The organism is Saccharothrix syringae (assembly GCF_009498035.1).
GTDB lineage: Bacteria > Actinomycetota > Actinomycetes > Mycobacteriales > Pseudonocardiaceae > Actinosynnema > Actinosynnema syringae.
On record NZ_CP034550.1, the window covers coordinates 10,430,588 to 10,542,841 of the forward strand.

Genomic DNA, 112,254 nt, shown 5'->3' on the forward strand with positions numbered 1-112,254 from the left:
CTGATCGCCTCGCCGATCGGCTGCCGGTCGGCGGCGAGGCCCGAGGTCAGCTCCTGCACGGTGGTGACCAGCGCGGACACCTGGTCGGTGCGCTCGTTCACGGTGTCCAGCACGGCGTTGAGGTTGGTGACGACCTCGCCGATGACCTGGTCGCGGCTCGCCAGCGTGGTGGTCAGCGACGCGGTGTGGCGCAGCAGCGCGTCGACCGTGCCGCCCTCGCCCTGGAGGACCTTGATGATCTCCTCGGACAGCTTGTTCACGTCGTCCGGGTTCAGCGCCTGGAACAGCGGCTTGAAGCCGTTGAACAGCACGGTCAGGTCCAGCGCCGGCCGGGTCCGCTCCAGCGGGATCACCTCGTCGGGCGACAGCGGCGACGGGTCGCCCGCGCCGGGCTCCAGCGCGATGTACCGCTGGCCGACCAGGTTGCGGTACTTGATCGTCGCGGTCACCGAGGCGGGCAGGGTGCGGTCGCCCTCCAGGGAGAACCGGACCTCGGCCAGCCGCCGGTCCACCACCCGGACCTGCTCGACCTGGCCGACCCGGACGCCCGCGATGCGCACGTCGTCGCCCTCGTTGAGTGCGGTCACGTCGGTGAACCGGGCGGTGTAGTCGGTGGCGCCGCCGAAGCTGACGTTGGCGATGGTCACCGCGAGCAGGGCGGTGGCCAGCACGGTGACCGTGGCGAAGACCGCCAGCTTGACCAGGGGCGCGACGAGGGTCCTCACGCGGTCACCTCCGCGCCCCGGTACAGCGGGCCGAGCAGCAGCGCGGTGAAGCTCGGCATCTGGTCCCGCTCCAGGCCGAACTGGGGCGCCAGCAGGCCCGCCAGGAAGTCCTGCTCGGCGGGCGAGTTCGCCAGCGTCGGCACGCCGGTGAACGAGGACGGCGAGGTCGTGCCCGAAGGGGTCGTGCCCAGCGAGTTCACCCCGGTCGCGGGCGGCAGGACGCCGTCGGCGGCCACCCGGCCGGGCGGCGGCGGGGTCGAGCCGTCCCGCACCGGGCCCTCCGGCGGGTACTGGGGGAACGGGTCGGGCCGCGGCACGATGTCGTAGCAGCGGGGGCCGCGCTTGTCGGCGTACTCCGGCTCGTCCTTCCCCGGCTCGTACTTGCCGCGGTTGGCGGTGACCTCCAGGGTGATGTGCAGGCCCGGCTCGTCGGTGCCCTTGCCGAACACCTGGTCCATGATCGGCTTGAACTCCGACAGGCCCTTGAGCAGGCACGGGTACTCGGGCGCGTACTTCGCCAGCACCTCCAGCGTCGGCTGCGACACGTCGGCCAGCTGGATCAGGTTGTTCTTGTTCACCGCGAGGAAGCTGCCCAGGTCGGTGGACGTGGTGGTCAGCGAGCCGTACAGGTTCACCAGCGCGTCCCGCTGCTCGACCAGGGTGCGGCTGGTGGTCGTGGCGTCGGTCAGGGCCTGGACCAGGTCCGGCGCGGCGTCGGCGTAGACGTCGGTGACGTCGGCCAGCCGGCTGATGCCCTCCTTGAGCGCGGGCAGCTGCGGGTTGAACTCGCCCAGGTAGGAGTCGAGCTGGACCAGCGTCTCCCCCAGCGGCCTCCCCCGGTTCTCCAGGGCCTGCGACACCGCGGTGAGCGTGGTGGCCAGCTTCTCCGGCTGCACCGCCTGGAGCACCGGCATCAGGTCGTCGAGCACGCGCTCCAGCTCGACCGCGCCGCCGGAGCGGTCCTGCTCGATCACGTCGCCCTCGTCCAGGTGCCCGCCACCCGCGCGGGCCCCGGGCAGCACGAGGTGCACGTACCGCTCGCCGAACAGGGTCTTGGGCAGCAGGCGCGCGGACACGCCGGCCGGGATGTGCCCGACCTGGTCGGGGTCGAGCGCCAGGTCCAGCTCGGCGCCGTCGCCCGCGGTGCGGATGGCGTCGACCTTGCCCACGACCATGCCGCGGACCTTCACGTCGGAGTCGACCAGCAGCTGGTTGCCGATCCGGTCGGCCTTCAGCGTCACCCGGACGACCTTGGTGAACGCGTCGTCGTAGAGCGCGACCGTGAGCGCGAGGAACAGGGCGATCACGGCGAGGAACACGACGCCCAGGAAGCGCCTCCTGATCATCCGGCGATCCTCACCGTCGTGGTGGTGCCCCAGATCGCCATGCTCAGGAAGAAGTCCAGCAGGCTGGTCGTGACGATGGCGGTGCGCACCGCGCGACCGACCGCGACGCCCACGCCCGCCGGGCCGCCGCTGGCGCGGTAGCCGTAGTAGCAGTGGGTCAGGATGATCACGACCGAGAAGACGAGCACCTTGCCGAACGACCAGAGCACGTCCACCGGGGGTAGGAACAGGTTGAAGTAGTGGTCGTACGTGCCCGCCGACTGGCCGTAGAACTCGACCGTGATGAACCGCGCGGCCAGGTAGGAGGTGAGCAGGCCGATCACGTACAGCGGGATGATCGCGACGAAACCCGCGATGATCCGGGTGGTGACCAGGAACGGCAGGCTGGGGATGCCCATGACCTCCAGCGCGTCGATCTCCTCGGAGATCCGCATCGCGCCCAGCTGGGCGGTGAAGCCCGAGCCCACGGTCGCGGACAGCGCGAGCCCGGCCACCAGCGGCGCGATCTCGCGGGTGTTGAAGTAGGCGGACACGAAGCCCGCGAACGCCGACGTGCCGATCTGGTTCAGCGCGGTGAAGCCCTGGAGGCCGACCACGGTGCCGGTGAACACCGACAGGCCGACCATGACGCCGATCGTGCCGCCGATGACCGCCAGCGCGCCCGAGCCGAAGCTCACCTCGGCGAGCAGGCGCAGCGTCTCCCGCAGGTAGCGGGTCAGCGTGCGCGGCGTCCACGCCAGCGCGCGCAGGTAGAACCAGAGCTGGTCGCCGAGGGTGTCGAGCACCGACAGCGGTGCGCCGGCCGCCTTGCGGAACCGGTCGTTGAGCGTGGCCACCTCAGCTCCCCTTCGCCGGGACGACCTGGAGGTAGATCGTGGTGAGCACGAAGTTCACGAAGAACAGCAGCAGGAACGTGATGACCACGGCCTGGTTGACCGCGTCGCCGACGCCCTTGGGGCCGCCCGCCGGGTTGAGGCCCCGGTAGGCGGCCACGATCCCGGCGATGAACCCGAAGATCAGCGCCTTGATCTCGGAGATCCACAGGTCCGGCAGCTGGGCCAGCGCGCTGAAGCTGGCCAGGTAGGCGCCGGGCGTGCCGTCCTGGAGCACGACGTTGAAGAAGTAGCCGCCCATCACGCCGACCACGCTGACCATGCCGTTGAGCAGCACGCTGACCAGCATCGCGGCCAGCACGCGCGGCACGACCAGGCGGTGGATCGGCGAGACGCCCAGCACCTCCATCGCGTCGATCTCCTCGCGGATGGTGCGCGAGCCCAGGTCGGCGCAGATGGCCGAGCCGCCCGCGCCCGCGATCAGCAGCGCGGTCACGATCGGGCTGGCCTGCTGGATGATCGCCAGCACGCTCGCCGCGCCGGTGAACGACTGGGCGCCGAGCTGGCGGGTCAGCGAGCCGAGCTGCAGCGCGATGACCGCGCCGAACGGGATGGACACCAGGGCCGTGGGCAGCACCGTCACGCTCACCACGAACCAGCACTGCTGGATGAACTCGCGCAGCTGGAACGGGCGGCGGAAGGTGTTGCGGACCACGTCGATGCCCAGCGAGAACATCCGGCCGGTCTCGCGCAGCGCGCCCGCGCCGGGGAACGTGGCCGGGGCGCTCACAGCACGCCCCCCTGCCGCGGCCAGGGGCTGGGCGTGAGGGGCGCGGTGGGTGCGGCGGAGCCGGCCATGACGCCGTAGTGGCGGCGCTCCTCGGGCGTGAGGCTCGCGACGATGCCCTTCTGGGCGTCGGGCGGCAGCGTGTGCAGGATGCTCATCACCCGGTCCTTGCGGCGGCGCACCGCACCGCGCGGCGGCAGGCCGGGCGTGGGCTCCAGCTGGGGCACCACGCCGCGCACGTCCTCGTCGGGCGAGCCGTCCGAGTGACCCGCGGCCCGGTGCGCCAGCTCCGCGGCCATCGTCGCCTGGTCCTTCTCCTCCGACATGCCGATCGGCCCGATGCGGCGGCCGTTGAGGAACTGCTCGACCACCGGTTCGTCGCTGGTCAGGAGCACCTCGCGGGGGCCGAACATGACCAGTTCGCGGCGGAAGAGCATGCCCAGGTTGTCCGGGACCGTGCGGGCCAGCGTGATGTTGTGCGTGACGATCAGGATGGTCGCGTCGATCTGCGCGTTCAGGTCGATCAGCAACTGGCTCAGGTAGGCGGTGCGGACCGGGTCAAGGCCGGAGTCCGGCTCGTCGCACAGGATGATCTCGGGGTCGAGCACGAGGGCGCGGGCCAGGCCGGCGCGCTTGCGCATGCCACCGGAGATCTCGCCGGGGAGCTTTTTCTCCGCGCCGACGAGGCCGACCATCTCCATCTTCTCCAGCACGATCCGCCGGACCTCGGCCTCGGTCTTGCGGGTGTGCTCGCGCAGCGGGAACGCGACGTTGTCGAAGAGGTTCATCGAGCCGAACAGCGCGCCGTCCTGGAACAGGACGCCGAACAGCTTCCGGGTCTCGTACAGCTTGTGCTCCGAGCAGCGCACCAGGTCGGTGCCGTTGATGACGATCTTGCCGCGCTCGGGCTTGAGCAGGCCGACCAGCGACTTCAGGAAGACGGACTTGCCGGTGCCGGAGGGCCCCAGCATGACGCTGACCTCGCCCGGCGGGAGCGTGAGCGTGACGTCCCGCCAGATGGTCTGCCTGCCGAAGGACTTGGTCAGGCCCTCGACGACCACCTCGACGCCCATCGCACCTCCCGGTCAGCGGCGGCAATGCCCGACGCCGGGCAGGCCGGCGTCATACCGGTGCAACGAGGCGGACCCGTCGTGGTTACTCACCAGTTGGGTTAGCGCGAGTCTCGGATGGGTAACAGTAGGGCGTGGGGAACGCGGTGTGAGGAAGCGAACAGGGCGGGCACCCTCCGCGGGGTGCCCGCCCTGTTCAGGCGTGGAGCGCTAGATCACTTGAGCGAGATCTTGGCGCCGGCGGCCTCGAGCTTCTCCTTGGCGGCGTCGGCGACGTCCTTCGCCACGTTCTCCAGCAGCGGCTTCGGAGCGGACTCGACCAGCTCCTTGGCCTCCTTCAGGCCCAGGCCCGAGACGACCTCGCGGACGACCTTGATGACCTGGATCTTCTTGTCGCCGGCGCCCTCGAGGACGACGGTGAACTCGTCCTTCTCCTCCTCGGCGGGAGCAGCGGCGGCGGCCGGGCCGGCGGCGGCGACGGCGACCGGCGCGGCGGCGGTGACCTCGAAGGTCTCCTCGAACTGCTTCACGAAGGCCGACAGCTCCAGGAGGGTCATCTCCTTGAACGCGTCGAGCAGCTCGTCGGTGCTGAGCTTCGCCATGATGGCGGTCCTTTCTCTGTCAACGCCCGAACTGCGGCCGGGACGCGGAGTGTCTGGGGTGGGTCAGCTTTCGGCCGGAGCCTCGGCCTCGTCGGCGGCGGGCGCCTCCGAGGACCGCTTCTCCTGCAGGGCAGCGGCCAGGCGGGCGACCTGGGAAGCCGGGGCGTTGAACAGACCCGCAGCCTTGGCCAGGTTGCCCTTCATCGCGCCCGCCAGCTTGGCGAGCAGCACCTCGCGGGTCTCGAGGTCCGCGATCGCGGCGACCTCTTCGACCGAGAGGGGGCGGCCGTCCATGTAGCCGCCCTTGATGACCAGGGCCTTGTTGTCCTTCGCGAAGTCACGCAGCGCCTTGGCCGCGTCGACCGGCTCGCCCTCGACGAAGGCGATGGCGGTCGGACCGACGAGCAGGGCCTCCAGGCCCTCGACGCCCGCGTCCTCAGCGGCACGCTTGACCAGCGTGTTCTTCGCAACGGTGTACGTGGTGCCCGCGCCGAGAGCGCGACGCAGCGTGGTGAGCTGCGCCATGGAGAGGCCGCGGTACTCGGTGACGACGGCGGCCGAGCTCCCGCGGAACTTGTCCGTGAGCTCGGCGACGGCCGAAACCTTGCTGGGCTTCGCCATGATCGCCTCCTCTCTGGGCTGGGGTGAGCGCCGGCCTTGGAGAGGGTCTTTGAGCACGAAAAAACGCCCCTGCGCAGCAGCACGGGGCGTGACGGGCCGCGAGGGCCTGAGACTTCCTCGTCCTCCTGCGCGGGTCGCCCGCCGTGCGGGACCTTCGATCCGGGCGAACCCGGATGACCAGCGGTCTTCGGTGAACCGCCACCCAGCGTACGGGACGTGTCCCGGCCGCTCCAAATCGGCATGATGTGACCCGTGACCGAAGAACCCCCGAGGAACCCGCCGCCGCCGGACATCGACCCGGAACAGCTCCGGCAGTTCCAGGAGTTCCAGCGGTTCCAGGAGTTCCAGCGCTTCCAGCAGGGCCAACACGCCCTGCCGCCGGGCGCCTCGGCGCCGCCACCCCAGCCCCTGCCCCCACCGCCCGCACCGCCCGCGGCACCACCGCGCAGGCCGCTGTGGCAGGTCCTGCTCCGCAGCAAGCTGTTCCGCCGCCTGGTGTACCTGGTGGTGGTCCTGCTGATCGCCTCCTACTTCTACGACCGGTACTTCGGCGGCGAGGACCCCGGCGACATCGCGGTGGACAGCGGCGGCGTGGAGAACAACGTGCTGGCGCCCCAGACCCCGTACGGCATCGGCGGCACGGTCGCCCTGTTCTACAAGCACGTGGGCACCGGCGACGCGAGCCAGGCGTGCCGGCTGTTCAAGGAGGACGGGCCGCGCCGGGCCTTCGCGGAGGCGTTCGGGGCAAGCGATTGCGCGGGTGCGGTGGAGAAGCTGAAGCCGCAGGTCACGAACGTGTCGAACTACCGCCAGCTCGGCTTCCCCGCCACGATGCGCGGCACGCCGGCGGGCGGCACGGTCGAGGTCAGCTCGTGCGAGCTGACCGTGCGCGACGGTCCGCGGCTCGGCCGGTTCACGCTCACCGCGCAGCAGAGCAAGAGCTGGGTGATCACCGGCTACGAGGCCGAGCCCGCGGACTGCGCCGGCAGGTAGCGGCCGCCCGGCGGCAGCACCCCGCCCGGCGACAAGCGAAGTGCCCCCCGACCAACTGGCCGGGGGGCACTTCGGCGCTGCGGAAGCCGGGTCAGACGGTGGCTTCGTCGGTCAGCAGGTTCCGGGTCCGGTTCGGGTCGACCGGGATGCCGGGGCCCATCGTCGTCGAGACGGTGACCTTCTTCAGGTACCGGCCCTTCGCCGCGGACGGCTTGGCGCGCAGGATCTCGTCCAGCGCGGCCGCGTAGTTCTCGACCAGCTTCTCCGGCTCGAACGACACCTTGCCGATCACCAGGTGCAGGTTCGCCTGCTTGTCGACGCGGAAGTTGATCTTACCGCCCTTGATGTCCGTCACGGCCTTGGCGACCTCGGGGGTCACCGTGCCGGTCTTCGGGTTCGGCATCAGGCCGCGCGGGCCGAGGATGCGGGCGATGCGACCGACCTTCGCCATCTGGTCGGGCGTCGCGATCGCGGCGTCGAAGTCGAGCCAGCCACCCTGGATGCGCTCGATCAGGTCCTCGGAGCCGACCGCGTCGGCACCGGCGGCCTCGGCCTCGGCGGCCTTCTCACCGGTGGCGAAGACGATCACGCGGGCGGTCTTGCCCGTACCGTGCGGCAGGTTCACGGTGCCGCGGACCATCTGGTCGGCCTTGCGGGGGTCGACGCCGAGCCGGATGGCGACCTCGACGGTCGCGTCCAGCTTGACCTTGGACGTCTCCTTGGCGAGCTTGGCGGCCTCCAGCGGCGAGTACAGCCGCTCCCGGTCCACCAGCTCGGCGGCGTTCTTGTACGCCTTGCTGCGCTTCATGCTGCTGTCCTTAAGTGGATCAGTTGTGGTGCCGAGCCAGCGCGCGGCTCTCCCACGAACTACCTACAGAGAAAGGTCTTCAGCCCTCGATCGTGATGCCCATGGAGCGGGCGGTGCCGGCGATGATCTTCGCGGCCTGGTCCACGTCGTTGGCGTTGAGGTCGACCATCTTGGTCTGCGCGATCTCGCGCACCTGGTCCATGGTCACCTTGGCGACCTTGGTGCGGTGCGGCTCGCCCGAGCCCTTCTCCACGCCGGCGGCCTTGAGCAGCAGCTTCGCGGCCGGCGGGGTCTTGAGCTTGAAGTCGAACGAGCGGTCCTCGTACACGGAGATCTCGACCGGCACGACAGTGCCCCGCTGCGACTCGGTCGCGGCGTTGTACTGCTTGCAGAACTCCATGATGTTGACGCCGTGCTGACCCAGGGCGGGACCCACGGGCGGCGCGGGGTTCGCGGCCCCGGCCTTGATCTGCAGCTTGATGATCGCTGCGAGCTTCTTCTTCTTGGGTGGCATCTCAGTTCCTCATATTGCGGTGTCCGCGCGCGGCCCTGCCAGCCGCAGCGTGGCTGCCGGCGTCCCCTGCGCACACAGGGGAACCGATCAGATCTTGGAGACCTGGCTGAACGACAGCTCGACCGGAGTCTCGCGGCCGAAGATCGACACCAGGACCTTCAGCTTCTGGCCGTCCGCGTTGACCTCGCTGATCGTGGCGGGCAGCGTGGCGAACGGGCCGTCCATGACGGTGACCGACTCGCCGACCTCGAAGTCCACCTCGACGGTCGACTTCGCGGGTGCCGCGGCGGCCTTCTTGCCTGCGGCGGGCTTCTGCTCGACCTGGGGCAGCAGGAACTTCAGCACCTCGTCGATGGTCAGCGGCGACGGCTTCGACGTCGCGCCGACGAAACCCGTCACGCCCGGCGTGTTGCGCACCGCGCTCCACGAGGCGTCGTTGAGCTCCATGCGGACCAGGATGTAGCCGGGCAGCACCTTGCGCTGCACCTGCTTGCGCTGGCCGTTCTTGATCTCGGTGACTTCCTCGGTCGGCACCTCGACCTGGAAGATGTAGTCCTCCATGTCGAGCGTCTGGATGCGCGTCTCGAGGTTGGTCTTGACCTTGTTCTCGTAGCCCGCGTACGAGTGCACGACGTACCAGTCGCCGGGCGCGTGCCGCAGGGCCTCGCGCATCTCGGCCGCCGGGTCGGCGGGCTCGTCGTGGATGTCCCCGACGGGAGCGGACCCCTCCGGGAGCGCGTCCTCCTCCGGCGCGGTGTCCTCCGACGCCTCGTCCTGCTCGACGACGTCCTCGACACCACCGTCGAAGCCCTGCTCGTCGGTCAGGTCGTCGTGCTCCTGGGCGTCAACGCCGTTCTCGGAGGTCACTGTGGGTCTCGCTTCCTCTCATGCATCACATGTCCGCCGCCCACCGGGGGGCGGTGCGGCGCTCGGCTCAGCCGAACACCCGGAACATGCCCCAGGCGAAGGCCGTGTCCAGGCCGAAGACCAACGCCACCATGAAGGCCACGAAGACCAACACGACCCCGGTGTAGGTGACCATCTGCTTGCGGGTCGGCCAGATGACCTTCCGCAGCTCGCTGACCACCTCGCGGAAGTACCGGACGATCCTGCCGAAGAAGCCGGGACGCTTCTCCTGGTCCGTCCGAGAGCGCGTGGGACGGCCCTTCCTGTCCTCGGCGTCGGTGTCGGCCTCGGCCGACTTGCCCGCCGGGGCGGCGGCGTCCTTGCGGCCCGCCGGCCGGGCGGAGCCGCGGCGCTCGCGGCGCGCGGCGGCGGTGACCGGCCGGGACGCGCTCTCGCGCTCTTCCGGCTGGTCCTGCTCGCGGCCCTCGCTCATGCCGTCCTCCGCTCACCATCGCGCTTCGACGCAGGGGCGACAGGACTTGAACCTGCAACCTGCGGTTTTGGAGACCGCTGCTCTGCCAGTTGAGCTACACCCCTTTGGAGCACCACCGTTGGCACCCCCTGGCTGGAGACGTCCCGCACCCTCCTCACGTGGCCCGTGAGGCAGCGACCGGCCGTTCCAAGACCGGAAGCATACGGCACCACCCGTCCCGGTTACCAACCGGCCCGGTCAGCGGGGGTGCCGAGGGGTTGTCGGGTTGTGCGGTCTGCCACGATTGGGCCCATGGGCACGCCTGAGACGACCACCGAGAACACCTCCTCCGACCACCCGCGCGTCTCCAAGCGCATCGGGGGCATCGCCGAGTCCGCCACCCTGGCGGTCGACGCGAAGGCGAAGGCGCTCAAGGCGGCCGGCCGGCCGGTCATCGGGTTCGGCGCGGGCGAGCCGGACTTCCCGACCCCCGCGGCCGTCGTCGCCGCCGCGCAGGCCGCGTGCGCCGACCCCCGCAACCACCGCTACACGCCCGCCGCGGGCCTGCCGGAGCTGCGGGAAGCCGTGGCCGCCAAGACCAAGCGGGACTCCGGCTACGAGGTCTCCGCCTCCCAGGTGCTGATCACCAACGGCGGCAAGCAGGCCGTCTACCAGGCGTTCGCCACGATCGTGGACCCGGGCGACGAGGTGCTGCTGCCGGCGCCGTACTGGACCACCTACCCCGAGGCGATCACGCTGGCGGGCGGCGTCCCGGTGCAGGTCACCGCGGACGAGTCGACCGACTACCTGGTCACCGTCGAGCAGCTGGAGGCCGCGCGCACGCCGCGGACCAAGGTCCTCCTGCTGTGCTCGCCGTCGAACCCCACCGGCTCGGTCTACAGCCGCGAGCAGATCACCGCCATCGGCGAGTGGGCCCTGGCCAACGGCCTGTGGGTGGTCACCGACGAGATCTACGAGCACCTGCTCTACGACGGCGCGGAGACCGCGTCGCTGCCGGTGGCCGTGCCCGCGATGGCGGACCGGACGATCGTGCTCAACGGCGTGGCCAAGACCTACGCGATGACCGGCTGGCGGGTGGGCTGGCTGATCGGCCCGGCGGACGTGGTCAAGGCCGCGGCGAACCTCCAGTCGCACCTGACCTCGAACGTGGCCAACGTCTCGCAGCGCGCGGCGCTGGAGGCCGTCTCCGGCTCGCTGGACGCGGCGCACGAGATGCGCACCGCGTTCGACCGCCGCCGGCGCACCATCGTGGAGCTGCTCTCGGCCATCCCCGGCGTGGAGTGCCCGACCCCGAAGGGCGCGTTCTACGTCTACCCGTCGGTGAAGGCCCTGATCGGCAAGCGCCTGCGCGGCGCGGAGATCACCGACACCGTCACGCTCGCGGCGCTGATCCTGGAGCACGCCGAGGTGGCCGTGGTGCCCGGCGAGGCGTTCGGCACCCCCGGCTACCTGCGCCTGTCCTACGCCCTGGGCGACGACGACCTGAAGACCGGCGTGACCCGCATGGCCGAACTGCTGGCCGAGGTCGAGTAGCCCCACCGGACACCGATCGAGGGGCACCTCCGCCCGGAGGTGCCCCTCGATGTGCGCGACCTACACCCACGATGTGAGTTAAATCACCCGAAAGAACTGGCAGCTCCACGCTCCGCAACCCCTTTGGGCGACTGCTGTAACCGTCGGTAGAACGGTACCGATGGTCCGTTCAGACCAGCACCCCTTCGCCCGAGGAGCCCAACCCATGACGACGGAGCCCACCGAGCCCGAGCCCGAGCGCCGGTCCGGCAGGTGGCTGGTGGTGGCGGCCTGCGCGGTGCTCGTGGCGGGCGCCGTCGCGCTCGTGCTGTGGGTGACGGCCCCGGACCCACCGGTCCACCTCGTCTACGACGTCACCGGCACCGCCGAGCGCGTCACCGTCACCTACTCCACCGCGGGCGGGACGCACCGCGAGGAGCTGGCCGAGCTGCCCTGGCACCAGGAGCTCACCGTCCCGGAGAAGCCCGAGCCCGGCGTCCTCACCGTGACCATCGGCCCGCAGGGCGGCGACGTGGCGTGCCAGGTCCTCGTGGACGGCGAGGAGCGGCGCTCGGCAACGGCCACCGGCGCGCGCACCAGCGCCCTGTGCGACGGCTTCTAAGAGCTGTTCGAGGTTCGGATCCGGGTCGGCCCCCGTGGTGTGCTGGTCGGGGCTGGTAGTACCCGGGTGTGGCGCGTTTCGACCTGACCGAGCCGCACGTGCCGGTGGCGACCACGGGGCCGTTGCCGCGTCGGGTGCGCGAGCAGTTCAACGGCATCCTGTGGCGGTTCCGCACCGGGTCGGGTTGGAACTGGTGGTCGTGGACTCCACGATCGTGCGGGCGCATCACGAAGAGGAAAAAGGGGCTCCGCCGCCCACGCCGGACACGGCCGGTGCGGCCTGGCCACCCGCTACGCCAAGTCACCGAAGGGCTATGAGGCCGGACTGCGCCCGCGAGGAGCGATCATGTGGCCGAGGCCCCCGACCCCAACCACATGATCCAAGCCCCGAACGGCTCCTAGGGCAGCCGCACGCGGGCGAACGCACCGCCCAGCACCGACTTGCCCTCGAACGCGGCCGTCACGTGCACCCGGAACGTCCCGTCCTCCAGGACCTTGGCCACCTTCCCGGTGACCTCCACCAGCGCGCCCTCGTCGTCGTCGGGCACCGGCACCGGCCTCCCGAACCGCACGCCGTACTCGACCACGGCACCCGGGTCGCCGACCCAGTCCGTCACCACGCGCCCGGCCAGCGCCATCGTCAGCATCCCGTGCGCGATGACCCCCGGCAGCCCCACCTCGCGCGCGAACCGCTCGTTCCAGTGGATCGGGTTGAAGTCACCCGAAGCCCCCGCGTAGCGCACCAGGTCGGCCCGCGTCACCCGCACCGACAGCGGGGGCAGCTCGTCCCCGACGGCAACCTCGGCAGCAGTGATCATCACGCCCCCTCCCCCCGCACCACCAGCGTCGACTTGGCAGTGGTCACCGGGGCCCCCTCCGCATCGGTGATCTCGGCCCGCAGCGCCAGCAGGTCGTTCCCCATCCGGGAGGTGATGTTGTCCACGTGCAGCACCGTCGACAGCACGTCCCCCGCCCGGATCGGCCGGTGGTGGACGAACGACTGGTCCCCGTGCACCACCCGGCCGTAGTCCAGCCCCAGCTCCGGGTCCGAGACGATCACGTCGTTCACCTTCAGCGACAGCACCACCGCGAACGTGGGCGGCGCGATCACGTCCTCGTGCCCCAACCCCCGGGCGACCTCGGGGTCGAAGTGCACGGGGTTGGTCTCCCCGATCGCCAGGGCGAACTCGCGGATCTTCTCGCGCCCGACCTCGTAGGCCGGCGACGGCGGGTAGGCACGTCCGATGAAGGACTGGTCAAGAGGCACAGGGGGAGGTTATACGCGAAAAGGCCCGCCCCCGGGACGGGGACGGGCCCAGAAGACCAACCTCAGCGCGTTTCCTTGTGCGCCCGGTGGGTCTTGCAGTTCGGGCAGAACTTCTTGATCTCCAGGCGGTCCGGGTCGTTGCGCCGGTTCTTCCTGGTGATGTAGTTCCGGTGCTTGCACTCCTCGCACGCGAGGGTGATCTTGGGGCGTACGTCGGTTGCAGCCACGGTCCTTGCCTTTCTAGAGCTCGGCGTCCCCGTCCCAACCGGGCACCCGTGGCGGGCTTACCACCAACGGCGGGGTGGGCGGTCCCGACAAACGAAGGAACCACCAGTTCCAGCCCCCACCCCGCCAACGGAACCACTCAAACCGCGAACGGAACCACTCGGGGGGATCCAAGGGGGGCGTGCCCCCCTTGGGCGGGGTCCGGGGGCCGCGCCCCCGGTGTGATGCGGAGCGAGCCAGGTCCGCGCACTCCGCGGACATGGCTCACCCACTCGCGTAGCGGTGGCCGGACTTGAACCGGCGACACAGCGATTATGAGCCGCTTGCTCTACCGACTGAGCTACACCGCTTCACATGACTGAAGCCGCAGTGATCGCTCACCACGGCCGCTGTCATATGGAGCCCCTTTACGGAATCGAACCGTAGACCTTCTCCTTACCATGGAGACGCTCTGCCGACTGAGCTAAAGGGGCTTGCTCTCTTGCAGCGATAGGAACTCTACAACACACCCTCCGCCAGAGTGAAATCGGGGGGCCCGCTCAGTGCACCAGAGTGAGCACCGTCTCATCCCGGGCACCCCTGACCTGCACCGTTCGCGCCCGCAGCCACGCCTCGAAGCGCTCCTCGGACAGCGGCCGGGAGATCAGGTAGCCCTGGGCGACGTCGCAGCCCATGCCGACGAGCTGGTCGCGGGCCGCGTCGTCCTCCACGCCCTCGGCGACCACGGTGAGTTGGAGCGAGTGACCCAGTTCCACGATCGAGCGAACCACGGCCATGTCACCCAGGTCGGTGCCCATGCCGAGCACGAAGCTCTTGTCGATCTTGACCTCGTCCACGGGCAGCTGCCGCAGGTAGGCCAGCGACGAGTAGCCGGTGCCGAAGTCGTCCACGGCCAGCACGACGCCCATGGCGTGCAGGCGCCGCAGCACGGGCAGCGCCCGCTCCGGGTCGGCCATCACGCCGGACTCGGTCAGCTCGAAGGTGAGCAGCTCCGGCGGCACCTCGTGGCGCGCCAGCGCGGCGGCCACCCGGTCCGGGAACTCCGCGTCGGCCAGCGTGCGCACGGACAGGTTCACCGCGATCGACATGCGCAGCCCGCGGTCGAGCCAGCGGCGCACCCGCTCCAGGGCCTTGTCCATCACGAAGTCGGTCAGCACGTCGACCAGGCCGGTGGCCTCGACGGCGGGCACGAACTCGTCGGGGTCGACCCGGCCGAACTCGGGGTGCTTCCAGCGCACCAGCGCCTCCGCGCCCACCACCTGGCGGCTGGGCAGCGCGACCTTGGGCTGGTAGTGCACCGAGATCTGGCCGTTCTCCAGCGCCGAGCGGAACTGGGTGACCAGCTGGAACCGGCGCAGGAAGATCTGGCCCATGCTGGGCGCGTACTGGCGCAGCGGCTCGTTCTCGCTGGTCGCCCGCACGGCCACGTCGGCGCGCTGGAGCAGCGCGTCCGGGTCGGGCTCCTCGACGTCGCAGTCCGTCGTGGTGACCCAGCCGACGACCGCGCCCGCCTCCACGGTGAGCCGGTCGACGGGGTAGGGCATGGACAGCGCGGAGCGCAGCCGCTCGGCGATCTCCTGGATGCGCTCGGCCTGCCGGTCCAGCAGCAGCGCGGCGAACGCGCCGCCCTCCAGCCGCGCCAGCGGCACCTCCGGGCCCAGCTCGTCGCGCAGCCGCCGGCCCGCGGCGACGACCATCCGGTTGCCCCACGCCTGGCCCAGCGCGTCCGACACCGTCGACAGCACGGTCAGGTCGATCCGGACCACCACGGCCTCGTCGGCCTGGCGCATCGGCTCGCTCGCGGCCTCGCGGAAGCCGGGCCGGTTGAGCAGGCCGGTCAGCGGGTCGTGGTAGGCGTCGTGGCGCAGCCTGGCCAGCAGCCGCCGGTTGTCCACCGCGGTGGACAGGTGGCTGGCCAGCGTGCGCAGCAGCTGGATGTCGGCCCTGCCGAAGCCGCGCCAGCGGCTGAGCCGGTCGTGCACCTCGACCGCGCCGAGCAGCTGGGTGGCCCCGCGCAGCGGCACGACCAGCACCTCCTGCGCGTCGCGGCGCTTGAGCGACTCGGCGACCTCGTCACCGGCGTCGACCACGCGGAAGTAGCGCACCTGGGCGCCGGGGAGCTGGAGCACGGCGTCCTCGCGCAGCACCCGCGGGTCCTCGCGGCGCATGCTCGGCGGCAGCGGCTCGCCCGCCACGAACGTGCGCATCGGCGCCTGCGGGTCGGTGCGCAGCCGCAGCACGACCCGGTTGGCGTTGAGCTGCTCGCGGATGCGCTCGGCGATCAGCTGCCACTCGTCGTCCTCGGCGCGGCCGTCGTCGTCGTCCGGCGCGGTGCCGCGCGGGCCGGTGGCGTGGCGGCCGGAGCGGGCCACCCGCAGCGAGACCTCGCTGAGCGCCTCCAGGTCGCGCTGCTCGCGCAGCAGGCCCGAGTAGGCCAGGTAGATGGCGGTGATGCCGGCGAACACCAGGCCGATGAGCAGGCCGCCCCACGGCGCGCGGGTGGCGATCTCGTAGCCGACCAGGCCCGCCGAGGTGTTCAGCAGCGCCACCACCAGGGTCTGCAGCACCAGGCGCAGCGACGGGCCGACCCGCATGCCCTTGCCCATGGTGCGCAGCGCGGTCAGGCCGAGCACGCTGGCCAGCAGCGGCACCGCGATGGTGCCCACGAACGCGCCCGCCCACACCGGGCCGTCGCGCCCCAGGAGCTGCTGGACCCACTCGGCGACCGCGAAGGCCAGCGAGATCTCCATGAACATCAGGCCCGCGTTGTAGACGGCGCGGTCGAGCACGCGGCGGCCCAGCAGCGTGCCGACGCCCGCGACCACGTGCGCGGCCAGCACGATCTCGAAGGGCGCCACCAGCAGGCCGAGCACCAGCGGGATCTCGGTGAAGGAGATGGTCCAGGCCACGCCGCTGCGGACGTCGACGTTGATGGCCAGCTGCTCGGCCAGCAGGAAGCCGACCACCAGCAGCGGACCGACCCACAGCAGGTCGTCGTCGATGCGGTCGTCGGGCAGCCAGGTGCCGACGACGAACGCGGACAGCGCGCCCGCGACGAGGAGCAGGCCCGCGAACACGGTGAAAGCGCGGTTCGCCGACCGGGGCGGCGCGCCCGGCGCGGTGACCGACGCGTGGTCGGACATCCAGCCTCCTCGTCGGCCGTCGTCTCGGTGGGCCGGGTCGCGGCCTGCGGGCTCCTGGCGTGACTGAGGGGTCCCGAACACCGACCAGGACCCCTCCAAGGCTGCCAATGTACCCCGGTCGGGGGACGAAACGGCAGGTCGAATACCCAATTGCCACGACAAGTAACGGATCGGTGCCCCCGCTCGGCTGCGGGTGGAGCAATGCCACCGGCCGTCCGGGAAGGAGATGTGGATCACTTCTCCGAGTGGTCCGGACCAGGCCGCCGCGGCATGACGCCTGCTCGGCGGGGGTGGGCCGCGGGCGCGGTCCGGACGGCGCGCGGAACCGGTTACGGCGCTCCGGAACCCCGTAGCGGGCGGGGTGCCCGGTGCGGTTGGGTTCGGCCGTGGACCCCTTGCTCCCGAACTTCCCGCCCGTCGCCGACCCGTACTCGTTCACCGAGCTGCCCGAGGACGCGCTCAACGCCACCTGGGGCGCGCTGCGGACGCACTCGCTGGCCTGGCACCCCGACGCGGACCTGGACGAGCAGCTGCGACGGTGGCCGCTGACCGGTGGAGGGGACCCCGACACGGCCGCGGTGGTGACCGTGCCCAGCCGCGCGGTGGCCGCCGCCGACGTGCTCGTGCGGCACGGCTTCGCGCCGCTGCTGGTCACCGCCGCCCGCCTGCCCGGCCGGGGTCGTGCTGGCGGCGGGGCGGTGGGCGTGCGCGAGCTGGTCGCGGCCGACCTCGACGCCGCGGTGGCGCTGCACCTGGAGACCGTGCGGTTCGACGGCCGGTTCGGCATGGTCACCGAGCGGCCGTCGAGCGCGGACCGGCTGCGCGAGCACGTCGCGGCCCTGCTCGACCGCGACGAGCCGTGCGCGTGGGTGGCCGAGGTCGGCGGCGAGCCCGCCGGGCTGCTGTACTGCGACCTGCCGGGGCACTCGGACTGGATCGCCGGGCGGACGCGCGTGCGGCCGGTGGCGTACCTCGGGTTGCTGGGGGTGCGGGCGGAGCACCGGGGGCGGGGCGTGGGCGCCGCGCTGGCCGGGCACGCGCACCGGGTGCTGGACGGGGCGGGCGTCGGGGTGGTGCTGCTGCACCACGCCCTGCCGAACCCGCTGTCCACGCCGTTCTGGTACGGCCAGGGCTACCGCCCGCTGTGGACGACCTGGCAGCGGCGGCCCGCGCGGTAGCGCCCCCCGCTCGTCGGCCCCCTGCTCACACCCTGACCAGTTCCCTCCCCGACACGACCGGCGCACCCCGCCGTCCCCGCCGCACGTCGTCGAGCAGCCGGCGGGCCTCGGACGCCGCCGCGTGCTGCGCCGCACCGCTGCCGACCGCGTCGCGCAGCGCGAGCCAGACCGCGGCCTCGTCCTCCCGGACGGCGGCGAACAGCTGGTGCTGCTCGGGGTAGGGGTGCAGCGCGATCTGGTCGAGCCGGTCCCTGAGCGCGCCCAGCACGGCCTGGTCCACCCCACCGACCGCCACCAGCCGGTCGTACTTGGCGACCAGGTCGACCGAGGTCAGCTCGGTCGACGACAGCGGCCCGAAGTTGAGCACGGCGTTCAGCCCGTACTCCAGGTCGTCCGCGGCGTTGAGCAGTTCGCGCGCGTCGTCCGGACGAGCCGGCGCGCGCCCGGTGTGCCGGACGACGAGACCGACGACGACGCCGAGGCCGAGGGCCGCGAGGCCGATGAGGAGTTCGCTCATGCCCCCCAGTCTCGGGGGCGGCGACCGGACCACCGGTCCCCCGCGCGGCAACGGGTCGATCGGGTCGCCGACCGGTCGGCCGCAGTTCGGCTGGGCTGTTCGGCGCAACCGATCGGCGCACGGAGTACCACCCGACAAGGTGATCTCGCCTGGGCCAGCCGAGTGAAGCCGGTTCGCCGGGGTACTCGCGCCCCAGGTCGGGGCCTCCTAGGGAATGAGGGAATCGGGCGATGAGAAGGACGGGCGAGGGGGTCGTCATGACCGTTGCCGAACAGCTGTCGAGCCGGGCCATGGCCGTGCTGCGGGCGGTCGCCGCGGGTCGGGCGCAGTTGACCGGGGGCTGCGAGCCGGCGCTCTACATCGACGGGCTGCCGTGCTGCGACCAGATGGTGTCGCACGACCTGGTGCACGCGGGGCTGCTGCGCGCGAGCCGGGTGGTGGGCCTGTACGAGCGCACGGAGGCCGAGCTGACGGACGCCGGGCGCGCCGCGATCACTTGACCCTCGAACAGACGTTCGAGATGGGTTATGCTGCATTGCGGGGCCGGCACGCAAGTGAGAGGAAGCACTTGCGCGCCGGCCCCGCCCGCGTCCGCGGCGCCCAACCGGCCCGGACGCCCACGTCCCGCGACACCCGACGCCCCACCGGCGTCCCGTGACACCCGACGCCCCGTCGGCTCGCCGGCGTCCCCGCGCACCCGAACCGCCCTCAACGCCCCCACCGGCGGCGAAAACCCGGCGCACCGACCACGGACGAGTGGTGCGACCAACGCGAAAAAGCCCCTGTGACCAGGTGGTCACAGGGGCTTTCGTCCTGCTGTGGCGGGTAGAGGATTCGAACCTCTGTAGCTTTCGCGACGGATTTACAGTCCGCTCCCATTGGCCGCTCGGGCAACCCGCCCCGCCCCCGGTCTCCCGGGTGCGGTGCAGACAATACATAAGCCTGTCGGGGCCCGTGCAACCGGGTTCCCCCGGTAGGCTTCCGGGCGGTTCGCAGACCCACCGACGCGGAGGTACCGGGCACGTGGCAGACCCGTCGTTCGACGTGGTGAGCAAGGTCGACCGCCAGGAGGTCGACAACGCGCTCAACCAGGCCGCCAAGGAGCTGAGCACCCGGTTCGACTTCCGGGGCACCGGCACGTCCGTCGCCTGGGCGGGCGAGGAGGCCATCGCCTTCCAGTCCGAGACCGAGGAGCGCTGCCGGGCCGCGATCGACGTCTTCCAGGAGAAGCTGGTCAAGCGCGGCATCTCGATGAAGGCGTTCGAGGTCGGCGAGCCGACCATCTCGGGCAAGGTGTTCAAGGTCACCGGCACCCTGGTCCAGGGCATCTCCAGCGAGAAGGCCAAGCAGATCGCGAAGAAGGTCCGCGACGAGGGCCCCAAGGGCGTCCAGGCGCAGATCCAGGGCGACCAGCTGCGCGTCTCGGGCAAGAAGAAGGACCAGCTGCAGGAGGTGATCGCGCTGCTGAAGAACTCCGACTTCGGCATCGCGCTGCAGTTCACCAACTACCGCTGACCCGGGGGTAACGGGCGGTGCCCGCGGGCCGACATCGTGGGTGGCCTCCCGGGAGCGCCCGCCCGGCCCGGAACGGCCTCGGTGGCGGAGCGCGGGGGAACTACCGCGGAAGAAGGCAGATGAAGGGCATCATCCTGGCCGGGGGCAGCGGCACGCGCCTGCACCCGATCACGCAGGCGGTCTCCAAGCAGCTGCTGCCGGTCTACGACAAGCCGATGGTGTACTACCCGCTGTCGGTGCTGATGCTGGCCGGCATCCGCGAGATCCTGCTGATCTCCACGCCGACCGACCTGCCGCTGTTCCGCCGCCTGCTCGGCGACGGCTCGCAGTTCGGGCTGAGCGTGTCCTACGCCGAGCAGGCCCAGCCGAACGGGCTGGCCGAGGCGTTCGTGATCGGCGCGGACTTCGTCGGGGACGACGACGTGTCGCTCGTGCTGGGCGACAACATCTTCTACGGCCAGGGCTTCTCCCGGCTGCTGCAGCACCACGCGGCCACGCTGGACGGCTGCGTGCTGTTCGGCTACCCGGTGAAGGACCCCGAGCGCTACGGCGTGGGCGAGGTCGACGCGACCGGCCGGCTGGTCTCCATCGAGGAGAAGCCCGCCGCGCCGAAGTCGAACAAGGCCATCACCGGCCTGTACTTCTACGACAACCAGGTCGTGGACATCGCCCGGAACCTGCGGCCGTCCGCGCGGGGCGAGCTGGAGATCACCGACGTCAACCTGACCTACCTGCGCCAGGGCCGCGCGCACCTGGTGGACCTCGGCCGCGGGTTCGCGTGGCTGGACACCGGCACGCACGACTCGCTGCTGGAGGCCGGCCAGTTCGTGCAGGTGCTGGAGCACCGGCAGGGCGTGCGCATCGCGTGCCCCGAGGAGATCGCGCTGCGGATGGGCTTCATCACCGCGGACGAGTGCTACGCGCTGGGCGAGAAGCTGGCGAAGTCGGGCTACGGCCAGTACGTGATGTACGTCGCGCGCGAGGTCCGCTAGGGCCGGCGCGCCATCTCCTCCAGCCGCCGCACCCGGTCCGGGATCGGCGGGTGGGTGGAGAACAGCCTGGCCAGCTGCTCCCCCGGCCGGAACGGGCTGGCGATCATCAGGTGCGACTGCGCGACCACGGCGGGCTCCGGCGCGAGCGGCGCGGCCAGGGTGCCGTGCTCCAGCTTGCGCAGGGCCGAGGCCAGCGCCAGCGGGTCGCCGGTCAGCTCCGCGCCGGACTCGTCGGCCTGGTACTCGCGGGACCGGCTGACCGCCATCTGCACGATCCCCGCGGCGACGGGCCCGAGCACGGCGATCAGCAGCACGGCCAGCGGGTTGGGCCGGTCGTCGTCGTCACCGCCGAACAGGCCCGCGAACAGGGCCAGGTTCGCCAGCGCGCCGACCACGGCGGCCAGCGCGCCCGCCACGCACGAGATCAGGATGTCGCGGTTGTAGACGTGCGACAGCTCGTGCCCCAGCACGGCGCGCAGCTCGCGCTCGTCCAGCAGCTCCAGGATGCCGGTGGTGCAGCACACGGCGGCGTTGCGCGGGTTGCGGCCGGTGGCGAACGCGTTCGGCGCGGCCGTGGGGCTGAGGTAGAGCCTGGGCATCGGCTGGCGGGCGGTCCGCGCCAGCTCTCGCACGATCCGGTACATGGCCGGTTGCTCCACCTCGGCCACCGGCCGCGCCCGCATGGCGCGCAGCGCGAGCTTGTCGGAGTTGAAGTACGCGTAGGCGTTGACGCCCAACGCCACCAGCACCCCGACCACCAGGGTGGTCCGGCCGAACAACGCGCTGATCGCCACGATCAGCGCGCTCATGGCGCCGAGCAGCAACGCGGTCTTCAACCCGTTGTAGTGCTTGTGCACGTTGCTTCGCCTCCGGCTGTTCTACGTCCTCCTCCTCAACGCGCCCGGCCGGCCGGCGGTTCCGGCACCGGAGCGTGCCGGTCGTGCGGTGGTGCTCTCCGGCGCGGGTTCGGCGCCCGGGTCCAGCGGCGGCGGTGGCGGGACGTGCGCGACCCACGTGCCCAGCACGTCGCGTTCGTGGACCAGTTCGGCAACGGCGTTTTCACCTGTTGGTGTACCCGTGCCGGGGTAGGAGAAATCCGGGGCCCAGTGCAGGGCGTCGAACGGGCACGCCTCCACGCAGATGCCGCAGTACAGGCACTGGCCGTAGTCGATGGCGAACCGGTCGAGCACGTTGCGCGCCCGCGGGCGGGAGGAGCCGGGTACCTGCTCGGTCTCGGTGTGCGAGTCGATGTGGATGCACCAGTCGGGGCACTCGCGGGCGCAGATCATGCAGACCGTGCAGTTGGCCTCCAGCAGCGCGATGACGCCGCGGGTGCGCGGGGGGAGGGGGGTCGGCGTGGCGGAGGCCGGGGCGGCGGGAGCGGGCTCGGCAGGGGTCGGCTCGGCCGCCTCGGGCCGGGTGCGGTCGGTCACCGGTGTCCTCCTCCTGTGTCCTCCTCGTACCGCGGCCCCCACGAGGGGTCGGGCACGCCGGGCGGCGCGGTGCGCCGACGGCTGGGCGCGGACGTGCCGTCCTCGCCGGGCTCCAGCCGCCCCGGCCACGGGCGCACCACCCGGGAGGCCAGCACGAAGTCCTTGCGCAGCGGGTGGCCGCTGAACGCCTCGGGCAGCAGCAGCCGCGCGGCGGCCCGGTCGAGCGCGATGCCGAACATCTCCGCGGCCTCCCGCTCGTGCCACGCCGCACCCGCCCACAACCCCGCCACGCTCGGCAGCGCGTCCCCGGGTCCCAGCTCGGTGCGCAGCAGCACCCCGTCCCCGCTCCCCGGCCGCAGCACGTGCAGCAGCACGGCGTGCCGCTGCCCGACCGCACCCGGCCGCCCGGCGTCCTCGACCCCGAGCCAGTCGAACTGCGCGCAGCCCAGCTCGTGCCGCACGTGGCGGGCGGCCGCGAACCAGGAGTCGAGGGGCACGTGCGCGGTGCTCTGCCCGAAGGCGGCCTTGACCTGCGCACCCGGCACGCGCGCGGCCAGCTCGGCGGACGCGGCGCTCACGAGATCAGCCGGTGGAGCGCGGCCAGGCCGTCCAGCAGCGCCTCGGGGCGCGGCGGGCAGCCGGGGACGGCGACGTGGACCGGCAGCACCTGGTCGACCCCCTTGGTGACGCTGTAGGAGTCCCAGTACGGGCCGCCGGTGTTGCTGCACGCGCCGACGGAGAGGACGTAACGGGGTTCCGGCATCTCCTGGTACGTGGCGATCACCGCGGGCAACATGGCGTCGGTGACCGTGCCCGACACGACGAGCACGTGGGCCTCGCCCGCCGCGTGCACCGGGTCGACCCCCAGGGCGGCGAGCTGCTCGGGGCGGTGGCCCTCCAGGGCGGCCATGACCTCGACGCCGCAGCACGCGAGGCCGAGGTCGAGCACGGTGACCCGGTACGTCGTACCCCAGTCCAGGGTGGAAACCGTCACGTCGGATGAGGTTAATACGTGGGGGCCCACCAGGCTTGCGCCCGGCGGGCCCCCAACCCCCCAAACCCCCCGGAGTAGAACCCCCCAAACCCCCCGAGTTCGCCCCCACGTGAACAAGCACCTGGTTGCGGGGAGAAGTCTCTTACGAACCGCGCTTACTGTCCAGGCAATCGATCAAGATCTTCGGATAATTTCACCGTGAACTGTGGCCAAGTTCAGTACAACTAATCGGTAGCACAACTCGACCCGACCCGAGAGGCCCTGCATGTCGACCTCGGCCCAGCTGCTCCTGCCCGCCGGCAACCAGCTCAGCAGGCTCCTGCACACCTCGCCGCTGCTGCTGGACACCACGTTGGACCAGCTCAGGACACTGATCGCGGTGTACGAGACGAGGTCGGCACTGCGCGCGGCGCGCGTGCTGGGCCGGGAGCAGTCGAGCGTGCAGAAGCAGGTCGACACGCTCAACCGCAACTTCAAGCAGCTGTGCGGCGAACCGCTGGTGGTCAAGCAGGGACGTGGAAAAGACGTGCTGATCACACCCACCGGCGAGGCGTTGGTGGAATTGGCGCGCCGGACGCTGAGCGAGTGGCTGGATTCGATTCACGAGTGCCGGCGCAAGCTCGGCACCACGCTGACCGTGGGCACCACGCGGTTCATGCTCGACTCGCTGGCCAAGGCGTGGCACCACGTGGCGGACGACTTCCGCCGGCGGGACGTGGAGCTGAAGGTCGTGCACATCCGCACGAAGGACATCTGGACGAGCCTGGAGTCCAAGGAGGTCGACATCGTGTGCGGGAGCGTGGTGACGCCCGCGGGCCGCCGCGACGACGGGTTCGCCGACTTCGACGTGATCGAGTGGCGCCGGGGCGGGTTGGCGCTGCTCACGAACCTGCCGCCGCACCGGCTCGGCGACCGGGTGGGCACCGGCGAGCTGCCCCGGCTGCCGCTGGTGGTGCCGGGCGACGGGCTGATCGCGGAATTCCTGCGCGGGTGGTTCGGACCGGAGTACCGGAACGAATTGGACATAGCAGCAGAAATCGACGAAATTCAGTACGGCATGTCGCTGCTGCGCTCGGGCCTGGTCGAGGGCTGCATGATCGTCACCTCGGGCCTGGGCGTGGTCGCCGCGAACGGCGAGCTGCGCGAGGGCTCGGGCCTGCGCGTGGTGGAGCTGAAGAACGACCGGAAGCCGCAGCTGGAGCGCTTGGTCGGGGTCTTCGCCCGCAAGGAGGAGCGGGCGAAGTTCCCGGCCGACCACCCGTTGAACCTGCTGTGGGCGGCGTTCCAGCGCGAGGTGCCCGACTAGCGCTCCGGGCGGCGTCGCTGGGCTTGGCGAGCCAGCCACTCCAGCCCGGTGAGCTGCCGCGGCGCGGCGGGCTTCGGCGGTTCCGCGCCGCCGTCCCGCTCGTGCTGCGGTCGGGGGGCCGGGCGCTGGGCGTCGATGTCGTTCACGGTGCGCTCCCTACGTCGGTCGACGGCGAGTGCCGTCGATCGGAGCACCGTCGGAGCGCGACTCGCTAGTCTGATCAGCCTTATGGGTGACCAACCACCCCGGAGTCGGATGACCGCGTTGTCGGGGTGCTGTTGAGTGCTCGCACGCCCCGCCTGGTCTCGGTGTACCTGCCGGCCGACCACGCCCTGCGGGGCGCGACCACGTCCTCCTGCTCACCCCGCACCCCCTCGTGCGCGAGGTGAACCCCGTGCGGGACGACTCCGTCCGGCACCGCGCTGTCGGGAAGCGGGACTTCGGCCCGAAGCGCGGGAGGACCGGGGAAACCCGGCGGAGCCTCGCGCGGGCGCTGGACGAGACGGGCGAGCACTCGGCGGCCCGGGTCGAGCACCGGGCGGTGCCGAGGATCCGCCGGATGACCCCGACGCGCTCACCACGGCGCACCGCCTGGCACGCGTCCCACGGGGGCCGGGGCACCCGACCTGGGCCGAGCGGGTGTTCCGCGATGTCCCGGTCAAGCGCGAACGGGCGCCCGGCCCCGAGCACGCGACCGGTCCCGAGGCCGTCGGTCACGCGGTGCGCTCGCGGTACCGGGCGGCGTAGCGGGTGGGCGTCTCGCCGAACATGGCGGTGAAGTCGCGGACGAAGTGGGGTTGGTCCGCGTAGCCGAGGTCGGCCGCCAGGGCGGCCCAGTCGAGGTGGCCGCCCGCCTCCATGCGCTCGGTGACCTCGCGCAGGCGGTAGCGGCGGATCACCCACTTGGGGCTCACCCCGACGTGGTCGGCGAACAGGCGTTGCAGGCTGCGGACCGTGGTGCCCAGCTCCCGGGCCAGCGCGTCGACCCGCTTGACGCCCGGCTCGGCCACGATCAGGTCCACCACCTCGACGGCGCGCCGGGCGGCCCGGTCCGGCTCGGGCAGGTGCGCGCGCAGCACGGCCTCCACCGAGGTCACGTCCGCCCGCGCGGGCAGGTCGGCGAACACCTCGGCGGCCGGCAGGGTGCGGTCGGTGATCGACTGGACGGGTGCCCCGAGGAAGGGCCGGAAGGCGCCGGGGTGGAAGGCGACGCCGAAGACGCGCCCGGTGCCGGCCAGCTCCTTGAAGACGTGACCGCTGCACACCCCGTGAACCTCGGCCCCACCTTCGTGGAACGACAGCTGCACGTTCGGGTAAGGCACGATCAGCTGCCGGTACGGCCGGTCGTAGCACCACTCGACCACCCAGTACCGCGCCACGTACGGCGCCAGGTCGGGCGACGGCGCGATGAACTCGTGCCGCTGGTGCCGGCTCCACGCCAGCTCACGCTCGTCCCGCGTCACGCCCGGAGCGTATGTCGCCTTTGTTCAATACACGGCCGGAACGCTTTCCTACGGTGGCGGCATGTCCCGTGAGCAGTTGATCCACCGAGCCGTGGAGGTCGCCGTCGAGGTCGTCTCCGGCATCGGGCCCGACCAGTTGACCGCACCGACCCCGTGCACCGATTTCGACGTCCGCCGCCTGGTGAACCACCTGTTGTTCTGGGGCCCGTCCCTGGAGGGCGCGGCGCGCAAGCAGGCCGTGCCGCCGCCCGCCGGCGCGGAGTCGGACCTCGACCTGACCGCGGGCGACTGGGCCGCGGACCTGACCGCCCAGCTCGACCGCACCGCCGACGCGTGGGGCGAGCCCGGGGCGTGGACGGGCACGACGCACATGGGCGGTCCGACGGAGATGCCCGCCGAGGTGGTCGGCGGCATGGTGCTCGGCGAGATCGTCGTCCACACCTGGGACCTGGCCCGGGCCACCGGACAGCGCCCCGCGTGAGACGAGGACCTGCTGGAGCGGGTCCACCGGGACCTCGTGCCGACCGCGCAGATGGGGCGCGACATGGGCATCTACGGCCCCGAGGTGCCCGTGCCCGCCGACGCGCCGCTGCTGGACCGCGTCCTCGGCCTCACCGGGCGCACCCCGTAGGCCCGGCGGAAGCGTTCCGGTGCCGGCGGGCATGTCCCCGGTGTTGAGGAGAGCGGCGCGGGCTGGTGGGCCAGGACGGCCTGCTGCCCCCGCTGCTCACCGTGACGGGGAACCCGCCCCCGGCCCCGGCGGTTGGGACGCGCTCGTGCCGGGCGTCAGGGCCAGGGCGTGTACGCGATGGAGGTGACCTCCTCGGCGAGCAGGCCGTAGTCGGAGTGGACGCTGTCCGCGTCGGACTGCGCGCCCAGGTAGTTGGCGTTCTCGAACACGGTGTGGTCGCAGTTCGAGTAGCTCTTGCCGGAGGCGAAGTCGTCGTTCCAGTAGTCGCCGACGTTGCTGATGCCGTAGGTCGCGCCGTAGCAGCCGGTGCCGTTCGCCCCGTAGTAGACCGCCGAGTCGCCGCCGAAGTCGGTGTAGTCGTAGTGGAAGCCGAGCAGCGGGTTGGCTTCCGCGCGAGCCCGCGTGGACACCGCGGCGGAGTTCGCGATCACGCGGTCCAGCTCGTCGGGCCCCTTGGCCCGGTCGACCTCGGCGCGGGAGATCCGCCCGCCGGAGGCGAACTCGATCGACTCGGCGAGCGTGCCGAAGCAGGTCACGGGCGCCGCCTCGTTCTCCGCCGAGGCGCCGCGCACGTGGTCGGGCGTCTTGGCGGTGAGCCCGATCGCGCAGTGCCTGGCCCCAGGCCCGCGCTCCGCGGCCGCCGCCGTACCGGCCGGCACCTGCCCACCCAACGCGACCGCGGCCACGACTGCCAGAACTCGCACGGACTTGTTCACAACGCCCCCTGACGTCTCCTGAGCGCAGGCGTCGATTGGAATCCTTTTGGCACTGGGCCGAAGGAATTCCACGACGCCGCTCTGATCGCCCCTGTTCGGCCGAAAGCCGAAATCGGATCGGGGCACGGCGATCATCGGGCGGGGTCGGCGGGGCTGTCAACGGACGGGCGAGACCTCACCGGTTCGCGGTGGATCGGCCGATCAGCGGAAGGGGTGGGCGTTGGCGCAGGTGGGAGTGGGGGGTGCGCGTCAACCGCATCGGGGTGCGTGCGGCATTCCCGCCTCCCGCCGGCGGGATCTGCGGCGGTAAGCGCCGGGTGGTTTTCGCGCCGGTCGGCGAGGTCCCACCAAGCCGACCGGCGCGAAGCTCCGTTCACCGGGACGAATTCAGTCCCGAATTTCCATTGTGCAGCACTTCGGCCCACCGCCCGACTTGCGGAGTTCCGAGATGTCCACGAACACCGGCTCGAACCCGCGCCGCGCGACCTGCTCGGCCAGGTGCGTCGCCTCCACCGGCAGCACGACGTGCCGGCCGTCGGAGACGGCGTTCAGGCCCAGGCACGCCGCGTCGGCCTCGGTGGCGATGACGGCGTCCGGGAACAGGCGCCGCAGGACGCTGCGGCTGCCCGGGGAGAAGGCGTCGGGGTAGTACGCGATCAGGTCGTCGTCCAGGACGAACAGGGCCACGTCCAGGTGGTAGTACCGCGGGTCGGTCAACTGGAGGGACACCACGGGGACGCCCAGGACCTCCTGCGCCTCCGCGTGCGCCCGCGGGTCCGTGCGGAAGCCGGTGCCCGCCAGCAGGTACCTGCCGGTCCAGGTGAAGTCGCCCTCGGCCTCGTTCGTGCACTCCGGCATCACCACGTCGCGGTAGCCGTTGTCCAGGAACCAGCGGCGGAAGTGGTCGGCTTCCGCGGCTCGCTGCGGTGCGCGGAAGCGGGCGCCGAGGACCTTGCCGTCGACCACGGTGCCGGAGTTGGCCGAGAAGACCATGTCCGGCAGGCCCGGCTGGGCCTCGATGGTCTCGACCCGGTGGCCGAGCCGCTCGTAGGTCTCCTTCAGGGCGGTCCACTGCCGCATCGCCAACTCGGTGCTGACGGGCCGCGACGGGTCCATCCACGGGTTGATCGAGTACTCCACGGTGAAGTGCTCCGGCGGGCACATGAGGTACCGGCGGTTGGTCGGCACGCGCACCGGTGCGGCCGGGGCCGGCACGTCCAGCACGATCGGCCCTTCGCCGGGGCCCACGAGGGAAACCGAGGTCATGGATCGAAATGTAGATGGGCCTCCGACCATCGAACAACGCCGCGATATTGCAGGTTGTGGCCCATAATGTTGCGTGTGGACTCGATCGACCAGCGAATCATTTCGTGCCTGATGGCCAACGCCCGCTCCAGCTACGCCGACATCGGCAAGGAGGTGGGGCTGTCGGCCCCCGCGGTGAAGCGCCGGGTCGACAAGCTGCTCGACACCGGCGTGCTGCGCGGCTTCACCGCCGTCGTCGACCCCGAGCAGCTGGGCTGGGGCACCGAAGCCTTCGTGGAGGTGCACTGCCGCGGCAACGTCGCGCCCCACGACATCCAGCAGCGCCTGGAGCCGATGGCCGAGGTCATGGCCGCCTACACCGTCTCGGGCGCGGCGGACGCGATCGTGCACCTGCGGGCCGCGAACATCCACCACCTGGAGACCGCGCTGGAGCGGCTGCGGGCGGTGGAGATCATCGACCGGACCGTGTCGACCGTGGTGCTGTCCCGGCTGCTCGACCGGCCCCCGGTGCCGTAGGGGCCGGTTACCGGTTCCGTAGGGGCGGACCGCCGACGCCCGCGGGCTTAGAGTCCCCGCATGGCCGAGGTGCTGCTGGAACGTTCCGACCGCGTGGCGGTCATCACGGTGCACGACCCCGAGCGGCGCAACGCGCTCACGCTCGACCTGTCCGACGGGCTCGCCGAGGCGGTGCGGGCCTGCGAGGCCGACCCCGACGTCCACGCCGTCGTGGTGACCGGCGCTCCCCCGGCGTTCTGCGCGGGCGCGGACCTGACCGCCCTGGGCGAGGCCCGCGAGGAGGGCCTGCGGCGCATCTACGCGGGCTTCCTGGCGGTGGCGAACTGCCCCCTGCCCACCATCGCCGCGGTCGGCGGCGCGGCCGTGGGAGCCGGGCTGAACCTGGCGCTGGCCTGCGACGTGCGGCTCGCCGGCCCGGGGGCGCGGTTCGACGCCCGCTTCGTCCAGCTGGGCATCCACCCCGGCGGCGGGATGACGTGGATGCTCCAGCGGCTGGTCGGCCCGCAGACCGCGACCGCGATGACGCTGTTCGGGCAGACCTTGGACGCCGACGCGGCGGTGGCGCGCGGGCTGGCCTGGCAGCGGGTCGACGGCGGGCACGACGACCTGGTCGCCGCCGCGGTTGCCCTCGCGCACCCGGCAACCGAAGCCCCAAGGGACCTCGTCCGCACCATCAAGGCGTCGATGCGCACGACCGCGGCGCTGACCGACCACGCTCAGGCGGTGGACGTCGAGCTGGCGCCCCAGGCCGCCTCGATCGGGACACCGGAGTTCCAGGCCAGGCTCGCGGCCGCGAAGACCAGGATCAGCAGCAGGGCCTGACCTGGACAAACCCAGGCAGTAAATGTAACTTCAAGTAACAGTTACCGACCGGTACGCACAACTCCCCCTCGTCCGCCCGCCGGCGCGCCGGCAATGCACCAGGTGGGACGGGCCCTCCCGCAGAGTGGTACGCCACAGACCGGTCCACCGGCCGGCACGACTACCCTCGAAGCAGTGGGGATGGGGGTTGCACCGGCCCCGTGATGCGGGTGTGAGAAAGGGATCGGCGGAGGAATGACTACCGACGTTGGTAACGGCGCCGCCCCGGGCGGCACCGAGGTCCGCAAGCTCGACCGCGTGGTGATCCGGTTCGCCGGCGACTCCGGTGACGGCATGCAGCTCACGGGCGACCGGTTCACCTCGGAAGCCGCCGCGTTCGGCAACGACCTCGCGACCCTGCCGAACTTCCCGGCCGAGATCCGCGCACCACAGGGCACGCTGCCCGGCGTGTCCAGCTTCCAGCTGCACTTCGCCGACTACGACATCCTCACCCCCGGCGACCGCCCCGACGTGCTCGTGGCGATGAACCCGGCCGCGCTCAAGGCCAACATCGGCGACCTGCCCAAGGGCGGCACGCTGATCGTCAACACCGACGAGTTCACCAAGCGCAACCTGGTCAAGGTCGGCTACGACAGCGACCCCCTCGGTGACGGCTCCCTGGACGCCTACCAGGTCCACAAGGTCGCCATGGCCACGCTGACCATCGGCGCGCTGGAGGGCACCGGCCTGGGCAAGAAGGACGCGGAGCGGGCGAAGAACATGTTCGCCCTGGGCCTGCTGTCCTGGATGTACCACCGGCCCACCGAGGGCACCGAGCGGTTCCTGCGCGAGAAGTTCGCCCGCAAGCCCGACATCGCCGAGGCCAACGTGCTGGCGTTCCGGGCCGGCTGGAACTACGGCGAGACCACCGAGAGCTTCGCGGTCACCTACGAGGTCGCGCCCGCCAAGCTCAACACCGGCACGTACCGCCAGATCACCGGCAACACCGCGCTCGCCTACGGCATCGTCGCGGCCGGTCAGCGCGCCGAGCTGCCCGTGGTGCTGGGCACCTACCCGATCACGCCGGCCTCGGACATCCTCCACGAGCTGTCCAAGCACAAGAACTTCGGCATCACCACGCTCCAGGCCGAGGACGAGATCGCCGGCATCGGCGCGGCGCTGGGCGCCTCCTACGGCGGCGCGCTGGGCGTGACCTCGACCTCCGGCCCCGGCATCGCGCTGAAGTCCGAGACCATCGGCCTCGCGGTGATGACCGAGCTGCCGCTGGTGATCATCGACGTGCAGCGCGGCGGCCCGTCCACGGGCCTGCCGACCAAGACCGAGCAGGCCGACCTGCTCCAGGCGATGTTCGGCCGCAACGGCGAGTCGCCGGTGCCCGTGGTCGCGCCGCAGTCACCCGCGGACTGCTTCGACGCCGCCCTGGAGGCCGCGCGCATCGCGCTCGCCTACCGCACCCCGGTGATGCTGCTGTCCGACGGCGCGATCGCCAACGGCTCCGAGCCGTGGCTGATCCCCGACGTCGACGACCTGCCCGACCTGCGCGTGGAGTTCGCCACCGAGACCAACGGCCCGGACGGCGCGTTCTGGCCCTACCTGCGCGACCCGGAGACCCTGGCCCGCGCGTGGGCCGTCCCCGGCACCCCGGGCCTCCAGCACCGCATCGGCGGCCTGGAGAAGGCCGACGGCACCGGCAACATCTCCTACGACCCGGCCAACCACGACCACATGGTCCGGCTGCGCCAGCGCAAGGTCGACAACATCGAGGTGCCCGACGTCGTGGTGGACGACCCGTCCGGGCAGGCGCGCGTCCTGGTCGTCGGCTGGGGCTCGTCCTACGGCCCGATCGGCGCCGCGGCCCGCCGGGTGCGCAAGCTCGGACTGCCCGTCGCGCACGCCCACCTGCGGCACCTCAACCCGTTCCCGCGCAACCTCGGCGAGGTGCTGGGCCGCTACGAGCGGGTGATCGTGCCCGAGATGAACCTGGGCCAGCTGGCGCTGCTGCTGCGCGCCAGGTACCTGGTCGACGCCATCAGCTACACCAAGGTGCAGGGCCTGCCGTTCAAGGCGGAGGAGCTGCAGGACGTGCTCGCCGATGTGATCAAGGGAGTGTCCGAATGACCGCGACGGATCTGGGTCTGCCGGGCCTGGGGGGTCTCGCTGGTGTGCCCACCTCCGACGAGCCGCAGAAGGCCAAGGACTACAAGTCGGACCAGGAGGTCCGCTGGTGCCCCGGCTGCGGCGACTACGTGGTGCTCAACGCCGTGCAGTCCTTCCTGCCCACGCTGGGCCTCAAGCGCGAGAACATCGTGTTCATCTCGGGGATCGGCTGCTCGTCGCGGTTCCCGTACTACATGAACACCTACGGGATGCACTCCATCCACGGGCGCGCGCCGGCCATCGCGACCGGCCTGGCCGTGGCGCGGCCGGACCTGTCGGTGTGGGTGGTGACCGGTGACGGCGACGCGCTGTCCATCGGCGGCAACCACCTGATCCACACGCTGCGCCGCAACGTGAACCTCAAGATCCTGCTGTTCAACAACCGGATCTACGGCCTGACCAAGGGCCAGTACTCGCCGACCTCCGAGGCGGGCAAGGTCACCAAGTCCACGCCGTTCGGGTCGCTGGACCACCCGTTCAACCCGGTGTCGCTGGCCCTGGGCGCCGAGGCCACGTTCGTCGGCCGCGCCGTCGACTCGGACCGCGCGGGCCTGACCGAGGTGCTGCGCCAGGCGGCCGAGCACCGGGGTTCGGCGCTGGTGGAGATCTACCAGAACTGCCCGATCTTCAACGACGGCGCGTTCGACGTGCTCAAGGACGCCGACGAGGCGTCGCGGCGGATCATCAACGTCGTCGACGGGCAGCCGATCACCTTCGGCAACGGCGAGTACGCGGTCGTGCGCGAGGGCTTCGGGCTGGCCGTGGCCAAGACGTCCGAGGTGGCGGAGTCGGACGTCGTCGTGCACGACGCGGCGGACCTGAACCTGGCGTTCGCCCTGTCCCGGCTGTCGACGCAGGACCTGCGGTACACGGTGACCGGCGTGTTCCGCAACGTCGCGCGGACGACCTACGACGACGCGGCGCGCGACCAGGTGAGCGAGGCGGTGGCGGCCAAGCCCGCCGACCTCGGGGCGCTGCTGCGGGGCAAGGACACGTGGACCGTGGCCGGGTAGGCCGGTACCGGGCTGTGCGAGGACCCCTGTTCCGGAGTCTCGGGACGGGGGTCCTCGCGTTCGTACCCGGCGGGTCCGGGGCGGCGGCCGTTGTCGTTGCCGGTCACCGCCGGGCAGCGGGGTGACAGCCCGCAGTGCACCGCGGTGACGGAGCGGATGTCGGTGCCGCGCGTCGGTCCGGTCGCGCCGGGACCCGACCGGACCGTGTCCCGGTGGACGAGGCCCACGGCTCCGGGGGCAACCGCCTCCACCCGTGCCGACTCGGCATCGAGGCCGCTGTCGGCCAGCCCTGTGACCAGGCCGCCCACCGCAAGGCCGAAGGCTCCCGCGGCGGACGGCCACCCACGATCGACGGACAGGCCCACGAGCGGCGTCACGCGGCGTCGGCCTGTCCGCAGCACCGGGCGGTGGCCACCCGGTGCGACGAGCTCGCCCTCCGCTACCAGGCCACCATCCACGTCGCCGCCATCAACATCCGGCTGCACCACACCTGGAGCACGACCTGGACGAGTAATGCGTAAGTGGAGTGCGGCCGATCCCTGCCCACGGGCAGGCGCTCGGAGCCGGCCGGCTGGGCGAAGTACGGCTACTGCCGCTGGTTCCGGGGCCTGCGGCTGCACCTGGTCCGCACCCCGGCCGGGGTGCCGGTCACCCGGGCGTTGGCCGACCCGGCCTGCGGATCATCGCCGACCAGGGCCACGTCTCCCGCGACCTGGACCGGTTCCCGCACCAGCGCGGGTCCGGCTGAGCCGGCCCTCCTACCGCAACCGGACCCCGCGCCCCGGCGAGCCGCTGCTCAAGTCCGTCCGCCAGCTCGTCGAGTCGGTCAACGACACCCTCAAAGGCCAGCTCAACCTGGAACAGCACGGCGGACGCACCATCGAGGGCGTCGAAGTCCGCCACGACCGCGCCACCGGACAGGCCGTCACCCGGTCCCTGACCGCCTGCGACCACCGACCGAGTCAGAAATTGCTCGTCCAAGGGCTGTCACGTAACTGGTCTCGCGGTTGGTCGGTCGGGGATCCGGGTCAGCCGGTGAGGGCGGGGTTGTGGAGGCGGGCGATGCCGGAGGCGGTGTCGCGCAGGGTGTGGGCGGCGCGGCGGTAGTCACGCAGGATGGTCCAGTTCTCCATGCGGGCCAGGGCGTGTCCGGCGCGGGCTCGGATCGAGCGGTGAACGGTGTTGAGGTCCTCTTGCCAGTCTTCGAGCGGGCTGCCGTCGCGGGGTTCGCGGTAGGGCATGATCACGTCGGGGTTGCCCTGGTGGCCGCCGTCGGCCATGACCGGTCGGCCTGCGAGGGTGTCGGCGATGCCGGAGTCGCGGTAGACGGTGCAGTCGTTGCGGTTGCCCGGCTGCGGCTCGCCGGTGGCGATCACGAGGCGGTGGTCGCGGGTCGGGACCAGGGTGCCGTCCACGATCGCCACCTGGTCGATCCGGCGGCGCCGGACCGGGGCCAGGGCCAGCAGCGGGCCGACGGTGTCGATGCCCCGGTGGGCCGCGGCGTGGGAGACGCCGAACAACGGCCCGGGCTGCCGCATGGTCAGGTTGGTGCGCCAGTAGGTGGCCACCAGCAGCACCCGTTCGGCCAGGTCAAGCCGCCACTGCCAGCCGGGACGCCCGTCCGCGATGGCGTCACCGCCGCGCTCGGCCACCACGCGCACCAGATTGCGGAACTGCCCAGGCTGCAGGCTGGTGAACGGTGCGATCCACTCCAGCCGGGACGCCGAGATCACCTGAACCCGTGCATCATCCCAGCCGGTCAGTCGCCGAGTTACGTGACAGCCTTTAGTCCTGCGACGCGGCCGCGCCACCGAGGCGGCAAGGGCCCCGGACAAGCGGAGGGCCCCTGTTCCGCCTCCCGGAACAGGGGCCTCACGCTTTCCCTCCCCAGGGAAGCTTCGACGGCTCCGCGAACCCCGCACCCGGCCGGCCGGTCGGCGGGACTCGCTGCGCAGGCGTCCCCTCCAGGGGACCCCTGCTTTCATATTGCCGGCTGAGGCGGACTGTTGCGCAGAACTTTCGCAAGGCTGTGGACAACTCCGCCGAACCCAGGACACCCGCCGGACTCAGGGGGCCTGCCGGAAACCCGCCTTCTCCGCGTCCGCCGTGGTGCGGAACCAGACGTCGGCGCGGGTTTCGCGGAAGTTGGCCGACTCGTTGGTGAAGTACCGGCGGCCGGTGAGGGTGGCTTTGACCTGGAACTCCGGGGCCGGGGCCATGCCGTCGGACTTGGGGAGCACCGAACCCGGGCCGAAGGGGGACCTCGGGTTGAAGCCCTCCTCCTGGCTGCGGTAGCGGGTGCTGGCGCCTGCCGGGCGGCCGCCGGTGCTGGGGCTGAAGCCCACCGGGCGCGGGCGGACCGGGCGGGGTGGTGGGGTGGCCAGCGGCTCGGCCGGGGGCGGCGTGGGGGTGGGCTGCTGGGACGGCGGGGTGCGCCGGTCGCCCGGTTGGCGGACCGGGCGCTGCGGGAGACCCGCCGTGGTGGTGGTGCTGGTGGAGGCGAGCAGTTCCGGTGCGAGCTTGGGGACGAACGGCTGGTCGTTGCCCGCGGGTCGGGCCGGCTTCGGGGTGGGGCGGGGGTCCGGCTCCAGTTCGTCCTCCGGCGTGAGCAGGGGCTCGAACAGGCTGCGGGGGCGGGCCGGTTCCTCCTTCTTCTCGGCCGGGGCGGGCTGGGCGGCAGAGGTGGGGTGGGCGGGTTCCTGGGCTTCCGGTTCGACGAAGGGGGGCACGAAGGGCTCGGGGTCCGCGGGGGTGGGCTCGACGAACACCGGCTCGAACGGCTCGGGGTCGGCGGGCCGCACCTCGGCGGGCCGCACCTCACCCGAAAGCGCCTCACCAGAACGCGCCTCACCCGCAAGCGCGTCACCAGAGCGCACGTCAGCCGCCTGCACGTCAGCGGGGCGGACGTCCAGGGGGCGGATGTCGGTGGGCCGGTCGTCGGACGCGTGCCGAGGCTGGGTGGGAGCAGCAGCCTCGACCGGCTCCGGCGCCGAGTACGGCTCGGCCTCCGCCCCCCGCGCCCCCTCCGCGGGCACCGGCTTCATCACCTCGGTCCGCGGCCCGTCCGCACCGCGCCGCTCGTCCACCCGCACCGGCGCGAAGTGCCCGGTCAGGTCGTGCTCCGGCCAGACCTGGGCCTCCTCCCGGTCCACCTCCGCGATGGCCTCGGCCAGCTCGGTCGCCGGGATGAGGGTCGTCTCCTCGACCCCACCGCGCTCGGGCTCGTCCTCCTCGTCCCCGGAACGCCCCGGCACCTCGTCCTCGTGGTAGACGTCCTGGACGGCGGTCTCCTCGCGCCACACCTCGCGCGGCCGGAACGCCTCGACCTCCGGCGGCGCGGTGGGCTGCTCCCGGCGCGGCGCGACCTCGGCCACCGGCACGGGCGGCAGCAGGCGCGTCTCCTCGGCCGGCGGCTCCGGCTCCTCCTCGACCCCCCGGTGCACCGGGACGGGCTGCGCCGGCGTCTCCGGGGCCTGCCGGTCGAACAGGCTGCGCGGCCGGTCGTCCTCCAGCTCCGGGAAGTCGTGCTCCTCCTCGAAGTCCGACAGCGGCCGGTGCTCGTCGTCCAGCTCTTCGAGCAGGTCCTCGCGCTTGTCGAGCTTCAGGTCGGACACGTCGTAGCGCGGCGGTTCGGTGGTCAGCACGTCGTCGACCAGCGAGCGGGGCGGCTCGGCGTCCCAGTCGGAGGACCGCTCCCGCACGGCGGTCGCCGTCGTGACGGAACGCGGCGCGGCCAGGGCGCGGTCCTCCGCCTCCTCCAGCCGCCGCTTCGCCGGGCGGACCATGACCAGCCAGGTCAGCGCGACGCCTGCGGCGAACGACAGCAGGCTCCACAGCCACACCTGCCCGAAGAGCGAACTCACGGGAGACCCTCCCACCGCTGCTTGTTCCACCCCGACACGCTCCGCTTCCGGGTATTCACCCGGTCGGGGAAGCGGTGTCAAACTACCCTGACCCCGTCCCCGAGCGCGTGCGGCCGGCCGGACGTGGGGCGCCACCCCGATGGTAGGCCATTCGGAGCAGCCGACCAGCCAAAACGGACGGCGTACAGTGGTCCCCGTGCCGCCCTTGAACAGCGCGTCCGCTGCTCCGGCGCGCACCGCACCCGCGAGCCGGGGCGTCGCCCTCGGCGCGGGCGCCTACGTCATCTGGGGCCTGGTCCCCGCGTACTGGCCCTTCCTCCAGCCCGCCGGGTCCGTCGAGGTGCTGGCTCACCGGATCGCCTGGTCCCTGGTGGTGATGGCGGTCATCACCACCGCCCTGCACCGCTGGTCGGACCTGCGCCGGCTGTCCGGGCGCGGCTGGCTCATGGTGACCGCCGCGTCGGTGCTGATCGCGGTCAACTGGGGCGTCTACATCCACGCGGTCAACACGCGGCACGTGGTCGAGGCCGCGCTCGGCTACTTCATCAACCCGCTGGTCAGCGTCCTGCTCGGCGTCTTCGTGCTCCGCGAACGCCTGCGCGTCGCCCAGTGCGCGGCCCTGGCCGTCGCGGTGGCCGCGGTCGTGGTGCTGGCCGTGGACTACGGGCGGCTGCCCTGGATCTCGCTGGTGCTGGCCGGCTCGTTCGGCCTCTACGGCCTGCTGAAGAAGACCGTGCCGCTGGACGCGACGGCGAGCCTGACCGCGGAGAGCGCGGTGCTGGCGCCGGTGGCCGCGGGCTACCTGCTCTGGCTCGGCCCCGCGGGCACCTTCCACGACCACGGCTGGGGCCACGCGCTGTGGCTGGCGTCCGCGGGCCTGGTCACCGCCGTGCCGCTGATCATGTTCGGCGCCGGGGCGCGGCTGGTGCCGCTGGCCACGATGGGCATGCTCCAGTACCTCGCCCCGGTGCTCCAGTTCGCCTGGGGCGTGTTCGTGGCGCACGAGCCGATGCCCGCGTCGCGCTGGATCGGCTTCGCCCTGGTCTGGGTGGCGCTGGTGGTCTTCACCGCGGACGCGGTGCGCGGCAGCCGTCGCCGGCTGCCGGTGGCCGACCCGGCCTAGGTGGTCGACCCGACCCAGGTGACCGACCCGACCTAGTGCGAGCGGGACACCACGTACTCGCTGACCGACTCCAGGGCGTCGCGCGCGGCACCCGCCGGCAGCACGTCCAGCGTGGCCCGCGCCCGCGCCGCGTAGTCGTCCAGGGTGCGGCGCGCCCGGGTCAGCCCGGAGGACGACCGCAGCAGCTCCAGCGCCTCGAACACCTCGGCGTCGTCGAGGATGGGACCGGCGAGCAGCCGCGCCAGCCGCGAGTCCGGCTCGTCCTCCAGCGCGTAGAGCATGGGCAGGGTCTTCACGCCCTCGCGCAGGTCGGTGCCCGGCGTCTTGCCCGACTCCTCCGACGGCGAGGCGATGTCGATGACGTCGTCGGAGATCTGGAACGCCGCGCCGATGACCTCGCCGTACGCGCGCAGCGCCTCCACCTGCTCGGGCGAGACGTCGGAGAACATCGCGCCGAAGCGGGCGGCGGTGGCGATCAGCGACCCGGTCTTCTCCGCGATCGTGGTCAGGTAGTGCGACACCGGGTCCTCGCCCTGGCGCGGGCCCATGGTCTCGCGCATCTGGCCGGTGACCAGCTCGGAGAACGTCTCGGCGATGATCCGCGCCGCCCCGGTGCCCAGGTCGGCCACCAGCGCGGAGGCGTGCGCGAACAGGTAGTCGCCGGTGAGGATGGCGATGCTGTTGTCCCACTTGGCGTTGGCCGACGCCGCGCCGCGGCGCATGGTGGCCTCGTCCATCACGTCGTCGTGGTAGAGCGTGGCCAGGTGGGTGAGCTCGACGACCGCCGCGGCCTTGATCACGCTGTCGCGGTCCCACGAACCGCCGAACTGGGCGGACAGGATGGTGAACAGCGGGCGGATGCGCTTGCCGCCCGCCTCGACCAGGTGCAGGGACGTCTCCATCACCGGGTGGAACTCGCTCTGCACGACCTTGTGCAGCAGCTCCTCCACCTCGGCCAGACCGCCCTGCACCACCTCCGCGAGCACGGGGTCCGCCAACCGGAACCCCGTCCCCGCCCGCTCGCTACTGGTCACGACTGCAGAGCCTACGTACCACTAGAAGATGAACGCGCCGGTACCCGCCCATTCGAGCACCTTCGGCGGCCAGACGCCGAGCACGAGGGTGAACAGCACGCCCATCGTGATCGCCATCGTGGTGAAGGCACCCGGCACGCTCACCGCCGGGCCGTCGGCGGCGGGCTCGCTGAAGTACATCAGCACGATCACCCGCAGGTAGAAGAACGCGGCCACCGCGCTGGCCACCAGCGCGATCACCACCAGCGGCACCATGTCCGCCTCGACCGCGGCCGCGAACACCACGAACTTGCCGACGAAACCGCTGGTCAGCGGCAGGCCGGCGAGCGCGAGCAGCAGGAAGGTGAACACGCCCGCCACCACCGGCGACCGCTTGGCCAGGCCCGCCCACTGCGACAGGTGGGTGGCCTCGCCGTCGGCGTTGCGCACCAGGCTGACCACGCCGAACGCGGCGATCGTGGTGAAGCCGTAGGCCATCAGGTAGAACATCGTGCCCGACAGCCCCTGGTCGTTCAGCGAGATCGCGCCGACGAGCAGGAAGCCCGCGTGCGCCACCGACGAGTAGGCGATCATGCGCTTGACGTCGGTCTGGGTCAGGCCCAGCACCGCGCCGATCACCATCGACGCGATGGCCACGCCCCAGAGCACGCCCTCCCACTCCCAGCTGGACCGCTCGAACGCGCCGTAGAGCACGCGCAGGATGCCGCCGAACGCGGCGACCTTCGTGCACGCCGCCATGAACGCCGTCACCGGCGTCGGCGAGCCCTGGTAGACGTCCGGGGTCCAGGCGTGGAACGGGCCGACCGATGCCTTGAACAGCAGGCCCACCACCAGCAGGCCGAAGCCCGCGTACAGCAGCGTGTCGGACCGGTCGGTGGCCGTGGTGGCGGTGGCGATGTCGGCCAGCTTCACCGAGCCCGCGTAGCCGTAGAGCAGGGCCACGCCGTAGAGGAAGAACGCCGACGCGAACGCGCCCAGCAGGAAGTACTTCACCGCAGCCTCCTGCGACAGCAGGCGGCGGCGGCGCGCCAGGCCGCACATCAGGTACAGCGGCAGCGACAGCACTTCCAGCGCGATGAACATGGTGAGCAGGTCGTTGGCCGCGACGAAGGTCATCATGCCGCCGAGCGCGAACAGCGTCAGCGGGAACACCTCGGTCTGCATGCCGAACCGGGACGCCTGCTCGCGCGTCATCAGCGCCGCGCCCGGCCCGCCCTGGGGCGCGCCGGGCCGGTCGCGGTAGATGCCGCCGGTGGGCGACGCCTCCGGCATGAACGCGCCGCCGGGCTCGACGGACCGGTCCGCGATCAGCAGCACCGCGCCCAGGGCGAGCAGCAGCAGCGTGGCCCACAGGAAGATCGTCGGCTGGTCGACCGAGATGGTGCCCGAGAAGGTGGTCCGGCCCTGCTCGGGCGCGTCGGAGGCGTAGCCGATCAGCAGCACGCCCGCGCCGACCAGGGTGACCAGGGTGAGCGCGACCTGCGCGCCCCACCGCGCCGTCTTGGGCAGGAAAGCCTCGACGAGCACGCCGGCGCACGCCGCGCCGAGCACGACCAACAACGGCCACACCGCCGAGTACTCGATCTCCGGCGCTTGGAGCCGCTCCACCTGCGAGAGGAACGTCGTCACGTCACTTGCCTTCCTGCGCGACCGGGTCGGCCACCCCGACCTCGCTGAGCGTCGCCCCGACGGACGGGGTGATCACGTCCAACACCGGCTTCGGGTAGAAGCCCAGCACCAAGATCAGCGCCACGAGCGGGGCGAGCACGGCCAGCTCGCGCTTGTTCAGGTCGGGCACGGACGCGCGCTCGGGGTCGACCGCCGCGCCGGGGCCGCCCACCAGGTCCACCAGCGCGCTGCCGCGCACCGGGCCCTGGAAGACCCGCTGGTAGAGCCACAGCACGTACAGGGCGGCGAGGACCATGCCGACCGCGGCGACGACCGTGTAGACCGGCTGGTTCGGGTAGGAGCCGATGAGCACCAGGAACTCGCTGACGAACGAGTTGGTGCCCGGCAGCGCCAGCGACGACAGGCCCGCCAGGAAGAACAGCCCGCCCAGCACCGGGGTCAGCTTGGCCATGCCGCCGTAGTCCTCGATCAGGCGCGACCCGCCGCGGGCCATCACCATGCCGACGACCAGGAACAGCATGCCGGTGGAGATGCCGTGGTTGACCATGTAGAGCACCGCGCCCGCGCCGGCCTGCGAGCTGAACGCGAAGATGCCCAGCGCGATGAAGCCGAAGTGCGCGATCGAGGTGTAGGCCACGAACCGCTTCATGTCGGACTGGCCCACGGCCAGCAGCGAGCCGTAGACGATGCCCACGACCGCGAGCACGAGCACCAGCGGCGCGAGCTCCCGGCTCGCCGCCGGGAACAGCGGCAGGCAGTAGCGCAGGAAGCCGAACGTGCCGATCTTGTCCAGCACGCCGACCAGCAGCACGCCCGCGCCCACCGGCGCCTCGGCACCGGCGTCGGGCAGCCACGTGTGCAGCGGCACCAGCGGCGCCTTGATGGCGAAGGCCACGAAGAAGCCGAGGAACAGCCAGATCTGCGTGGACAGCGGCGCGTCCCGGGTGACGGTGACCAGGGTCTCCCAGTCGAACGTGCCCTGGCCGATCTCCTCCCGGCTCACCACGTACAGGCCGATCACCGAGGCCAGCATGATCAGGCCGCCGAACAGCGAGTACAGGAAGAACTTCATGGCCGCGTACTGCCGGTTCGGCCCGCCGAAGCGGCCGATCAGGAAGTACATCGGGACCAGCACGGCCTCGAAGAACACGTAGAACAGGAACACGTCGGTGGCGGCGAACACGCCGACCATGCCGGTCTGCATGGCCAGCAGCAGCGCCAGGAACCCGCCCGCGCTGCGGCCCTCGGGCAGCCGGTCGGCCCACGAGCCGCCGATCACCACGGGCACCAGGATCGCGATCAGCGCGATCATCACCAGCGCGATGCCGTCCACGCCGAACGACAGGTGCACGCCCAGCGCCGGGATCCAGTCCGCCGAGCTGGTCAGCTGCAACCGCTCGCCGCCGGGGTCGTAGGCGGTCCACGCCAGCACGGCGAGGGCCAGCTCGACCAGCGACACCGCCAGCGCGACCGACTTGGCCAGGCCGTCGTTGCCCCGCAGGAACGCCACCACCAGGCTGCCCACCAGGGGCAGCAGGAGCAGCGCGATCAGCACCCAGCTCACGAGAACCTCACCATCAGCAGCGCGCCCAGGACGAAGACCGCACCCAGGAGCATGGAGAGCGCGTACGAGCGGACGAACCCGGTCTGGAGCCTGCGCAGCCGGCCCGAGCTACCGCCCAGCAGCGCCGCCGACCCGTTGACCAGGCCGTCGACGCCCTTGTTGTCGACGAACACCAGCGCGCGGGTGAGCCAGGTGCCCGGCCGCGCGAACAGCGCCTCGTTGAGCGCGTTGCCGTACAGGTCGTTGCGCGCGGCGCGGACCGGGAACGACACCCGCTGCGGGCGCTCCACCGGCTGGTCGCCGCGCAGGAACAGGGCGAACCCGAGCAGCGCGCCCAGCAGCGACAGGCCCAGCACCAGGAAGTTGACCACGGTGTGGTCGAGCACGCCGTGCGCCTCCTGGAGCTCGCCCAGCGACGGGGCGAGCCAGCCGGCCAGGTTGTGGTCCGACTCGAAGAACCAGCCCGCGCCGACCGAGCCGAAGGCCAGCACGATCATCGGGATCGTCATGGTCAGCGGCGACTCGTGCGGGTGGTACTCGCGGCCGTCCTCGGAGCGCAGCCCGGTGTAGCGCGGCTTGCCCAGGAACACCAGGACGAACAGGCGGGTCATGTAGAACGCGGTGATGCCCGCGCCCAGGGCCGCGACGCCGCCGAACACCCAGCCGCGCCACCCCTCCATGCCGAACGCCGCGCCGATGATGGCGTCCTTGGAGAAGTAGCCGGACAGGAACGGGAAGCCGATCAGCGCCAGGTAGCCGAGCGTCCAGGTGACGAAGGTGATCGGCATCTTCTTGGCCAGGCCGCCCATCCGGCGGATGTTGCCCTCGTCGTTCATGCCGTGCATGACCGAACCGGCGCCGAGGAACAGCCCGGCCTTGAAGAAGCCGTGCGTGAGCAGGTGCATGATGCCCAGCGCGTAGCCGATCGGGCCCAGGCCCACGGCCAGGATCATGTAGCCGATCTGGCTGACCGTGGAGTAGGCCAGCACCTTCTTGAAGTCGTCGTAGGCGCAGCCGATGACGCACCCGATCAGCAGCGTCAGCGCGCCGATGATCATCACGACCAGGCGGCCGTCCTCGGACAGGTTGTAGATCGGGTTGGACCGGGCGATGAGGTACACGCCCGCGGTGACCATGGTGGCCGCGTGGATCAGGGCGGACACCGGGGTGGGGCCGGCCATCGCGTCGGGCAACCACGCCTGGAGCGGGAACTGGCCGGACTTGCCGCACGCGCCGAGCAGCAGCAGGAGCGTGACGGCCAGGACCTCGGCCGAGGACAGCTCGCCGACGCGGGCGAACACCTCGGTGTACTGGGTGGTGCCCAGCTCCTTGAACAGGATGAAGATGGCGATCGCGAGGCCCAGGTCGCCGACCCGGTTCATCAGGAACGCCTTCTTCGCGGCCGACGCCGCCTCCGGCTTGTACTGGTACCAGCCGATGAGCAGGTAGGAGGCGAGGCCCACGCCCTCCCAGCCGAAGTACAGGGTCACGAAGCCGTTGCCCAGCACCAGCAGCAGCATCGCGGCGACGAACAGGTTCAGGTAGGCGAAGAACTTCCGCCGCCCGGCCTCGTGCGCCATGTAGCCGATCGAGTAGATGTGGATCAGCGCGCCCACACCGGTGATGAGCAGCACGAACGTCAACGACAGCGGGTCCAGGCGCAGCCCGAACTCCACGTTCAGCGCGTTGACCGGCACCCAGTCGAACAGGTGCAGCTCGCTGGTGCGCTCCTCCGGGCCCTTGGCGAGCACGTCGGCGAACAGCGCGACCCCGTACCCGAACGCGGCGATCACGGTGGCGCAGCCCAGCAGGTGACCCCACTTGTCGGTGCGCCGGCCGCCGAGCAGCAGCACCAGCGCGCCGAACGCCGGCAGGGCGAGCAACAGCCAGGCGAGACTCCCGATCCCGCCGGCCGCAACAGGTTCCGTCACCGGTGACCCCTTAGTACTTCAGCAGGTTGGAATCGTCGACCGAGGCCGAGCGACGCGTCTTGAAGATCGCCATGATGATCGCCAGGCCCACCACGACCTCGGCGGCGGCCACGACCATCACGAAGAACGCCATCACCTGGCCGTCCAGCCCGCCGTTGACGCGGGCGAAGGTGACCAGGCTGAGGTTCACCGCGTTGAGCATCAGCTCCACGCACATGAACACCACGATGGCGTTGCGCCGCACCAGGACGCCGACCGCGCCGATGCTGAACAGCAGCGCGGACAGCAGCAGGTAGTAGGTGGGGGTCACGACGGCTCTCCCTTGAGCGCGCGGGCGTCGGGCTGGGGCCCGGTGCCGGACACCTCCGCGACGTCGTCGTCGAGGCGTTCCCGGGCGGTCGTCTCCACCAGCTCGGACAGCGACTCGGTGGACACCGAGCCGTCCGGCAGCAGGGCGGGCGTGGCCACCGAGTTGGCGGTGGCGAACACGCCGGGACCGGGCAGCGAGCCGGGGCGCGGACCGCGGAAGCGCTCCTCGACCAGCTCGCGCTGGGACTTCTTGGCGTCCTTGCCGGTGCGCGAGGAGAAGGCCAGCACCATCGCGCCGACCGCCGCGGTGATCAGCAGCGCGGAGGTCAGCTCGAACGGGAACAGGTAGTCGGTGAACAGCGCCTGGCCGATGTTGGCCACGTTGCCGCCGTTCTGGGTGTTCTCCTCGACCAGGCCGACCGCGTCCACGTCGGTCAGCGCGCGGGCCAGGGAGCTGACCACCAGGGCGGCGAAGCCGACGCCGAGCACGGCCGCGGCCAGCCGCTGGCCGCGCAGCACCTCGACCACCGAGTCCGAGCTGTCCCGGCCGACCATCATCAGCACGAACAGGAACAGCATCATGATCGCGCCGGTGTAGACGATGATCTGCACGAAGCCGAGGAACGGCGCCTGCTGGACCATGTAGAGCACGCCGAGGCTGAGCATGGTCAGCACCAGCCACAGCGCCGAGTGCACGGCGTTGCGCGCGAAGAGCATGCCCAGCGCGCCCGCGAGGGCGAGCGGGCCCAGCACCCAGAACGCGACCGCCTCGCCGGTGGTGACGGTGTCCACCACCCGCTCGACCGCGTCGGGCTGCTGGAGCAGCAGCAGCGAGGGGGTCACTTCCGCGCCTCCTCGGGTCCGGTCTCGACCGTGGCGCCCTCGGGCACGCCGGCCTTCCGCGCCAGCTCCGGCCCGTTGACGTAGTAGTCCTGCTCGTTCTCGCCCAGCCGCATCGGGTGGGGCGGCTGCTCCATGCCGGGCAGCAGGGGCGCGAGCAGGTCCTCCTTGGTGTAGATCAGCTTCTGGCGGTCGTCGTCGGCCAGCTCGTACTCGTTGGTCATGGTGAGCGAGCGGGTCGGGCACGCCTCGATGCACAGGCCGCAGCCGATGCACCGCAGGTAGTTGATCTGGTAGTCCTTGCCGTAGCGCTCACCGGGCGAGTAGCGCTCGTCGGCGGTGTTGTCGCCGCCCTCGACGAAGATCGCGTCCGCCGGGCAGGCCCACGCGCACAGCTCGCAGCCCACGCACTTCTCCAGCCCGTCCGGGTGCCGGTTGAGCTGGTGGCGGCCGTGGAACCGCGGCGCGGTGACCTTCTTGACCTCGGGGTACTCCTCGGTGACGACCTTCTTGAACATCGTGCCGAAGGTGACGCCGAAGCCCTTCACGGGATCAAAGACGCCCATCGCCGGCCTCCTTTCCCGCCGGGGCGGACTGCTGGGGTGCTGCGTCCGGAGCGGCCGCGGCGACCGCCGCGTGCTCCCTGGGCAGGTCGGCCACCTGGACCTTCCGCCGCGGCGGCGCCTTGGGCACCTGGAGGTCCAGCGGCGGCACGGGGAAGCCGCCGCCGGTGACCGGCACGGCGTTCGGGTCGTGCGGCTCGCGTTTGTCGGGCAGCAGGAACGCCACGAGCAGCACGATCGCCAGGAACGCGCCGATCACGATCAGGCCCGTGGTGGCGTCCAGGCCGCCCTGGGTCTCCCACTCCTGGCGCAGGAAGCGCATGAACGCCACCGCGACGAACCACACCAGCGCGACCGGGACCAGGAACTTCCAGCCCAGCCGCATGAACTGGTCGTAGCGCAGGCGGGGCAGCGTGCCGCGCAGCCAGATGAACAGGAACAGGAACAGCAGCGTCTTGACCACGAACCACAGCAGGCCGAACCAGCCGCTGTTGAGCACGTGGTCGTCGCCGACGAACGGGAACTTCCAGCCGCCCAGGAACAGCGTGGTGGCCAGCGCCGAGACGGTCACCATGTTGACGTACTCGGCGAGGAAGAACAGCGCGAACTTCAGCGAGCTGTACTCGGTGTGGAAGCCGCCGACCAGCTCCGACTCGGCCTCGGGGAGGTCGAACGGCGCCCGGTTGGTCTCGCCGACCATGCTGATCACGTAGATGACGAAGCTGACCGGCAGCACGATGCCGAACCAGCCGGGCAGCGCGCCGCCGAGGATCGGCTGGCTCTGGGCGTTGACGATGTCCGAGGTTGACAGCGAGTGCGAGTGCATGACGACCGCGACGATCGACAGGCCCATCGCGATCTCGTAGGAGATGACCTGCGCGGCCGAGCGCAGCGCGCCCAGCAGCGGGTAGGGCGAGCCGGACGCCCAGCCCGACAGCACGATGCCGTACACGCCGAGCGAGGAGCAGGCCAGCACCACCAGCACGCCGACCGGCAGGTCGACCAGCTGGAGCGCGGTGCGCTCGCCGAAGATCGAGACCTCGCCGCCGAGCGGGATGACCGAGAACGCGACGAACGCGGGGATGCAGGAGATCACCGGCGCCAGGAAGTACACCCACTTGTCGGCCAGGACCGGGCGGATGTCCTCCTTGAACGCCAGCTTCAGGCCGTCGGCCAGCGACTGCAGCCAGCCGCCGGGGCCGACCCGGTTCGGGCCGGGGCGCTGCTGCATCCGGGCGACGACCTTGCGCTCCCAGTTGATCATGAACAGGGTCATCAGGACGAGGAACGCGAAGATGCCCACGACCTTGACGACGATCAGCCAGAGCGGGTCGTCGGCGATCAGTTCTGCGGTGCTCATGCCTTGCCTCCGGTTGAAACCGCCACCACGGCGCCGTGGCCGGCGACCAGGTCGCGCCGCACGCTCACCGCGCCCGAGTTGCCGGGCACCCACACGACGCCGTCGGGCAGGTCCGCGGTCTCGGCGGGCAGCGTGACCGAACCGCGGTCGGTGGACACGGTCACCTCGGCGCCCGGCTCGACGCCCAGGTGCGCCGCGGTCGCGGCGGACATCCTGGCCACCACCGGCCGCGCGGTGCCCGCCAGGTGCGGCTCGCCCTCCTGCAGCGAGCCGTTGTCCAGCAGCTGCCGCCAGGTCGCCAGGATCGCCTGGCCGTCCTTCGGCTGGGTCAGCAGCGGCGCGGGGGCGGTCGGCGCCGAGGCGCTCACCACCGCCGTGCCCAGCCGGGCGAGGTCCGCCGCGGCCGACGCCGGGGTCTGGGTGAACAGGTCCGCGTCCATCTCCACGGCCAGCGTGTCGAGCACCCGGCCGTCCGACAGCGCGCCGGTGCCCTCCAGCGTGGTCCGGAACGCGCGGGGGCGGCCCTCCCAGTTGAGGTAGGTGCCCGACTTCTCCACCGCCGGGGCCACCGGGAGCACCACGTCGGCGAGCGCGGTGACCGCGCTGTGCCGCAGCTCCAGGCTGACCACGAACCCGACGGCCTCCAGCGCGCGCCGCGCCAGCTCCGGGTCCGGCAGGTCGAACGGGTCGACACCGCCCACCACCAGCGCGTCCAGCCCACCGCTCGCGGCGGCGTCCAGGATGCCCGCGGTGTCGCGGCCGGCCACGGCGGGCAGCGAGCCCGCGCCCAGGCCCCAGGCCGCCTCGACCTCGGCGCGGGCCGCCGGGTCGCCGACCAGGCGACGGCCGGGCAGCAGCGTCGGCAGCAGGCCCGCCTCCAGGGCGCCGCGCTCGCCGGCGCGCCGCGGCACCCAGGCCACCCGGGCGCCGGTCCGCTCGGCCAGCGCCGCGACCGCCGAGAACAGGCCCGGCACCTCGGCGGCGCGCTCGCCGACCAGGATCACCGCGCCCGGCCTCGACAGGTCCTCGACCACGTCGGCCGCGTGCTCGGGCAGCGCGTTGAGCGCCGACGGCTCCTGGCCGGGCACGCAGGCCAGCAGCACGCCGTTGGTCTTCTCCACCGCCGGGGTCGTGTACTGGCCCAGGTGGAAGACCTTGGTCCGGTTCTTGCGGCTGGCCTTGCGCAGCCGCAGGAAGACGATCGGCGACTCCTCCTCCGGCTCGAACGCCACCAGCAGCGCGGCCGGCGCGGCCTCGATCGCCGCGTAGGTGACGCCGTCGTCCGGGGCGGTGCCCAGCACCACGCCGGTCAGGAACTCCAGCTCCTCGCCCGAGTGCGGGCGGGCGCGGAAGTCCACGTCGTTGGTGCGCAGCGCGACCCGGGCGAACTTCGAGTACGCGTAGGCGTCCTCGACGGTCAGCCGGCCGCCGGCCAGCACCGCGGCGCCCCTGCCGTCGCGGGCCGCGGCCAGGCCGGCCGCGGCGGCCTGGAGGGCCTCGGTCCAGGACGACTCGCGCAGCTCACCGGTCGCGGCGTCGCGCACCAGCGGGCGGCGGATGCGGTCGTCGGCGGTGGTGTAGCGGAACGCGAAGCGGCCCTTGTCGCAGGTCCACTCCTCGTTGACCTCCGGGTCGTCGCCCGCCAGCCGCCGCTGCACGGTGCCGCGCCGCCAGTCCGAGCGGGTGGCGCAGCCCGAGGCGCAGTGCTCGCACACGCCGGGCGTGGACACCAGGTCGAACGGGCGGGCCCGGAACCGGTATGCGGCGCTGGTCAGCGCGCCCACCGGGCAGATCTGGATGGTGTTGCCGGAGAAGTAGCTCTGGAACGGCTTCTGCTCGGCCACGCCGATCTGCTGCTGCGCGCCGCGCTCCAGCAGCTCGATGAACGGGTCGCCCGCGATCTGCGCGGAGAACCGCGTGCACCGCTGGCACAGCACGCACCGCTCCCGGTCCAGCAGCACCTGCGTGGAGATCGGCAGCGGCTTGGGGAAGGTCCGCTTGTGCTCGTGGAAGCGGGAGTCCGCCCGGCCGTGGGCCATGGCCTGGTTCTGCAGCGGGCACTCGCCGCCCTTGTCGCAGATCGGGCAGTCCAGCGGGTGGTTGATGAGCAGCAGCTCCATCACGCCCTGCTGCGCCTTGTCCGCCACCGGCGAGGACAGCTGCGTCTTGACCACCATGCCGTCGGCGACGGTCATGGTGCAGGAAGCCTGCGGCTTCGGCATCGGCCGGCCGCCCATCTCCACCTCGACCAGGCACTGCCGGCAGGCGCCCGCGGGCTCCAGCAGCGGGTGGTCGCAGAAGCGCGGGATGACCGTGCCCAGCCGCTCGGCCGTGCGGATCAGCAGCTCGCCCTTCGGCGCGACGACCTCCTGGCCGTCGATGACGAGCTTGACGTGCCCCTCGGGCACGACCAGCTCGGTGCTCTTGTCAGGGGCGATCGTCATGCGTGTGCTCCTGCCAGGACCTGGGTCTGATCCTTCTCGGGCGAGTTCCGGTCGCACAACGCCAGGAACTCGTCCTTGAAGTACTTGATGCCGCTGGTGATCGGGCTGACCGCGCCGTCGCCGAGCGCGCAGAACGAGCGGCCCAGGATGTTGTCGCAGACGTCCAGCAGCGTGTCGACGTCGCTCGCGGTGCCCTCGCCGCGCACCATCCGCTGGAGGATCTGGACCAGCCAGTAGGTGCCCTCGCGGCACGGCGTGCACTTGCCGCACGACTCGTGCTTGTAGAACTCCGTCCACTTCATGACGGCCCACGGCACGGACACGGTCTCGTTGAAGACCTGGATGGCCGTGGTGCCCAGCATGGAGCCCGCCTCGGCCGCGCCCTCGAAGTCCAGCGGGACGTCGAGGTGCTCGGCGGTGAACAGCGGGGTGGACGAGCCGCCCGGCGTCCAGAACTTCAGCGGGATGCCGTCCTTCATGCCGCCCGCCAGCTCCAGCAGCTCGCGCAGCGTGGTGCCCATCGGCGCCTCGTACTGGCCGGGGCGCTCGACGTGGCCGGACAGGGAGAAGATCTTCGGCCCGGGCGACCGCTCGCGGCCCATGGTGCGGAACCAGTCCGCGCCGCCGTTGACGATGTAGGGCACGCTGGCGATCGTCTCGACGTTGTTCACCACGGTCGGCGACGCGTACAGGCCGGCGGTCGCCGGGAACGGCGGCTTGAGCCGCGGCTGGCCGCGGCGGCCCTCCAGCGAGTCCAGCAGCGCCGTCTCCTCGCCGCAGATGTAGGCGCCCGCGCCCGCGTGCACCACCACGTCGAGGTCGAAGCCCGAGCCGAGGATGTCCTTGCCCAGGTAGCCCGCCTCGTACGCCTCGCGCACCGCCGCGTGCAGCCGGCGGATCACGTGCAGCACCTCGCCGCGCACGTAGATCGCGGCGAAGTTCGCCCGGATCGCGTACGAGGTGATGACGATCCCCTCGATCAGCGAGTGCGGGTCGGCCATCATCAGCGGGATGTCCTTGCAGGTGCCCGGCTCGCCCTCGTCGGCGTTGATGACGAGGTAGTGCGGCTTGCCGTCGTTCTGCGGGATGAAGCCCCACTTCATGCCGGTGGGGAAGCCCGCGCCGCCGCGGCCGCGCAGCCCGGAGTCCTTGCACTGCTGGATCAGCTGGTCCGGGTGGGCGGTGAGCGCCTTGCGCAGCGCCGTGTAGCCCTCCAGCTGCTCGTAGGTCTTCAGCGTCCACGAGCGCGGCGAGAGCCAGCGCTTCGTCAGGACGGGAGTCAGTTTGTCGACCACGTCAGCCTCCCTGCCTACTTCTTCTCCGGCAGCGGCGGGAACTCCGCGTGCTCCGGCATCGCCGGTGCGGTCCACCCGCGCTCGGCGGCGATCTTGGCCCCGCGCACCGTCTCCGGGGCGGCGGACGGGCCGTCCAGGTCCGCGTCCCGGCCCTCGAAGAACCCGGCGAGCTGGAGCTCGGCCTGGCGGAAGTCGGTGAGCCGGGCACCGCGCGTCGGCTGCGGCTTCTCGCCCGCCTGCAGCGCCTTGACCAGCTCCAGCGCCTTCTCCGGGGTCTGGTTGTCGAAGTACTCGTAGTTGACCTGGAGCACCGGGCCGAGGTCGCAGGCCGCCAGGCACTCGGCGTGCTCCAGGGTGATCGAGCCCGGCGCGCCCGGCTCGCCCGAGGTCTCCTCGTGGCCCAGCGGGCGGCCGTCGGAGCCCAGGTGCTCGCGCAGCCTGGCGTAGATGTCGTCGCCGCCCAGGGCCGCGCACAGCGTGTTGGTGCACACGCTCACCAGGTGCTCGCCGCACGGGCGGCGCTTGTACATGGTGTAGAACGTGGCGACCGCGCTGACCTCGGCGTTGGTCAGGTCGAGCTGGTTCGCGCAGAAGGTGATGCCCGCCTGGCTGACGTGCCCCTCGACCGACTGCACCAGGTGCAGCATGGGCAGCAGCGCGGAGCGGGCCACCGGGTACCGGGCGACGATCGCCCGCGCCTTGTCGACGATGTGGTCGAACGCGCTGGTGTCGACCTCGGTCTCGTTGACCAGGCGCTGCGTCGCCGCCGGGTCCAGCGGGGAAGCCGCGTAGACCTGTTCAGGAGTGCTCATCGGTCACAACCACCCATCACCGGGTCGATAGAGGCCACCGCGGCGATGACGTCGGCGACCATGCCGCCCTCGCACATCGCGGGCATCGACTGGAGGTTCACGAAGCTGGGTTCGCGCACGTGCACGCGCATCGGCCGGGTGCCGCCGTCGGAGACGAGGTGGTAGCCCAGCTCGCCGCGCGGGGACTCGATCGGCACGTACACCTGGCCGGCGGGCACCGCGAAGCCCTCGGTCACCAGCTTGAAGTGGTGGATCAGGGACTCCATGGACTGGCCCATGATCTTGCGCACGTGGTCCAGCGAGTTGCCCATGCCGTCCGCGCCGATGGTCAGCTGGGCGGGCCAGGCGATCTTGGCGTCCTCGACCATGACCGGGCCGGGGACCAGGTTGTCCACGGCCTGGCGGATGATCCGCAGGGACTGGTGGATCTCCTCGACCCGCAGCAGGTAGCGGGCGTAGCAGTCCGCGGCGTTCGACGTGGGCACGTCGAACTCGTAGTTCTCGTAGCCGCAGTAGGGGTCGACCTTGCGCAGGTCCCACGGCAGGCCCGCGGAGCGCAGGATCGGGCCGGTGATGCCCAGCGCGAGGCAGGCGTCCACGGGCAGGTAGCCGACGCCCGCGAGGCGGTTGCGCCAGATCGGCTGGCCGGTGAGCAGCTTGTCGTAGTCGGGCAGGCGGGAGTCCATCAGCTTGATGAACTCCTTGATGCGCTGCTCCGCGCCCTCCGGGAAGTCCTGCGACAGGCCGCCGGGCCGGATGTACGCGTGGTTCATCCGCAGGCCGGTCAGGAACTCCAGCAGGTGCAGGACCTCCTCGCGCTCGCGGAAGCCCGCCGTCATGCCGGTGAGCGCGCCCAGCTCCATGCCGCCGGTGGCCAGCGCCACCAGGTGCGAGGAGATCCGGTTGAGCTCCATGAGGATCACCCGGGCGACCTGGGCGCGCTGCGGCGCGGTGACGCCGAGCAGCTTCTCCACGGCCATGCAGTACGCGGTCTCGTTGTGCAGCGGCGCCAGGTAGTCCATGCGCGTCACGAAGGTGACGCCCTGGGTCCAGTTCCGGTATTCGAGGTTCTTCTCGATGCCGGTGTGCAGGTAGCCGATGACGCTGCGGGCCTGGGTGACGGTCTCGCCCTCCAGCTCCAGCACCAGCCGCAGCACGCCGTGCGTGGACGGGTGCTGCGGGCCCAGGTTCATGACGATGCGCTCTTCGCCCGAGGTCTCGTTGAGCACCTCGTCCCAGTCGCCGCCGGTCACCGTGTAGACGGTGCCCTCGGTCGTCTGGCGCGAACCCGCGTAGGCGTCCGGGTTCGACGTGGTGCGGTTGGCCTCGTACGAGTCGCTGTCGCTGCCCGGCCCGCTGGTGTCGGTGCCGGTCGTGACGTCGGAAAGCCGTTCAGTCATGAGTAGGACCGCCTCTGGTCTGGCGGGGGGATCTCCGCGCCCTTGTACTCCACCGGGATGCCGCCGAGCGGGTAGTCCTTGCGCTGCGGGTGGCCGTCCCAGTCGTCCGGCATGAGGATCCGGGTCAGGCCCGGGTGGCCGTCGTAGACGATGCCGAACATGTCCCAGGTCTCGCGCTCCTGCCAGTCGGCCGTCGGGTAGACCGACACCAGGCTGGGCACGTGCGCGTCGTCCACGTCGACCGCGACCTCCAGCCGGATGCGCCGGCGGTAGGTCATCGACGTGAGGTGGTAGACCGAGTGCAGCCGCTGCGGCACGTCCGCGCCGTAGTCCACGCCGGACACCGAGCTGCACAGCTCGAAGCGCAGCGCCGGGTCGTCGCGCAGGATGCGCGCCACCTCGACCAGGTTCTCCCGGCGCAGGTAGAAGGTGATCTCGCCGCGGTCGACGGTGATCTGCTGGACCGTGTCGGCGGGCAGGCCGCGGTCCCGGATGGCCGCCAGCAGCTCGTCGGCGACCTCGTCGAACCAGCCGCCGTAGGGCCGCTCGGACGGCGGGGCGACGTGGGCGGGCAGCCGCAGGCCGCCGAAGCCGGAGGTGTCGCCGCTGCCGGAGATGCCGAACATGCCCTGCCGCGCGCGGCCCGCCACGACGCCGCCCCGCGCGAGGTACTCCTCGTGCTCGGCCTCGCTCATGCTCGACGAGCTCAGCGCCTCGGGGGTGTTGTCGTGCTGCGGGGTGTCCGCGCCGGGCGTCCGCTCGGCCTCGCCCCTGGCGTTGTTGTCGTCAGCACTCGTCTCGTTTGGCATGCCGCTCACTTCTTCGCAAAGCGCTGGGACGACGGGATCAGCTCGGTCCGGTGGCCCTGCTCGGCCAGCAGCGCGGCCCGCGTCGGCCCCAGCGGTTCGTCCATGATCTTCGCGTGGATCTTGAGGATCGCGTCGATCAGCATCTCCGGCCGCGGCGGGCAGCCCGGCAGGTACATGTCGACCGGCACGACGTGGTCCACGCCCTGCACGATCGCGTAGTTGTTGAACATGCCGCCCGAGGAGGCGCACACGCCCATGGCCAGCACCCAGCGGGGCTCCGGCATCTGGTCGTAGATCTGGCGCAGCACCGGGGCCATCTTGTTGGACAGCCGGCCCGCGACGATCATCAGGTCGGCCTGGCGGGGCGAGGCGCGGAAGACCTCCATGCCGAAGCGCGCGAGGTCGTAGCGCGGGCCGCCGGTGGTCATCATCTCGATGGCGCAGCAGGCCAGGCCGAAGGTGGCGGGCCACAGCGAGGACTTGCGGGTCCAGTTGACCAGCTTCTCGACGCTGGCCAGCAGGATGCCGTTCGGCAGCTTCTCTTCGAGACCCATGGTCTATCCCCTCAGTTCCAGTCGAGGCCGCCGCGACGCCAGACGTAGGCGTACGCGAAGCCGACCGTGGCGACGAACAGCGCGATCTCCACCAGGCCGAACAGGCCGAGCCGGTCCGCGGACACCGCGAACGGGTAGAGGAAGACCATTTCGATGTCGAACAGGATGAACAGCATCGCCGTGAGGTAGTAGGCGACCGGCATCCGGCCGCCGCCGACCACGGGCTGCGGTGACGGTTCGATGCCGCACTCGTAGGCGTCGAGCTTCGCGCGGTTGTAGCGCCGGGGGCCGATGTACGGCGCGGCAGTCACCGAGAACAGCGCGAAGGCCGCGGCGAGGGCGAACATCAATACGAGGGGGAGGTAAGGGTCCAGCACTCTCCGTCGTCCTTTCCTCGCTGTCGCGGTGGTGGTGCACCGCCGACCGTTGCGCACCCTAAGGGGTGTTCTTGCGCCCTCCGGGAGTTAGGCGAACCTAACAATCCGCAGGTCGCTTGTGAAACAGTTCACAAGGCATCACAGCCGGTTGTGAACTGATTCACAAGACCTGAGGGTCAGTGTAGAACGTCACACAGAGGCATGAAACACACCCCCCGCACCGGGTCTGACCTGGTCTTACGCGGCCGAGATCAACAGTTGACGGGCACCGGGGTGAACGGGGACACACCGAATACGAAACAGCGCCGTCCCGGAGGACGGCGCTGGACCGATCAGGTGACGCTTATTAGGCCGTTGGAGCGATTTTCGTGGCCGCCGTGATGAGACGGTCGAACGAGTCGCCGTCCTTGGGGTCGTAGAGCCCCGCCAACAGCTTGAGCACCAGCTTCATCAGGGTCTTGCGGGGCAGCCCGTACTTGGTCGCGGTGCGCATCACCGTCGGGTTGCCGATGAGCTTGCTGAACACGTTGCCCAGCCGGTAGTAGCTGCCCAGGGCCTGCTCGATGCGCACCGGGTAGCCGTGCAGCGCGCGCTCGCGGCTGGGACCCGTGCGGGCCAGCGCCTGCACCACGCTCTCGGCGGCGATCCGGGCCGACTCCATGGCGTAACCGATGCCCTCGCCGTTGAACGGGTTCACCATGCCGCCGGCGTCACCCACCAGGAGCAACCCGTCGCGGTAGTGCGGCTTGCGGTTCAGGCCCATCGGCAGGGCCGCGCCGCCGATGCGGCCGGTGGCGTTCTCCTCGCGGAAGCCCCACTCCTCCGGGGTGCCGTCGAGCCAGCTCCTGAGCAGCGCGCGGTAGTCCGTGGTGCCGTACGCCTTCGACGTGCTCAGGATGCCCAGGCCGACGTTCACCGTGCCGTCGCCCATGCCGAAGATCCAGCCGTAGCCGGGCAGCAGCACGTCGTTGGCGCGGTCCCACAGCTCCAGGTGCGACTCCAGGTAGTCGTCCTTGGTGCGGGGGCTGGCGTAGTAGCGGCGGACGGCCACGCCCATCGGCTTGGCGTCGTCCTTCTGGATGCCCACGGACAGGGCCAGCCGGGCGCTGACGCCGTCGCAGCCCAGCACGATCGGCGCCCGGTAGGTCACCGGCTCCTTGCCGGGGCCCTGCTTGGCGGTCACCCCGACCACGCGGCCGCGCTCCACGACCGCGCCGGTGACGTTGGTCTGCTCGTGCAGGCGGGCGCCGGCCTGGACCGCGGTCTTGGCCAGCATCTCGTCGAAGTCCTGGCGGGGCCGGACCACGCCGTAGGGCGGGAACGTGGCCAGCTCCGGCCAGTCCAGCTCCAGGGTGACGCCGCCGCCGACCACGCGCAGGCCGCGGTTGTGCAGCCAGCCGGCTTCCTCGCGGGTGTCGATGCCCAGGTCGATGAGCTGCTTGACGCCACGCGGCGTCAGGCCGTCACCGCACACCTTCTCCCGGGGGAAGGCGCCCTTCTCCAGCAGCAGCACGTCCAGGCCCGCGCGTGCCAGGTACGTCGCCGCGGTCGAGCCCGCGGGGCCCGCACCGACCACGATGACCTCGGCGTCCTCGCCTGCCCTGCGGCGGCTGGGTGTCGTCATCCCCGCTCCTTGTGCCCGTGTTCACAAAGTCGGGGCCGAGTCTACTTGCGGTTTCCTGAGGGCTTCGTCCCCTTGTGCAGGGCGACCACCCCGCCGGTCAGGTTGAGCCAGGCGACGTCCTCCCAGCCCGCGCGCGCCACGGTCTCGGCGAGCGCCCGCTGGTCGGGCCACGTGCGCATGGACTCGGCCAGGTACTGGTAGGCGGCCGGGTTGGAGGAGACGAACCGGGCCACCACCGGCAGGACCTTGAGCAGGTACCGCATGTAGACGAACCGGAACGGCCGGAACGTCGGCGTGGACACCTCGCACACCACCAGCCGGCCGCCGGGCCGGACCACGCGGCACATCTCGCGCAGCGCGGCCTCGGTGTCGTTGAAGTTGCGCAGCCCGAAGGACACGGTGACCGCGTCGAACGAGTCGTCGGCGAACGGCAGGTGCAGGGCGTCCGCGGCCACCTTCGGCACCGGCCGGTGCGCGCCGCCGAGCAGCATGCCCAGCGAGAAGTCCGCCGCCACGCACCACGCCCCGGACGCCGCGTACTCCACCGTGGACACGGCCGTCCCGGCCGCCAGGTCGAGCACCCTCTCGCCCGGCCGGGCGTCCAGCACCCGCCTGCTCCACTCGCGCCAGCGCCGGTCGAACCCGAGCGTCATGACCGAGTTCGTGCGGTCGTAGCCCTGCGCCACCCCGTCGAACATCTCGGCGACTTCGCGGGGATCCTTGTCAAGACCTGCACGGGACATGGCAGCAGACTAGGTGACGCCCCCACCCCCGGCACCCGCACCACCTCCCCGAACGCAGAACTCACCGGTCCGGAACGTTCGACACGGGGCACCCGAACGTTCGACTCGCGGTGCCGGACCGGAGGACACGCGGGGTGAGAGCGCTTCCACCGCGCGTGTCCTCCACTCGGACACCGCGAGTCGAACGTTCGGGACACTCGTGTCGAACGTTCCGGGCCCCCGAGTTCTACGTCCGGGGGACGCGGAGGGCGGTGAGCATGCCGTCCACGGCGGCCCGCCAGGGGTACTCCTCGGCACGGGCGCGGGCGGCCGAGCGGCGGGTTGGTTCGGGGTCGTCGAGCAGGGCGTTCACGGCGCCGGCGAACGCGGGGGCGTGGTCGGGCACGGCGGCGCCGCAGCCGGGGCGGACGATCTCGCGCAGCGCGCTCGACGCCGAGACCACGACGGGCGTGCCGGAGGCCAGGGCCTCCAGGGCGGCCAGGCCGAAGGTCTCGTGCGGGCCGGGTGCCAGCGAGACGTCGGCGCTGGCCAGCAGGTCCGCCACGTCGTCGCGCCGGTCGACGAAGCCCAGGAACGTGACCGGCAGGCCGGCGGCGCGGCGTTCCAGGGCCTCGCGGCGGGGCCCGTCGCCGGCGATGACCAGGCGGACGCGGTGGCCGGCCGCGTGCAGCTCGGCGGCGGTGTCGACGCTGCGCTCCACGTGCTTCTCCGCCGACAGCCGGCCGCAGTGCACCAGCAGGGCGTCGGCGCCCCGGGCCAGCTCGGCGCGCAGGGACCGGTCGCGGCGGGTCGGGGTGAACGTGCGCAGGTCCACGCCCAGCGGCACGCGGGTCACGTTGCGCGCGCCGATCCGGTCGAACTCCTCGCGCGCGAACTCCGTCGTGCACACCACCGTGTCGTAGGAGGCGGCCATCCGGGCGTTGGCCAGGTCCGCGCCCCGCCGGGCCAGCGGCGCCGGCAGCAGGAACTGCTCCAGCAGCCGGTCCAGCCGCTCGTGCGAGATCACCACGCCCGGCACGCCGCGCGCCGCCGCCCACCGGCCCATGCCGCGCAGGGTCAGCCGGTCGGAGACCTCCAGCCGCTCGGGCCGCAGGTGCTCCAGCAGGTGCCGCACCCGCCACGGGTCGACGGCCCGGTAGCCGCCGGTGCCGGGGATGCGCGGCGCGGGCAGCGTGATCCGCCGCACGCCCGTCGCCGTCCGCTCGTCGGCGCGCGCGGCACCGGGCACGACCAGCACCACGTCGTGCCCCCGCGCCGCGTAGCCGCCGCCGAGGTGGTGCAGGGCGGTGCGCAGGCCACCGGAGCGCGGGCCGTAGAAGTTCGCCAGTTGGACGATCCTCATGCCGCGCGCCGCTCCGGCTCGCCCAGCACGGCCGCGTAGTGCCCCAGCAGCTCGTCGCACACCGCCGCCCACGTCCGCCCGCGCACCCACCGCCGCGCCGCCTGCCCGTACCGCCTGCGGCGCAGCGGGTCGCGCAGCTCGTCCACGGCGCGCCGCAGGTCGTCGTCGGTGTCGAACAGGTAGCCGGTGTCGGGTCGCACCAGGTCGCGCGGCCCGCCCGCGTTCGGCGCGACCACCGGCACGCCGCTGGCCAGCGCCTCCTGCACGGCCTGGCAGAACGTCTCGTGCGGCCCCGTGTGCACGAACACGTCCAGGCTCGCGTAGGCGGCGGCCAGGTCGGTGCCGCCGCGGAACCCGAGGAACGCCGCCCCGGGCAGCTCCCGCCGCAGCCGCGCCTCCTCCGGGCCCCCGCCGACGACGACCAGCCGGACGCCGGGCAGGTCCGCGAGCACCGCGAGCCGGTCGACCCGCTTCTCCGGCGACAGCCTGCCGACGTAGCCGACCAGCAGCTCGCCGTTCGGCGCGAGCTCGGCGCGCAGCGCGTCGTCGCGCCGGGAGGGGCGGAACAGCCCGACGTCGACCCCGCGGCCCCAGCGGTGCACGCGCGGCACGCCGTGCTCCTCCAGCGCCGCCACCGCCCAGCTGGACGGCGCCAGCGTGCGGTCGGCCTGGGCGTGCAGCCGGCGCGTCCACCGCCACGCGGCCCGCGCGGTCAGCCCGAGCCCGTAGTGGCCGGCGAACCCGGCGACGTCGGTCTGGTAGACCGCGACCACGGGCACGCCCAGCCGCCGGGCCGCCGACAGCCCGCGCGCGCCCATCACGAACGGGCTGGCCAGGTGCACCACGTCCGGTCGGAAGTCGTGCAGCGCGGTGAGCACCCGGCGGGTGGGCACGCCCACCGGCAGCGAGCTGAACCGCGGCAGGTCGACCGCCGGGACGCGGACGACCGGCGTGCCCGCGTGCTCGTCCGGGCCCGCGCCGGGGGCCACCACCAGGGCCCGGTGGTGGCGCGCGGTGAGGTGTTCCAGGACGCGCAGGACGGAGTTGGTCACCCCGTTGACCTGGGGCAGGAAGCTTTCCGTGATGATCGCCACGCGCACGCCGATCACCTTGCGGTGCCGAGGACACGGTGGCGTGACAGCTCCGCGAACGGCCGCCGAACTCCTCGCGTCGCGCTTGACGTTGGCCCCGCCTTCACCTGCTGTACGCGTCGCGGTCACTGTCTGCGGTCACACTAGGTCGGCATGACCGTCTTGTCGTCTCGTCCCGCGCAGCCCGTCGATCCCGGCCTGGTGTCGATCGCGCTGGAGATAGCGGGGCGGCTCGCCAACGACGCGTCCGACGTGATCATGGCGACGGCCGGCCGCGGCGCCCGCCCCGACGACGACACCTCGCCGTTCGACTGGGTGACCGACACCGACCGGACCCTGGAGCGGCACACCCGGCGCGTGCTGACCGCGGAGTTCCCGGACATCCCGGTGCTGTGCGAGGACGTGGACGACGACGTGGCGGGCGACGTCGGGTTCCGCTGGGTGGTGGACCCGGTGGACGGCACGGCGAACTACGTGGCCGGGGTGCCGTGGTGCGCCTACAGCCTCGCCCTGGTCGACCGCTGGGGGCCGGTGGTGGGCGTGGTGGCGGACCCGTACCGGGCCCAGATCTACGCGGCGGCGCGCGGGCGCGGGATGCGGGCCAACGGGACGCCGGTGAAGCTGGGCGACCAGGCGGTCAGCTCGATCGTGTGCACGGAGATGACGCGCACGGGGCCGTGGCCGGGGATGGGCGAGTTCATCTCGCGGGCGGCGCTGGCCGGCACGGGGGTCCGGGTCCTGGGGTCGAAGGCGCTGGCGGTGGCGCAGGTGGCGCTGGGCCACGCGGCTGCGGCGGTGCTGCACAGCTACCACGAGTGGGACGTGGCGGGCGCGGTCGCGCTGGCGGTGGAGTCGGGCGCGGTGGTGCTGGACCGGCGGGGCGAGGACGCGCCGCTGCCGGTGGACGGGCTGCTGGTGGCCATGCCCGAGGTGGCCGAAGAGGTGCTGGAGTGGTGGCAGTCGTCGATGAGCCGTTAGGCCGTTTGGCATAGCGCCGCGTTCTGTGTATAGTTGATTTCGCCAGGCCCAATAGGTCCTGGAAGTGAACCCGGTTCACCTTCCGGACGGTGGGTTGCCGGGTTTCGCGCTGTTCAGAGCACTTTCACCCGGTGCACGCCTGCCACCAGGCCCTCGATCCGGCGCCGCCACTCCCCACCCGCGCCGTAGGCCCACGCGATCGCGTCACTCGTCCTAACGCTCGCCCAGGTTGGGCAACTGCTGCTCCAGCACCTCCAGGTGCACCCGCGCCCTCTCCAACGACGGCTGGTCGAACATCTGCAACGCCACCCGCCCCACCTGCTCCTCGAACGCGGTGAAGTCCCGCACCGCCGCGGCCAGCCGGTCCCCCACCGGGTGCGCGCGGTCCGCCTCCAGCGCCCGCGCCAGGTCCGCGATCCGCCGCACGTCCGGCAGCTCGCGCCCGAACTGCTCGGCGATGCGCTCCAACCACTCCCGCGCCGGCGAGGCGGGCACGGTCGCGACCGCCGCGGCCACCCGGCGCACGGACAGCTCGCACCGCGCCACCATCGCGGACCACCGGTCGTTGAGCACCACCGGGGGCGGCGGCATCGGCGGGGGGAGCACGGGTGGCGGGCGGCGGCGGACCGCGCCGACCACCACGCCGATCAGGGTGCCGGGGATGCCGCCGAACAGCGTGCCCATGATCGTCGCGGCGATGAACCCGGCGACGACCTGCGCACCCTCCCGGTCCCCCGGCGCGGCGAACCCCACCAGGAACAGCGCCGTCATCAGCGTGGTGCCGAGGAGCAGTCCCCAGAGAGCCGATCGTCCCATGGGACCAATGTGCCAGATCAGGCGTCGAAATCGACCGTGATCGACGGCGTCACGGCCACCGCCTGGCAGGTCAGCACGAACCCGGCCGCCACCTCGTGCTCCTCCAGCGCGTAGTTGCGCCGCATCCGCGCCTCCCCGGACACCACCCGCGCCCGGCACGTCCCGCACACCCCGCCCTTGCACGCGAACGGCAGGTCGGAGCGCACCCGCTGGGCCGCGTCCAGGATCGGCACGCCCGCGGGCAGCGGCACGGCGGTCTCCCGGCCGTCCAGCACCACGGTCGCCTCGGACGCCGCCTCCGCGACGACCTCCCGGCGCGGCGGGGGCGGTGGTTCGTCGACGTAGAACAGCTCGTGGTGCACGGCCGACGCGGGCACGCCCAGCGCGCCCAGCACCTCCCGGGCGTCCCGCACCATCCCGTGCGGCCCGCACAGCCACCACTGGTCCACGTCCGCCCACGGCACCACCGACGCCAGCAGCGCCCGCAGCTTCGCCGCGTCCAGCCGCCCGGAGAACAGCTCCACGTCCCGAGGCTCCCGCGACAGCACGTGCACGAGCTGGAACCGCGTGGGGTGGCGGTCCTTGAGGTCGGCCAGCTCCTCGGCGAACATCACCGTGTCCGCCCGCCGGTTGCCGTAGAGCAGGGTCACCCGCGCGCCGGCGGCCAGCTCGGTGGCGGCGATGGACAGCGCGGGCGTGATGCCGGACCCGGCGACCACCAGGCCGTGGTGGGCACCGCCTTCGGGGGTGAAGTTGCCGGTGGGCGGCGACACCTCCAGCACGTCGCCGGGCCGCAGGCGGTCGACCAGCAGCGACGAGAACAGCCCGCCGTCGACCCGGCGCACGCCGATCCGCAGCGGGGCGCCGACCGGCGCGCAGATCGAGTACGACCGCCGCTCGTCGCCGTTGCGCAGGGTCACGTGCTGCCCGGCCCGGAACGCGAACTCCCCGGCCGACTCGTCGGGCACGTCGAAGGTCACCGCGACCGCGTCCTGGCACAGCCGCTCGACCGAGGCCACGGCGAGCTCGCGGAACTGCGGCATCAGATCTCCTTGACGTGTTCGAACGGCTCCCCGCAGTCGTCGCACCGCCGCAGCGCCTTGCACGCGGTGGACCCGAAGCGCGACAGCTCGGCCGTCCGGGACGACCCGCAGCGCGGGCACGCCACCCGGCGCGGCGGCGGCACCAGGTTCAGCGGCACCGGCCCGGCGACCCGCGGCCCCAGCCGGGACGGCGGCGCGATGCCCGCCTCCCGCAGCTTGCGCAGCCCCTCGTCGCTGATCCAGTCCGTGCTCCACGGAGGCGACAGCGAGGTGCGCACCTCCACCTCGGCGAACCCGGCCGCGAGCAGCGACCGCCGCAGGTCGGCGCCCATCTCCTCCAGGGCGGGGCAGCCCGAGTAGGTGGGGGTGATCGTCACCGACACCCGCCCGTCGGACTCGGTGACGTCGCGCAGCACGCCGAGGTCGGCCAGCGTGAGCACCGGCAGCTCGGGGTCGCGCACCCGGGCGGCCACCTCGTACGCGGTCACCACGGCGGTCACCACCGCGCCCCCGGCAGCGACCGGTGCAGGTGCTGCATCTCGGCCAGCAGGTAGCCCATCGCCTCGGTGTGCACGCCGTCGCGCCCGGCCCGCCCGCTCACCCGCGCCGCGGGCGGCACGTCGTCCGGTCGCGCCAGGCCGGCGGCCGGCAGCACCGCGTCGAGCACCCCGTCCACCTCGTCGCGCAGCCCGGCCGGGTCGACGGCCACGCCGGCCAGCCGCAGCTCCACCGGGTGCGGGGTGAACAGCTCGTCCAGGTAGGGCCACACCCGCGCCAGCCCGGCCGCCATCCGCCGGTGCGACTCCTCGGTGCCGTCGCCGAGCCGCACGACCCACTGCGCGGCGTGGTCGCGGTGGTAGGCCAGCTCCTTCACGCCCTTCTCGGCCACGGCCGCGAGCACCGGGTCCGCGCTGCCGCGCAACCGCGAGCACTGGGCGAGCTTCCACGACGAGAACACCAGCAGCCGCGCGATCGTGGTGGCGAAGTCGCCGCCCGCGAACGGCCCGCACTCGATCTCGGCGAGCTGGACGTTGCGGAACTCGCGCTCCTCGCGCAGGAACGCCAGCGCGTCCTCGTCCCGGCCGGCGCCCTCGGCCTCGCCCGCGCGGGTCAGCAGCATCCGGGCCTGGCCGAGCAGGTCCAGCGCGATGTTGGCCAGCGCCACGTCCTCTTCCAGCTCCGGCGCGCGCGAGGTCCACTCGGCCAGCCGCTGGGCCAGCACCAGCGCGTCGTCGCCCAGCATCAGGCAGTAGGCGAACAGGTCGGCGCGGTCGACGCCCGCGGGCAGCTCCCGGTCCACCCCGGCCAGCGCCTCGGTGAACCCGGTGCCGAACGCCCAGTGCGCGTCCTCCTGGTCGACGAGGCCCTCGTAGGCGTTGTCGAAGCTCATAGGTGCGGCACGTCCTCGGGGATCGCGTAGAACGTCGGGTGCCGGTAGACCTTGTCGCCGTTGGGCTCGAAGAACGGGTCCTTCTCGTCCGGCGACGACGCGGTGATCGCCGCCGCGGGCACCACCCAGATCGACACGCCCTCGTTGCGCCGCGTGTAGACGTCGCGCGCGTTGCGCACGGCCATCTCGGCGTCCGGCGCGTGCAGCGAACCGACGTGCACGTGGTTCAGCCCGCGCTTGCCGCGGACGAACACCTCCCACAGCGGCCACGACGCGCTCATGCCACGGCCCCCGCACCGGCGGCCCGCTTGGCGGCGTGCGCGGCCGCGGCCTCCCGGACCCAGGCGCCGTCCTCGTGCGCCCGGCGCCGGTGCGCGATCCGCTGCGCGTTGCACGGCCCGTTGCCGCCGACCACCCGCCAGAACTCCTCCCAGTCGGGTTGGCCGAAGTCGTGGTGGCCGCGCTCGGGGTTCCAGCGCAGCTCGGGGTCGGGCAGCACCACGCCCAGCTTCTCGGCCTGCGGCACGGTCATGTCCACGAACCGCTGGCGCAGCTCGTCGTTGGTGTGGCGCTTGATCCGCCACTTCATGGACTGCTCGGTGTTCGCGCTCTCCGCGTCGGGCGGGCCGAACATCATCAGCGACGGCCACCACCAGCGGTCCACCGACTCCTGGACCATGGCGCGCTGCGCGTCGGTGCCGCCCATCATCGTCAGCAGCAGCTCGTACGCCTGCCGCTGGTGGAACGACTCCTCCTTGCAGATGCGGATCATGGCCCGCGCGTACGGCCCGTAGGAGGTGCGGCACAGCGGCACCTGGTTGCAGATCGCGGCGCCGTCGACCAGCCAGCCGATCACGCCGACGTCGGCGAAGGACAGCGTGGGGTAGTTGAAGATCGAGGAGTACTTCTGCTTCCCCGAGATCAGCTTGTCGGTCAGCTCGCCGCGGTCCGCGCCCAGGGTCTCGGTCGCGGCGTACAGGTACAGGCCGTGCCCGGCCTCGTCCTGGACCTTGGCCAGCAGGATCGCCTTGCGGCGCAGCGACGGCGCGCGGCTGATCCAGTTGCCCTCGGGCTGCATGCCGATGATCTCGGAGTGCGCGTGCTGCGCCATCTGCCGGACCAGCGTCCCGCGGTAGGCGTCGGGCATCCAGTCACGCGGCTCGACGCGCTGCTCGGCCGCCACGGTGCGCTCGAACCGGTCCTCCAGGTCCATGCACCGATGTTACACCTGGAGGACGTTTTCGAGGAAGACTGTCACAACCGCCGGGTGCGGCCCCGCAGCAGCCACCAGACCAGCGGTCCCAGCACCGCCCACACGGCGAGCAGGAACGTGCCGACCGGCAGCAGGGCGAGCACGGCGGTGCGCCCGGCCACGCGGGCCACCTCGGGGTTGCCGGTGTCGTACTCGATGCGCACCAGCTGCCCGGGTTCCAGGCCGTCCGGGTACAGCACGCCCTGCGGCGGGCTGTGCACGGCGCCGTCGGGGGTGGCGAAGCGGACCACGGTGCGCTGGAACGAGACGGACACCACCTCGGCGGTCGCCTTGCCCAGCCGGTTGCCGATCATCAGGTCGTCCCGCCAGCACGCCGCCAGCAGGACCAGGGCGATCAGCGTCACCACCCCGCCGACCACCAGCAACGACCGGCCGACCAGGAGCCGAGCCACCGGTCGGGCACCCGTCCGCACTGCGTCGTCCACCACAAACCGCAGTCTAGGGCCGCCTCCGTGCGGAATCTCAGGTGTCGGTCCATACCCTCGACGGCGTGACCACGGCTCCTGTTTCGCGGACCAGACAGCGGCTGCGCGTGCACACCCGGCGCGCGATCGGCGACGACCTGCTGGGCCGCCTGCCCTCCCCGACCGGCGCGCTGAGCTGGGTGCGCGACGGCGCGGGCCTGGTGGGCTGGGGCGAGGCCGCGCGGTTCGAGGTCTCCGGCCCGGACCGGTTCGCCGCCGCGGACCGCTGGTGGCGCGAGTTCACCGCGGACCTGGACGTGGACGACGAGGTCGCCCACCCGGGCACCGGGCCGGTGGCGTTCGTGAGCATGGCGTTCGCCGACTCGCCCGGCCGCTCGGTGCTCGTGGTGCCCGAGGTCGTGGTGGGCCGGCGCGACGGCCGCACCTGGCTGACCACCATCGGTGACGTCGCGCCGCGCGAGATCGCCCCGGTGCGGGGTCCCGCGCGGATCCGCTACGCCGACGGCGAGCTGCCGGTCACCGCCTACCGCGAGGCGGTGCGCGAGGCGGTCGCCCGGATGCGCGCGGGCGAGCTGGACAAGGTGGTGCTGGCGCACGACCTGCTGGCCGTGGCGGACCGGGAGATCGACCACCGCTTCGTGCTGGACGGCCTGGCCCGCCGCTACCCGGACTGCTGGGTCTACGCGGTGGACGGCCTGGTCGGCGCCACCCCCGAGCTGCTGCTGCGCCGCTCCGGCCGGGTGGTCGACTCGCGCGTGCTGGCGGGCACGACGTGGCCGCGCGACGGCGTGCCCGACGACGAGCTGGCCGCCGCGCTGCTGACCTCGGCCAAGGACCGCGAGGAGCACGGCTACGCGGTGGCGTCGCTGGTGGACGCGCTGCGGCCGTTCTGCTCGTCCCTGTCGGTGGACGGCCCGTCGGTGCTGCGGCTGCCCAACGTCTCGCACCTGTCCAGCGACGTGATCGGCGAGCTGCGCGGCGCGCCGTCGCTGCTCGCGCTCGGCGCGGCCGTGCACCCCACGGCCGCGGTCGGCGGCACCCCGCGCGCGGCCGCCACCCGGCTGATCGGGGAGCTGGAGGGCGTGGACCGGGGCCGCTACGCCGGTCCGGTCGGCTGGGTCGACGGCGCAGGCGACGGCGAGCTGGGCATCGCGCTGCGCTGCGCGCGGGTGCGCGGCCGCACCGCCCGCCTGTTCGCCGGGTGCGGCCTGGTGGCCGAGTCCGACCCGGACACCGAGGTCAGGGAGGCGCACGCCAAGATGCGGCCGTTCCGCGACGCCCTCGAAGGCCGGTGAGCGGACCGGTGTGAGCGGGGTCACCGGGACGCCGGACCCGGCCGCGGCCAACCGGTACGTGACCACAGCACTGGACAAACCGCCGGACCTCCGCGGCCCCGACGTCACCGCCGCGTTCGCCGAGCTGTTCGACGCGCACGCGCGGCAGCTGCGCGGCTACCTGGCCGGCCGGGTCGGCGAGTCGGCGGCCGACGACCTGGTCGCCGAGACGTTCCTGGTGGCCTTGAAGCGGCGGCACAGCTACGACCCCGAGCGCGCGCCCGTGAAGGGCTGGCTCTACGGGATCGCGACCAACCTGGTGCGCGAGCACCAGCGCCGCGAGACCAGGGGGCGACGCGCCGTGCTCCGCGCCGTCGGCCGCCCCGAACCCGACCACGGCAACCGGGTCGCGGCCCGGGTCGACGCCCAGCGGCAGGCCGAGGTGCTGGCCCGCGCGCTGGCCGACCTGCGCGACGAGGACCGGGACGCGCTGCTGCTGACCTCGTGGGCCGGGTTGACGCCCGCCGAGGTCGCCGCCGCGCTCGGCGAGAACGACAGCACCGTCCGCTCCCGGCTGCACCGGGTCCGCACCAAGCTCCAAGCCCTGCTCACCGAGGAGACCCCCGATGCGTGAACTCGACGACGCGCTCGACCAGCTCCACCGCGACGCCCGCACGTCGGACGCGCCCCTGGGCGCCGTGCGCGCCCGCGTCCTGGCGGCGGCCGCCGCCGAGGCCGCGCCGCCCCGCCGCAACCGCCGCTGGTACGCGCCGGTCGCCGTCGCCGCCGCGGCCGCCGCGCTGGCCGGCGTGGTGGCCGTGAACAACCGCGGGCCCGGGGAGGAGCGGGTCGCGGGGGCGACCACCTCCGTCGACGCCCCCGCCCGGGTGCGGCTGCTGTCCGCGCCGGAGTACCTGAACCGGGCCGCCGACGCGATCACCGCCGCGGACCGGCCGCTCGGCCCCGGCCAGTACCGCTACATCGCCACGCACCAGTGGAACTCCAGCAGCATGGTGAACGCGCCGGCCGCCGGGCAGCCCGACGCGCCGTCCGGCTGGACCTGGCTGCGGGAGTCCCGGCACGAGAAGTGGATCCCGGGGGACCAGGCCCTGGACTGGATGGAGCGCCGCACCCCGCTGGAGGGGCTGAAGTGGCTCGGCGGCACCGTGCCGGAGTCCGAGGCGCCGAAGCCGGAGGTCACCGACACCGACACCGGTGAGCGGGTCGGCAAGTGCGGTGACTTCTTCCCGAACTCGCAGCCGAAGAAGGTGTGCGGCGACCCGACCGACTGGGACAACCCCGCGTTCTACGAGGCCCTGCCGCGCGACCCGCAGGCGATCGTGGACTACCTGCGCACCGCCACCGCGCACCGCGGTTCGGCGCCGGCCACGGTGTTCCACTGGGGCGTGGAGATCCTGCGCACCGGCCTGATGCCCGCCGACCTGCGCGCGCAGTGGTACCGCGCGCTGGCGCTGCTCGACGGCGTGACAGCGTTCGAGCAGGGCGTGAACCTGGACGGCCGCACCGGCGTGGCCATCGGCATCGAGGGCCCGAACGAGCGGCGCGAGCTGATCGTGGACCCGGCCACCGGCGACTTCATCGGCGAGCGCACCGTGGCGGGCCCCCAGCCGTACGACGCCTGGGTGCGGCCCGGCACGGTGACCGGGTTCAGCTCGATCACCACGACGGTCGTGGACGGGATCGGCCAGACCGGCTGACCGCGGCGGGGCCGCCTCCCGGTGGGGAGGCGGCCCCGTCCCCTCAGTGCCGGTGCCCTCAGTGCCGGTGCCCTGCCAGGACCTCGTGCGTCTCGCGGATCTTCTGGTGCGCCTTGGGCTCCACGAGCGCGGCGCGCGCCGACACCGCGGCCTGCGCGCCCGGCGCGGCGGCCGGCTTGGCCGGCGTGAACAGCCAGGTCTGGAACAGCTCGTCGAGCTGCTGCCCGGAGACCTCCTCGGCCAGCGCGATGAAGTCCTCGATCGACGCGTGGCTGTTGCGGTACTTCGCGACCCACCGCTTGAGCAGGGCGAAGAACGCCTCGTCGCCGATCTCCACGCGCAGCGCGTGCACGGCCAGCGCGCCCCGGTCGTACACGGCGGCGTCGAACTGGTTCGCCGCGCCCGGGTCGCCCGGCAGCACCTGCCAGAACGGGCTGTCGGCCGGGTAGAGGGCGTAGAGGTAGTCGGCGTTCTCCTGGGCCGTGCCCTCGCCCAGGTACTCCGACCACAGGAACTCCGCGTAGCTGGCGAAGCCCTCGTTCAGCCAGATGTCGCGCCAGCGCTCGACCGACACGGCGTCGCCGAACCACTGGTGCGCCAGCTCGTGCGCCACCACGTAGGTGTTCGAGCCGCGGCGGAAGAACCCGGTGTCGTAGGTGGGTCGGGTCTGGTTCTCCAGCGCGAAGCCGATGCCCGGCGTGACCACGCCGCCCAGCGCCTCGAACGGGTAGGGGCCGAAGCTCTGCTCCAGGAACTCGACGACCTCGGGCGTGCGCTCGACCGACGCGACCGCGGCGCCGTAGTTCGCGCCGAGCTGCTCCGAGTAGGCGTTGATCACCGGCCGGCCGGCCGCGTCGGTGGACTGCCGGACCTCGAACTGGCCGATGGCGATGAACGCCAGGTAGGTGGCCTGCGGCGTGGCGCTGCGGTAGCGCCACCGGGTCCAGCCGTTGATCTGCTGGGTGGTGCCGCCGAACAGGCCGTTGGACAGCACCTCGACCCCGGTCGGCACGGCCACCGACACGTCGAAGGTGGCCTTGTCGGTCGGGTGGTTGTTGGCCGGGAACCACCACGGCGCGATGTCCGGCTCGTCGATGGCCAGCGCGCCGTCCGGGGTGCGCTTCCACGCGGTGAAGCCGTCCACGGCGCGGCTGGAGGGCACGTCGGCGTAGGTGACCACGATGGTCAGCTCGGTGCCCCGGCGCAGGGTGCCGCGCGGGTCCACGACCAGCTCGCCGCCCGACTGGGAGAACTGGGCGACCTTGTTGTTGACCCGGACCGAGCCGGCCCGCAGCACGAAGTCGAGGTTGAACCGGGACAGGTCCTGGGTGGTCCTGGCGAGGATCGTCGTGGTGCCGGACAGCCGGTCGTCGGCGGGCTGGTAGTTGAGCCTGATGTCGTAGTGGGAGACGTCGTAGCCGCCGTTGCCCGCACCGGGGTAGTACGGGTCGCCGATGCCCGGCGCACCGGGTTCGGCGGCCAGCGCGGTGCCGGCGAGCAGCAGCAGGGACGCCGCGGTGGCGGTGCCGAGGGTCAGCTTCGCTCTCAGGGACATGCGGCGAAGCTAGCCCCGTTCCCCGGCCGCCTGTACCTCCGTACGTAGGGGGTCCAGCTACCGGAAAGCCGTTGACACCGCCTTTTTGAGGCGTGTGTGCAGATCGCGCAGTTCGTTCCGCTCGGCGCGGACCTCCACGACCCGCAGGCCCCGCGGGCGGTCCAGGGCGCGGCGCAGCTCCTCGGGCGTGCGGGCGGTGGTGTGCGGGACGTGGTGGGCCCGGCAGAGCGCGCCCAGGTCGACGCCGTGGGGCGTGCCGAAGACCCGCTCGAAGGCGGCCTCGTGCTCCCGCGCGCCCTGCTCCAGCAACGCGAAGATGCCGCCGCCGTCGTCGTTGAGGACCACGACGGTCAGGTCCGGGCGCGGTTCGGCCGGGCCGATCAGCAGGCCGTTGCTGTCGTGCAGGAACGTCAGGTCGCCGATCAGGGCGTAGGTGGGCCCCTGGGCCAGCGCGATGCCCGCGGCCGTGGACACGCTGCCGTCGATGCCCGCCACGCCCCGGTTGGCGTGGGTGCGGACGTCCCGGCGCGGCGCGGCGACCAGGTCCACGTCGCGGACCGGGTTGGAGGAGCCGAGGAACAGGTTGGCGTCCGGCGGCAGCGCGGCGACCAGGTCCCGGGCCACGTGCAGGCCGGTCGGCCACGGCTGCTCGGCCAGCAGGTGGTCCACCACGTCGGCGACGGCCTTGTCGGCGTGCTGCCAGGCGGTGAGCCAGTCCGGGTCGATCTCGTGCTCACCGCCCAGGGCCAGGTCGGTCGAGGCGTGCGTGGCGGCGAACCGGGGGTCGGGCCAGTCCGGGTCGTCGGACAGCACGTGCACCACCGGGGTGCCGGCGATGAGCTTGAGCACACCCCGGGACAGGGTGGCGCGGCCCACCACGACCACGGCGTCCGGGCGCAGGTGGTCGGGCAGCTCGCCCGCGTTGAGGACCAGGGAGCCGTGGCGCAGGCCGTGGCCGGTGGGTTCGGCGACGACCGGCCAGCCGGCGCGTTCGGCCAGGTCGGCGACGTCGTGGTCGGTGTCGCCGACGACGACCAGGGTGCGCGGGCCGAGGTGGTCGGCGGGGTGCAGCGAGGAGGTGGTGCGGGGCGCGGTGCGGGTCCACGGCATGCCGAACGGGCGGCCGTCGAGGTCCTCGGGCCAGGAGTCGTCGGCGTCGGGGACCAGGGGCTCCCGGAACGGGACGTTGACGTGCACCGGGCCGCCCGCGCGGGCGGCGGCGACGGCGCGGCAGACCAGGGAGCGCCACAGGCCGTTCTGGTCGGCCCGGCGCTCGGCGACCGGGAGCTGGAGGGTGTCCAGGCCGAGGATGCGCTGCTGGTCGACGGTCTGGCTGGCGCCCGTGCGGTACAGCTCGACCGGGCGGTCCGCGGTGAGGGCGATCAGGGGGACGCCCGCGTACCTGGCCTCCAGCACGGCGGGGTGGAGGTTGGCGACGGCGGTGCCGGAGGTGCAGGTCACGACCGCGGGGCGGCCGCTGCCCCGGGCCAGGCCGAGGGCGAGGAAGGCGGCGGAGCGCTCGTCGACGCGGACGTGGAGGGTGAGCCGGTCCTGCGCCACCGCCTCGTGGAGGGCGAACGAGAGGGGGGCGTTGCGCGATCCGGGGCTCAGCACGACGTGCCGGACGTCGTTGCGGATCAGCTCGTCGACGAGCACCCTGGCCTGCGCGGTGGACGGGTTCACCTGGCCATTGTCGCTCAGTACACGAACGGGCTACTCCCCTTGCTGAATCGAACAGGTGTTCGAACAATGGGGATCATGACCCACGACCAGCACTCCCACCCCTGCCGCTCCCACCCGGGGGCGGCGCCCTTCTCAGCATCGCCGACCTGCTCGACACCTCCAACGCGGTACACCCGCAACCCCCGGCGCGGGACGGTCCCCTCCTCGGCACCGCCGACGCGCCCGGCACCTCCAACGCGGTGCACCCGCCACCCCCGGCGCGGGACGGTCCCCTCCTCGGCACCGCCGACGCGCCCGGCACCCCGAACGCGGTACACCCGCCACCCCCGGCGCAGGGCGGTCCCCTTCCCCGCTCCCGCCCGGGCATATTGTCCCGTGCGTGGCAGACCAGGACGTTTCCGAGCTGTTCGACCCCAGCCGCTGGAAGGCGGTCGAGGGCTTCGACTTCACCGACATCACCTACCACCGCGCGGTGGACCAGGGCACGGTGCGCATCGCGTTCAACCGGCCCGAGGTGCGCAACGCGTTCCGCCCGCACACGGTCGACGAGCTGTACCGCGCGCTGGACCACGCGCGGATGAGCTCCGACGTCGGCTGCGTGCTGCTGACCGGCAACGGACCGTCCCCCCGTGACGGCGGGTGGGCGTTCTGCTCGGGCGGCGACCAGCGCATCCGCGGCCGCAGCGGGTACCAGTACGCCTCGGGTGAGACGGCGGACACCATCGACCCGGCGCGGGCGGGCAGGCTGCACATCCTGGAGTGCCAGCGGCTGATCCGCTTCATGCCGAAGGTGGTGATCGCGGTGGTCCCGGGCTGGGCCGCGGGCGGCGGGCACAGCCTGCACGTGGTGTGCGACCTCACGCTGGCCAGCGCCGAGCACGCGCGCTTCAAGCAGACCGACGCGGACGTCGGCAGCTTCGACGGCGGCTACGGCTCGGCGTACCTGGCGCGGCAGGTGGGGCAGAAGTTCGCCCGGGAGATCTTCTTCCTCGGCCGCGCCTACAGCGCCGAGGAGATGCACCGGATGGGCGCGGTCAACGCGGTCGTGCCCCACGCCGAGCTGGAGACGACGGCCCTGGAGTGGGCGAAGGAGGTCAACGGCAAGTCACCCACGGCCCAGCGCATGCTGAAGTACGCCTTCAACCTCATCGACGACGGTCTGGTCGGGCAGCAGATCTTCGCCGGCGAGACCACGCGCCTGGCCTACATGACCGACGAGGCGGTCGAGGGCAGGGACGCCTTCCTGGAGAAGCGCGCCCCCGACTGGTCCGACTTCCCGTACCACTACTGACCGCCGCACCCGAGATGGTGACCATCGAGGCCCTGCGAGCGGCCCTGACCAGCACCCTGCCGGCCGGCACCCTGCCAACCGACCCCGCCCAAACCGACCCCGCTCCAGCCGACCCCGCCCCAGTCAGCCCTACCCCAGCCGCCCCTGCCATCTCCAACCCAGCCGACAACCCAACCGACCCCGACCCAGCGAGCACCGACCACACCACCAAGGGCCACCACCCCGGGGCGCGCCCACCCCTGCTCGTCGCCAACCCGACCACCACCCCGCTCCCTCCCCTCCGAGGCTGGGAAACCGGGGCAGTGGTGGCGGTGGGCACCTCGGGCTCCACGGGCGAACCCAAGACCGTCCTGCTCTCCGCGTCCGCCCTGGTCGCCTCGGCCGAGCTGACGCACGCCCGGCTCGGCGGCCCCGGCACGTGGCTGCTCGCCCTGCCCACCACCCACATCGCCGGCATCCAGGTGCTGGTCCGCTCGATCGTGGCCGGGACCCGACCGGGTGTCCTGGACCTCGCCGACGGTTTCCGGGCCTCCGGCTTCGCCGCCGCCGCGCGTTCGGTGCTGGCCGGTCCCGGGCGGCACTACACCGCGCTCGTCCCGACCCAGCTGGCCCGCCTGGTCGCCACCGACGGGCCGGGGCTGGCGGCCGCGCGCGGGTTCGACGCGGTGCTCCTCGGCGGGGCGGCCGCGCCGCCGGCGCTGCTCGACCGGGCCCGCGCCCTCGGCGTGCGGGTCGTCACCACCTACGGCATGAGCGAGACCTCCGGCGGCTGCGTGTACGACGGGTTGCCGCTGGACGGGGTGCACGTCCGGCTGGTCGGCGGGCGGATCGAGGTCCGGGGTCCGGTGCTGGCCCTCGGCTACCAGGGCGGCGAGCGGTTCGGCGAGTGGTTCCGGACCGGCGACCTCGGGCGCATCCGCCCGGACGGCACCCTCGAAGTGCTGGGCCGCGCGGACGACGTGATCATCAGCGGCGGCGAGAACGTCGCGCCGGCGCTGGTCGAGCGCGCCCTCACCGCCCAGCGCGGCGTGCGGGAGGCGTGCGCGGTCGGGCTGCCCGACCCCGAGTGGGGCCAGGTCGTCGCCGCCGCCGTGGTGCCGGAGGACCCCGGTCACCTGCCGGACGTCGATGCGCTGCGTGCGGCCGTCGGCGACACGATCGGGCGGTTCGCGATTCCGAAACGGGTGATATTCGTGTCCGAGCTTCCCCTGCGGGGACCCGGCAAAGTGGATCGGAGAGCTGTCGCCGGCTCGTTTGGGTGAGTTTTTCTCCAAGCAACATGGTTGTTGGTTGACAGGTAACTCCTATCGCGATTGGCTCGGCGGTGCCGCGACACGCGGCCCTGCCGCGGTCCCCACCGCACCGCGTGTCCGGAGTAGGAGTGCTGCGATGACCTGGCGCTACCTGTTAACTCTCAGCGTCGCCACCGCCCTGACCGCGACCCTGGCAACCCCTGCCTCGGCCGCGGGCGAGACCCGGTGGCGCGCCGACCTCACCACCGTCGACGCCGACGACACCGGTGTCACCGTGCGCGACGGCGCCCTGCGGCTCGACCGCACCGCACCCGCACCCGCGAGCGCCCGGCGGGCGTCCACGCGCACCGGCTTCCTGGTGCTCGACCCGCAACGGCTCGACGCGCCGGCCAACGCGGTCGCCGCGACCGTCGAGAGCACCGTCCCGGCCGGCGCCGAGGTGGCCGTGGACGTGCGCGGCGCGCTCGGCGGCGACCAGTGGACCGAGTGGGTCGAGGCCCGGCCCGGCGCACCGGCCGCCCTGCCGACCGAGGTGGGCACCGTGCAGGTCCGGCTGGCGCTGACCGCCGAGGCCGACGCCCCCGAGGTGCGCCGGCTCGACCTGCGGGCGTTCTCGCAGGTCAACCGGTCGGGTGACGTCGCCGCCGAGGCCGCGGGCCTGTCCTACCGGGTCTACGCCACCCGCGAGGGCCTGGTCGGCGGCACCACCGCCAACGGTCACGTGATCGTGGCCCGCGACCACTTCGTCGCCCTGCCGTCGCGGCGCGGCCTGTCGTCCAAGGACACCGGCACCTACAGCGTGCGGGTGTGCGCGTCGAACGGCCGCTGCGAGTGGGCGCCGGTGTGGGACGTCGGCCCGTGGAACACCAAGGACGACTACTGGAACCCGTCGTCCACCCGTGAGATGTGGAAGGACCTGGCTCAGGGCAAGCCCGAGGCCCAGGCCGCCTACGAGAACGGCTACAACGGCGGCAAGGACCAGTTCGGCCGCGCCGTCGCCAACCCGGCGGGCATCGACCTGGGCGACGGCACCTTCTGGGACGGCCTGAAGCTCACCGACAACTCGTGGGTGACCGTCACCTACCAGTGGACCGGCTCCGGCCCGGCCGGGGTCGTGCGCACCGCCAGCACCCCGCTCAACGTGCGCAGCTCCGCGTCCTCGACGGCGTCCCAGGTCGGCCTGGCCGCCAACTACGCCCAGGTGCGGGTCGAGTGCCAGGTCACCGGCGAGTCGGTGTCGGGCACGCAGGGCACGTCGAACGTCTGGTACCGGCTCGCCGCGGGCAAGTTCGTCGCCAAGGCGTACGTGTCGGGCGTCTCAGGCGCCACGAACTGCTGACACCCGGAAGCGGGTCCCCGGTCACCATGTCGGAGGATGTCCGACATGGCCACAGTCGCCCAGTGGGTTTCGGGGACCCGCCCCCGCACGCTGCCGAACTCGATCGCGCCCGTGCTGGTCGGTGCCGGTGCCGCGCACCACATCGACGAGTTCAACGCCACGTGGTCGCTACTGGCCCTGCTGGTGTCGGTCGCGCTCCAGGTGGGCGTGAACTACGCCAACGACTACTCCGACGGCATCCGCGGCACCGACGCCCACCGCGTCGGCCCGTTCCGCCTGGTCGGCTCCGGCTCGGCCGAGCCGAGGGCGGTGCGCGCGGCGGCGTTCGCCGCGCTGGGCGTGGCCGCGGTCGCGGGCCTGGTGCTGGTCGTGCTGTCCGGGCGGTACTGGCTGCTCGCGTTCGGCGCGGTGTGCATCGCGGCGGCGTGGTTCTACACCGGCGGCCGCAAGCCGTACGGGTACGCCGGCCTGGGCGAGCTGGCCGTGTTCCTCTTCTTCGGCCCGGCGGCCGTGCTGGGCACGCTGTACGTGCAGACCGGCGAGGTCACCGGCATCGGCATCGGGGGCGCGGTCGCGATGGGCGCGTTCTCCACCGGCGTGATGATCGCCAACAGCCTGCGCGACATCCCGACCGACGTGCAGGCGGGCAAGCGCACCCTGGCCACGGTGCTGGGCGACCGCGACTCGCGCCGCCTCTACCTGGCCCTGGTCGCGATCCCGTTCCTGATCACCCTGGCCATCGGCCTGCGCGTGCCGCTGGCCCTGGTCGGCTTCCTCGCCCTGCCGCTGGTCGCCCTCGGCGCCCGGCGCGTCGCGAAGGGGTCGAAGGGCCGCGACCTGATCCCGGTCCTGCGCGACACGGGCCTGGCGATGCTGGTCTGGGGCATCGCGGTGCCCGCCGCGCTGGTCCTGGGGTGACACCGGGCCGATCGGCCACGCCCCGCCCCACCCACTGACAGCACCGCCCACCAGCACCGCTTCACCGGCCGAGGGCGCTCGGCCCATCGGGGTACCCGCCGGCAACGCCCCCACCGGCGGCACCCGGCTCACGCCCCACCGGCGGCGTCCCCGGCCTCACCGGGCACCTCACCCCACAGGGCACCCACCCCACCAGGCACCCCCTACCAGGCGTCCTCGGTGAAGCTCATCGGCTCCTCGTCGTCCCGGGGCGCGGGCTTCGGCGGCTCCACGCGCGGCTCCTCGCCCCGGCACAGGGCCGCCAGCGCGTCGCGGTCCGCCTCCAGCGCCGCCCGCACGCCCCGGTCGTCCGCCGCCTCGCCCAGCAGCACCTGCCGCCAGCTCAGGTAGCCGCCGGCGATCCGCCGCTGCAGCGCGCGCAGCTCCGGCGACGCGGCGTTCGACTTGGCGTACTGCATGACCCGCCGCACGTCCTCGGCCGACGGTTCGCGTCGGGGGTACCGCAGCTTCGCCGCCTCGCGCACCGCCCGGTCGGCGTCCGCGACCGACCTGGCCAGCACGTCCTCGGCAGTCAGCACCTCCGCGGTCCGCCACGCGCCCACCACGAACCCCTTCCCACGCGACCGGCGATCCCCGCTGCGACGCGCGGCGCACCCCGCTCGTTCCACCCCACCGGGGAAAATCCGGTCGGGGCGGACCGCCTCAGGTCGCCCAGGTGCCGGTGGCGCGGAACCTGACCAGCGTCTCCAGGTGCGGCGCCAGGTCCATGCCCTGGCCCGCCACCCACTCGTCGTCGTAGTAGGTCGCCGCGTAGCGCTCGCCGCCGTCGCACAGCAGGGTCACCACGCTGCCCCGCTGCCGCGAGGCGCGCATCTCCGCGACCAGCTGGAACGCGCCCCACAGGTTCGTGCCCGTCGACCCGCCGACGCGGCGGCCCAGCACCTCCTCGACGTGCCGGACGGTCGCCACCGACGCCGCGTCCGGCACCTTGATCATGCGGTCGATGACGCTGCCGATGAACGACGGCTCGACCCGCGGCCGGCCGATGCCCTCGATCCGGGAGCCGCGCGTGCCGGTCAGCGCCGCGTCCCCGTCCCGCCAGGCGTCGAAGAACACCGAGTGCTCCGGGTCCACCACGACCAGGCGGGAGCGCAGCCTGCGGTAGTGGATGTAGCGGCCGATGGTGGCGCTGGTGCCGCCCGTGCCCGCGCCGACCACGACCCACTCCGGCTCGGGCGCCGCCTCCAGCGCCATCTGCCCGAACATCGACTCGGCGATGTTGTTGTTGCCTCGCCAGTCGGTGGCCCGCTCGGCGTGGGTGAACTGGTCCATGAAGTGCCCGCCCAGCTCGGCCGCGAGCCGCCGGGACTCGTCGTAGATCGCGCCCGGCTCGTCGACGAAGTGGCACCGCCCGCCCTGGCGCTCGATCAGCGCCACCTTCTCCGGGCTGGTCGAGCGGGGCATCACCGCGATGAACGGCAGCCCGAGCAGCCGGGCGAAGTACGCCTCCGACACCGCCGTCGAACCCGACGACGCCTCGATCACCGGCGTGCCGCCGACGATCCAGCCGTTGCAGATGGCGTAGAGGAACAGCGACCGCGCCAGCCGGTGCTTGAGCGAGCCCGTGGGGTGGGTGGACTCGTCCTTCAGGTACAGGTCGATCCCCCACTCGGGTGGCAGGGGGAAGTGCAGCAGGTGCGTGTCGGCGCTGCGGTTGGCGTCCGCCTCGATGATGCGGACCGCCTCGCACACCCACTCCCGGGTGCGGGAACTACATCGGTCTACCGAAGAAATCACGCCGGCACGATAGCTTCTGCACCGTGACCTCACCCCTGAGCAGCTCGTTCCGCGGCAGCCTCCTCGCCGGCGCCGTCGGCGACGCGCTCGGCGGCTCGATCGAGTTCGACCGGATCGACCGCATCCGGGGCCGCTTCGGCCCGTCGGGCCTCACCGACTACGCGCCCGCCTACGGGCGGCTGGGCGCGATCACCGACGACACCCAGATGACCCTGTTCACGCTGGAGGGGCTGGTCCTGGCGCGGCGGCGGGGCAGCGACCCGGTGCACGAGGTGCGGGTGGCCTACGGGCGGTGGCTGCGCACCCAGGGCGGGCCGGAGGTGCCGCGGGACGGGTGGCTGCTGGACGTGCCCGGGCTGCACGACCAGCGCGCGCCCGGCAACACGTGCCTGACCGCGCTGCGCTCCGGGGTGCTGGGCACGGTGGACAACCCGATCAACGACTCGAAGGGCTGCGGCGCGGTGATGCGCGCGGCGCCCGTGGCGCTGTGGTCCGACGACGTGGCCGAGGTGTTCGAGCTGGCCGCCGCGACGGGCGCGCTCACCCACGGCCACCCCAGCGGCTACCTGTCGGCGGGCGTGCTGGCGGTGCTGGTGCAGCAGCTGCTGGCCGGCGCCGCGCTGCCCGACGCGATCCGGACGGCCCGCGCCGAGCTGGTCGGCTGGACCGGACACGAGGAGCAGCTGAGCCTGCTCGACCTGGCCGTCGAGCTGGGCACGCGCGGCGTGCGGCCGACGCCCGAGGTGATCGAGACCGCGCTGGGTGGCGGCTGGGTCGGCGAGGAGGCGCTGGCGATCGCGGTGCTCACCGCCCTGGCCGCGCGGGACCTGGCGGACGGCCTGCTGCTCGCCGTCAACCACTCGGGGGACAGCGACTCGACCGGCGCGCTGTGCGGCAACCTGCTGGGCGCGCGGGACGGCGTGGCGGCGATCCCCGGGCACTGGCTGGCGGACCTGGAGCTGGCGGACGTGCTGGACCGGCTGCTGGCCGAGGCGATCGAGGTGTTCGGGCTCGGCTGAGTCGCGGCTCCCGGCCGCACCTCCGACCACCGGTATCGGCTCCCCGCTCCGCCAGCACCGCCCCGGCGTGACCCGACCCAGTCCGGTCCACCGCAGCCCCGACAGTCCCTCCCCAACCACTGGACACTCTTAATCTACATAGGTAGCCTTACCCGCGTGGAACCGCTCGGGCGCATCGGCCGGGCCACCGTCGACGTGCTGGCCGTCCTCCTGGACAGCGACCGACCGCGATGGGGCCTGGAGATCATCAAGCTGACCGGACGACCGTCCGGCAGCGTCTACCCCCTGCTCGACCGCCTGGAACGGGCCGGCTGGGTCACCTCCGAGTGGGACGACGACAGCGACCGCCGCGGCCCGCGCCGCCGGATGTACGTGCTCACGCCCGAGGGTGCCCGCGAGGCCGCCCGGGTCCGCGCCCGGAGGTCCGCCCGGGCCGGGACCACCCCCACGACCCGACCGGAGGCAGCCCGATAACCCGCTTCGCCCTGGCCCTGGTGCGCGCCGCCGCCGCGCTGCTCCCGCACGGGCAGAGGAGCCGCTACCTGGAGCAGTGGCGCGCCGACGTGGCCGGTGCCCGGGAGGCGGGGCTGCACCCGCTCGGCGTCGCGTTCGGCGCCGTCCGCGTCGCGGGGCGGGAACGGGGGCCCGTCGCGCTGCCCGTGGGGCTGCTGGCGCTGGCCCTGCGGCTGCGGCAGAGCCCGCACCCGGGCGCGGTGCTGGTGGTGGTGCTGCTGGCGAACCTCGGCGGGGGCGTCCTGCTGGTGATCTGAACCGGCGCGACAGGACCTAGCGCCACGGCTCCGGAGCCACCGACGGGTGCGTGTCGCGCAGGTCGGTCTTCACCCGGTCGTGTCGATCGCGGGCCGCCTGGCCGTCGGGCAGGGCGAGGACGCCGGCGATTTCCTCCCACGACCTCCCCTGCGCCAGGAGCAGGTCGAACAACGCCCCCTCGGCCTGGTCCACCAGCCGCCGCGAGCGCACGACCGAGCGCCGCCACGCCTTCAGCACGTCGTCGGACGCGGTGGCGCCGTCGCGGGGTCCGAGCACCGCGAGCTGGGCCGGCGGCGAGGCGCCCGGGAGCGGGGCGGGCCAGTGCTCCGCGATCCAGTCCAGCAAAACCCGCTCGAACGCGCCGTCGCCCATGCCACCCATGCTCCGGGTTCGATCATGGACGCGCAGGCGCGCGGCTCAGGCCGCGGTGTCGCCGCGCAGCTGGGCGCGCAGCCGTTCCCGCTCGGCCCGCCGCGCCGCCTGCTTGACCTCCAGCCCCTGCGCGACCCTGTTCCGCAACCCGCCGAACACGAACAGCGACAGCGGCAGGGCCACCACCACGCCCACGGCGAGCGCGACCAGCAGCGGCACGTTCACGAGCACGAGCAGCGCGGTGACCGCGGCGACCATGCCCAGGCGCGCGCCGATGTAGAGCGTCACATCACGACCCAGGTGCACGATTACCCAGGTTACGCCCCGGGTCAGGCGTCCGGCCCGACCCCCGCCGTGTTCGGGCGCCCCTCGAACCGGGTGGAGAGCACCACCGTGGTGCGGGTCCGCGCGACGCCCTGGATGCGCCGCAGCCTGCCCAGCGTCCGCTCCAGCTCGTCCACCGTGGCCACCCGCACCTTGACGATGAACGACTCGTCGCCCGCCACCCGGTAGCACGACTCGACCTCGACCAGCTCCCCCAGCGCCACCGCGACCTCGTCGTCGTCCGCGGTGTCGGTGGGGTGGATGCTGATCAGCGCGGTCACGCCCAGGCCGACCGAGCTGGGGTCGACCACGGCGTGGTAGCCGGTGATGACACCGGTGGCTTCGAGCTTGCCGACCCGCTCGTGCACGGCCGACGCCGACAGCCCGACCTTGCGGCCCAGGTCGGCGTAGGTGGCGCGGCCGTTCTCGCGCAGGGCGGCGATGATCTGGCGATCAAGAGCGTCCACCGGTCACAGGGTAGGGCCACCGGGGGCGATGTCCGAACCGCACGCTTCGTCCCTTACTACCTCTTTACCATCACCCAAGCGTTCGAGTACCCGAAGGGTGGAGTGCCACGATGCGTCCGGTACGTCTGTTCGCCAGCGGGGAGGATCACCGTGACCGTGACGCAGGGACACCAGGGGGAACGGCTGCTCACGCCGGGCGAGGTCGCCAACCTGTTCCGGGTCGACCCCAAGACGGTGACCCGCTGGGCCACCGCCGGGCGCATCGGCTCGATCCGCACGCCGGGCGGGCACCGCAGGTTCCGCGAGTCGGAGGTCCAGCAGCTGTTGTCGCAGCTCACGACCGAGGCCACCGAACCGGTCCGGCACTGACGCCGTACTCCTGGGCGACGAGGGTAATCTCGTGGCAAAGGAGGTGGCGACCATGCTGTACCTGCTCGCGGTGGTCGGTGCGCTGACGATCGCCGTGCTGCTGTGGCGTTCGTTCGGGCCCGACCGGGTCGAGACCGCCCCCAGTCGCCGGTTCGTCGCGCCGGACGACAACCCGGACTTCCTGCGCAAGCTCGGTGAGCAGCGCGCGAAGAAGCCCGAAGACGAGGAGTGACGACGGGGCCTCGCCGACGCGGCGACGAGGCCCCCGCGCCCCGGATCAGTGGTGGGGGAAGTCGTCCGCCACCGTGGCGGCCAGCTCCAGCAGCGCCAGGCGGGTCGCCGGGGCGAGCTTGTCCAGCTCGATCTCCGCGCCCTCTTCCAGGTGCGAGTCGAACGGGATGCGCACCACCGCGCGGCACCGCTGCGCGAAGTGGGCGGCCAGCTTGTCCAGGTCGACCTTGCCCGAGCCCGGCCGCACCGAGTTGATCACCGCGACGGACTTCGCGACCAGGTCGCGGTAGCCGTGGGCCTCCAACCAGTCCAGCGTGGCCGCCGAGGTCTGCGCGCCGTCCACCGAGCCGGACGACACGAGCACCAGCGAGTCGGCCTGGTCGAGCACGCCCTTCATGGCCGAGTGCATCAGGCCGGTGCCGCAGTCGGTGAGCACGATGTTGTAGAACAGCTCCAGCAGCGAGACCGTGCGCAGGTAGTCCTGGTCGCTGAACGCCTCGGACACCGCCGGGTCCTGGTCGGACGCCAGCACCTCCAGCCGGCTGGGCGACTGCGAGGTGTACGCGCGCACGTCGCTGTACTTGGTGATCCGCGACGAGTCGCGCAGCAGGTGCCGCACGGTCGCCGTGGTCTCCCGGGGCACCTTCAGCGCCAGCGTGCCGCGGTCGGGGTTGGCGTCCACCGCGATCACCCGGTCACCGCGCAGCGACGAGAACGTCGAGCCGAGCGTGGTCGTCGTGGTGGTCTTGCCGACGCCGCCCTTGAGGCTCAGCATCGCGATCTTGTAGCACCCGCGCAGCGGCTGGTTGATCCGCGCGATCAGCTCGCGCCGGCGCACGTCGGCCGGGCTCTCGCCCATGTTGATCAGGCCGCCGGTCATCGAGTGCAGCGTGCGGCGCCAGCCGGACTGCGGCGGGCGCTTGGCGCGCTTGATCAGCTCCTGCGACGTCACGTCGTTGGCGTTGCCGTGCTGCCGGGGCTGCGGCTGCTGCTGGGGGATGCTCTGCGGGAAGTTGTTGGGGAACCCGCCCTGGTACTGCTGGCCCGGCGGGTACTGGCCGCCGGGCGCCGGGTACGGGCCGGACTGGCCGCCCGCGACGGGGTACGGCCCCGACTGCTGGCCGGGCACCGGGTACGGCCCGGACTGGTTGCCCGGCACGGGGTAGGGCCCGGACTGCTGGCCGGGCACGGGGTAGGCCCCGGACTGGTTCCCCGACACCGGGTAGGCCCCCGACTGATTGCCGGGCACGGGGTAGGCCCCGGACTGGTTGCCCGACACCGGGTAGGCCCCCGACTGGTTGCCCGGCACCGGGTACGGCCCGGACGGCGCGCCCTGCGCCGGGAAGCCGCCGGAGGGCGGCCCGGTCACCGGACCGGGCACCGGCCCCGACGCCGCCGGGTCCAGGTACACCGTCTGCGGCTCGACGTAGTGGGCGCCCGACCCCGGCTCGACCTGCTGACCGCCCGACTGGCCCGGGTCGGCCCGCCCCTCCTCGCCGGCCGGCTGCTGCCACGACGGCTCGGGATTCTCGTAGCGACCGGTCACCGCTGGGGTCCTCCCTGAGCTGGAGCGGGTCGAGACCTCCCCGACCACACGCGTCCGACGGTAGCCGGGGACCGGCGGTTCCACGACACCGGGTGTGCGCTGGGCAACGCCTCCGTGCAGGTGGTCTACGCGATCAGGCCACGCCCGCGTACGAGTGCAACCCAGTCGTTACGAGGTTGATGAAGAACAGGTTGAACACGGTCAGCGCGAAGCCGAGCGAGTTGATCCACGCCGCCGGCCTGCCGCGCCAGCCCGCCGTGGCCCGCGCGTGCAGGTACGCCGCGTAGACGACCCACGACACGAACGCCACGGTCTCCTTGGGGTCCCAGCCCCAGAACCGGCCCCACGCCGCCTCGGCCCAGATGGCGCCGCAGATGATGCCGATGGTGAACAGCGGGAAGGCGAACACCGTGCTGCGGTAGGCGAGCCGGTCCAGCACGCCGGCGTCGGGCAGCCTGGCGTAGCGCGCGCGGCCCGAGGACTTCAGCAGGTACAGCACGCTGGCCACGCCGGGCACCAGCAGCACGCCGCTGGAGACCGAGATCACCGACACGTGCACCACGAGCCAGTACGACTGGAGCGCCGGCTGCACGGGCGCGGCGTCGGCGTAGAGGACCGTGCCGCCGAGGAACATCAGGACCACGACCGGCACGAGCACGAACCCGCCGAGCCTGCGCACCGGGAACACGCGGGCCAGCACCAGCCACGTCACCACGCCCGCGAGCGTGAGCAGCGACATGTACTCGTACATGTTGCCCCACGGCGCGCGCCCGGTGGACAGGCCGCGCAGCACCAGCGAACCGGCCTGGAGCAGCACGCCGAGCACGTTGAGCGCCACGCCCATGCGGCCCAGGCGCTCGGCGCGGGACCGCTGCGGCCTGCTGACCAGGCCGGGCGTCCACGTGCCGTCGGCCCGCGTGCCGCCGGAGGCGACCATCTCGCGCTCCCTGGCCGCCTTGGCCGGCCGGGCGAACGCCGCCTCGCACAGGTAGAGCACGGCGGCGAAGAAGTAGACCGCCACGGCCGCGCCGTACGTCCAGTCGCTGTAGGTCGCCAGGGTCGCGTTGACCGGCATCAGCTGTCCTCCTGATCGGCATCGGCCCGGTGCGCGAGCAGCAGGTCGCGGGACAACCCGTCGAACTCCTCGCCGTACCCGGCCTGGTCGGTCCGCGCGAGGCCGCCGACCTCAATCAAAGTACGCCCGCCGCCCAGCGGGGTCGCCCGCACCCACACCCTGCGCCGCTTGATGCTCAGCGACACGCCCAGCCCCAGGATGACCAGGATCGAGAACAGCAGCACCCAGGTCTGCGTCGGGTCGTGCGAGACCTGGAGGGCCACCCAGTCGCGCACGCCGTCGAACCGGATCACGGTGCCGTCGTCGAGGGTGAGCTGCTCGCCCTGCCGGAGGTTCTGGCGGGCGACCTTGAGCAGCTTGCCGTCGGCGACCATCTTCTGGTCGATGGAGAAGATGGACTGGCCGCGCCCGGAGTCGGTGCCCAGGTCGCCGCGGTAGACGTCGACCGCGACCGCGGGGTCGTTGGCGGCGGGGAACGCGGAGTCCAGCAGCTCGCCGCGGAACACCGCGGTCGGCGCGAGCAGGCCGGTGATGGCGAGCTGGCCGCGGCGCCGCTGCTCGGCGTCGGTCACGCCCGGCGGGTCGAACTTGGTCGCGCCCTCGGAGGCGTAGGTGACGGTGTTGACCGGCCGCCACTGGACCTCGCCGGTGCGCGTCTGACCGTTGGGGAAGGTGACCGTGAAGACCGGCGTGTAGCCGTGGTCGATCAGGTAGACGCGGTCGCCCGCGGTGCGCAGCGGGCTGTTGACCTCCAGCCGGTACGGCCGCCACGTGCCGCTGTCGAGGTCCGCGCCCGACTGGTACTGCAGGTCGGCCCGGTAGCTCTCGGCCTGGCCGTTGTGCAGGTAGGTGGCCTCGAAGTCGTCCACCTTCACGCAGAACGGGCTGAGGTCGGAGCCGTCCACGCGCAGGCCGGGCCGGAACGAGTCGTAGTTGAACACGCCGGAGTTGCAGAACTGGCCGCCGTTGGCCTGCACGATGACCTGGCCCTCGTAGCCGAGCATCTTGCCCAGCGCGAACGCGACCAGCAGGCCCAGCAGGGAGAAGTGGAACACCAGGTTGCCGGTCTCGCGCAGGTAGCCGCGCTCGGCGCTGACCGTGCGGGCGCCGTCGGGCTCCTCGCGGGTGATGCGGCGCCAGCCCTTGAGCCGCCGCTCGGCCCCCGCCACGACGGCCTCCGGCGTCGCGTCGACCTCGGCGCTCGCGTGGTGCGGCATCCGGGACAGGTTGCGCGGGGTCAGCACCGGCCTGGCCCGCATCTGCCTGGCGTACTCCCAGGTGCGCGGCAGCAGGCAGCCGACCAGGGAGACGAACAGCAGCACGTAGACCGCGGAGAACCAGTAGCTGGCGTAGACGTCGTAGAACTGGAGGTCGTCGAGGAGGCGGCCCCACCAGCCGTGCTCGGCGATGTACTCGTCGACCTTGCCGGCGTTGAGCGAGCGCTGCGGCAGCAGGGCGCCCGGCATCGCGCCGAGGGCGAGCAGGAACAGCAGGGTCAGCGCGGTGCGCATGGCCGTGAGGCCGCGCCACGTGTTGCGCAGGAAGGCCAGGGCGGCCCGGATCGGTGTGGGCAGCGGGGCGGGCACTAGAGCGGCAGTTCCAGGTCGCTGACCACGGCGTCGCGCAGCCAGTTGACGAACTCGCCCCACAGGCCGGTGACCAGGGCGATGCCGACCGCGACCAGCAGCGCGCCGCCGAAGACCTGCACCTGGCGCACGTGGTCGCGCAGCCAGCCGGTCGCCCGCACCGCCCAGCGCGCGCCGAGCGCGATCAGCACGAACGGCAGGCCCAGGCCCAGGCAGTAGGCCAGCACCAGCACCGCGCCGCGGGCGGTGACCGAGCCGACCTCGGTGCTGCGGGCCAGCGCCATCACGCCCATCAGGGTCGGGCCGAGGCACGGGGTCCAGCCCAGCGCGAACACGCCGCCGAGCAGGGGCGCGCCGAGCAGGCCGGCGCTGGGCGCGCGGTGCAGGCGGACGTCCTTCTGCAGCGCCGGGACCAGGCCGATGAACACCAGGCCCATGGCGATGGTGACGACGCCGCCGATGCGCTGGAGCAGGTCCGCCTCGAACCAGAACAGGTCGGTGAGGCCGAGCACCACGAACGAGGTCATCGCGAACACGGCGGTGAACCCGAGCACGAACAGCAGCGCCGCGCCCGCCACGCGCCAGCGGCCGGTCTTGCGGTCCTCGCCGGCGGCCACGGCGGGCGCCTCCGCGCCGACCAGGCCCGCCAGGTAGGCGAGGTAGCCGGGTACCAGCGGGACCACGCACGGGGAGGCGAAGGAGATGGCCCCGGCCAGCAGCGCCACCCCGGTCGCGAGCGCGATCGGACCCGAGGTGGCCAGATCTGTCGGGTTCACGCCGTCCAGGGTAGGTAGGCGGCCGGCCGGGTCGCCCACCGGACTCCCTTAGGAGCGACCCGGCTCACATTTCCCCGAACGAGTGACCCCTAAACCCCACTTTCAACCCTTGTGGGTGAAGAATTGGATGCATAGCGTGACGACATGCGCGCACACCGGCTGACCCTGCCGCTGCTGTCCGTCACCCTCGCCCTCGTCGCCGCCCCCCTGTCCGGCGGCGCCGCACCCCGTCCCGACACCCCTCCGCCGGGGACCGCCGACGTGGAGCTGGTCGAGGTCTTCTCCCCCGACGGCACCATCACGCGGACCGCCCTGCCGCGGGTCGTCGAGGCCCAGGCGGCACCCGACGAGGTGACCGCGGACGTGGTCGCGATCCAGCAGACCGGCGCCCCCGAGCAGCGGTTCGACCTCGTCTTCGTCGGCGACGGCTACACCGCGGCGGAGCTGGAGACCTACCACTCGCACGTGGTGGGCAAGTGGGCGGAGCTGTCCGCCGTCGAGCCGTTCGCCTCCTACAAGCAGTACTTCAACGTGTGGCAGGTCAACGTCGTGTCCAACCAGTCCGGCGTGGACAACGACCCCACCCTCGGCGTCGAGCGGGACACCGCGCTGGACATGGGCTTCTGGTGCCAGGGCCGCGACCTCCAGACCGAGCGCCTGCTGTGCGTCAACCAGGCCAAGGCCGGCCAGTTCGGCGCGCTCGCGCCGCAGGCCGACCAGGTCATCGCGCTCGGCAACACCGCCAAGTACGGCGGCGCGGGCGGCGGCGTGGCCACCGCGGCGGGCGCGAACGACCAGGCCGGGCAGATCGCCGTGCACGAGCTGGGCCACTCCATCGGCCGGCTGGCCGACGAGTACGACTACCCCTACGACCGGTACTCGGGCGCAGAGCCGACCGAGGTCAACGCGACCGCCGACCCGACCGGGGCGAAGTGGGCGGCCTACCTGGGGCAGCCGTCCCCGGACGGCGGCGTGGTCGGGGTGTTCGAGGGCGCCCGCTACTACCTGCGCGGGCTGTACCGGCCGACCGAGAACTCGATCATGCGCACGCTGGGCCGCGAGTTCAACCTGGTCGGGCGCGACGCGATGATCGCGGCGTTCCGGGAGCGGGTGCCGGAGCTGAGGTGACCCGGGTGCCCGAGCTGAGGTGACCCGGTGGGCCGGCCGGCCGCGGGGTCTCAGGACTCCGCGGCCAGCCGGTCCACGATCGGCGTCAGGTCGCCGGCGATCACGCCGCCGAGGAACGCGGCGGCCACCCGGTGCTGCTTGTCGAGCACGAACGTCGCGGGCACCGTGTTCGGGTGCAGGCCGCGGAAGGCGAGCATCGCGCGGCCGGACTCGTCGTAGATCGACGGGTAGGTCAGGCCCCGGTTGCTCATGAAGTCGCGCGGCAGCTCGGTGGAGTTCTCCTTGACGTCCACGCCCAGCACCTGCACGCCCAGCGGGCCCTTCTCGTCCTGCACCTTCTGCAGCTCGGGCGCCTCGGTGCGGCACGGCGGGCACCACGCGCCCCAGATGTTGATCACCACGACCTTGCCCGCGTAGTCGGACAGCGAGACCTGCGCGCCGTCCTCCATCAGGCTCGGGCCGGTGAGGTCGCCCAGCTTCTTGCGCTCGTCGCCCTCGTAGCGGAGCTTGGTCTCGCCGTTGGGCGCGACGAGCTGGAACTCGCTGCCCGTGGCGACCGCGTCGTCGCCGGACGAGCACGCCGACAGGAGCAGCAGCGCGGCCAGGGCGGTGGCGAGGACCTTCGCCGGGGTGCGCGCGGCGGTTCTCGTCGGGGTGCTCATGCCCCGGTCACCCGCGGGTTCGTCGCGCCGACCGGCTCGGTGTAGACCAGCCGCACCAGCTGCTCGCCCTCGAAGACCAGGCTGGTCAGCGACGCCAGCGAGCACTCCCGGCGGCGCGGGTCGTGCCACATCCGCTTGCCCTCCAGGAACCGCCGCAGCGTCCAGATCGGCAGCTGGTGCGACACGCACACCGCCTCGTGCCCCTCGGCCGCCGCCCGCGCCCGCTGCACCGCGCCCAGCATCCGGTGCGCGATGTCCAGGTAGGGCTCGCCCCACGACGGCCGGAACGGGTTGACCAGCTTCGGCCAGTGCAGCGGCGAGCGCAGCGCGCCGTCGCCGACGGACACCCGCAGGCCCTCGAACTGGTTGTCGGCCTCGATCAGCCGCTCGTCGGAGGCCAGCTCCAGCCGGTGCGAGTCGGCGATGGGCGCGGCGGTCTGCTGCGCCCGGTCCAGCGGGGACGCCACCACGTGCGCGATGTCGTGGTCGGCCAGGTGCTCGGCGACGGTCAGCGCCTGCCGCCTGCCGCGCTCGGACAGGTTGAAGCCCGGCAGGCGGCCGTAGAGGATGCCGGTCGGGTTGTGCACCTCGCCGTGCCGCAGCAGGTGCACGACGGTCCGGCCACCACCGCCGGTGGGCGCGCGGTCCCTCACCTGCCCGCCTCCTTCGCGGCGGCGGCCGCCCGCGCGGCGTGCGGCAGGGCGTCCGAGATCACCTGGAAGTCGTCGTCGGTCATGGCCGCGTTGACGAACCACGCCTCGAACGCGCTCGGCGGCGCGTACACGCCGCGCTCCAGCAGGGCGTGGAAGAACGGCGGGAAGCGCCACGTCTCGGCGGCCTGCGCGCCGGCGTAGTCGGTGACCTCGTCCTCGCTGAAGAACACGCTGACCATGTTGCCCGCGAACTGCACCCGGTGCGCCACGCCCGCCTCGGTGAGCGCGGTGGCGAACAGCGCGCCCAGGCGCGTGGCGTTGGCGTCGAGCGTGCGGTAGACCTCGTCGGTCGCGGCGCGCAGCGTGGCCAGGCCGGCGGCCACCGCGACCGGGTTCCCGGACAGCGTGCCCGCCTGGTAGACCGGGCCGGACGGGGCGAGCCGGGACATCACGTCGGTGCGGCCGCCGAACGCCGCGGCGGGCAGGCCGCCGGACATGACCTTGCCGAAGGTGTAGAGGTCGCCCTCGACGGCCTCCAGGCCGTACCAGCCGGCGCGCGACACGCGGAAGCCGGTCATGACCTCGTCCATGATCAGCAGGGCGCCGTTGGCGTGGCAGAGCTCCTTGAGCTCGGCGTTGTGCTTCGGGGCGATCGCGCCCATGTTGCCCGCGGCGGCCTCGGTGATCACGCAGGCGATCTGGTCCGGGTTCTCCGCGAACGCGCGGCGGACGGCCTCGACGTCGTTGTAGGGCAGCACGATCGTGTCGGCCGCCTGGGCGCCGGTGACGCCGGGCGAGGTGGGCAGGCCGAGGGTGGCCACGCCGGAGCCCGCCTGGGCCAGCAGGGCGTCCACGTGGCCGTGGTAGCAGCCGGCGAACTTGACCACCTTCTGCCGGCCGGTGAAGCCGCGGGCGAGGCGGATGGCGCTCATCGTGGCCTCGGTGCCGGAGTTGACCAGGCGGACCTGGTGGACCGGGGCGACGCGGTCGATGATCTCCTCGGCCAGCTCGATCTCACCCTCGGTGGGGGTGCCGAAGGACAGGCCCGAGGTGGCTGCTTCGCGGACCGCCCGGACCACGTCGGGGTGGGCGTGGCCGAGGACCATCGGGCCCCAGGAGGCGACGAGGTCGACGTAGCGGTTGCCGTCGGCGTCCCACAGGTGCGGGCCCTCGCCGCGGACCATGAACCTCGGCGTGCCGCCGACCGAGTGGAAGGCCCTGACCGGGGAGTTCACGCCGCCGGGGATGACCGTGGTCGCGCGCTCGAACAGTTCCTGGGATCGCGTCGCTGTCACGGGGTCCAGTCTCACACGTCGGGGTTGGCGACCTGCTCCCGGTGGTCGGTGGCCCGGGTCTCCTTCGGTTGGGGAGTGGCCTGGGTCTCTTGTGGCTGGGTCTCTTGTGGCTGGGTCTCTTGTGGCTGGGTCTCTTGTGGCTGGGAGTCCTGTTGCCGGGGGTCCTGTCGCTCGGGCTCTTCGGGCTCTTCGGGCCGGGTCTGCTGCGGAGGGAAGTCCTGCTCCTCCGACTGCTCCCGCAGCTGCTCCTCCGGTTGGTCCTCCCAGTACTCCTGCGGGGCCGGGCCGCGGGTGCGGAACGCGAGCACGGCCTGGCGGACGGCGTCGAGCAGGAGCACGCCCGTCGCGGTGCCCAGGGCCACGGCGGTGCCGATCCAGTTGCCGTGGTACCGGGTGGCGGCCAGGGAGCGGCCGTCCTGGGTCGGGTAGCTCTGGTGCACCACACCGCGCTGCCAGCACCACGCGGCGGCCAGGACGAGCAGCACGCCGAGCACCACCTCGCCGGCGGCGACGAACGCCCGCTTGGGCTGGTGCAGCTTCGGTGCCTCGGGCACGGGCTCGCTTCCCACGGTGGCCGCTGTCACGTCGGTCAGCTTCTCACGAGGGGTCGCGGGCGAGCAGGTCGGCCAGGGCGGTGCGGAGGGCGTCGGGGTCCCTCGCCCAGGCGGTGACGACGGTGCCGTCGGCCAGGCGCAGCGGCACCGGTCCGGTGCCGCGCGGCAGGGACCAGCCGCCGCCCAGGACGCGGGCGCCGGCGCGCGGCTCCACGCCCTCGGCCGCCGCGATGTCGCGCACGCGCAGCTCCTCCCGGCCCTGGTGCAGGGCGACCGGGGTGAGGAGGACGGCGTACACGCGTCGCCTGCCCTGGACCCAGACCAGGGTGGGCAGCAGCAGCGCCAGGGCCACGACGCACCACAGCAGGGGGCGGACCGCGCCGGTCAGCGCCTCCACCCCGAAGCCGAGCAGGGCGAACACCGGGCCCCACAGCAGGGGCCACCAGGAGGCGCCGGGTTCGGCGTGCAGCACGGGTTCCACCTAGCCGAGGTTCCCCGCGAAGTAGTGCCGGGTGCCCGGCAGGAAGCTGCACGCCGCGGCGGCGACCGGGAGGAGCAGGCGCAGGACGATGACGGTCCAGGAGACCGGGCCCAGGTCGTCCTCGGCGGCCACGAGCAGGGCCGCGACGGTCAGGGCGGACAGGACCAGGGCGCCGCCGCACAGGGCCAGGCGGGCGTGGTAGCTGCCCCTGAGCAGCGCGATCGCGCCCCAGAGGCCGGCGATGGCCAGGCAGGTGGTGCCGAACAGGGTCATGACCGGGGCGAAGCCGGTGAACCGGTCGTCCTCGGCCGCGGTGCGCAGCGCGGTGCCGATCGGCCAGCTCAGCGCGGTGAGGAGCCAGAGGGCGAAAGCCGCGGTCACGGGGGCGGGGCGGGCCACGGTGGTGGCGGCCTGGTCCACCTCCCGCATCGCGCCCGGGAAGGCGGGTGGGGGTTGGTGGGGCTGGTGGTGGTGCGGGGGCAGGGGCGTGCCATAGGGGTCGAACGGTGGCTGGCTCATGCGTCACCGACCTCGTCTAGTGCTGCCGCACCCACTGTGCCGTACCGGGCAACCAGGTCAGCGCCAGGCCGGTGGCGATCAGCAGCAGGGGGACGACGTTCGCGGCGGCGGCGCCGGGCAGGACGAAGGACAGCACGTGCACCACGGCCAGGGCGGTGAGCGTGCCGCGCGTCCAGCGCTTGCCGGACTTCAGCAGCCAGGCGAGCACGGCGTAGCCGATCGTGAAGACGGCGGCGACCAGGGTGAGCTGGAGCAGGATGTCGTTCACGCGGGCGGGGTCGTCACCGACCCGCTCGGCGGCTTCCCGCAGCTCGCCGCGCCTGATCCACAGGACGGCGTTGTCGAACACGACGAAGGCGGCCAGCGCGAACCACACGCCGACCGCCGCCCGCACCACGGCGGGCGGTTGTGCGCCCACCGGTCAGCCGACCCGCTTGGCCGCTTCGAAGAACTCCCTCGAAGCGGGCAGGTACAGCAGGACGATCGCGCCGGCCACGGCCAGCACGACCAGCAGGCTGACCAGGGTGAAGCCGAGCATGGTCAGCAGGAGGGCGGCCACGCCCACCACGTTGAGCCAGGTCCGCGCCCACGGGCGGGCGGCGCGGGCCTTGATCGCGAAGAACACCATCAGGGCGGCGATGACGACGCTGGCGGCGGAGAAGAAGATCTGGAAGCCGACCAGGGCGGCGCGGAGCTGCTCGTCGGTGAGGCCCTGGGTGTTGCCGGCCTGCTTGGCCAGGTCGACCACGGCCTGGGGGTCTTTCAGGACCACCGCGAGGGCGATCAGCGACGGGACCGCCAGCAGGAGGGCGGCGACCAGCCACAGCCAGAACGAGACCCGGACCTCCCTGGGCGCGGTGGGCCGGGGTGCTCCGGGGGTCGGCTCGGGGGCGCTCGGGTAGGGGGCGGGCCGGTAGCCGCCGGACTGGCCGACCGCGGGCTGGTAACCGCCGGCCTGGCCGACCGCTGGCTGGTGGCCGCTGGACTCGTCGGGCCCGGGTTGGTAGCCGCCGGCCTGGTGGCCGGCGGGCTGCTCGTTCGGCGGGGGCGGCGCAGGCGTGGCGTACGGCTCCTGCTCCTGCGACGGCCGGCTTCCCGGGTCCTGTGGCGTGGTCACGGGTGCAAACGCTAAGGGCGGGCGGCGGTGCTGTCCACCGTGACAGGCGCGGGTGCGGTCAGGAGCCGCCGGTCGGGCGGGGTGGGGTGGGGGCGTTGCGGAAGTGGGCGGCCGCGGCGGGGTGGAAGGCCAGCACCACGGCGACCGCGTCGATGACCATGGTGACCACGCCGAAGGCCAGGTCCACCGGGCTGACGGACAGGCCGAAGGCCGCTGCCAGGCCGGAGCCCACGGTGATCAGCCGCAGCACGCCGACGAGGATGCCGGCGGCGGCCAGAGCGGTCAGCAGGACCCGGGCCCAGTTGCGGCCCTGCGCCATGCGGTTGGCCAGCAGCACGTAGACCAGGAGGAGGGCGGCGGCCAGGAGCAGGCCGAAGAAGGTGCCGCCGGTGGCGGCGGCGTCCAGTTCGTCCTGGCCGAGGGTGGGTTGTTGCAGGCGGAGCTGGTCGATCAGCATCTCGCGGTCGGACAGCTGCACGACGAACCTGACCAGGCCGAGGGCGGCGCTGGCGATGAACAGCCACCTGGCCAGGTGGAGCGGCCTTGGTGGTGTCGGCTGGTTGGTCGGCCGGGTGTTCGGCGTGGGGGGCATCGCGGGGGTTACCTGGCGTTGAGCCAGTGGGCTGCTTCCACGGCCCAGTAGGTGAGGACGATGTCGGCGCCTGCCCGGCGGATGGAGGTCAGGGTCTCCAGGACGGTGCGCTCGCGGTCGATCCAGCCGTTGCGGGCGGCGGCCTCGACCATCGCGTACTCGCCGGAGATCTGGTAGGCGGCGACCGGGACCGTGGACAGCTCGGCCACGGCCTTGACCACGTCGAGGTAGGGCAGGGCGGGCTTGACCATGACCATGTCGGCGCCCTCGGCCAGGTCCAGGGTGGCCTCGCGGAGCGCTTCCCGGGCGTTGGCCGGGTCCTGCTGGTAGGTCTTGCGGTCGCCGCTGAGCTGCGACTCGACGGCGTCGCGGAACGGGCCGTAGAGGGCGGAGGCGTACTTGGCGCTGTAGGCGAGGATGCCGGTGTCGGTGTGGCCGGCCTCGTCCAGGGCGGCGCGGATGAAGCCGATCTGGCCGTCCATCATGCCGCTGGGGCCGACCACGTGGGCGCCCGCGCGGGCCTGGGCCACGGCCATCTCGCCGTAGACCTCCAGGGTGGCGTCGTTGTCCACGGTGCCGTCGGCGGTGAGCACGCCGCAGTGGCCGTGGTCGGTGAACTCGTCCAGGCAGCAGTCCGACATCAGGACGGTGCTGTCGCCCAGTTCGGAGCGGAGGTCGGCGAGGGCGGTGTTGAGGATGCCGTTCGGGTCCACGGCGCTGGAGCCGACGGCGTCGCGCTCGGCGGGGACGCCGAAGAGCATCAGGCCGCCCACGCCTGCCTGGACGGCTTCCACGGCTGCTTTGCGGAGGGATTCGCGGGTGTGCTGGAGGACGCCCGGCATGCTCTTGATCTCGGTCGGGTGCGGGGCGCCTTCCTTGACGAACATGGGGAGGACCAGGTGGCGCGGCTCCACGGTCGTCTCGCTGACCAGGCGGCGGAGGGCCGGGGTGGTGCGCAGGCGACGGGGGCGGTGGGCTGGGAACACGGCGGGTACTCCCTGGTTCTTCGGTCTTGGGCCCTGGTCTTCCGGGTCCTGGTCTTCGGGTCGGTGCTCGGGGTCGGTGCTCGGGTCGGTGCCAGTTTCGCCCCGGTGCTTCCGTCCGGCTCGATTTGACATGGGGCCCTTACGAGCGCCGGAGGCAGGCCGCAGCCGGCAGGCACGGCGGGGAAAAGCGTCCCGCCGAGCCTGCCGGCTCCGACCAGCCTATGGCACTCGAACCCATGTCAAATCGGGCCTCGTCGGCCCCCACCGACCCCAGCCCACTCCCGGCGTGTCATGCGTTCAAACCGCGCGAGTCGAACCTTCAGACCCGTCGTGTCGAACGTTCCGGACCCCCGAGTTCTACGTTCAGCACCGGCGTGTCCTCCACTCGGACACCGCGTGTCCTCCAGTCCGACACCGCGTGTCGTGCATTCGGCACCGGCGTGTCATGCGTTCGAGCCGGGCGTGTCATGCGTTCAGGACCGGTGAGTTCTGCGGTCGGGACCGGCCGGTTCCGCGTGGCACCGAGCGCGCGGGTGAGGCGCGCTCGGTGCGGTGCAGGTCAGGAGCGGCGGAGGCGCTTGGTCCTGCGCGGGGGTGGGAGGGCGCCCTCCGCGCGCAGGCGGGCCGCGTGCTGGGCCAGGGCGTCCACCAGGGCCGGGACGTTGGCGTCTTCCGGTTGGACGTCGACGCGGAGGCCGAACTCGCGGGCCGTTTCCGCGGTCTGGGGGCCGATGCAGGCCACCAGGGTGCGGGCGTGCGGCTTGCCGGCGATGCCGACCAGGTTGCGGACGGTCGAGGACGAGGTGAAGCAGACCGCGTCGAAGCCGCCGGACTTGATCATTTCTCGGGTGTCCGCCGGGGGCGGGGCCGCGCGGACGGTGCGGTAGGCGGTGACGTCGTCGATTTCCCAGCCTCGTTCGCGCAGTCCTGCGGCCAGGGTCTCGGTGGCGATGTCCGCTCGGGGGAGCAGGACTCGGTCCACCGGGTCGAGGATGTCGTCGTACGGCGGGAAGTCGGCCAGGAGGCCCTCCGAGGACTGCTCGCCGCTCGGCACCAGTTCCGGGATGATGCCGAAGCCCCGGACCTTGGCCGCGGTCGCCTCGCCGACGCAGGCGATCTTGACGCCGGAGAAGGCTCGGGCGTCCAGGCCGAACTCGCGGAACTTCTCCCAGACCGCGCGGACGGCGTTGGTCGAGGTGAAGACGACCCACTGGTAGCGGCCGTCCACCAGTCCCTTCACCGAGCGCTCCATCTGGGCCGGGCTGCGCGGGGGCTCCACCGAGATGGTGGGCACCTCGACCGGGATGGCGCCGTGGGAGTGCAGGCGGTCGCTCATCGCGCCGGCCTGCTCCTTGGTGCGCGGGACGAGGACGCGCCAGCCGTACAGGGCGCGGGACTCCCACCAGGACAGCTTGGTGCGGTTGGCCACTGCGGCGCCCACCGTGACGACCAGGGGGCCGGTCAGGTCGCCGGCGTCCTGGGCCAGGCCGGCCAGGGTGGTGTCGATCGTGCGCTGGCTGAAACCGGTGCCGTCGGCGGTCACCGAGACCGGGGTCTGCGGGGCCACACCGTGTTCGACCAGGGACGACGCCGCCTCGGCCAGGTGGCTGCCGGTGGCGTGCAGGACGAGGGTGCCCGGTGCGGAGGCCAGGCTCGCCCAGTCGGTCACGCCCCGGACGTCGGCCTCGGTGTGCACCGCGCCCAGGGCGACGCCGGCGTAGGCCGGGACGGCCGTGCCCGCCGGGACGCCCGGCACCACGTCGAAGGCGATGGTGGTCTTGGAGACCGCGTGGGCCTCCTTCACCACGGAGTCCAGGGTCAGCGGGTCACCCGCCACCAGGCGCACCACGGCGGCGCCGTTCTTCGCCTCGGCGACCAGGTCCCTGGCGACGTCGGCGGGGTCGCCCACGGCCGGGCGGACCTCGACGCCGTCCGGTACCAGCGCCACCACCTCGGCCGGTACGTCCGGGTCGGTCACCACGACCTCCGCCTTGGCGAACAGGTCACGGGCCCGGACGGTGAGCAGCCCGGTGTCGCCGGGGCCGGAGCCCACGAAGGCGACTCGGCCGGGGGTCTTGCGTGCGCGGGTCATCTGAGGGCACTCCCCATCAACTACGCCCCGCCGGCGACGCAGCGGCGTGGCCGGAGAGGTCGAGCAACTCGGCGGCCAGCGCGCGGCCGAGTTCCTCTGCTGCGGTCAAGTCACCGGTGGCGGACGCACGGAGGAGGTCGCCGTCCTCCGTCGCCACGACCCCGCGCAGGGACAGCCGGAGCACCACGGTCCCGTCGTCGCTGAGGTCTTCCACCACATCGGCCAGTGCGCCGACCGGCGCGCTGCAGCCCGCCTCGAGCGCGGCCAGCATGGCGCGCTCGGCGGCGACAGCGGCCCGACTGGCCGAGTCGTCCAGAGTGGACTGGAGCAGGTGCTCGGTGTCGACGTCGTCGACCCGGCACTCCACCGCGAGGGCGCCCTGCGCGGGCGCGGGGAGCATCTGGATCGGGTCCAGGGTCTCCGTGATCTCGGGGGTGCGGCCCAGGCGCGCGATGCCGGCGCGGGCCAGCACGACGGCGTCCAGCTCGCCGTCGCGGACCTTGCGGATGCGGGTGTCCACGTTGCCGCGCAGGCCGACCACGTCCAGGCCCAGGCCCAGGGCCTCCAGCTGCGCGGCGCGGCGCGGCGAGCCGGTGCCGACCTTCGCGCCCGCGGGCAGCTCGCCCAGGGTCAGGCCGTCGCGGGCGACGAGGGCGTCGCGCGGGTCCTCGCGGAGCGGCACGGCGGCCAGCGACAGGCGCGGGTCGGGTGCCGTCGGCAGGTCCTTGTACGAGTGCACGGCGATGTCGACCTCGCCGTTGGCGAGGGCGTCGCGCAGCGCGGAGGTGAACACGCCGACGCCGATCTCGGCGATGGGCGCGTTCGACCGGTCACCGGGCGTGGAGACGGTGACGATCTCCACCCGGGCGCCCGCCGCGCGCAGCTGGTCGGCCACGTGGCCGGTCTGCGCGAGGGCGAGGGCGCTGCCGCGGGTGCCGATCCTGAGGGTGCGGTTCACCGCTTCTCACCTTTGGGTTGGGTCTTGTGGGGGGTGCTGACGGCGGTCGGCGCCTGCGGGTCGAGCCCGAACAGCTCGCGCAGCGCCTCGGCGTACCCCGCGCCGCCCGGTGCCGCGGCCAGCTCCTTCACCCGCACGGTGGGGGTGTGCAGGAGCTTGTCCACGACCCGGCGCACGGTCTTGGCCAGTTCGTCGCGCACCGCGCCGTCGAGCTGGGGCAGCCGCTGGTCCAGGCGCAGCAGCTCGGCGTCGACGACCTCGGCGGCGCGCTTGCGCAGTGCCGTCACGGTGGGCGTGACCCCGGCCGAGCGCTGCCCGGCCAGGTAGGCCCGGACCTCCTCGGCCACGATCTCCGCCGCGCGCTGGGCGTCCTGGCCCGTGGGGGCGTCGGACAGCCTGCGCTGGAGGGTCTCCAGGTCGACCACGCGCACGTTGGCCAGCAGCGCGGCGGCGGGGTCGACGTCCTTGGGCAGGCCGAGGTCGCACACGACCAGCGGCCGGTCCGGGGCGCGGTCGCCGATGTGCTCGGCGCCGACGACGGTGTCCACCGAGCCGGTGCAGGCGAACAGCACGTCGGCGCCCGCCACCTCGGTGGCGAGGTCGTGCAGGCCGGTGTGGCGGGCGTCGACGCCCTCGGCGCGCAGGGCGGTGGCCAGGCGCTCGCCGTTGGCGGCGGTCCGGTTGGCCACCACGACCCGGCCGATGCCCGCGCGGCGCAGGTGGGCGGCCGCGAGACCGCCCATCGAGCCGGCGCCGACGACCAGGGCCGTGCGGTCGTGCAGGGTGCCGCCGAGCGCCCCGGCCGCGTCGGCCAGGGCCTCGGACACCACGGAGGCGCCCGCGTGGTCGATGCCCGTGTCGGTGTGGATGCGCTTGCCGACCCGCAGGGCCTGCTGGACCAGCTCGTGCAGGGTGCGGCCGACCACGCCGGCCTCGTCGGCGGCGCTGTAGGCGCCGCGCAGCTGGCCGAGGATCTGGGCCTCGCCCACGACCATCGAGTCCAGGCCGCCCGCCACGGAGAACAGGTGCTCGACGGCGGCGGCCGAGTAGTGCACGTACAGGTGCTCGAACAGCTCGGCGGGCTCGGCGCCCGCCTGGCGGGCCAGCACCTCGACGACCTCGTTCATGCCGCCGTGGAAGGTCTCGACGACCGCGTAGACCTCGACCCGGTTGCAGGTCGACAGCAGCACGGCCTCGGACACGCTGGGCGCGCCCAGCAGCCGGTCGAGGACCTTGCCGCGGTCGGCGTCGGCCACGGCGACGCGCTCCAGCACGGGGACGGGGGTGGTGCGGTGGGACAGCCCGACCACGAGCACGCTCATGCCGGCACCACCGATCGGCCAGCTACCCGCACGATCACGGGCGAATCACCACCCCGTCCACACCGACTCCGTTGACCACGTCACCGGCGGCCTCGTCAGCCCGCCGCGCGACGTGGAACGACAGGATCTGCATCTCGACCGCCAGGTCGACCTTGCGCACCTCGACGTAGTCCGGCACTTGGAGCACGACGGGTGCGAAGTTCAGGATGCACTGGACTCCGGCGGATACCAAACGGTCGCAGACGGCCTGAGCAGCCTGCGGGGGCGTCGCGATGACCCCTATGGACACCTCCCGCTCGGCGCACACCGCGGTGATGTCGTCGATGTGGTTTACCGGTATGCCGCCTACCGGTACGCCCGTCAGGTCGGGGTCGATGTCGAACAGCGCGGCGACCGGGAAACCCCGGCTGGGGAAGCCGCCGTAGTTGGCCAGCGCGTGACCAAGATTACCGATCCCGACGACCGCGACCGAGTGCTTCCGGGTCAGCCCGAGGATGCGCTCGATGTGGCTCACGAGCACCTCGACGTCGTAGCCGACGCCGCGCGTGCCGTACGAGCCGATGTAGGACAGGTCCTTGCGGAGCTTCGCGGAGTTCACGCCCGCCGCGCCGGCCAGCTCCTCGCTGGAGATGGTCGTCACGCCCTGCTCGGCCATCCCGGACAGCACCCGCAGGTACACCGCGAGGCGCGCCACGGCCGCCTCGGGGATCGCCCGCGCCCGCTCCCGGACGTCCGCGGTCGGGTCGGCGGCGATCTTCGGAGTGGTCACGACCCCGTCACGCTCGTCCCGCCGATCCGCCACGCTGGTACTCCTCGACATCCGTCGACCGACCCGCCGGGCACCGTCACCAGCGGGGTGATAACACCACCGTACCGCTTGTGAACGCTTGCACAAAGTTGGTCGACCGGCCTCCGGACGCCGCTGTTCACCTGTTCGAACGGTGTGCCCGCGCGGAAAAGGGGTCGCGCCCTCCCGCGGGCACGGGAAGGCGCGACCCCTAACGGGTGAACTTGCGAAGTGCCAGGTCAGGCGGCCGGCGGGGTGAGCACCTTGCCGATGACGAACACGGTGGCGTTGGCGGTCGGGATGTTGCCGCACAGCACCGGGGCGCCGTTGACGGTCATCGCGTCACCGGTGCCCGAGATGGTCAGCTCCTGGCCCGTGAGGCTCTTCACGGTGCCCGCGCCCTCCAGCCCGTCGGCGTCGTAGCGCTGCCCGACGACGTGGTACTGGAGGATCTTGCCCAGCGCGGCGGGGTCGGCCGCCAGCTCCTGGAACTTCGCGTCGCCCAGCTCGGCGAACGCCGGGTCGGCGGGCGCGAACACGGTGATCGCCTCCTGCGAGTTCAGCGTGTCGACCAGGTTCGCCGCCTTGACCGCCGCCACCAGCTTCGTGAGCAGCGGGTTGTTGGACGCGGCGGTGGCCACCGGGTCGTCGACCATGCCCTGGAGCGAGCCCTCGTCCGACGGGTCGGCCGGCACCTGGGCGCAGCCGGGGCCGAACACGTCGGTCGTCTCGGTCACGCCGTCGGCCATGGCCGCCGAGGAGCTGGTGGCGGTCGTCGTGGTGGCCTCGGCGGCGCTGGAGCCGGAGGACGCGGTGTCGCCACCGCCGCAAGCCGCGACCGACAGGGCGGCGGCGACGACGGCACCGGCGAGGGCGAGCTTGGGGTTGCGCACAGCGGATCACTCCTCGGGGGTTTACCTGCTTCGGTACTCACTAAGACGTTCGAAGCGGGAAGCGATCCGGTTCGGGGGAATTCTCAGGAGACGGTGAAGAAGATGGAGTGCCAGCCGGTCGCGCCGTCCGGCACGGGCGCCACCCGCGCCTGCGGCTGGGTGAACCCGGAGCGGTCCGTGGCGCGCACCTCCACGGTGTGGCCGCCGGGGGCGAGGTCCAGCTCGACCCGCCACATCCGCCACGTCGACCCGCTGACCTCGTCGGCCAGCCGGGCCGTCCGCCAAGGACCGCCGTCGGCGCGCACCTCGACCTTCGCCACGCCGGTGGGCTGCGCCCACGCCACGCCGGTCACCACGACCGGGCCGGACACCGTGGCCAGGCCCTTGGGGCTGTCGATGCGGGACATGGTCTTGATCGGCGCGCGCTGCGCCCACCCGCGGTCGAGCCAGTAGCCGCGCCTGGCCGCGAACGTGGTCAGCTCCAGGTCGGTGACCCACTTGGTGGCCGACACGTACCCGTACAGGCCGGGCACGACCAGCCGCGCCGGGAACCCGTGCTCCAGCGGCAGCGGCTCGCCGTTCATGCCCAGCGCGATGAGCGCGCCGCGGTCCTCCTCCAGCACCACGTCGACCGGGCTGCCCGCGGTCCAGCCGTCGACGCTGGTGGAGAACAGCTGGTCGGCCCCGGGCCGCACGCCCGCCTCCAGCAGCACGTCCCGCAGCGGCACGCCCACGAAGTTCGCGGTGGAGATGTAGGGCCCGCCCACCTCGTTGGACACGCAGGTCATGGTGACCGTGCGCTCGACCAGGTCACGGCGGCGCAGGTCCTCGTAGCGCAGGTTCAGCTCGCGGTCGACCAGGCCGTGCACGCGCAGCACCCAGTCCTCGGCGCGCACGCGCGGCACGCTCAGCGCCACGTCGACCCGGTAGAAGTCGCGGGTGGGCGTGATGAACGACGGGGTGCCCTCGGCGGCGAAGTCGGCGCCCGCGGGCACGGCCGGGGCGGGGCGCGCGGGCGTGAGGTCCCCGACGGCCCGCCGCGACGCCTCCACGTCCACCCGCCTGCCCAGCAGCTGCCCGGCCAGCCCCGCCACCACCGACGCCCCGGCGATCGCCAGGAACGCCCGGCGGCCCCCGTCCTCCGGCGCGCGGGCGTGCAGCGACCGGAACACCACGACGCCGACGACCAGGCTCGCGACCGGCGCCAGGACGCCCAGCTGCCCCAGGTCCGGCCGGTACAGCACGGCGGCCACGCCCAGCAGCCCCAGCACGACGGCCAGCACCGTGCCCGGCAGGGCCGAGCGGCGGGACAGCAGCCCGGCCGCCACGGCGGCCGCCGCCAGCACGACGGCCATGCCCAGCAGCAGCACGAGCTTGTCGTAGGTGCCGAAGGTGCGGACCGCGAAGTCCTTCAGCCACGCGGGCGTGAGGTCGATCGCCGTGCTGCCGACGGCGAGCAGCGGCGAGGCCGGCGGGCCGACCAGGGCCGCGACGAGGTGCCCGGCCACGAGGGCGGCGGCCACGCCGAGGAGTCCGACGAGAGCGGCGGTCCAGCGGGTCATGGGTGTTATTCGACACCCGCGGCGCCGCGGTTCGGCCGAACCGTAAGGACCCGGTAAGTCAGGCCAGCGCGGCCCGCAGCCGGTCCTCCTCGACCTCCCAGTAGCCGTGCTCGCGCCCGTCGACCAGGATCACCGGCACCCGGTCGCCGTACTCGGCGCGCAGCTCGCGGTCGGCGTCGACGTCCTGCTCGTCCCAGGGGACGCCCAGCTCGCCGCAGATGCGCTCGACCTCGGCCCTGGCCCGCTCGCAGGCGTGGCAGTCGACCCGGCTGACGAGAGTGACGTGGTGGCTCACGCGGTCAGGTTAGAGGCAGCCTCAGGCGGGCGCGCGCGAGCTTCCCGGTCGGCGAGTGCGGCAGCGCCGTGGCGAACTCCACCGCGGTCGGCACCTTGAACTTGGCCAGCCGCGCCGCGCAGTGGTCCTTCACCGCGTCCTCGGTCAGCCCGCTGCCCTCGGCGGCCACCAGCACGACCTTCACCGACTCGCCGGTCCGCTCGTCGGGCACGCCGACCGCCGCCGACTCGACCACGCCGTCCAGCTCGTTGACCACCTGCTCCACCTCGTGCGGGTACACGTTGAACCCGTTGACGATGATCAGGTCGCCCGCCCGGTCCACCAGGTGCAGGTCGCCGTCGGAGTCGAGGTAGCCCACGTCGCCGGTGCGGAACCAGCCGTCCGCGGCCGGCCCGTGCGCGCCGTCCGGCCAGTAGCCGCTGAACAGGTTGGCGCCCCGCGCCGCCACCAGCCCGGTGCCCGGCTCGTCCTCGTCGTCGTCCAGCGGGCGGCCGTCGGAGTCGACCAGCCGCAGCTCCACGCCGGGCAGCGGCCGGCCCACCGAGCCGGGCTTCGGCGTGCCGCCGGCCAGCGTCGTGGTCAGCACCGGCCCGGTCTCGGTCAGCCCGTAGCCCTCGTACACCGGCAGCCCCACGGCCTGCCGCAGGCCCGCGAGCACGCCGGGTGCCAGCGGCGCGGCGCCGGAGGTGAACAGCCGCACGGTCGCCAGGTCCTCCCGCAGCCGCTCGACCGGCTGGGCCAGGAACGCCTGGTACATCGGAGGCACGCCCACCAGCGTGGTCACCCGGTGCTCGCGGATCGCGGTCAGCGCCTGGTCCGGGTCGAACCGCTCCAGCAGCACGGCCGTCGCGCCGGCCCCCGCGACCTGCAACAACCCCGGGCCCAGGCCGTAGACGTGGAACAGCGGCAGCGCCAGCAGCACCCGGTCGCCCGCGGTCACCGGCGCCGGCCGCAGCGACGCGCACTGCTCGACGTTGGCCAGCAGCGCCCGGTGCGACAGCATCGCGCCGCGCGGCGACCCGGACGTGCCGGAGGTGTAGCCGAGCACGGCCAGGTCCTCGCCGGACCCGACGGCCGGGAACTCCTCCCCCGGCTCGAACCCCGGCGCGGGCAGCACCTCGACGTCGCCCTCGCCCTCGCCGACCAGCAGCTTCGCCCCGCTGTCGGCCACCAGCCTGCGCAGCTCGCGCGGCGGCTGCCCCGGCCCGGCGGGCACCACGACGCCGCCCGCGCGCAGCACGCCGAACACCGCCACGCAGAACGCGGGCCCGGTCGGCAGCCGCACCACCACCCGGTCGCCGGGTTCGAGGCCCGCGCCGACCAGCCGGCGCGCCTCGCCGTCCACCGCGGCGTCGAACTCGGCCCAGGTCCAGCTGTCCGCGGTGGTGACATCCACCAGTGCGACGTGCTTGGGTCCACGGTGCGCGGAAGCGCGAACCAGGTCGGCGACGTTGCGTGCGGTACCGGCCAACTCGACCTCCTGGGAACCACGGTGGACCTCAGCGCAGTCTGTCACGCGCGACCGGCGTCACGAAGTGCCTCCGTTCGCGTCGCACCTTCGAGACCAGTTGCCGCTACCTACTACGGAGTAACAACACGTATGCTGCCGGCACGGCGACCCTGTGGAGGTGCCGCGAGCCGATGACCGCAAGGGCACGCGAGAACCCCGTCCGGACGCTCCGCTCGATGTGGAGCACGGGAGGACAGTCCAGCACGATCGTGAGCGTGGAGAGCGAACCGGCAAGAGAGCCGTGGAACCTCGTTCGTGCCGCCCAGGACGGCGACACGGACGCGTTCGGCGTGCTCTACGACCGGTACGTCGACGTGGTGTACCGGTACGTGCTGTTCCGCGTGGGCGACCGCACGCTGGCCGAGGACGTGACCAGCGAGACGTTCCTGCGCGCGCTGCGCAGCATCCGCTCGATCAGCTACCAGGGCCGCGACGTCGGCGCCTGGTTCGTCACCATCGCCCGCAACATCGTCTTCGACCACGTCAAGTCCAGCCGCTACCGGCTGGAGGTCACCACGGCCGAACTGGCGGACAACCGCGAGGTCACCAGCGGCCCCGAGGACGAGGTCCTGACCGACGCGGCCAACGCCGAGCTGCTCCGCTGCGTCGCCCAGTTGGGTGATGACCAGCGTGAATGCATCACGCTGCGTTTCATCCAGGGCTTGTCCGTCGCTGAAACGGCCGCGAAGATGGGGCGCAACGAGGGCGCGGTCAAGGCCCTCCAGCACCGGGCGGTGCGCCGCCTGGCGCAACTGCTGCCGACCTGGTTGCGGTGATCACGGTCGCACCGCGTAACCCCGGGAGCGCCCGGTTCGTTGTTCGGGGCAGGATCGCTCGGAACGGTGCGGGATGGTGGGCAGAGGGATCACGCCGTTGTGGCGTCACAGGCAGCGCGAGCAGTTCGCCCGCGCCGTCGACGCGCACCCCGAACCGGGCGACGAGTCCTTCGCCGACGAGCTGGCGGTCGTGTCACTGCTTCGCAAAGCCGCAGTCACGTCCGGCCCCGACGAGGCCGCGAGGGCCCGCATGCGCGACCGCGTCCTGGGAGGCGCGGCACCGCAGCCACCCACCAGGCTCGACGAGCGCCGTCCCCGCACGGGTGCCCGCGGCCGATTAGCGATCGCCCTGGCCGCCGCGCTGTGCCTGGTGTTCTCGCTGGCCGGCATGAGCCTCCTGCTCAGCCGCGACGCACTGCCGGGCGACGCGCTGTACGGCGTGAAGCGCACCGCCGAGTCGGCCTCCCTGGGCCTGACCTTCGGCGAGGACTCCAAGGGCTACAAGCGCCTGGAGTTCGCCTCCGCGCGCCTGGACGAGCTGGAGACCCTGGTCTCCCGCTACGACGGCGGCGGCCCCCTCGGCGGCTACCTCACCGCGCTGGCGGACTTCGACACCGACGCCGCGGCCGGTTCCCGCGTGCTGACCGCGTTCGGGGCGAACTCCGACCAACGCGCCCTGGAGGGCCTGCGCGACTGGGCCGCGTCCCAGTCCGCCCGGTTGACGGCGCTGCGCGCGACCCTGCCCGCGGCAGCCGTGGACCGGGCGGACACCTCACTGGACCTGCTGGAGCGCATCACCACCCGGGCAACAGCCCTGCAGACCCGGTGCGCGGTCCCCTCCCGGGAAACCGACGAGGTGGGCCCCCTCCCCACCGAGGACGGCTGCCGCCCGGCACCACCCACCACCACGGGCCCTCAGCAGCCGACCACCACGACCACCCGGGCCCCCGCCACCCAGGCCCCCGACGCCCCCACCACCCCGGGCGGCGGCACCCCCACGCAAGCACCGCAACCACTCCCCACGACCATCCCCGCCCAGCCCTCCCAGCTACCGCCCCCGGTGACCACGACCCCGAACACCCCGGTCCTCCCACTGCCGTCACTGCCCCTCCCGTCGCTGCCGCTGCCCGGCCTCGGCGGCTGATCGCTACCCTGTCCCCATCGGACCCCGGGAGGCGCTGACGTGGTGAAAAGGCGTGCGGAGGGCACGGCCGAGCGGGAGAGGCTCGCCGCGCTGGCCGGCGAGGCTTCGGCCGAGGCCGCGCTGGCGGTCGTCGAGCAGACCGGCGGCGCCCCCACCGACCACACCGCCACCGACCTGACCGCCGCGGCCTTCTTCGACGTCGACAACACCATGATGATGGGCGCGTCGATCTTCCACTTCGCCCGGGGCCTGGCCGCCCGCAAGTACTTCCGCAACTCCGACCTCCTGGGCTTCGCCTGGCAGCAGATCAAGTTCCGCGTGGGCGGCCGAGAAGACCCCCAGAGCGTGGCCGCGTCCCGGGAACAGGCGCTGTCCTTCGTGGCGGGCCGCTCAGTGGCGGAACTGGTGTCCCTGGGCGAGGAGATCTACGACGAGCTCATGGCGGACAAGATCTGGACCGGCACCCAAGCCCTGGCCCAAATGCACCTGGACGCCGGCCAACGCGTCTGGCTGGTCACGGCGACCCCGGTGGAACTGGCCCAGATCATCGCCAGGCGCCTGGGACTCACCGGCGCCCTGGGAACCGTCTCGGAAAGCTCCGACGGCATCTACACGGGCCGCCTGGTGGGCGACCTGCTGCACGGCCGGGCAAAAGCCCACGCGGTCCGCGCCCTAGCCGCAAAAGAAGGACTCGACCTCCGCCGCTGCACCGCCTACTCCGACTCGGTCAACGACGTCCCCATGCTCTCCGTAGTAGGCACGGCGGTAGCCGTCAACCCGGACTCGGGCCTACGGGAAGCAGCCCGCAAACGAGGCTGGGAAATCCGAGACTTCCGCACCGGAAGAAAAGCGGCGAAAATCGGCGTCCCCTCAGTCCTGGGCGCAGGCGCCCTGGCCGGCGCAGTAGCAGCCACAGTCGCCTACCGCCGCCGCGACCGCTGACCCACACACTCCTCGAACGTAGAACTCGGGGGCCCGGAACGTTCGACACGAGGGTCCCGAACGTTCGACACGAGGGTCCCGAACGTTCGACACGAGGGTCCCGAACGTTCGACTCGCGGTGTCCGACCGGAGGACACGCGGTGCCTGACTGGAGGACACGCGCGGTCTGAAGGCATGACACGCCCGGCCCCAAGGCATGACTCGCGCGCCCCAAGCGCATGACTCGCCCGACTTCAGTGCATGACTCGCCGGTGGGAGCGTGACCACGCACGGGAGTGGCGTGTTCGTTCACTGGGGGGTTGCTCGTGGTCTCCCGTATGGCCTGGGCGCAGCCCTACCGCGCTTGTCAAGGGTCCCGCACGCTTTTCGCGGGGCCCTTGACAAGGGTGGTTGCCTCCGGCAGGCCATGCGGGAGGGCACGAGCCCGCTTTTCCCCCCGGCGGCCTGCCCAGCGGCGAGCGCCCGCCCGTGAACCCCGATGCGGCCAACCGAAAGCCCGTGAACCCCCCGAGAGCGTCAGCCCAAGAACACGTTCCGCCGCTGAGTCAACAACCGGTACAACGTCTGCTGAATCGTCTCCCGAACCTGATCAGTCAGGTTGAACACCAACATCGGGTCATCCGCCGCGTGCTCCCCGTAAACATCCGTCCGAATCGGCTCACCGAACTCGATGTACCACTTGGACGGCAACGGCACCGCCCCCAACGGCCCCAGCCACGGAAAAAACGGCGTAACCGGAAAATAGGGAAACCCGAACAACCGGGCCAACGGCTTCACATCCCCGATCTTGGGGTAGATCTCCTCAGCCCCCACGATCGAACAGGGGATGATCGGCACCCCGGTGTTCAACGCCGCCGAAACGAACCCACCCCGCCCGAAGCGCTGCAGCTTGTACCGGTCCTTGAACGGCTTCCCGATCCCCTTGAACCCCTCGGGCCACACCCCCACCAGCTCCCCGGACCGCAGCAACCGCTCCGCATCCGGGTTGCAGGCCAACGTCTGCCCGGACTTCCGCGCCAACGCCCCCAGCACCGGCGTCCTGAACACCAGATCAGCCCCGAGCATCCGCAGGTGCCGCCGAGCCGGGTGATCGTTCCGCACCGCGAACGCCGTCATCAACGCGTCCAGCGGCAACGTCCCCGAGTGGTTGGCCACGATCAACGCCCCACCCCGCCCGGGCACGTTGTGGACCCCGATCGCCTCCACCCGGAACCACTTCTCGTACAACGGCCGAAGCGGCGGCATCAGCACCGTGTCGGTCAACTCCCGGTCGAACCCGAACTCGTCAACCTCGTACTCCCCCTGGAGCCGCCGCCGAGCGAACCCCAGCAGCTCAGCCAGCCGCCTCTCCCACTCAGGAGCCCCGGCACCGTCCCCGGCAGCACCCCCGCCACCAGCCTCGTCAGCCTCCGGTGCGGACACCTGCTCCGGCGCCCGACCACCCCGTCCCCGGGCCGCCTCCCGATCCGCACCGTGCAACGGGATCACCCGCGCCTCTGCCACGTCCACCTCCTACCAGCCAACCAGACCCGACCCCACCCACCTAACGCCACCGAGCAGCCGCGTCGAGCACCCCGCGCTCAACCGCCGCAACCACCTCCGGGTCGATCAACGGCCGCAACGCCCGCCCGCTCACGTAATCGTCGAACGCCTGCTGCGTGGTCCACCGGGGCGTGAACCCGAACTCCTCCTTCAACAGGGTCGTGTCCACCACCCGCCCCCAGTTCAGGAACCTCATCTGATCAGGCGAGAAGTCCACCAACCGAGCCCCGCGGAACACGCGCCCCACACTCGGCACCGCCACGCTCGGCACCCTCAGGTTGATCCGCCCGGCCCGCCGAATGGCCTGCGAGAGCAGCAGCACCCCGTCCCCGCCCACGTTGTAGACCCCGGGCAGGTCCAGCAGGGTCGCCCGCTCCATCACCGCCAACGCGTCCTCCGAGTGCAACAACTGCACCCGCGCGTCGTACCCCAGCACCGTGGGCACCACCGGCAGCGCGAAGTACCTGGTCAGCACCGTGTCAATCCGGGGCCCGATGAAATTCGTGAACCTCAGCGCCGTGACACCGACGTCCGGCCGCCGCCGCGAGAACCCCCGGACGTACCCCTCCACCTCGACCGCGTCCTTGGCGTACCCGCTGGACGGCAGGTCCTTGGGCCCCATGTCCTCGGTGAACACCGCCGGGTCGCGGGAGCTGGACCCGTACACCGCGCTGGTCGACTTGACCACCAGCTTCCGCACGTGCGGCGACTTCTGGCACGCGGCCAGCAGCTGCATCGTGCCGATGACGTTCATCTCCTTCATCGCGGTGCGCCCGGTGGGCCCGGCCGGGTTCGCGTTCACCGACGCGTGCACGACCGTGTCGACCTGCGCCGTGGCGATGACCTTCGCGATCAGCGGGTTCCGGATGTCCGCCCGCACGAACTCCGCGCGCCCCATCCGGCGCAGCAGGTCGCGCGACGGCGGCTCCGTGTCCACCGCGAGCACGCGTTCGATGTCCGGGTTCGCCGCGAAGCGCGCGGCGAGGTGACCGCCGAGGAAGCGGCTGCAACCGGTGACGAGAACGACCTTGGGCGCCATGCGACTCCATGTGGGTGCTGCGACCCGACGATGCTAACCGGCTTCACCACCGCGCGAGACCCGGCGGAACCCCACACGGACGCACCTCACCGGGCCTACCGGACCAATCACCCGAACGGAGGTCCCGATCGGCCGCAGCCAACCCACCGCAGCCGCCGCCAGCCGACCTCGACCAGCGCTCACCCCGACCAGCCAGCCGCCCCGACCAGCCAGCCAACCTCGACCAGCCCTCACCCCGACCAGCCAGCCGCCCCGACCAGCCAGCCAACCTCGACCAGCCCTCACCCCGACCAGCCAGCCGCCCCGACCAGCCACCCCACCCCCGGGCCCTCAACAACAACACCGCCAGCCCCCGGCACGAGACCGGGGACCGGCGGTGTGAGAACCCGCAGGGGTTACTTACCGCGCTTGCGACGCTGCACCCGCGTCTTGCGCAGCAGCTTGCGGTGCTTCTTCTTCGACATGCGCTTGCGGCGCTTCTTGATGACCGAGCCCATGCGGGTTCCTTAACTACTAGACGTCGGTTGCTCTCCACGCGCCGGTGGAGACACCCGTCAAGAGGGCGCGCCGACACCAGGCACGAACGGCCTACCACTTTACCCGGCGGCCGGCGCGCACCCTCAGGCACCCGCCCAACCAGCGCCCCGCAAGCGCCCGACCAGGCCCGGAAGGCCCGGCGAACGCCCCGGGAGCGCTACCACCGCACCCCGACCTCACCCGGCGTCGAAGTAGGCGTTCCGCAGGTACTCGTCCACCGCCTTCTCCGGCACCCTGAACGACTTGCCCACGCGCACCGCCGTGAGCTCGCCCGAGTGCACCAACCGGTACACCGTCATCTTCGACACGCGCATCACGAGCGCGACCTCGGCAACCGTCAGGAACTTGACTTGGCCGAGCGACTTCTCCTCCGCAGGCATGGATCACCGCGTCCTTCGACACGCGTCGTGCCGTCGGCTTCCCCACCGACGGTTCGACACGCACGTGCTCCCCTGAGGGTAACGGGACACCTGGGACTGGTGCGACGGCCAATGGCGGAATCAGTCCTCCTCGTGGGCGCGTCCCAGCTCCACCGAACGGTCGCGCGCCGCCTCCAGCGCGGCCAGCAGCGCGGCGCGCACCCCGTGCTTCTCCAGCTCGCGGATGGCCATGATGGTGGTGCCCGCCGGCGACGTGACGGCCTCGCGGAGGATCACCGGGTGCTGGTCGCCCTCGTTCAGCATGGTGGCCGCGCCGACCGCCGACTGGATGATGAGCCGCCCGGCCAGCTCGCGCGGGATGCCGAGCAGGATGCCCGCGTCGATCATGGCCTCGACCAGGTAGAAGAAGTACGCGGGCCCGGACCCGGACAGCGCCGTCACGGCGTCCTGCTGGCTCTCCGGCACCCGCGCCACCTGGCCGACCGTGCTCAGCAGCTCCTCGACCAGCGCCAGGTGCTCGTCCGTCGCGTACCGGCCCGCCGAGATGGCGCTCATCGCCTGCCCGACCACCATCGGCGTGTTCGGCATGACCCGCACGACCGGCGTGCTGTCGGGCAGCCGGCGCTCGAACAGCGACGTCGGCAGCCCCGCGCACAGCGACACGACCAGCGTGCCGGGCTTGAGCACCGGGTTCAGCTCGTCGAGCAGGGGCTCGATGTCCTGGGGCTTGACCGCGACCACGAGCACGTCGGCCCGCTGCGCGGCACTCGCCACGTCCAGGCCCTCCACCCCGTACCGGGCGGTCAGTTCGGCGGATCGCTCCGGGTGCTTCTCGGTGAACAGCAACCGGCCGGCCTCGCGCCCGCCCTGCAACAGCCCCGACAGCAGGGCCTCCCCGATCTTGCCAGCCCCCAGCACGGCGATGGTCGTCATGGCCTTAGCCTGCCACGCCCCTCCACCCGACCCTCACCCCCCGCGTGTCCTCCACTCAGACACCGCGAGTCGAACGTTCAGCACCCCCGTGTCGAACCCTCAGACCCCCCGAGTTCCACGTTCAGCCCTGAACGGCAGGCGTCAACGCCAACTGCCGCGCCTGGCACACGAGCCGCCCCGCCGAGTCGATGACCACCGCGTCCTCGTCGAACCACTGCCCGTGGACCGCGCTGCACGACACCCGCACCCGCAGCCACCCCGGCGCCGGGTCGGCCCGCAGCAACGCCGTCAGCTGCACCGTCGGCGACCACCCCAACCGCCCGAGGTTGAACGTCACCGGCACCGAGATGTCCCCCGCGAGCAGCGCGAAGTACGGGTCGGGCCGCTCCTGCAGCGGTCGCACCCACAGCCGCAGCACCAGCGGGTCGCCCACGCGCCCGGTCAGGAACCCCGCCCCCTCCGGGTCCAGCCGCACGTCGCACACCGCCCCGAGCTTGTACACCCCGCCGGACCCCATCGAAGCCAGGTCCAGCGCGTTCGCCGGCGGCACCGCGGGCACGTCCGGCAGGTCGAC

Annotated in this window: 119 protein-coding genes, 4 tRNA genes and 1 pseudogene (2 of these 124 only partly in view); 33 read left to right on the forward strand and 91 right to left on the reverse strand. The window is 72.5% G+C overall.

The features are described from left to right. From EKG83_RS44180 to rplJ, 7 genes are all read right to left on the reverse strand, one after another. Positions 1-725, reverse strand: the 5' portion of a protein-coding gene (locus EKG83_RS44180) for an MCE family protein (RefSeq protein ID WP_033428561.1). 304 nt of this gene lie to the left of the window's left edge; 725 of the gene's 1,029 nt are visible here — the first part of the coding sequence; it begins with the start codon at positions 723-725; the stop codon falls past the left edge of the window. Beyond that, complete coding sequence (locus EKG83_RS44185; protein WP_033428560.1) at positions 722-2,071, reverse strand: MCE family protein; 1,350 nt, start codon at positions 2,069-2,071, stop codon at positions 722-724. The genes EKG83_RS44180 and EKG83_RS44185 overlap by 4 nt, the downstream gene beginning before the upstream one ends. Then, positions 2,068-2,907, reverse strand: coding sequence for an MlaE family ABC transporter permease (locus EKG83_RS44190; protein ID WP_033428559.1), 840 nt, complete (start codon positions 2,905-2,907; stop codon positions 2,068-2,070). Before EKG83_RS44190 ends, EKG83_RS44185 begins: the two co-directional genes overlap by 4 nt. A gap of 1 nt (position 2,908) precedes the next feature. Next, entirely contained in the window at positions 2,909-3,640 is a 732-nt protein-coding gene (locus EKG83_RS44195) for an MlaE family ABC transporter permease (protein WP_228122992.1), read from the reverse strand. A 50-nt stretch (positions 3,641-3,690) separates the two neighbouring features. After that, on the reverse strand, positions 3,691-4,764 hold the full coding sequence (locus tag EKG83_RS44200; RefSeq protein WP_033428557.1) for an ABC transporter ATP-binding protein: 1,074 nt from the start codon (positions 4,762-4,764) through the stop codon (positions 3,691-3,693). Between the two features lie 212 nt (positions 4,765-4,976). Then, complete coding sequence (rplL, locus tag EKG83_RS44205; protein ID WP_033428556.1) at positions 4,977-5,363, reverse strand: 50S ribosomal protein L7/L12; 387 nt, start codon at positions 5,361-5,363, stop codon at positions 4,977-4,979. A gap of 63 nt (positions 5,364-5,426) precedes the next feature. Beyond that, positions 5,427-5,984: a 50S ribosomal protein L10 gene (rplJ, locus tag EKG83_RS44210; protein WP_033428555.1), complete on the reverse strand. Its 558-nt coding sequence runs from the start codon at positions 5,982-5,984 to the stop codon at positions 5,427-5,429. A 252-nt stretch (positions 5,985-6,236) separates the two neighbouring features. Between rplJ and EKG83_RS44215 the strand changes: the two genes are divergently transcribed. Continuing rightward, on the forward strand, positions 6,237-6,977 hold the full coding sequence (locus tag EKG83_RS44215; RefSeq protein ID WP_033428554.1) for a hypothetical protein: 741 nt from the start codon (positions 6,237-6,239) through the stop codon (positions 6,975-6,977). Positions 6,978-7,068: 91 nt separating this feature from the next. Here EKG83_RS44215 and rplA read toward each other — a convergent pair whose 3' ends face one another. From rplA to EKG83_RS44240, 5 genes are all read right to left on the reverse strand, one after another. Beyond that, entirely contained in the window at positions 7,069-7,785 is a 717-nt protein-coding gene (gene rplA / locus EKG83_RS44220; protein WP_033428553.1) for a 50S ribosomal protein L1, read from the reverse strand. Positions 7,786-7,864: 79 nt separating this feature from the next. Then, the gene (rplK, locus tag EKG83_RS44225; protein ID WP_033428552.1) at positions 7,865-8,299 is read right to left on the reverse strand and encodes a 50S ribosomal protein L11; all 435 of its coding nucleotides are present in this window, start codon (positions 8,297-8,299) and stop codon (positions 7,865-7,867) included. A gap of 87 nt (positions 8,300-8,386) precedes the next feature. Further along, entirely contained in the window at positions 8,387-9,166 is a 780-nt protein-coding gene (gene nusG / locus EKG83_RS44230) for a transcription termination/antitermination protein NusG (protein WP_033428551.1), read from the reverse strand. A 67-nt stretch (positions 9,167-9,233) separates the two neighbouring features. Continuing rightward, on the reverse strand, positions 9,234-9,638 hold the full coding sequence (secE, locus tag EKG83_RS44235; protein ID WP_033428550.1) for a preprotein translocase subunit SecE: 405 nt from the start codon (positions 9,636-9,638) through the stop codon (positions 9,234-9,236). Between the two features lie 31 nt (positions 9,639-9,669). After that, positions 9,670-9,742: transfer RNA gene (locus EKG83_RS44240), tRNA-Trp, on the reverse strand. 187 nt (positions 9,743-9,929) lie between these two features. Here EKG83_RS44240 and EKG83_RS44245 point away from each other — a divergent pair. Beyond that, entirely contained in the window at positions 9,930-11,171 is a 1,242-nt protein-coding gene (locus tag EKG83_RS44245) for a pyridoxal phosphate-dependent aminotransferase (RefSeq protein WP_033428549.1), read from the forward strand. 205 nt (positions 11,172-11,376) lie between these two features. Then, complete coding sequence (locus tag EKG83_RS44250) at positions 11,377-11,772, forward strand: hypothetical protein (protein WP_051764666.1); 396 nt, start codon at positions 11,377-11,379, stop codon at positions 11,770-11,772. Positions 11,773-12,169: 397 nt separating this feature from the next. Here the strand turns inward: EKG83_RS44250 and EKG83_RS44260 are convergent, their stop codons facing one another. From EKG83_RS44260 to EKG83_RS44285, 6 genes are all read right to left on the reverse strand, one after another. Further along, the gene (locus EKG83_RS44260) at positions 12,170-12,589 is read right to left on the reverse strand and encodes a MaoC family dehydratase (RefSeq protein ID WP_033428784.1); all 420 of its coding nucleotides are present in this window, start codon (positions 12,587-12,589) and stop codon (positions 12,170-12,172) included. After that, positions 12,589-13,038 (reverse strand): MaoC family dehydratase N-terminal domain-containing protein, encoded by a 450-nt coding sequence (locus EKG83_RS44265; RefSeq protein ID WP_033428548.1) that lies wholly within the window; start codon positions 13,036-13,038, stop codon positions 12,589-12,591. The genes EKG83_RS44260 and EKG83_RS44265 overlap by 1 nt, the downstream gene beginning before the upstream one ends. Before the next feature lie 62 nt (positions 13,039-13,100). After that, the gene (gene rpmG, locus EKG83_RS44270; RefSeq protein WP_015105301.1) at positions 13,101-13,265 is read right to left on the reverse strand and encodes a 50S ribosomal protein L33; all 165 of its coding nucleotides are present in this window, start codon (positions 13,263-13,265) and stop codon (positions 13,101-13,103) included. A gap of 275 nt (positions 13,266-13,540) precedes the next feature. Beyond that, positions 13,541-13,613: transfer RNA gene (locus tag EKG83_RS44275), tRNA-Met, on the reverse strand. Between the two features lie 47 nt (positions 13,614-13,660). Further along, positions 13,661-13,736 (reverse strand) — tRNA-Thr (locus tag EKG83_RS44280). A gap of 66 nt (positions 13,737-13,802) precedes the next feature. Continuing rightward, the gene (locus tag EKG83_RS44285) at positions 13,803-16,406 is read right to left on the reverse strand and encodes a putative bifunctional diguanylate cyclase/phosphodiesterase (protein WP_033428547.1); all 2,604 of its coding nucleotides are present in this window, start codon (positions 16,404-16,406) and stop codon (positions 13,803-13,805) included. A 386-nt stretch (positions 16,407-16,792) separates the two neighbouring features. Here EKG83_RS44285 and EKG83_RS44290 point away from each other — a divergent pair, with 386 nt between their 5' ends. Then, positions 16,793-17,584, forward strand: coding sequence for a GNAT family N-acetyltransferase (locus EKG83_RS44290; protein WP_153278806.1), 792 nt, complete (start codon positions 16,793-16,795; stop codon positions 17,582-17,584). A 25-nt stretch (positions 17,585-17,609) separates the two neighbouring features. Here EKG83_RS44290 and EKG83_RS44295 read toward each other — a convergent pair whose 3' ends face one another. Further along, entirely contained in the window at positions 17,610-18,101 is a 492-nt protein-coding gene (locus EKG83_RS44295; protein WP_033428545.1) for a hypothetical protein, read from the reverse strand. A 257-nt stretch (positions 18,102-18,358) separates the two neighbouring features. Here EKG83_RS44295 and EKG83_RS44300 point away from each other — a divergent pair, with 257 nt between their 5' ends. Continuing rightward, a complete protein-coding gene (locus EKG83_RS44300) occupies positions 18,359-18,601 on the forward strand; it encodes a hypothetical protein (RefSeq protein ID WP_033428544.1) in 243 nt (80 codons plus the stop codon). 319 nt (positions 18,602-18,920) lie between these two features. On the opposite strand, the gene EKG83_RS44305 is transcribed toward EKG83_RS44300, so the two are convergent. Next, positions 18,921-19,001 (reverse strand) — tRNA-Tyr (locus EKG83_RS44305). 123 nt (positions 19,002-19,124) lie between these two features. Between EKG83_RS44305 and EKG83_RS44310 the strand changes: the two genes are divergently transcribed. Both EKG83_RS44310 and rfbA read left to right on the forward strand, forming a co-directional pair. After that, the gene (locus EKG83_RS44310; protein WP_033428543.1) at positions 19,125-19,616 is read left to right on the forward strand and encodes a YajQ family cyclic di-GMP-binding protein; all 492 of its coding nucleotides are present in this window, start codon (positions 19,125-19,127) and stop codon (positions 19,614-19,616) included. A 119-nt stretch (positions 19,617-19,735) separates the two neighbouring features. Next, positions 19,736-20,608 carry a glucose-1-phosphate thymidylyltransferase RfbA gene (rfbA, locus tag EKG83_RS44315; protein WP_033428542.1) on the forward strand — a complete coding sequence of 291 codons (873 nt, stop codon included), beginning with the start codon at positions 19,736-19,738 and terminating at the stop codon, positions 20,606-20,608. Here the strand turns inward: rfbA and htpX are convergent. From htpX to EKG83_RS44335, 4 genes are read right to left on the reverse strand one after another with little or no spacing between them, the layout of a single operon-like run. Next, entirely contained in the window at positions 20,605-21,465 is an 861-nt protein-coding gene (gene htpX / locus EKG83_RS44320; RefSeq protein WP_033428541.1) for a zinc metalloprotease HtpX, read from the reverse strand. The two genes, rfbA and htpX, sit on opposite strands and share 4 nt — an antisense overlap. A 21-nt stretch (positions 21,466-21,486) precedes the next feature. After that, complete coding sequence (locus EKG83_RS44325; protein WP_228122430.1) at positions 21,487-22,041, reverse strand: 4Fe-4S binding protein; 555 nt, start codon at positions 22,039-22,041, stop codon at positions 21,487-21,489. Continuing rightward, a complete protein-coding gene (locus tag EKG83_RS44330; RefSeq protein ID WP_033428540.1) occupies positions 22,038-22,619 on the reverse strand; it encodes an NADH-quinone oxidoreductase subunit C in 582 nt (193 codons plus the stop codon). Before EKG83_RS44330 ends, EKG83_RS44325 begins: the two co-directional genes overlap by 4 nt. Continuing rightward, entirely contained in the window at positions 22,616-23,035 is a 420-nt protein-coding gene (locus tag EKG83_RS44335) for an NADH-quinone oxidoreductase subunit B (protein WP_033428539.1), read from the reverse strand. Before EKG83_RS44335 ends, EKG83_RS44330 begins: the two co-directional genes overlap by 4 nt. 265 nt (positions 23,036-23,300) lie before the next feature. On the opposite strand from EKG83_RS44335, the gene EKG83_RS44340 reads away from it, so the two are divergent. Beyond that, positions 23,301-24,341, forward strand: coding sequence for a LysR family transcriptional regulator (locus EKG83_RS44340; protein WP_033428538.1), 1,041 nt, complete (start codon positions 23,301-23,303; stop codon positions 24,339-24,341). Here EKG83_RS44340 and EKG83_RS44345 read toward each other — a convergent pair. Further along, entirely contained in the window at positions 24,338-24,487 is a 150-nt protein-coding gene (locus EKG83_RS44345; protein ID WP_153278807.1) for a hypothetical protein, read from the reverse strand. The genes EKG83_RS44340 and EKG83_RS44345 overlap by 4 nt on opposite strands. Before the next feature lie 567 nt (positions 24,488-25,054). Continuing rightward, positions 25,055-25,804, reverse strand: a complete 750-nt coding sequence (locus EKG83_RS44350) for a helix-turn-helix domain-containing protein (RefSeq protein ID WP_153278808.1) — start codon at positions 25,802-25,804, stop codon at positions 25,055-25,057. Between the two features lie 61 nt (positions 25,805-25,865). Between EKG83_RS44350 and EKG83_RS44355 the strand changes: the two genes are divergently transcribed. Then, a complete protein-coding gene (locus tag EKG83_RS44355) occupies positions 25,866-26,285 on the forward strand; it encodes a TIGR03086 family metal-binding protein (RefSeq protein ID WP_228122431.1) in 420 nt (139 codons plus the stop codon). A 305-nt stretch (positions 26,286-26,590) separates the two neighbouring features. Here the strand turns inward: EKG83_RS44355 and EKG83_RS44360 are convergent, their stop codons facing one another. Continuing rightward, the gene (locus EKG83_RS44360) at positions 26,591-27,199 is read right to left on the reverse strand and encodes a hypothetical protein (protein ID WP_153278809.1); all 609 of its coding nucleotides are present in this window, start codon (positions 27,197-27,199) and stop codon (positions 26,591-26,593) included. Positions 27,200-27,598: 399 nt separating this feature from the next. Continuing rightward, complete coding sequence (ddaH, locus tag EKG83_RS44365) at positions 27,599-28,477, reverse strand: dimethylargininase (protein ID WP_084716048.1); 879 nt, start codon at positions 28,475-28,477, stop codon at positions 27,599-27,601. Between the two features lie 75 nt (positions 28,478-28,552). Here ddaH and EKG83_RS44370 point away from each other — a divergent pair, with 75 nt between their 5' ends. The 6 genes and pseudogenes from EKG83_RS44370 to EKG83_RS50085 form a co-directional block, all read left to right on the forward strand. After that, the gene (locus EKG83_RS44370; RefSeq protein WP_033428536.1) at positions 28,553-28,993 is read left to right on the forward strand and encodes an Lrp/AsnC family transcriptional regulator; all 441 of its coding nucleotides are present in this window, start codon (positions 28,553-28,555) and stop codon (positions 28,991-28,993) included. 60 nt (positions 28,994-29,053) lie between these two features. Then, positions 29,054-29,815 carry an enoyl-CoA hydratase gene (locus EKG83_RS44375; RefSeq protein WP_033428535.1) on the forward strand — a complete coding sequence of 254 codons (762 nt, stop codon included), beginning with the start codon at positions 29,054-29,056 and terminating at the stop codon, positions 29,813-29,815. Between the two features lie 234 nt (positions 29,816-30,049). Next, positions 30,050-31,933, forward strand: coding sequence for a 2-oxoacid:acceptor oxidoreductase subunit alpha (locus tag EKG83_RS44380; protein ID WP_033428534.1), 1,884 nt, complete (start codon positions 30,050-30,052; stop codon positions 31,931-31,933). Then, positions 31,930-32,985, forward strand: a complete 1,056-nt coding sequence (locus EKG83_RS44385) for a 2-oxoacid:ferredoxin oxidoreductase subunit beta (RefSeq protein ID WP_033428533.1) — start codon at positions 31,930-31,932, stop codon at positions 32,983-32,985. The genes EKG83_RS44380 and EKG83_RS44385 overlap by 4 nt, the downstream gene beginning before the upstream one ends. 212 nt (positions 32,986-33,197) lie before the next feature. Beyond that, on the forward strand, positions 33,198-33,506 hold the full coding sequence (locus EKG83_RS44390) for a hypothetical protein (RefSeq protein ID WP_153278810.1): 309 nt from the start codon (positions 33,198-33,200) through the stop codon (positions 33,504-33,506). Further along, positions 33,507-33,939: pseudogene (locus tag EKG83_RS50085) on the forward strand (IS982 family transposase); the annotation flags it as partial. Between the two features lie 74 nt (positions 33,940-34,013). Here EKG83_RS50085 and EKG83_RS44395 read toward each other — a convergent pair. Together EKG83_RS44395 and EKG83_RS44400 are read right to left on the reverse strand one after the other, a co-directional pair. After that, on the reverse strand, positions 34,014-34,748 hold the full coding sequence (locus EKG83_RS44395) for a transposase family protein (protein ID WP_051764748.1): 735 nt from the start codon (positions 34,746-34,748) through the stop codon (positions 34,014-34,016). A gap of 303 nt (positions 34,749-35,051) precedes the next feature. Continuing rightward, positions 35,052-36,848 (reverse strand): sunset domain-containing protein, encoded by a 1,797-nt coding sequence (locus tag EKG83_RS44400; RefSeq protein WP_153278811.1) that lies wholly within the window; start codon positions 36,846-36,848, stop codon positions 35,052-35,054. A gap of 196 nt (positions 36,849-37,044) precedes the next feature. Between EKG83_RS44400 and rarD the strand changes: the two genes are divergently transcribed. Continuing rightward, positions 37,045-37,971 (forward strand): EamA family transporter RarD, encoded by a 927-nt coding sequence (rarD, locus tag EKG83_RS44405; RefSeq protein WP_051764746.1) that lies wholly within the window; start codon positions 37,045-37,047, stop codon positions 37,969-37,971. Positions 37,972-38,003: 32 nt separating this feature from the next. Here the strand turns inward: rarD and EKG83_RS44410 are convergent, their stop codons facing one another. The 19 genes from EKG83_RS44410 to EKG83_RS44500 all read right to left on the reverse strand — a co-directional run bounded on the left by EKG83_RS44410 (position 38,004) and on the right by EKG83_RS44500 (position 59,701). Then, positions 38,004-39,005 (reverse strand): polyprenyl synthetase family protein, encoded by a 1,002-nt coding sequence (locus tag EKG83_RS44410; protein WP_033428528.1) that lies wholly within the window; start codon positions 39,003-39,005, stop codon positions 38,004-38,006. A 21-nt stretch (positions 39,006-39,026) separates the two neighbouring features. Further along, positions 39,027-40,634: an NADH-quinone oxidoreductase subunit NuoN gene (nuoN, locus tag EKG83_RS44415; protein WP_033428527.1), complete on the reverse strand. Its 1,608-nt coding sequence runs from the start codon at positions 40,632-40,634 to the stop codon at positions 39,027-39,029. 1 nt (position 40,635) lies between these two features. Continuing rightward, entirely contained in the window at positions 40,636-42,198 is a 1,563-nt protein-coding gene (locus EKG83_RS44420; protein WP_033428526.1) for an NADH-quinone oxidoreductase subunit M, read from the reverse strand. Then, entirely contained in the window at positions 42,195-44,129 is a 1,935-nt protein-coding gene (nuoL, locus tag EKG83_RS44425) for an NADH-quinone oxidoreductase subunit L (protein ID WP_407690748.1), read from the reverse strand. The genes EKG83_RS44420 and nuoL overlap by 4 nt, the downstream gene beginning before the upstream one ends. 10 nt (positions 44,130-44,139) lie before the next feature. Next, positions 44,140-44,439, reverse strand: a complete 300-nt coding sequence (nuoK, locus tag EKG83_RS44430; protein ID WP_033428525.1) for an NADH-quinone oxidoreductase subunit NuoK — start codon at positions 44,437-44,439, stop codon at positions 44,140-44,142. Further along, positions 44,436-45,281 carry an NADH-quinone oxidoreductase subunit J gene (locus EKG83_RS44435; RefSeq protein WP_407690749.1) on the reverse strand — a complete coding sequence of 282 codons (846 nt, stop codon included), beginning with the start codon at positions 45,279-45,281 and terminating at the stop codon, positions 44,436-44,438. The genes nuoK and EKG83_RS44435 overlap by 4 nt, the downstream gene beginning before the upstream one ends. Then, entirely contained in the window at positions 45,278-45,844 is a 567-nt protein-coding gene (nuoI, locus tag EKG83_RS44440; protein ID WP_033428524.1) for an NADH-quinone oxidoreductase subunit NuoI, read from the reverse strand. The genes EKG83_RS44435 and nuoI overlap by 4 nt, the downstream gene beginning before the upstream one ends. Then, the gene (gene nuoH, locus EKG83_RS44445; protein ID WP_033428523.1) at positions 45,831-47,201 is read right to left on the reverse strand and encodes an NADH-quinone oxidoreductase subunit NuoH; all 1,371 of its coding nucleotides are present in this window, start codon (positions 47,199-47,201) and stop codon (positions 45,831-45,833) included. Before nuoH ends, nuoI begins: the two co-directional genes overlap by 14 nt. After that, on the reverse strand, positions 47,198-49,645 hold the full coding sequence (locus EKG83_RS44450; protein ID WP_033428522.1) for an NADH-quinone oxidoreductase subunit G: 2,448 nt from the start codon (positions 49,643-49,645) through the stop codon (positions 47,198-47,200). The genes nuoH and EKG83_RS44450 overlap by 4 nt, the downstream gene beginning before the upstream one ends. Continuing rightward, positions 49,642-50,940 (reverse strand): NADH-quinone oxidoreductase subunit NuoF, encoded by a 1,299-nt coding sequence (gene nuoF, locus EKG83_RS44455; RefSeq protein WP_033428521.1) that lies wholly within the window; start codon positions 50,938-50,940, stop codon positions 49,642-49,644. The genes EKG83_RS44450 and nuoF overlap by 4 nt, the downstream gene beginning before the upstream one ends. A 14-nt stretch (positions 50,941-50,954) precedes the next feature. Beyond that, positions 50,955-51,752: an NADH-quinone oxidoreductase subunit NuoE gene (gene nuoE, locus EKG83_RS44460; RefSeq protein WP_084716046.1), complete on the reverse strand. Its 798-nt coding sequence runs from the start codon at positions 51,750-51,752 to the stop codon at positions 50,955-50,957. Next, the gene (locus EKG83_RS44465; RefSeq protein WP_033428520.1) at positions 51,749-53,152 is read right to left on the reverse strand and encodes an NADH-quinone oxidoreductase subunit D; all 1,404 of its coding nucleotides are present in this window, start codon (positions 53,150-53,152) and stop codon (positions 51,749-51,751) included. Before EKG83_RS44465 ends, nuoE begins: the two co-directional genes overlap by 4 nt. After that, entirely contained in the window at positions 53,149-53,847 is a 699-nt protein-coding gene (locus EKG83_RS44470; protein WP_084716084.1) for an NADH-quinone oxidoreductase subunit C, read from the reverse strand. The genes EKG83_RS44465 and EKG83_RS44470 overlap by 4 nt, the downstream gene beginning before the upstream one ends. Positions 53,848-53,966: 119 nt before the next feature. Continuing rightward, positions 53,967-54,515, reverse strand: coding sequence for a NuoB/complex I 20 kDa subunit family protein (locus EKG83_RS44475; RefSeq protein ID WP_033428519.1), 549 nt, complete (start codon positions 54,513-54,515; stop codon positions 53,967-53,969). Between the two features lie 11 nt (positions 54,516-54,526). Then, positions 54,527-54,892: an NADH-quinone oxidoreductase subunit A gene (locus EKG83_RS44480; protein ID WP_033428518.1), complete on the reverse strand. Its 366-nt coding sequence runs from the start codon at positions 54,890-54,892 to the stop codon at positions 54,527-54,529. A 346-nt stretch (positions 54,893-55,238) separates the two neighbouring features. After that, positions 55,239-56,516, reverse strand: coding sequence for a geranylgeranyl reductase family protein (locus tag EKG83_RS44485; protein ID WP_033428517.1), 1,278 nt, complete (start codon positions 56,514-56,516; stop codon positions 55,239-55,241). A gap of 41 nt (positions 56,517-56,557) precedes the next feature. Next, entirely contained in the window at positions 56,558-57,259 is a 702-nt protein-coding gene (locus tag EKG83_RS44490) for a demethylmenaquinone methyltransferase (protein ID WP_033428516.1), read from the reverse strand. Positions 57,260-57,485: 226 nt separating this feature from the next. Further along, on the reverse strand, positions 57,486-58,601 hold the full coding sequence (locus EKG83_RS44495; RefSeq protein ID WP_033428515.1) for a glycosyltransferase: 1,116 nt from the start codon (positions 58,599-58,601) through the stop codon (positions 57,486-57,488). Continuing rightward, positions 58,598-59,701, reverse strand: coding sequence for a glycosyltransferase family 4 protein (locus EKG83_RS44500; protein WP_211268998.1), 1,104 nt, complete (start codon positions 59,699-59,701; stop codon positions 58,598-58,600). Before EKG83_RS44500 ends, EKG83_RS44495 begins: the two co-directional genes overlap by 4 nt. Positions 59,702-59,845: 144 nt before the next feature. Here EKG83_RS44500 and EKG83_RS44505 point away from each other — a divergent pair, with 144 nt between their 5' ends. After that, a complete protein-coding gene (locus EKG83_RS44505; protein ID WP_033428514.1) occupies positions 59,846-60,670 on the forward strand; it encodes an inositol monophosphatase family protein in 825 nt (274 codons plus the stop codon). Between the two features lie 213 nt (positions 60,671-60,883). On the opposite strand, the gene EKG83_RS44510 is transcribed toward EKG83_RS44505, so the two are convergent. Genes EKG83_RS44510 through EKG83_RS44540 form a run of 7 tightly spaced genes read right to left on the reverse strand, consistent with a single transcriptional unit; the run spans position 60,884 to position 65,620 of the window. Then, complete coding sequence (locus tag EKG83_RS44510; protein ID WP_153278812.1) at positions 60,884-61,486, reverse strand: hypothetical protein; 603 nt, start codon at positions 61,484-61,486, stop codon at positions 60,884-60,886. A 17-nt stretch (positions 61,487-61,503) separates the two neighbouring features. Continuing rightward, complete coding sequence (gene paaE, locus EKG83_RS44515) at positions 61,504-62,529, reverse strand: 1,2-phenylacetyl-CoA epoxidase subunit PaaE (protein ID WP_033428512.1); 1,026 nt, start codon at positions 62,527-62,529, stop codon at positions 61,504-61,506. Next, positions 62,529-63,032 carry a 1,2-phenylacetyl-CoA epoxidase subunit PaaD gene (gene paaD, locus EKG83_RS44520; protein WP_033428511.1) on the reverse strand — a complete coding sequence of 168 codons (504 nt, stop codon included), beginning with the start codon at positions 63,030-63,032 and terminating at the stop codon, positions 62,529-62,531. Before paaD ends, paaE begins: the two co-directional genes overlap by 1 nt. Beyond that, positions 63,026-63,919 carry a 1,2-phenylacetyl-CoA epoxidase subunit PaaC gene (gene paaC, locus EKG83_RS44525; protein WP_033428510.1) on the reverse strand — a complete coding sequence of 298 codons (894 nt, stop codon included), beginning with the start codon at positions 63,917-63,919 and terminating at the stop codon, positions 63,026-63,028. Before paaC ends, paaD begins: the two co-directional genes overlap by 7 nt. Continuing rightward, positions 63,916-64,200 (reverse strand): 1,2-phenylacetyl-CoA epoxidase subunit PaaB, encoded by a 285-nt coding sequence (gene paaB, locus EKG83_RS44530; protein ID WP_033428509.1) that lies wholly within the window; start codon positions 64,198-64,200, stop codon positions 63,916-63,918. Before paaB ends, paaC begins: the two co-directional genes overlap by 4 nt. Beyond that, complete coding sequence (gene paaA, locus EKG83_RS44535) at positions 64,197-65,132, reverse strand: 1,2-phenylacetyl-CoA epoxidase subunit PaaA (RefSeq protein ID WP_033428508.1); 936 nt, start codon at positions 65,130-65,132, stop codon at positions 64,197-64,199. Before paaA ends, paaB begins: the two co-directional genes overlap by 4 nt. Positions 65,133-65,173: 41 nt before the next feature. Then, a complete protein-coding gene (locus tag EKG83_RS44540; RefSeq protein ID WP_322746623.1) occupies positions 65,174-65,620 on the reverse strand; it encodes a DUF3592 domain-containing protein in 447 nt (148 codons plus the stop codon). A 38-nt stretch (positions 65,621-65,658) separates the two neighbouring features. Between EKG83_RS44540 and EKG83_RS44545 the strand changes: the two genes are divergently transcribed. Genes EKG83_RS44545 through EKG83_RS44555 form a run of 3 tightly spaced genes read left to right on the forward strand, consistent with a single transcriptional unit; the run spans position 65,659 to position 68,609 of the window. Beyond that, positions 65,659-66,912: an isochorismate synthase gene (locus EKG83_RS44545; protein ID WP_228122432.1), complete on the forward strand. Its 1,254-nt coding sequence runs from the start codon at positions 65,659-65,661 to the stop codon at positions 66,910-66,912. Positions 66,913-66,970: 58 nt separating this feature from the next. Further along, entirely contained in the window at positions 66,971-67,525 is a 555-nt protein-coding gene (locus EKG83_RS44550; RefSeq protein ID WP_033428775.1) for an RNA polymerase sigma factor, read from the forward strand. Then, complete coding sequence (locus EKG83_RS44555) at positions 67,518-68,609, forward strand: CU044_5270 family protein (protein ID WP_051764660.1); 1,092 nt, start codon at positions 67,518-67,520, stop codon at positions 68,607-68,609. The genes EKG83_RS44550 and EKG83_RS44555 overlap by 8 nt, the downstream gene beginning before the upstream one ends. A gap of 58 nt (positions 68,610-68,667) precedes the next feature. On the opposite strand, the gene EKG83_RS44560 is transcribed toward EKG83_RS44555, so the two are convergent. Together EKG83_RS44560 and menD are read right to left on the reverse strand one after the other, a co-directional pair. Continuing rightward, entirely contained in the window at positions 68,668-70,164 is a 1,497-nt protein-coding gene (locus EKG83_RS44560; protein WP_033428505.1) for a M1 family metallopeptidase, read from the reverse strand. A gap of 57 nt (positions 70,165-70,221) precedes the next feature. After that, positions 70,222-71,847: a 2-succinyl-5-enolpyruvyl-6-hydroxy-3-cyclohexene-1-carboxylic-acid synthase gene (gene menD, locus EKG83_RS44565; protein WP_033428504.1), complete on the reverse strand. Its 1,626-nt coding sequence runs from the start codon at positions 71,845-71,847 to the stop codon at positions 70,222-70,224. Between the two features lie 379 nt (positions 71,848-72,226). Here menD and EKG83_RS44570 point away from each other — a divergent pair, with 379 nt between their 5' ends. The 4 genes from EKG83_RS44570 (at position 72,227) to EKG83_RS44585 (ending at position 76,648) form a co-directional block, all read left to right on the forward strand. Then, a complete protein-coding gene (locus tag EKG83_RS44570) occupies positions 72,227-73,138 on the forward strand; it encodes a 1,4-dihydroxy-2-naphthoyl-CoA synthase (RefSeq protein ID WP_033428503.1) in 912 nt (303 codons plus the stop codon). Between the two features lie 311 nt (positions 73,139-73,449). After that, positions 73,450-74,400 (forward strand): o-succinylbenzoate--CoA ligase, encoded by a 951-nt coding sequence (menE, locus tag EKG83_RS44575; protein ID WP_407690750.1) that lies wholly within the window; start codon positions 73,450-73,452, stop codon positions 74,398-74,400. Positions 74,401-74,665: 265 nt separating this feature from the next. Next, positions 74,666-75,730 carry a hypothetical protein gene (locus tag EKG83_RS44580; RefSeq protein ID WP_228122433.1) on the forward strand — a complete coding sequence of 355 codons (1,065 nt, stop codon included), beginning with the start codon at positions 74,666-74,668 and terminating at the stop codon, positions 75,728-75,730. Between the two features lie 45 nt (positions 75,731-75,775). Continuing rightward, the gene (locus EKG83_RS44585; RefSeq protein WP_033428501.1) at positions 75,776-76,648 is read left to right on the forward strand and encodes a 1,4-dihydroxy-2-naphthoate polyprenyltransferase; all 873 of its coding nucleotides are present in this window, start codon (positions 75,776-75,778) and stop codon (positions 76,646-76,648) included. A 203-nt stretch (positions 76,649-76,851) separates the two neighbouring features. On the opposite strand, the gene EKG83_RS44590 is transcribed toward EKG83_RS44585, so the two are convergent. After that, the gene (locus EKG83_RS44590) at positions 76,852-77,250 is read right to left on the reverse strand and encodes a hypothetical protein (protein WP_033428772.1); all 399 of its coding nucleotides are present in this window, start codon (positions 77,248-77,250) and stop codon (positions 76,852-76,854) included. A gap of 100 nt (positions 77,251-77,350) precedes the next feature. Beyond that, the gene (gene cds1, locus EKG83_RS44595; protein ID WP_282916583.1) at positions 77,351-78,400 is read right to left on the reverse strand and encodes an L-cysteine desulfhydrase Cds1; all 1,050 of its coding nucleotides are present in this window, start codon (positions 78,398-78,400) and stop codon (positions 77,351-77,353) included. A gap of 68 nt (positions 78,401-78,468) precedes the next feature. Between cds1 and EKG83_RS44600 the strand changes: the two genes are divergently transcribed. The 3 genes from EKG83_RS44600 (at position 78,469) to EKG83_RS44610 (ending at position 80,234) form a co-directional block, all read left to right on the forward strand. Next, positions 78,469-79,464: an ADP-ribosylglycohydrolase family protein gene (locus EKG83_RS44600; RefSeq protein WP_033428500.1), complete on the forward strand. Its 996-nt coding sequence runs from the start codon at positions 78,469-78,471 to the stop codon at positions 79,462-79,464. A gap of 156 nt (positions 79,465-79,620) precedes the next feature. Further along, positions 79,621-79,938, forward strand: coding sequence for a PadR family transcriptional regulator (locus tag EKG83_RS44605; protein ID WP_033428499.1), 318 nt, complete (start codon positions 79,621-79,623; stop codon positions 79,936-79,938). 20 nt (positions 79,939-79,958) lie between these two features. Next, entirely contained in the window at positions 79,959-80,234 is a 276-nt protein-coding gene (locus tag EKG83_RS44610; protein ID WP_033428498.1) for a hypothetical protein, read from the forward strand. A 16-nt stretch (positions 80,235-80,250) separates the two neighbouring features. Here EKG83_RS44610 and EKG83_RS44615 read toward each other — a convergent pair whose 3' ends face one another. The 3 genes from EKG83_RS44615 to EKG83_RS44625 are packed head-to-tail and all read right to left on the reverse strand — an operon-like array spanning position 80,251 to position 81,398. Continuing rightward, positions 80,251-80,607, reverse strand: a complete 357-nt coding sequence (locus EKG83_RS44615) for a hypothetical protein (RefSeq protein WP_033428497.1) — start codon at positions 80,605-80,607, stop codon at positions 80,251-80,253. A gap of 45 nt (positions 80,608-80,652) precedes the next feature. Continuing rightward, positions 80,653-80,913 carry a DUF4229 domain-containing protein gene (locus EKG83_RS44620; protein ID WP_265590308.1) on the reverse strand — a complete coding sequence of 87 codons (261 nt, stop codon included), beginning with the start codon at positions 80,911-80,913 and terminating at the stop codon, positions 80,653-80,655. Positions 80,914-80,936: 23 nt separating this feature from the next. Next, positions 80,937-81,398, reverse strand: a complete 462-nt coding sequence (locus tag EKG83_RS44625; RefSeq protein WP_033428496.1) for an Lrp/AsnC family transcriptional regulator — start codon at positions 81,396-81,398, stop codon at positions 80,937-80,939. 150 nt (positions 81,399-81,548) lie between these two features. Between EKG83_RS44625 and EKG83_RS44630 the strand changes: the two genes are divergently transcribed. Further along, on the forward strand, positions 81,549-81,767 hold the full coding sequence (locus tag EKG83_RS44630) for a BldC family transcriptional regulator (protein WP_241828460.1): 219 nt from the start codon (positions 81,549-81,551) through the stop codon (positions 81,765-81,767). Between the two features lie 52 nt (positions 81,768-81,819). Next, positions 81,820-81,999: a hypothetical protein gene (locus EKG83_RS44635; RefSeq protein ID WP_033428768.1), complete on the forward strand. Its 180-nt coding sequence runs from the start codon at positions 81,820-81,822 to the stop codon at positions 81,997-81,999. A gap of 45 nt (positions 82,000-82,044) precedes the next feature. Here the strand turns inward: EKG83_RS44635 and EKG83_RS44640 are convergent, their stop codons facing one another. The 4 genes from EKG83_RS44640 to EKG83_RS44655 form a co-directional block, all read right to left on the reverse strand. After that, positions 82,045-83,544 carry a MinD/ParA family ATP-binding protein gene (locus tag EKG83_RS44640; protein WP_033428495.1) on the reverse strand — a complete coding sequence of 500 codons (1,500 nt, stop codon included), beginning with the start codon at positions 83,542-83,544 and terminating at the stop codon, positions 82,045-82,047. A 133-nt stretch (positions 83,545-83,677) separates the two neighbouring features. Continuing rightward, a complete protein-coding gene (gene ccsB / locus EKG83_RS44645; protein ID WP_033428494.1) occupies positions 83,678-84,619 on the reverse strand; it encodes a c-type cytochrome biogenesis protein CcsB in 942 nt (313 codons plus the stop codon). Continuing rightward, entirely contained in the window at positions 84,619-86,130 is a 1,512-nt protein-coding gene (gene resB, locus EKG83_RS44650; protein WP_084716082.1) for a cytochrome c biogenesis protein ResB, read from the reverse strand. The genes ccsB and resB overlap by 1 nt, the downstream gene beginning before the upstream one ends. Positions 86,131-86,204: 74 nt before the next feature. Continuing rightward, entirely contained in the window at positions 86,205-86,981 is a 777-nt protein-coding gene (locus tag EKG83_RS44655; RefSeq protein WP_033428766.1) for a cytochrome c biogenesis CcdA family protein, read from the reverse strand. Between the two features lie 144 nt (positions 86,982-87,125). On the opposite strand from EKG83_RS44655, the gene EKG83_RS44660 reads away from it, so the two are divergent. After that, positions 87,126-88,109: a M64 family metallopeptidase gene (locus EKG83_RS44660; protein ID WP_033428493.1), complete on the forward strand. Its 984-nt coding sequence runs from the start codon at positions 87,126-87,128 to the stop codon at positions 88,107-88,109. Between the two features lie 50 nt (positions 88,110-88,159). Here EKG83_RS44660 and EKG83_RS44665 read toward each other — a convergent pair whose 3' ends face one another. The 18 genes from EKG83_RS44665 to EKG83_RS44750 form a co-directional block, all read right to left on the reverse strand. Beyond that, positions 88,160-88,771, reverse strand: coding sequence for a TlpA disulfide reductase family protein (locus EKG83_RS44665; protein WP_051764657.1), 612 nt, complete (start codon positions 88,769-88,771; stop codon positions 88,160-88,162). Continuing rightward, positions 88,768-89,424, reverse strand: a complete 657-nt coding sequence (locus tag EKG83_RS44670) for a histidine phosphatase family protein (protein WP_051764656.1) — start codon at positions 89,422-89,424, stop codon at positions 88,768-88,770. Before EKG83_RS44670 ends, EKG83_RS44665 begins: the two co-directional genes overlap by 4 nt. Beyond that, the gene (gene hemL, locus EKG83_RS44675) at positions 89,421-90,719 is read right to left on the reverse strand and encodes a glutamate-1-semialdehyde 2,1-aminomutase (protein WP_033428492.1); all 1,299 of its coding nucleotides are present in this window, start codon (positions 90,717-90,719) and stop codon (positions 89,421-89,423) included. Before hemL ends, EKG83_RS44670 begins: the two co-directional genes overlap by 4 nt. 11 nt (positions 90,720-90,730) lie before the next feature. Then, positions 90,731-91,273, reverse strand: a complete 543-nt coding sequence (locus tag EKG83_RS44680; protein ID WP_153278813.1) for a hypothetical protein — start codon at positions 91,271-91,273, stop codon at positions 90,731-90,733. 43 nt (positions 91,274-91,316) lie between these two features. Next, positions 91,317-91,754 carry a hypothetical protein gene (locus EKG83_RS44685; protein ID WP_084716042.1) on the reverse strand — a complete coding sequence of 146 codons (438 nt, stop codon included), beginning with the start codon at positions 91,752-91,754 and terminating at the stop codon, positions 91,317-91,319. Continuing rightward, the gene (locus EKG83_RS44690; protein WP_033428491.1) at positions 91,755-92,273 is read right to left on the reverse strand and encodes a hypothetical protein; all 519 of its coding nucleotides are present in this window, start codon (positions 92,271-92,273) and stop codon (positions 91,755-91,757) included. It lies immediately after the preceding gene. Positions 92,274-92,289: 16 nt separating this feature from the next. After that, complete coding sequence (locus EKG83_RS44695; protein ID WP_153278814.1) at positions 92,290-92,691, reverse strand: hypothetical protein; 402 nt, start codon at positions 92,689-92,691, stop codon at positions 92,290-92,292. 3 nt (positions 92,692-92,694) lie between these two features. Continuing rightward, on the reverse strand, positions 92,695-93,390 hold the full coding sequence (locus tag EKG83_RS44700) for a hypothetical protein (protein ID WP_033428490.1): 696 nt from the start codon (positions 93,388-93,390) through the stop codon (positions 92,695-92,697). Positions 93,391-93,448: 58 nt separating this feature from the next. Beyond that, positions 93,449-93,982, reverse strand: coding sequence for a hypothetical protein (locus EKG83_RS44705; protein WP_051764648.1), 534 nt, complete (start codon positions 93,980-93,982; stop codon positions 93,449-93,451). An 8-nt stretch (positions 93,983-93,990) separates the two neighbouring features. Then, positions 93,991-94,968 (reverse strand): porphobilinogen synthase, encoded by a 978-nt coding sequence (gene hemB, locus EKG83_RS44710; protein ID WP_153278815.1) that lies wholly within the window; start codon positions 94,966-94,968, stop codon positions 93,991-93,993. A 559-nt stretch (positions 94,969-95,527) separates the two neighbouring features. Further along, entirely contained in the window at positions 95,528-97,060 is a 1,533-nt protein-coding gene (locus tag EKG83_RS44715; RefSeq protein ID WP_033428489.1) for a bifunctional uroporphyrinogen-III C-methyltransferase/uroporphyrinogen-III synthase, read from the reverse strand. 16 nt (positions 97,061-97,076) lie between these two features. After that, a complete protein-coding gene (hemC, locus tag EKG83_RS44720) occupies positions 97,077-98,018 on the reverse strand; it encodes a hydroxymethylbilane synthase (protein ID WP_033428488.1) in 942 nt (313 codons plus the stop codon). Continuing rightward, positions 98,015-99,340: a glutamyl-tRNA reductase gene (locus tag EKG83_RS44725; RefSeq protein ID WP_033428487.1), complete on the reverse strand. Its 1,326-nt coding sequence runs from the start codon at positions 99,338-99,340 to the stop codon at positions 98,015-98,017. Before EKG83_RS44725 ends, hemC begins: the two co-directional genes overlap by 4 nt. A gap of 34 nt (positions 99,341-99,374) precedes the next feature. Continuing rightward, positions 99,375-100,142: a redox-sensing transcriptional repressor Rex gene (locus EKG83_RS44730; RefSeq protein WP_194282977.1), complete on the reverse strand. Its 768-nt coding sequence runs from the start codon at positions 100,140-100,142 to the stop codon at positions 99,375-99,377. A gap of 224 nt (positions 100,143-100,366) precedes the next feature. Further along, positions 100,367-101,020 carry a fasciclin domain-containing protein gene (locus EKG83_RS44735; protein ID WP_033428486.1) on the reverse strand — a complete coding sequence of 218 codons (654 nt, stop codon included), beginning with the start codon at positions 101,018-101,020 and terminating at the stop codon, positions 100,367-100,369. 83 nt (positions 101,021-101,103) lie between these two features. Then, positions 101,104-102,582, reverse strand: a complete 1,479-nt coding sequence (locus tag EKG83_RS44740; protein WP_033428485.1) for a molybdopterin-dependent oxidoreductase — start codon at positions 102,580-102,582, stop codon at positions 101,104-101,106. Positions 102,583-102,640: 58 nt separating this feature from the next. After that, a complete protein-coding gene (locus tag EKG83_RS44745; RefSeq protein ID WP_033428484.1) occupies positions 102,641-102,877 on the reverse strand; it encodes a glutaredoxin family protein in 237 nt (78 codons plus the stop codon). Positions 102,878-102,881: 4 nt separating this feature from the next. Next, entirely contained in the window at positions 102,882-104,348 is a 1,467-nt protein-coding gene (locus EKG83_RS44750) for an AMP-binding protein (protein WP_033428483.1), read from the reverse strand. Positions 104,349-104,563: 215 nt separating this feature from the next. On the opposite strand from EKG83_RS44750, the gene EKG83_RS44755 reads away from it, so the two are divergent. From EKG83_RS44755 to EKG83_RS44765, 3 genes are all read left to right on the forward strand, one after another. Beyond that, complete coding sequence (locus tag EKG83_RS44755; protein ID WP_228122995.1) at positions 104,564-105,163, forward strand: sigma-70 family RNA polymerase sigma factor; 600 nt, start codon at positions 104,564-104,566, stop codon at positions 105,161-105,163. A 97-nt stretch (positions 105,164-105,260) separates the two neighbouring features. Further along, the gene (locus EKG83_RS44760; protein ID WP_153278816.1) at positions 105,261-106,307 is read left to right on the forward strand and encodes a DUF5667 domain-containing protein; all 1,047 of its coding nucleotides are present in this window, start codon (positions 105,261-105,263) and stop codon (positions 106,305-106,307) included. Positions 106,308-106,346: 39 nt separating this feature from the next. Next, positions 106,347-107,249: an HAD family hydrolase gene (locus tag EKG83_RS44765; protein ID WP_033428480.1), complete on the forward strand. Its 903-nt coding sequence runs from the start codon at positions 106,347-106,349 to the stop codon at positions 107,247-107,249. Positions 107,250-107,765: 516 nt separating this feature from the next. On the opposite strand, the gene EKG83_RS44770 is transcribed toward EKG83_RS44765, so the two are convergent. The 6 genes from EKG83_RS44770 to EKG83_RS44795 form a co-directional block, all read right to left on the reverse strand. After that, positions 107,766-108,752 carry a lysophospholipid acyltransferase family protein gene (locus EKG83_RS44770; protein ID WP_033428757.1) on the reverse strand — a complete coding sequence of 329 codons (987 nt, stop codon included), beginning with the start codon at positions 108,750-108,752 and terminating at the stop codon, positions 107,766-107,768. A 40-nt stretch (positions 108,753-108,792) separates the two neighbouring features. After that, on the reverse strand, positions 108,793-109,830 hold the full coding sequence (locus EKG83_RS44775; protein WP_033428479.1) for an NAD-dependent epimerase/dehydratase family protein: 1,038 nt from the start codon (positions 109,828-109,830) through the stop codon (positions 108,793-108,795). Positions 109,831-110,225: 395 nt separating this feature from the next. Further along, entirely contained in the window at positions 110,226-110,327 is a 102-nt protein-coding gene (locus EKG83_RS44780; protein ID WP_015105422.1) for a 30S ribosomal protein bS22, read from the reverse strand. Between the two features lie 216 nt (positions 110,328-110,543). Beyond that, positions 110,544-110,747 (reverse strand): helix-turn-helix domain-containing protein, encoded by a 204-nt coding sequence (locus EKG83_RS44785; protein WP_033428478.1) that lies wholly within the window; start codon positions 110,745-110,747, stop codon positions 110,544-110,546. Positions 110,748-110,867: 120 nt separating this feature from the next. Continuing rightward, on the reverse strand, positions 110,868-111,680 hold the full coding sequence (gene proC / locus EKG83_RS44790; RefSeq protein ID WP_033428477.1) for a pyrroline-5-carboxylate reductase: 813 nt from the start codon (positions 111,678-111,680) through the stop codon (positions 110,868-110,870). Between the two features lie 121 nt (positions 111,681-111,801). After that, on the reverse strand, positions 111,802-112,254 hold the 3' portion of the coding sequence (locus tag EKG83_RS44795) for a thioesterase family protein (protein WP_084716038.1). It continues 354 nt past the right edge of the window; the window shows 453 of its 807 coding nt (coding positions 355-807); its start codon lies off the right edge, out of view — the gene reads right to left on this strand; its stop codon occupies positions 111,802-111,804.

Coding starts and splice junctions, on each gene's coding strand:
- EKG83_RS44185 (WP_033428560.1), bottom strand. CDS start 2,071: ATGATCAGGAGGCGCTTCCTGGGCGTCGTGTTCCTCGCCGTGATCGCC.
- EKG83_RS44195 (WP_228122992.1), bottom strand. CDS start 3,640: ATGTTCTCGCTGGGCATCGACGTGGTCCGCAACACCTTCCGCCGCCCG.
- EKG83_RS44200 (WP_033428557.1), bottom strand. CDS start 4,764: ATGGGCGTCGAGGTGGTCGTCGAGGGCCTGACCAAGTCCTTCGGCAGG.
- rplL (WP_033428556.1), bottom strand. CDS start 5,363: ATGGCGAAGCTCAGCACCGACGAGCTGCTCGACGCGTTCAAGGAGATG.
- rplJ (WP_033428555.1), bottom strand. CDS start 5,984: ATGGCGAAGCCCAGCAAGGTTTCGGCCGTCGCCGAGCTCACGGACAAG.
- rplA (WP_033428553.1), bottom strand. CDS start 7,785: ATGAAGCGCAGCAAGGCGTACAAGAACGCCGCCGAGCTGGTGGACCGG.
- rplK (WP_033428552.1), bottom strand. CDS start 8,299: ATGCCACCCAAGAAGAAGAAGCTCGCAGCGATCATCAAGCTGCAGATC.
- secE (WP_033428550.1), bottom strand. CDS start 9,638: ATGAGCGAGGGCCGCGAGCAGGACCAGCCGGAAGAGCGCGAGAGCGCG.
- EKG83_RS44245 (WP_033428549.1), top strand. CDS start 9,930: ATGGGCACGCCTGAGACGACCACCGAGAACACCTCCTCCGACCACCCG.
- EKG83_RS44250 (WP_051764666.1), top strand. CDS start 11,377: ATGACGACGGAGCCCACCGAGCCCGAGCCCGAGCGCCGGTCCGGCAGG.
- EKG83_RS44260 (WP_033428784.1), bottom strand. CDS start 12,589: ATGATCACTGCTGCCGAGGTTGCCGTCGGGGACGAGCTGCCCCCGCTG.
- EKG83_RS44285 (WP_033428547.1), bottom strand. CDS start 16,406: ATGTCCGACCACGCGTCGGTCACCGCGCCGGGCGCGCCGCCCCGGTCG.
- EKG83_RS44295 (WP_033428545.1), bottom strand. CDS start 18,101: ATGAGCGAACTCCTCATCGGCCTCGCGGCCCTCGGCCTCGGCGTCGTC.
- EKG83_RS44300 (WP_033428544.1), top strand. CDS start 18,359: ATGACCGTTGCCGAACAGCTGTCGAGCCGGGCCATGGCCGTGCTGCGG.
- rfbA (WP_033428542.1), top strand. CDS start 19,736: ATGAAGGGCATCATCCTGGCCGGGGGCAGCGGCACGCGCCTGCACCCG.
- EKG83_RS44340 (WP_033428538.1), top strand. CDS start 23,301: ATGTCGACCTCGGCCCAGCTGCTCCTGCCCGCCGGCAACCAGCTCAGC.
- EKG83_RS44355 (WP_228122431.1), top strand. CDS start 25,866: ATGTCCCGTGAGCAGTTGATCCACCGAGCCGTGGAGGTCGCCGTCGAG.
- ddaH (WP_084716048.1), bottom strand. CDS start 28,477: ATGACCTCGGTTTCCCTCGTGGGCCCCGGCGAAGGGCCGATCGTGCTG.
- EKG83_RS44375 (WP_033428535.1), top strand. CDS start 29,054: ATGGCCGAGGTGCTGCTGGAACGTTCCGACCGCGTGGCGGTCATCACG.
- EKG83_RS44380 (WP_033428534.1), top strand. CDS start 30,050: ATGACTACCGACGTTGGTAACGGCGCCGCCCCGGGCGGCACCGAGGTC.
- EKG83_RS44385 (WP_033428533.1), top strand. CDS start 31,930: ATGACCGCGACGGATCTGGGTCTGCCGGGCCTGGGGGGTCTCGCTGGT.
- nuoI (WP_033428524.1), bottom strand. CDS start 45,844: ATGGGCGTCTTTGATCCCGTGAAGGGCTTCGGCGTCACCTTCGGCACG.
- nuoH (WP_033428523.1), bottom strand. CDS start 47,201: ATGAGCACCGCAGAACTGATCGCCGACGACCCGCTCTGGCTGATCGTC.
- EKG83_RS44450 (WP_033428522.1), bottom strand. CDS start 49,645: ATGACGATCGCCCCTGACAAGAGCACCGAGCTGGTCGTGCCCGAGGGG.
- nuoE (WP_084716046.1), bottom strand. CDS start 51,752: ATGAGCACTCCTGAACAGGTCTACGCGGCTTCCCCGCTGGACCCGGCG.
- EKG83_RS44465 (WP_033428520.1), bottom strand. CDS start 53,152: ATGACTGAACGGCTTTCCGACGTCACGACCGGCACCGACACCAGCGGG.
- EKG83_RS44470 (WP_084716084.1), bottom strand. CDS start 53,847: ATGAGCGAGGCCGAGCACGAGGAGTACCTCGCGCGGGGCGGCGTCGTG.
- EKG83_RS44475 (WP_033428519.1), bottom strand. CDS start 54,515: ATGGGTCTCGAAGAGAAGCTGCCGAACGGCATCCTGCTGGCCAGCGTC.
- EKG83_RS44485 (WP_033428517.1), bottom strand. CDS start 56,516: ATGACGACACCCAGCCGCCGCAGGGCAGGCGAGGACGCCGAGGTCATC.
- EKG83_RS44490 (WP_033428516.1), bottom strand. CDS start 57,259: ATGTCCCGTGCAGGTCTTGACAAGGATCCCCGCGAAGTCGCCGAGATG.
- EKG83_RS44495 (WP_033428515.1), bottom strand. CDS start 58,601: ATGAGGATCGTCCAACTGGCGAACTTCTACGGCCCGCGCTCCGGTGGC.
- EKG83_RS44505 (WP_033428514.1), top strand. CDS start 59,846: ATGACCGTCTTGTCGTCTCGTCCCGCGCAGCCCGTCGATCCCGGCCTG.
- EKG83_RS44510 (WP_153278812.1), bottom strand. CDS start 61,486: ATGGGACGATCGGCTCTCTGGGGACTGCTCCTCGGCACCACGCTGATG.
- paaE (WP_033428512.1), bottom strand. CDS start 62,529: ATGCCGCAGTTCCGCGAGCTCGCCGTGGCCTCGGTCGAGCGGCTGTGC.
- paaC (WP_033428510.1), bottom strand. CDS start 63,919: ATGAGCTTCGACAACGCCTACGAGGGCCTCGTCGACCAGGAGGACGCG.
- paaB (WP_033428509.1), bottom strand. CDS start 64,200: ATGAGCGCGTCGTGGCCGCTGTGGGAGGTGTTCGTCCGCGGCAAGCGC.
- paaA (WP_033428508.1), bottom strand. CDS start 65,132: ATGGACCTGGAGGACCGGTTCGAGCGCACCGTGGCGGCCGAGCAGCGC.
- EKG83_RS44555 (WP_051764660.1), top strand. CDS start 67,518: ATGCGTGAACTCGACGACGCGCTCGACCAGCTCCACCGCGACGCCCGC.
- EKG83_RS44560 (WP_033428505.1), bottom strand. CDS start 70,164: ATGTCCCTGAGAGCGAAGCTGACCCTCGGCACCGCCACCGCGGCGTCC.
- EKG83_RS44585 (WP_033428501.1), top strand. CDS start 75,776: ATGGCCACAGTCGCCCAGTGGGTTTCGGGGACCCGCCCCCGCACGCTG.
- EKG83_RS44615 (WP_033428497.1), bottom strand. CDS start 80,607: ATGGGCGACGGCGCGTTCGAGCGGGTTTTGCTGGACTGGATCGCGGAG.
- EKG83_RS44635 (WP_033428768.1), top strand. CDS start 81,820: ATGCTGTACCTGCTCGCGGTGGTCGGTGCGCTGACGATCGCCGTGCTG.
- ccsB (WP_033428494.1), bottom strand. CDS start 84,619: ATGCCGGTCAACGCGACCCTGGCGACCTACAGCGACTGGACGTACGGC.
- resB (WP_084716082.1), bottom strand. CDS start 86,130: ATGCGCACCGCGCTGACCCTGCTGTTCCTGCTCGCCCTCGGCGCGATG.
- EKG83_RS44660 (WP_033428493.1), top strand. CDS start 87,126: ATGCGCGCACACCGGCTGACCCTGCCGCTGCTGTCCGTCACCCTCGCC.
- EKG83_RS44665 (WP_051764657.1), bottom strand. CDS start 88,771: ATGAGCACCCCGACGAGAACCGCCGCGCGCACCCCGGCGAAGGTCCTC.
- EKG83_RS44690 (WP_033428491.1), bottom strand. CDS start 92,273: ATGAGCCAGCCACCGTTCGACCCCTATGGCACGCCCCTGCCCCCGCAC.
- EKG83_RS44705 (WP_051764648.1), bottom strand. CDS start 93,982: ATGCCCCCCACGCCGAACACCCGGCCGACCAACCAGCCGACACCACCA.
- EKG83_RS44715 (WP_033428489.1), bottom strand. CDS start 97,060: ATGACCCGCGCACGCAAGACCCCCGGCCGAGTCGCCTTCGTGGGCTCC.
- EKG83_RS44725 (WP_033428487.1), bottom strand. CDS start 99,340: ATGAGCGTGCTCGTGGTCGGGCTGTCCCACCGCACCACCCCCGTCCCC.
- EKG83_RS44740 (WP_033428485.1), bottom strand. CDS start 102,582: ATGACCCGCTGGACCGCCGCTCTCGTCGGACTCCTCGGCGTGGCCGCC.
- EKG83_RS44755 (WP_228122995.1), top strand. CDS start 104,564: ATGTGGAGCACGGGAGGACAGTCCAGCACGATCGTGAGCGTGGAGAGC.
- EKG83_RS44775 (WP_033428479.1), bottom strand. CDS start 109,830: ATGGCGCCCAAGGTCGTTCTCGTCACCGGTTGCAGCCGCTTCCTCGGC.
- EKG83_RS44780 (WP_015105422.1), bottom strand. CDS start 110,327: ATGGGCTCGGTCATCAAGAAGCGCCGCAAGCGCATGTCGAAGAAGAAG.
- EKG83_RS44785 (WP_033428478.1), bottom strand. CDS start 110,747: ATGCCTGCGGAGGAGAAGTCGCTCGGCCAAGTCAAGTTCCTGACGGTT.
- proC (WP_033428477.1), bottom strand. CDS start 111,680: ATGACGACCATCGCCGTGCTGGGGGCTGGCAAGATCGGGGAGGCCCTG.